At 45.1% G+C, this 115343-nt stretch carries 92 protein-coding genes, 1 rRNA gene, 1 pseudogene and 1 riboswitch (1 of these 95 running past the window's edge); of the genes and pseudogenes, 81 read left to right on the forward strand and 13 right to left on the reverse strand.

Annotated elements, in window-relative coordinates; translation table 11 throughout:
- From rrf to RQP52_RS32370, 26 genes are all read left to right on the forward strand, one after another.
- Positions 1-114, forward strand: a 5S ribosomal RNA gene (rrf, locus tag RQP52_RS32245); the annotation flags it as partial.
- Positions 115-815: 701 nt separating this feature from the next.
- Positions 816-1400: a chromate transporter gene (locus RQP52_RS32250; protein ID WP_379174777.1), complete on the forward strand. Its 585-nt coding sequence runs from the start codon at positions 816-818 to the stop codon at positions 1398-1400.
- Positions 1397-1930 (forward strand): chromate transporter, encoded by a 534-nt coding sequence (locus RQP52_RS32255; RefSeq protein WP_315955634.1) that lies wholly within the window; start codon positions 1397-1399, stop codon positions 1928-1930. Before RQP52_RS32250 ends, RQP52_RS32255 begins: the two co-directional genes overlap by 4 nt.
- 309 nt (positions 1931-2239) lie before the next feature.
- Positions 2240-3748, forward strand: coding sequence for an ABC transporter ATP-binding protein (locus tag RQP52_RS32260; protein WP_315955755.1), 1509 nt, complete (start codon positions 2240-2242; stop codon positions 3746-3748).
- Positions 3745-4866, forward strand: a complete 1122-nt coding sequence (locus RQP52_RS32265; protein WP_315955635.1) for an ABC transporter permease — start codon at positions 3745-3747, stop codon at positions 4864-4866. The genes RQP52_RS32260 and RQP52_RS32265 overlap by 4 nt, the downstream gene beginning before the upstream one ends.
- A gap of 46 nt (positions 4867-4912) precedes the next feature.
- Complete coding sequence (locus RQP52_RS32270; protein WP_315955636.1) at positions 4913-5842, forward strand: ABC transporter permease; 930 nt, start codon at positions 4913-4915, stop codon at positions 5840-5842.
- 20 nt (positions 5843-5862) lie between these two features.
- Entirely contained in the window at positions 5863-6348 is a 486-nt protein-coding gene (locus RQP52_RS32275; protein ID WP_315955637.1) for a nucleoside deaminase, read from the forward strand.
- Between the two features lie 192 nt (positions 6349-6540).
- Positions 6541-6669 carry a hypothetical protein gene (locus RQP52_RS32280; protein WP_315955638.1) on the forward strand — a complete coding sequence of 43 codons (129 nt, stop codon included), beginning with the start codon at positions 6541-6543 and terminating at the stop codon, positions 6667-6669.
- Between the two features lie 176 nt (positions 6670-6845).
- A complete protein-coding gene (gene pucL / locus RQP52_RS32285; protein WP_315955639.1) occupies positions 6846-8309 on the forward strand; it encodes a factor-independent urate hydroxylase in 1464 nt (487 codons plus the stop codon).
- Positions 8306-8662 carry a hydroxyisourate hydrolase gene (gene uraH, locus RQP52_RS32290; RefSeq protein WP_315955640.1) on the forward strand — a complete coding sequence of 119 codons (357 nt, stop codon included), beginning with the start codon at positions 8306-8308 and terminating at the stop codon, positions 8660-8662. The genes pucL and uraH overlap by 4 nt, the downstream gene beginning before the upstream one ends.
- 48 nt (positions 8663-8710) lie before the next feature.
- A complete protein-coding gene (locus tag RQP52_RS32295; RefSeq protein ID WP_315955641.1) occupies positions 8711-10108 on the forward strand; it encodes an allantoinase in 1398 nt (465 codons plus the stop codon).
- Entirely contained in the window at positions 10101-11393 is a 1293-nt protein-coding gene (locus RQP52_RS32300; RefSeq protein WP_315955642.1) for a M20 family metallo-hydrolase, read from the forward strand. The genes RQP52_RS32295 and RQP52_RS32300 overlap by 8 nt, the downstream gene beginning before the upstream one ends.
- The gene (locus tag RQP52_RS32305; RefSeq protein WP_315955643.1) at positions 11380-12624 is read left to right on the forward strand and encodes a pyridoxal-phosphate-dependent aminotransferase family protein; all 1245 of its coding nucleotides are present in this window, start codon (positions 11380-11382) and stop codon (positions 12622-12624) included. Before RQP52_RS32300 ends, RQP52_RS32305 begins: the two co-directional genes overlap by 14 nt.
- Positions 12618-14213: a gamma-glutamyltransferase gene (gene ggt, locus RQP52_RS32310; protein WP_315955644.1), complete on the forward strand. Its 1596-nt coding sequence runs from the start codon at positions 12618-12620 to the stop codon at positions 14211-14213. Before RQP52_RS32305 ends, ggt begins: the two co-directional genes overlap by 7 nt.
- A gap of 47 nt (positions 14214-14260) precedes the next feature.
- Complete coding sequence (locus RQP52_RS32315; protein WP_315955645.1) at positions 14261-15271, forward strand: XdhC family protein; 1011 nt, start codon at positions 14261-14263, stop codon at positions 15269-15271.
- The gene (locus tag RQP52_RS32320; protein ID WP_315955756.1) at positions 15265-15915 is read left to right on the forward strand and encodes a nucleotidyltransferase family protein; all 651 of its coding nucleotides are present in this window, start codon (positions 15265-15267) and stop codon (positions 15913-15915) included. Before RQP52_RS32315 ends, RQP52_RS32320 begins: the two co-directional genes overlap by 7 nt.
- Before the next feature lie 181 nt (positions 15916-16096).
- Positions 16097-17080 carry an FAD binding domain-containing protein gene (locus tag RQP52_RS32325; RefSeq protein ID WP_315955646.1) on the forward strand — a complete coding sequence of 328 codons (984 nt, stop codon included), beginning with the start codon at positions 16097-16099 and terminating at the stop codon, positions 17078-17080.
- A complete protein-coding gene (gene pucD, locus RQP52_RS32330; protein ID WP_315955647.1) occupies positions 17064-19358 on the forward strand; it encodes a xanthine dehydrogenase subunit D in 2295 nt (764 codons plus the stop codon). The genes RQP52_RS32325 and pucD overlap by 17 nt, the downstream gene beginning before the upstream one ends.
- Positions 19351-19836 carry a (2Fe-2S)-binding protein gene (locus RQP52_RS32335; RefSeq protein ID WP_127455571.1) on the forward strand — a complete coding sequence of 162 codons (486 nt, stop codon included), beginning with the start codon at positions 19351-19353 and terminating at the stop codon, positions 19834-19836. Before pucD ends, RQP52_RS32335 begins: the two co-directional genes overlap by 8 nt.
- Positions 19837-19844: 8 nt before the next feature.
- Entirely contained in the window at positions 19845-21005 is a 1161-nt protein-coding gene (locus RQP52_RS32340) for a BMP family ABC transporter substrate-binding protein (protein WP_315955648.1), read from the forward strand.
- Between the two features lie 21 nt (positions 21006-21026).
- Positions 21027-22004, forward strand: a complete 978-nt coding sequence (locus RQP52_RS32345; protein WP_315955649.1) for an aromatic ring-hydroxylating dioxygenase subunit alpha — start codon at positions 21027-21029, stop codon at positions 22002-22004.
- A gap of 740 nt (positions 22005-22744) precedes the next feature.
- Positions 22745-25075, forward strand: a complete 2331-nt coding sequence (locus RQP52_RS32350) for a sensor histidine kinase (protein ID WP_315955650.1) — start codon at positions 22745-22747, stop codon at positions 25073-25075.
- A 49-nt stretch (positions 25076-25124) separates the two neighbouring features.
- Positions 25125-26048 carry a polyprenyl synthetase family protein gene (locus RQP52_RS32355; protein ID WP_315955651.1) on the forward strand — a complete coding sequence of 308 codons (924 nt, stop codon included), beginning with the start codon at positions 25125-25127 and terminating at the stop codon, positions 26046-26048.
- 26 nt (positions 26049-26074) lie between these two features.
- Positions 26075-27061: a pectinesterase family protein gene (locus tag RQP52_RS32360; protein WP_315955652.1), complete on the forward strand. Its 987-nt coding sequence runs from the start codon at positions 26075-26077 to the stop codon at positions 27059-27061.
- A gap of 176 nt (positions 27062-27237) precedes the next feature.
- Positions 27238-27474 carry a hypothetical protein gene (locus tag RQP52_RS32365; protein WP_315955653.1) on the forward strand — a complete coding sequence of 79 codons (237 nt, stop codon included), beginning with the start codon at positions 27238-27240 and terminating at the stop codon, positions 27472-27474.
- Positions 27475-27609: 135 nt separating this feature from the next.
- A complete protein-coding gene (locus tag RQP52_RS32370; RefSeq protein ID WP_315955654.1) occupies positions 27610-27882 on the forward strand; it encodes a Fur family transcriptional regulator in 273 nt (90 codons plus the stop codon).
- Positions 27883-27974: 92 nt separating this feature from the next.
- Here RQP52_RS32370 and RQP52_RS32375 read toward each other — a convergent pair whose 3' ends face one another.
- Positions 27975-29060: a stalk domain-containing protein gene (locus RQP52_RS32375; protein WP_315955655.1), complete on the reverse strand. Its 1086-nt coding sequence runs from the start codon at positions 29058-29060 to the stop codon at positions 27975-27977.
- 309 nt (positions 29061-29369) lie between these two features.
- Positions 29370-29471: riboswitch (purine riboswitch) on the forward strand.
- Between the two features lie 136 nt (positions 29472-29607).
- Here RQP52_RS32375 and purE point away from each other — a divergent pair.
- The 12 genes from purE to purD all read left to right on the forward strand — a co-directional run bounded on the left by purE (position 29608) and on the right by purD (position 43310).
- Entirely contained in the window at positions 29608-30093 is a 486-nt protein-coding gene (gene purE / locus RQP52_RS32380; protein WP_315955656.1) for a 5-(carboxyamino)imidazole ribonucleotide mutase, read from the forward strand.
- Positions 30090-31265, forward strand: coding sequence for a 5-(carboxyamino)imidazole ribonucleotide synthase (gene purK / locus RQP52_RS32385; protein WP_315955657.1), 1176 nt, complete (start codon positions 30090-30092; stop codon positions 31263-31265). Before purE ends, purK begins: the two co-directional genes overlap by 4 nt.
- A gap of 26 nt (positions 31266-31291) precedes the next feature.
- The gene (gene purB / locus RQP52_RS32390) at positions 31292-32587 is read left to right on the forward strand and encodes an adenylosuccinate lyase (RefSeq protein ID WP_315955658.1); all 1296 of its coding nucleotides are present in this window, start codon (positions 31292-31294) and stop codon (positions 32585-32587) included.
- Between the two features lie 33 nt (positions 32588-32620).
- Complete coding sequence (locus RQP52_RS32395; RefSeq protein ID WP_315955659.1) at positions 32621-33520, forward strand: phosphoribosylaminoimidazolesuccinocarboxamide synthase; 900 nt, start codon at positions 32621-32623, stop codon at positions 33518-33520.
- Positions 33521-33550: 30 nt separating this feature from the next.
- The gene (gene purS / locus RQP52_RS32400; RefSeq protein WP_079414612.1) at positions 33551-33790 is read left to right on the forward strand and encodes a phosphoribosylformylglycinamidine synthase subunit PurS; all 240 of its coding nucleotides are present in this window, start codon (positions 33551-33553) and stop codon (positions 33788-33790) included.
- A gap of 27 nt (positions 33791-33817) precedes the next feature.
- Entirely contained in the window at positions 33818-34513 is a 696-nt protein-coding gene (gene purQ / locus RQP52_RS32405) for a phosphoribosylformylglycinamidine synthase subunit PurQ (RefSeq protein WP_127455582.1), read from the forward strand.
- Complete coding sequence (purL, locus tag RQP52_RS32410) at positions 34491-36734, forward strand: phosphoribosylformylglycinamidine synthase subunit PurL (protein WP_315955660.1); 2244 nt, start codon at positions 34491-34493, stop codon at positions 36732-36734. The genes purQ and purL overlap by 23 nt, the downstream gene beginning before the upstream one ends.
- Positions 36719-38251 (forward strand): amidophosphoribosyltransferase, encoded by a 1533-nt coding sequence (gene purF / locus RQP52_RS32415; protein ID WP_157317295.1) that lies wholly within the window; start codon positions 36719-36721, stop codon positions 38249-38251. The genes purL and purF overlap by 16 nt, the downstream gene beginning before the upstream one ends.
- 60 nt (positions 38252-38311) lie before the next feature.
- Positions 38312-39352, forward strand: coding sequence for a phosphoribosylformylglycinamidine cyclo-ligase (gene purM / locus RQP52_RS32420; RefSeq protein WP_315955661.1), 1041 nt, complete (start codon positions 38312-38314; stop codon positions 39350-39352).
- Complete coding sequence (gene purN, locus RQP52_RS32425; protein WP_315955662.1) at positions 39352-39963, forward strand: phosphoribosylglycinamide formyltransferase; 612 nt, start codon at positions 39352-39354, stop codon at positions 39961-39963. The genes purM and purN overlap by 1 nt, the downstream gene beginning before the upstream one ends.
- A 468-nt stretch (positions 39964-40431) precedes the next feature.
- Positions 40432-41979, forward strand: coding sequence for a bifunctional phosphoribosylaminoimidazolecarboxamide formyltransferase/IMP cyclohydrolase (gene purH / locus RQP52_RS32430; RefSeq protein WP_315955663.1), 1548 nt, complete (start codon positions 40432-40434; stop codon positions 41977-41979).
- Between the two features lie 71 nt (positions 41980-42050).
- Positions 42051-43310 carry a phosphoribosylamine--glycine ligase gene (purD, locus tag RQP52_RS32435; protein WP_315955664.1) on the forward strand — a complete coding sequence of 420 codons (1260 nt, stop codon included), beginning with the start codon at positions 42051-42053 and terminating at the stop codon, positions 43308-43310.
- A gap of 57 nt (positions 43311-43367) precedes the next feature.
- Here the strand turns inward: purD and RQP52_RS32440 are convergent, their stop codons facing one another.
- Positions 43368-43496 carry a hypothetical protein gene (locus tag RQP52_RS32440; protein WP_315955665.1) on the reverse strand — a complete coding sequence of 43 codons (129 nt, stop codon included), beginning with the start codon at positions 43494-43496 and terminating at the stop codon, positions 43368-43370.
- A gap of 92 nt (positions 43497-43588) precedes the next feature.
- Between RQP52_RS32440 and RQP52_RS32445 the strand changes: the two genes are divergently transcribed.
- Positions 43589-44479: an N-acetylmuramoyl-L-alanine amidase family protein gene (locus tag RQP52_RS32445; protein WP_315955666.1), complete on the forward strand. Its 891-nt coding sequence runs from the start codon at positions 43589-43591 to the stop codon at positions 44477-44479.
- Between the two features lie 609 nt (positions 44480-45088).
- The gene (locus tag RQP52_RS32450) at positions 45089-45889 is read left to right on the forward strand and encodes a DODA-type extradiol aromatic ring-opening family dioxygenase (protein WP_315955667.1); all 801 of its coding nucleotides are present in this window, start codon (positions 45089-45091) and stop codon (positions 45887-45889) included.
- Between the two features lie 15 nt (positions 45890-45904).
- On the opposite strand, the gene RQP52_RS32455 is transcribed toward RQP52_RS32450, so the two are convergent.
- Complete coding sequence (locus RQP52_RS32455; RefSeq protein ID WP_315955668.1) at positions 45905-46318, reverse strand: thiol-disulfide oxidoreductase DCC family protein; 414 nt, start codon at positions 46316-46318, stop codon at positions 45905-45907.
- Entirely contained in the window at positions 46311-46472 is a 162-nt protein-coding gene (locus RQP52_RS32460) for a hypothetical protein (RefSeq protein ID WP_315955669.1), read from the reverse strand. The genes RQP52_RS32455 and RQP52_RS32460 overlap by 8 nt, the downstream gene beginning before the upstream one ends.
- Positions 46473-46837: 365 nt before the next feature.
- Here RQP52_RS32460 and RQP52_RS32465 point away from each other — a divergent pair, with 365 nt between their 5' ends.
- Together RQP52_RS32465 and RQP52_RS32470 are read left to right on the forward strand one after the other, a co-directional pair.
- Positions 46838-47923, forward strand: a complete 1086-nt coding sequence (locus RQP52_RS32465; RefSeq protein WP_315955670.1) for a DUF3048 domain-containing protein — start codon at positions 46838-46840, stop codon at positions 47921-47923.
- Positions 47924-48016: 93 nt separating this feature from the next.
- Positions 48017-49408, forward strand: a complete 1392-nt coding sequence (locus RQP52_RS32470; RefSeq protein ID WP_315955671.1) for an ABC transporter substrate-binding protein — start codon at positions 48017-48019, stop codon at positions 49406-49408.
- A gap of 35 nt (positions 49409-49443) precedes the next feature.
- On the opposite strand, the gene RQP52_RS32475 is transcribed toward RQP52_RS32470, so the two are convergent.
- Positions 49444-51597: a helix-turn-helix domain-containing protein gene (locus tag RQP52_RS32475; protein ID WP_315955672.1), complete on the reverse strand. Its 2154-nt coding sequence runs from the start codon at positions 51595-51597 to the stop codon at positions 49444-49446.
- A 315-nt stretch (positions 51598-51912) separates the two neighbouring features.
- On the opposite strand from RQP52_RS32475, the gene RQP52_RS32480 reads away from it, so the two are divergent.
- Positions 51913-53097: a HupE/UreJ family protein gene (locus RQP52_RS32480; RefSeq protein ID WP_315955673.1), complete on the forward strand. Its 1185-nt coding sequence runs from the start codon at positions 51913-51915 to the stop codon at positions 53095-53097.
- Between the two features lie 30 nt (positions 53098-53127).
- The gene (locus tag RQP52_RS32485) at positions 53128-58542 is read left to right on the forward strand and encodes an S-layer homology domain-containing protein (RefSeq protein WP_315955674.1); all 5415 of its coding nucleotides are present in this window, start codon (positions 53128-53130) and stop codon (positions 58540-58542) included.
- A gap of 265 nt (positions 58543-58807) precedes the next feature.
- On the opposite strand, the gene RQP52_RS32490 is transcribed toward RQP52_RS32485, so the two are convergent.
- Positions 58808-59482: an aminotransferase gene (locus tag RQP52_RS32490; RefSeq protein WP_315955675.1), complete on the reverse strand. Its 675-nt coding sequence runs from the start codon at positions 59480-59482 to the stop codon at positions 58808-58810.
- Between the two features lie 235 nt (positions 59483-59717).
- On the opposite strand from RQP52_RS32490, the gene RQP52_RS32495 reads away from it, so the two are divergent.
- From RQP52_RS32495 to rlmD, 4 genes are all read left to right on the forward strand, one after another.
- Positions 59718-60008: a YerC/YecD family TrpR-related protein gene (locus RQP52_RS32495; RefSeq protein ID WP_079414635.1), complete on the forward strand. Its 291-nt coding sequence runs from the start codon at positions 59718-59720 to the stop codon at positions 60006-60008.
- 147 nt (positions 60009-60155) lie between these two features.
- The gene (locus tag RQP52_RS32500; RefSeq protein WP_315955676.1) at positions 60156-60923 is read left to right on the forward strand and encodes a sirohydrochlorin chelatase; all 768 of its coding nucleotides are present in this window, start codon (positions 60156-60158) and stop codon (positions 60921-60923) included.
- A gap of 17 nt (positions 60924-60940) precedes the next feature.
- Complete coding sequence (locus RQP52_RS32505; protein WP_315955677.1) at positions 60941-61945, forward strand: diacylglycerol kinase; 1005 nt, start codon at positions 60941-60943, stop codon at positions 61943-61945.
- A gap of 34 nt (positions 61946-61979) precedes the next feature.
- Complete coding sequence (gene rlmD, locus RQP52_RS32510) at positions 61980-63545, forward strand: 23S rRNA (uracil(1939)-C(5))-methyltransferase RlmD (protein ID WP_379174425.1); 1566 nt, start codon at positions 61980-61982, stop codon at positions 63543-63545.
- A 225-nt stretch (positions 63546-63770) separates the two neighbouring features.
- Here the strand turns inward: rlmD and RQP52_RS32515 are convergent, their stop codons facing one another.
- Positions 63771-64946: a tyrosine-type recombinase/integrase gene (locus tag RQP52_RS32515; RefSeq protein ID WP_315955679.1), complete on the reverse strand. Its 1176-nt coding sequence runs from the start codon at positions 64944-64946 to the stop codon at positions 63771-63773.
- A gap of 503 nt (positions 64947-65449) precedes the next feature.
- Between RQP52_RS32515 and RQP52_RS32520 the strand changes: the two genes are divergently transcribed.
- Genes RQP52_RS32520 through RQP52_RS32545 form a run of 6 tightly spaced genes read left to right on the forward strand, consistent with a single transcriptional unit; the run spans position 65450 to position 75042 of the window.
- Entirely contained in the window at positions 65450-67933 is a 2484-nt protein-coding gene (locus RQP52_RS32520; RefSeq protein WP_315955680.1) for a UvrD-helicase domain-containing protein, read from the forward strand.
- Positions 67926-70466, forward strand: a complete 2541-nt coding sequence (locus RQP52_RS32525; RefSeq protein ID WP_315955681.1) for a hypothetical protein — start codon at positions 67926-67928, stop codon at positions 70464-70466. Before RQP52_RS32520 ends, RQP52_RS32525 begins: the two co-directional genes overlap by 8 nt.
- Positions 70467-70469: 3 nt before the next feature.
- On the forward strand, positions 70470-70679 hold the full coding sequence (locus tag RQP52_RS32530; RefSeq protein WP_315955682.1) for a hypothetical protein: 210 nt from the start codon (positions 70470-70472) through the stop codon (positions 70677-70679).
- 13 nt (positions 70680-70692) lie between these two features.
- On the forward strand, positions 70693-72105 hold the full coding sequence (locus RQP52_RS32535; protein ID WP_315955683.1) for an ATP-dependent helicase: 1413 nt from the start codon (positions 70693-70695) through the stop codon (positions 72103-72105).
- Position 72106: 1 nt separating this feature from the next.
- Positions 72107-73807 (forward strand): UvrD-helicase domain-containing protein, encoded by a 1701-nt coding sequence (locus RQP52_RS32540; protein ID WP_315955684.1) that lies wholly within the window; start codon positions 72107-72109, stop codon positions 73805-73807.
- 11 nt (positions 73808-73818) lie between these two features.
- A complete protein-coding gene (locus RQP52_RS32545) occupies positions 73819-75042 on the forward strand; it encodes a phospholipase D-like domain-containing protein (RefSeq protein ID WP_315955685.1) in 1224 nt (407 codons plus the stop codon).
- Between the two features lie 220 nt (positions 75043-75262).
- Here RQP52_RS32545 and RQP52_RS32550 read toward each other — a convergent pair whose 3' ends face one another.
- Positions 75263-77017, reverse strand: a complete 1755-nt coding sequence (locus RQP52_RS32550; RefSeq protein WP_315955686.1) for a hypothetical protein — start codon at positions 77015-77017, stop codon at positions 75263-75265.
- 226 nt (positions 77018-77243) lie between these two features.
- Between RQP52_RS32550 and RQP52_RS32555 the strand changes: the two genes are divergently transcribed.
- On the forward strand, positions 77244-78515 hold the full coding sequence (locus RQP52_RS32555) for a DNA cytosine methyltransferase (RefSeq protein ID WP_315955687.1): 1272 nt from the start codon (positions 77244-77246) through the stop codon (positions 78513-78515).
- A gap of 45 nt (positions 78516-78560) precedes the next feature.
- On the opposite strand, the gene RQP52_RS32560 is transcribed toward RQP52_RS32555, so the two are convergent.
- The gene (locus RQP52_RS32560; RefSeq protein ID WP_315955688.1) at positions 78561-78989 is read right to left on the reverse strand and encodes a very short patch repair endonuclease; all 429 of its coding nucleotides are present in this window, start codon (positions 78987-78989) and stop codon (positions 78561-78563) included.
- Positions 78990-79172: 183 nt separating this feature from the next.
- Between RQP52_RS32560 and RQP52_RS32565 the strand changes: the two genes are divergently transcribed.
- Positions 79173-80357, forward strand: a complete 1185-nt coding sequence (locus RQP52_RS32565) for a restriction endonuclease (RefSeq protein ID WP_315955689.1) — start codon at positions 79173-79175, stop codon at positions 80355-80357.
- 425 nt (positions 80358-80782) lie between these two features.
- Here RQP52_RS32565 and RQP52_RS32570 read toward each other — a convergent pair whose 3' ends face one another.
- Genes RQP52_RS32570 through RQP52_RS32580 form a run of 3 tightly spaced genes read right to left on the reverse strand, consistent with a single transcriptional unit; the run spans position 80783 to position 84150 of the window.
- Positions 80783-81751 carry a tyrosine-type recombinase/integrase gene (locus RQP52_RS32570; protein WP_315955690.1) on the reverse strand — a complete coding sequence of 323 codons (969 nt, stop codon included), beginning with the start codon at positions 81749-81751 and terminating at the stop codon, positions 80783-80785.
- Positions 81735-82844, reverse strand: a complete 1110-nt coding sequence (locus RQP52_RS32575) for a tyrosine-type recombinase/integrase (RefSeq protein WP_315955691.1) — start codon at positions 82842-82844, stop codon at positions 81735-81737. The genes RQP52_RS32570 and RQP52_RS32575 overlap by 17 nt, the downstream gene beginning before the upstream one ends.
- The gene (locus RQP52_RS32580) at positions 82816-84150 is read right to left on the reverse strand and encodes a tyrosine-type recombinase/integrase (RefSeq protein ID WP_315955692.1); all 1335 of its coding nucleotides are present in this window, start codon (positions 84148-84150) and stop codon (positions 82816-82818) included. The genes RQP52_RS32575 and RQP52_RS32580 overlap by 29 nt, the downstream gene beginning before the upstream one ends.
- Positions 84151-84864: 714 nt before the next feature.
- Here RQP52_RS32580 and RQP52_RS32585 point away from each other — a divergent pair.
- The 22 genes and pseudogenes from RQP52_RS32585 (at position 84865) to RQP52_RS32685 (ending at position 112653) form a co-directional block, all read left to right on the forward strand.
- The gene (locus tag RQP52_RS32585) at positions 84865-85713 is read left to right on the forward strand and encodes a hypothetical protein (protein WP_315955693.1); all 849 of its coding nucleotides are present in this window, start codon (positions 84865-84867) and stop codon (positions 85711-85713) included.
- A 141-nt stretch (positions 85714-85854) separates the two neighbouring features.
- Positions 85855-86190: a helix-turn-helix domain-containing protein gene (locus RQP52_RS32590; protein WP_315955694.1), complete on the forward strand. Its 336-nt coding sequence runs from the start codon at positions 85855-85857 to the stop codon at positions 86188-86190.
- Between the two features lie 151 nt (positions 86191-86341).
- Positions 86342-86830: a hypothetical protein gene (locus RQP52_RS32595; RefSeq protein ID WP_315955695.1), complete on the forward strand. Its 489-nt coding sequence runs from the start codon at positions 86342-86344 to the stop codon at positions 86828-86830.
- A 1018-nt stretch (positions 86831-87848) separates the two neighbouring features.
- Complete coding sequence (locus tag RQP52_RS32600; RefSeq protein WP_315955696.1) at positions 87849-89096, forward strand: MBL fold metallo-hydrolase; 1248 nt, start codon at positions 87849-87851, stop codon at positions 89094-89096.
- Between the two features lie 63 nt (positions 89097-89159).
- Positions 89160-90662, forward strand: a complete 1503-nt coding sequence (locus tag RQP52_RS32605; RefSeq protein ID WP_315955757.1) for a Hachiman antiphage defense system protein HamA — start codon at positions 89160-89162, stop codon at positions 90660-90662.
- Positions 90663-90692: 30 nt separating this feature from the next.
- Positions 90693-93215: a DEAD/DEAH box helicase gene (locus RQP52_RS32610; protein WP_315955697.1), complete on the forward strand. Its 2523-nt coding sequence runs from the start codon at positions 90693-90695 to the stop codon at positions 93213-93215.
- A gap of 445 nt (positions 93216-93660) precedes the next feature.
- The gene (locus RQP52_RS32615; RefSeq protein WP_315955698.1) at positions 93661-94224 is read left to right on the forward strand and encodes a hypothetical protein; all 564 of its coding nucleotides are present in this window, start codon (positions 93661-93663) and stop codon (positions 94222-94224) included.
- Between the two features lie 608 nt (positions 94225-94832).
- Positions 94833-96368: a MotA/TolQ/ExbB proton channel family protein gene (locus RQP52_RS32620; protein ID WP_315955699.1), complete on the forward strand. Its 1536-nt coding sequence runs from the start codon at positions 94833-94835 to the stop codon at positions 96366-96368.
- Entirely contained in the window at positions 96365-97132 is a 768-nt protein-coding gene (locus tag RQP52_RS32625; protein WP_315955700.1) for an OmpA family protein, read from the forward strand. Before RQP52_RS32620 ends, RQP52_RS32625 begins: the two co-directional genes overlap by 4 nt.
- Positions 97129-98391, forward strand: coding sequence for a hypothetical protein (locus tag RQP52_RS32630; RefSeq protein ID WP_315955701.1), 1263 nt, complete (start codon positions 97129-97131; stop codon positions 98389-98391). Before RQP52_RS32625 ends, RQP52_RS32630 begins: the two co-directional genes overlap by 4 nt.
- Positions 98363-100975 (forward strand): DEAD/DEAH box helicase, encoded by a 2613-nt coding sequence (locus RQP52_RS32635; protein ID WP_315955702.1) that lies wholly within the window; start codon positions 98363-98365, stop codon positions 100973-100975. The genes RQP52_RS32630 and RQP52_RS32635 overlap by 29 nt, the downstream gene beginning before the upstream one ends.
- A gap of 821 nt (positions 100976-101796) precedes the next feature.
- Positions 101797-102219: a hypothetical protein gene (locus RQP52_RS32640; RefSeq protein ID WP_315955703.1), complete on the forward strand. Its 423-nt coding sequence runs from the start codon at positions 101797-101799 to the stop codon at positions 102217-102219.
- Between the two features lie 385 nt (positions 102220-102604).
- Entirely contained in the window at positions 102605-103585 is a 981-nt protein-coding gene (locus RQP52_RS32645) for an NERD domain-containing protein (RefSeq protein ID WP_315955704.1), read from the forward strand.
- Between the two features lie 190 nt (positions 103586-103775).
- Entirely contained in the window at positions 103776-104516 is a 741-nt protein-coding gene (locus tag RQP52_RS32650) for a Fic family protein (RefSeq protein WP_315955705.1), read from the forward strand.
- A 272-nt stretch (positions 104517-104788) separates the two neighbouring features.
- Entirely contained in the window at positions 104789-105436 is a 648-nt protein-coding gene (locus tag RQP52_RS32655; protein ID WP_315955706.1) for an SIR2 family NAD-dependent protein deacylase, read from the forward strand.
- A 79-nt stretch (positions 105437-105515) separates the two neighbouring features.
- Complete coding sequence (locus RQP52_RS32660; RefSeq protein WP_315955707.1) at positions 105516-105992, forward strand: hypothetical protein; 477 nt, start codon at positions 105516-105518, stop codon at positions 105990-105992.
- 18 nt (positions 105993-106010) lie between these two features.
- Positions 106011-106703 (forward strand): hypothetical protein, encoded by a 693-nt coding sequence (locus RQP52_RS32665; RefSeq protein ID WP_315955708.1) that lies wholly within the window; start codon positions 106011-106013, stop codon positions 106701-106703.
- A 339-nt stretch (positions 106704-107042) separates the two neighbouring features.
- On the forward strand, positions 107043-108941 hold the full coding sequence (locus tag RQP52_RS32670; RefSeq protein ID WP_315955709.1) for a leucine-rich repeat domain-containing protein: 1899 nt from the start codon (positions 107043-107045) through the stop codon (positions 108939-108941).
- Between the two features lie 118 nt (positions 108942-109059).
- Positions 109060-109245: pseudogene (locus tag RQP52_RS36565) on the forward strand (DUF7737 domain-containing protein); the annotation flags it as partial.
- Positions 109246-109626: 381 nt separating this feature from the next.
- On the forward strand, positions 109627-110892 hold the full coding sequence (gene phnD, locus RQP52_RS32675) for a phosphate/phosphite/phosphonate ABC transporter substrate-binding protein (RefSeq protein WP_379175131.1): 1266 nt from the start codon (positions 109627-109629) through the stop codon (positions 110890-110892).
- 72 nt (positions 110893-110964) lie between these two features.
- Positions 110965-111624, forward strand: a complete 660-nt coding sequence (locus RQP52_RS32680; protein ID WP_315955711.1) for a CPBP family intramembrane glutamic endopeptidase — start codon at positions 110965-110967, stop codon at positions 111622-111624.
- Positions 111625-111720: 96 nt separating this feature from the next.
- Complete coding sequence (locus tag RQP52_RS32685) at positions 111721-112653, forward strand: copper amine oxidase N-terminal domain-containing protein (protein WP_315955712.1); 933 nt, start codon at positions 111721-111723, stop codon at positions 112651-112653.
- A 1247-nt stretch (positions 112654-113900) separates the two neighbouring features.
- Here RQP52_RS32685 and RQP52_RS32690 read toward each other — a convergent pair.
- Positions 113901-114239 (reverse strand): helix-turn-helix domain-containing protein, encoded by a 339-nt coding sequence (locus RQP52_RS32690; RefSeq protein WP_315955713.1) that lies wholly within the window; start codon positions 114237-114239, stop codon positions 113901-113903.
- A gap of 255 nt (positions 114240-114494) precedes the next feature.
- Between RQP52_RS32690 and RQP52_RS32695 the strand changes: the two genes are divergently transcribed.
- From RQP52_RS32695 to RQP52_RS32705, 3 genes are all read left to right on the forward strand, one after another.
- The gene (locus RQP52_RS32695) at positions 114495-114773 is read left to right on the forward strand and encodes a hypothetical protein (protein WP_315955714.1); all 279 of its coding nucleotides are present in this window, start codon (positions 114495-114497) and stop codon (positions 114771-114773) included.
- A 130-nt stretch (positions 114774-114903) separates the two neighbouring features.
- Entirely contained in the window at positions 114904-115074 is a 171-nt protein-coding gene (locus tag RQP52_RS32700; protein ID WP_315955715.1) for a hypothetical protein, read from the forward strand.
- A gap of 179 nt (positions 115075-115253) precedes the next feature.
- A protein-coding gene (locus RQP52_RS32705; protein WP_315955716.1) for a DUF7689 domain-containing protein crosses the window boundary here: on the forward strand, positions 115254-115343 show its start. 417 nt of this gene lie beyond the right edge of the window; the window shows 90 of its 507 coding nt (coding positions 1-90); its start codon is at positions 115254-115256; its stop codon lies off the right edge, out of view.

The following is a 115343-nucleotide window of genomic DNA, read 5'->3' on the forward strand; positions in this document are numbered from 1 at the left end:
GGTGATGATGGCGGAGGGGACCCACGCGTTCCCATCTCGAACACGACCGTTAAGCCCTCCAGCGTCGATGGTACTTGAACCGCAGGGTTCTGGGAGAGTAGAACGTTGCCAAGCACAATGAAAAACCTTACAAGGAGAAATCCTCGTAAGGTTTTTTTCTTTATTCTTTACTGTCTTTACCGGGAGCCCATACATAGCTCAACTGTAAAAACTACAGTAAAATTAACACGGCTCCCCGCATTTTGAACGAATAGCTGCATTTCCTACAGCAAATTTAAGAGAATGACCCGGAATAACCGGTTTCTCCTGAATCAGCTGCACCTTTTACATTTAAGCTAGCTATGTGGATGATGAGGAGGGCAATTACCTGCACTTTCTGCAGTAAAGTTGGATGAACGAGAGACATAAAGAGCATCATTGCCTCGTTATGTTGTATTAAATACAACATAAAAGGGACATTTCTGATACGAAATAGCCTCTCGTTGCATAAAATACAAACATTTCACCAGAATATGCGGAAAAAAGGCTCGCCACTCAAATGAAAGTTGCACTATGTACAACGAAGAGGCAATCTCTCGCTATTTTGCGTGATTTAAATGCACAAAGTACAACATAGGCGATGCAGGAGTGCTTGCTGGTAAGCTGAGAGCCCAAAGAAACCAAACATTGTTTGTCATTTTTACAAAAGTGCGGATAGAATCAGATAAATCATATAAACTTAGATTACAATAAGGCAAAGTTTACTTTGATGCCTGCTTGCAGATGTATGTACATATAGATGCTGAAGTTGCCAACAAGAGATAGGAGTGATGCGTGTGGGAAATGCATATGTTCAGATTGGAATGGCGATGCTGCGTACGGGAATTCTGGGATATGGCGGTGGACCGTCTATAGTCCCGTTAGTCCGGTATGAGGCAGTGACGCGTTTTCAATGGATGAAAGATGAGGAGTTCATGGAGGTACTGGCCATAGCGAATACGCTGCCGGGACCCATTGCAACGAAGTTAGCCGGGTATCTGGGCTACCGACTTAAAGGAACAGCTGGAGCAGCCGTTGGGGTGCTTGCGCACATTGTGCCTACCTGTGTGGCGATGATGGGGTTATATTCATTTATTCAATTTTTTAGTACGTCGCATGTGATCAAAGGGATGATAGCAGCTGTTGTGCCGATTGTGGCGGTGATGCTGGGTGTCATGGCGTATGAGTTTGGGGAGAAAGCCATCAAGGGATTGGGCTGGGTGGCAGGCATTACTTTTTTCGTGATCTCTTTCTTGCTGCTTCAGACGTTTTCTGTGCATCCGGCGATTGTCATTTTTCTCTTCCTCCTATATGGTGCCTTCCATCATAAACTCAAGGATAAGTGGAAGAAGAGACGGCTGGGGACTGGTGAGGACGCATGATGGAATGGTGGCATTTATTGGTTAGTTTTTTTCTGGCAAACGTGTTTGGATACGGAGGAGGACCTTCTTCGATACCATTGATGTATCAGGAGATTGTCACGAACCATGACTGGATGACCAGCAGCGAGTTCTCTAACATGCTGGCGCTAGGGAATGCCCTGCCGGGGCCGATCGCGACGAAAATTGCCGCTTATGTCGGGTTTCAACTCGGCGGATGGGTCGGGGTTTTGGTGGCTGTAGCGGCAACGGTGGTTCCGTCGATTATCGCACTCATCATTTTATTGAATATCCTGCAGAAATATAAGCAATCTCCTGTGATAAAAGGAATGACGCTGCTTGTGCAGCCCGTAATTGCAATCATGATGGTGCTGGTTACATGGAGCAGCATGGTGGAATCTACAAAGACAATCGGATATCTTCAATTTATTGGCATCGCGGCAGTGGCATTCTATCTCATTCAAAAGAGAAAGATTCATCCTGCTTTTGTCATTGTGGCCGGCTTTGTATACGGCGGCATCTTTCTTTCCTAGAGAGCGATTAGCTAAGGAGCAGTCACAAAACGTCTGTTGAGACGCTTTGTGACTGCTCCTTTTTTATATTCGCGTTATGTTAGTTGACGCTACTTTTGGCGCTTAGCACAAAGTATGAGGTATTTTTCGTGTACAGCGCTAATAAGATGTGATGTTAATTGACGTATATTTCACCTGAACAGTATAGTGGAAAAAATGGATAGAAGTATGGAGCAGCAGCAGATCCTTCATGGGGAGATGCTGTTTTGAGCATATGCGGTTATAAGAGGAGGGGCGCGATTGAAGAAAGAGGAGCAGTACTCCGTTGAGATGATCCGGATTGTGAAGCAATTTGGCTCGGTTATCGCAAATGACGAGGTGAATTTTCGGGCCAAAGCAGGAGAAATCCATGCGCTGCTCGGGGAAAATGGCGCCGGCAAAAGCACGATGATGTGCATGCTTTCCGGGGTATACCGCCCCACACATGGCGAGATCCGCTTGCATGGCGAGAAAGTGCGCATTCGATCACCTAAGGATGCTATGCGGCTTGGCATCGGCATGGTGTTTCAAAACTTCAGGCTCGTGCAGACTCTAACGGCCGCGGAGAATATTGTGCTCGGAGAAACGTCCTCATTCTGGAGAGGCCAACGTTGGTTAACGCGGAAGTCGGAGGAGATTGAGGCGATTTCCAAGCATTTTGGGCTGCCGTTCCCAGTCGACAGGCCGATCTGGCAGCTATCCGTCGGCGAACAGCAGCGGGTAGAGATTGTGAAGACGCTCTATCGCGGAGCCGACTTTATTATTTTGGATGAGCCGACGTCGGTCTTGACGCCAGGTGAAGTGGAGCAGTTGTTCGAAACGCTGAACCGCATGAAGCAGGAAGGCAAGACTGTCATTATGACAACACATAAGCTGAAAGAAGTGATGTTCGTTTCCGATCATATTTCCGTGATGCGCAAAGGAAAGATGATCGCAACGATGGCGAAATCGAAGACGAGTGAACGTGATTTGGCACAGCTGATGGTCGGCCAAGAGAGTGTAACTGCCCGAACGGTAGTGAGGGAGAAGCCATTGGACAGTCCTATGCTGGTGGTCAGCGGTTTGAATGTTTATGCAGATCAGGGACGTAAGGTGCTGGATGGGCTTCATTTTGATGTGAAGGCAGGGGAAATTGTCGGGGTTGCCGGCGTGTCAGGAAATGGGCAAAAAGAGCTCGCGGAAGTGTTATCGGGTCTTCGCTCATGGAAAGACGGTGACATCCAATTCGATGGCCGTTCGCTGCGCAATGGTTCCATACGGGGAGCTATCGAGCAAGGCATAGCCCATGTGCCAGAGAGCCGAATGAAGAGCGGTCTCGCTGGCAGTTTGGGAGCGGTCGATAATCTGCTTTTCAAAACTTACCGCTCTCCCGAACGCTCGCGCTTCGGCCTGCTACGCACAGAGAAGAATAGGAATTGGTCGCAGAAGCTTGTTGAGCTCTTTGATGTGAAGACGCCGGGAATCGATGCGCCAGTGCACCACTTGTCGGGTGGCAATCAACAAAAGCTTCTCTTCGCTAGGGAAGTGGACCTCGATCCGAAGCTGATGGTAGCGGTACATCCAACACAAGGGCTCGATGTAGGTGCAACAGCTGGCGTACACGATCTTTTAGAGGGGTTGCGGAAAAAGGGGCGTTCGGTCCTGCTCATATCCGAGGACTTGGATGAGGTGCTGCAGCTATCGGACCGGATTATGGTCATGTACGGCGGACGCATCGTGGGCAATATAGCCCGAGAGGAAGCGAACCGCGAATATATCGGTATGCTGATGGCTGGGTCAGAGGAGGAGGACGCAGGATGAGTGAACAACAAACGGTCGGAACGATTCCGGTGGAAGCGAAAATCGTCAAGCGTGAGTCAGGCATACGTCTGCCGTATCGTTTGGAGATTGACCCGGTGGGTCGTGAAAGCCCCTGGTGGATGACAATTGTATCCATCATTTTGGCGCTGGTAGCTTGCGGTATTTTTATCTCACTGAATGGTATGAACCCGATTACCGTCTATGCCAAAATGCTGACAGGAGCTTTCGGCTCTTCCTTCGGCCTGACGGAGACGTTGGTGAAGGCGATCCCGCTGCTGCTGTGCGGCTTGGGCGTATCGATTGCGTACCGGATTTCCGTATGGAATATCGGTGCGGAAGGGCAATTTTTGGCCGGTGCTATGGCGGCGACAGCGGTAACGATCTATTTTCCACATCTGCCTATGTACCTTTCAATTCCCTGTATGCTGGTGGCTAGCATCGCGGCGGGGGGACTTTGGGGGCTGCTGACGGCGATCCCGAGAACCTATTTTCAAGTTAACGAACTGATTACTTCCCTGATGCTGAATTATGTTGCGCTGCTCGCTTTGAATTATGCGGTATTCGGCCCATGGAAAGATCCGAAGGGTTTCAACTTCCCAGGCTCGCCGATGTTCACTGCGGCGCAATCTCTGCCTACTTTTGGCGCTTCGCGGCTCCATTTGGGCATCATTTTTGCCATCGTTGGTGTGCTGCTTTATGCGTTCGTCATTCGATATACACGTTGGGGATATGAACTGCGACTCATCGGAGCCAATGCAGAAGCGGCGCGGAATGCAGGGATAAGGATTTCCAGGCATGTGTTAGTCGTTATGGTCATTAGCGGAGGCCTGGCTGGGCTTGCTGGCATGGGGGAAGTATCGGGTGTGGCGCATCGCCTCATGTACGGAATTTCTCCGGGGTATGGGTATACGGCGATTATTGTGGCGTGGCTGGCGAAGTTGAATCCGCTTAGTCTGGTGGTTTCGTCGGTGCTTTTTGGCGGATTAATTGTTGGTGGATATAGTGTACAAACGATTGGTCTCCCGTCGTCGATTTCGTCGATGATTCAAGGAGCTATCTTATTTTTCCTGATTGCAGGCGGTATGGCGGGGAAGTTTCGCATGCGTCGTAACAGCTGATTAACTTGAGACAACAGTAGCCATTAAGGAGAAGGGGCTGAGTGTGATGGAGATCCTTACGCAATTAATTGTTTCGGCTATTTCTTCGGGGACTCCGCTGCTTTTGGCCGTGCTCGGCGGGATTCTAATCGAGAGATCCGGCATCACCCAGTTAGGGGCAGAAGGGCTTATGCTGATGGGGGCGGTAACTTCATGTCTTTTGTACATACATACCGGGAGTTTAGCTTTGGCTATTCTCTGCGTTCTTATCGTGAGTGGACTGCTGGGACTGCTTCATGGGGTGCTGAGTGTATCGCTGCATGCGAATCAAGTGGTTTGCGGATTGGCGATGACGATCTTCGGTACCGGTCTTAGCGCATACCTGGGTAAGCCCGTGAGCGGGCAGCCGTTGACTGGAGCGGTGCCAAAGCTTCATTTGGCATGGCTGGAGAATGTGCCTTTTTTGGGGAAGATTTTTGCGCATATGGACCTGTTTACTTGGTTTAGTTTTGTGCTGGTGCTTGTGATGCATCTGTTTATCCATCGGACTTCGTGGGGGCTGCACCTGAGAGCTGTCGGGGATAATCCTGCAACGGCAGATGTCATGGGGATACCTGTCATCGCCATTCGATATGGCTGCGTTATCATCGGTTCCATGTTGATTGGCTTGGGAGGAGCAGATCTCCTGCTTGTGTACACGCCGACATGGAATGAAGGCATGACGTCCGGGCGTGGCTGGATTGCCGTGGCATTAATTATTTTTGCCAGGTGGAATCCGATTCGTGCCTTGGTGTGCGCGTATTTCTTTGGGGTTTTGGATATTCTGGGTTTCCGCGTACAGCTGATTGGAAGCCATATCCCTTCTTATTTTCTGAAAATGATTCCCTATCTCGTAACCATTCTCGTTCTTATGTACTTAGGCTGGCGTAACCGCAATAAGCCTTCGGGCGCGCCGGAAGCGCTGGGTGTTCCCTATATTAGGGAGCAAAGATTTTAAACGAACATGGAGGGTTGCCGATGAATGAACCAGAGAATCACTTATTCTATTTAAAAAGATGTGTTGAACTCTCCGTACTAGCCAGAAAGTCCGGCAATACGCCATTCGGTGCGCTGCTGGTAGGGCCGACAGGGGAAATTCTTTTGGAGCAAGGGAATATAGAAATAACCGAATCCAACTGTACGGGGCATGCTGAAACCACGCTGATGGAAGCGGCCTCAAAAAAATACAGCAAAGCCGAGCTATGGGCATGCACGCTGTATTCATCTGCTGAGCCGTGCGCCATGTGTGCGGGTTCTATTTATTGGGGCAACGTGGGGCGCGTTGTTTATGGCATTTCGGAGACGCGTCTGGCTGAATTGACTGGGGCGGATGAACAGAACCCGACGTTGGATTTGCCGTGTCGGGTCGTTTTTGCTCGAGGAAGCAAACCGATACAGGTTATCGGTCCGGTTCCGGAGATTGAGGCGGAGGCTGTTGCCGCGCATGCCGGTTATTGGGGATGAAAATCGTTAGCCACAATGCGGTCGACCGACAATGGCTTCCGTGTTCCGTTACGGAACGGTGGCTACATGGGGGGCTGGTGGTAGAGCGGCTCTCGGCTAACGGACTCAGGTGCCGTTATTTGCTACTTTTAGGGGAGGATTAGTGTCTAACGGACTCACATGCCGTTATTGGCTATGAAGTTGCCTAAAACAGTGACAAAATCCATAAATAACGTCATCTCAATCGTTAGCACCTCAATTATCGCTGAATTGAGCGGAATAACGGCTTCTAAGACCGCTGCTTCAACCGCGATTCAGAAGCCCAAACATGAAAGCCGCTAGGGAGAACTCCTTGTCCCTAGCGGCTTTTTTTGTAATTTCACAAAAAAAGTTTCTGATGTTATGAAACTTTACAAACTTCTTTCATATAAATTGACCCATGGGGATGGCGCATTTACAATGAAACAAATCTTGATCAAGAATGGTTAACATTTACATCGTTATCGAGGTGATGGGGAGTGGCGCTAACGCTTCAGGAAGTAAATGAACTGACACAAGAAGGGTTCGTCGAGAACTTCGGCCCTTTGTTTGAACACTCCCCTTGGGTGGCGGAGCGGGCGTGGAGTTCACGGCCTTTTGCAACAAGGCAGGATCTGATCAGCAGTCTGGAAAGGGAAGTATGGCGCGCGGGTCGGGAAGAGCAGTTGGCTCTGCTGCGAGCTCATCCCGATTTGGGAACGCGAGTTCGTATGACGGACCACTCCGTAAATGAGCAGGCGGGAGCAGGCCTGAATCAGTTATCACCGGAAGAATATGAGCGGTTTCTCCAGCTTAACAAGCAGTACACGGAGGCTTTTCAGTTTCCGTTCATCATGGCCGTCAAGGGTCAGACCAAGGAAACGATTCGCGAAGCGCTGAGCCATCGCATTCATCGAGAGGTGCAGGAGGAGATGGGCAAGGCTTTACAGGAGGTTTGCAAAATCGGGCGGTTTCGCCTAGAGGCATTGCTAGTAGACGAAGCGGAGGGGAAAGCGATGAAGAACGGATCTGAGAGAATCATGTACTACGGCAAAGGCGACGTATGGGTGTACAGGTCCTATGCAAAACCGCTAACCAATCTGACATTAATCCCTGAATCGGGTTTTGTGGGACGAGACAATGTGCTTTTTGGGATGAATATTAAGGTGGCGGTTAGTGGGGAGAAGTTTTTCACTTCTTTTACAGAGGGGGATAACACCTTGGTCGTAGCCACGGATTCCATGAAAAATTTCATCTTGCGCAAAGCTGGAGAATACGAAGGTGCAACGGCTGAAGGTTTTCTCGCCTTCGCAAGCCGCAAGCTGTTAGAAACATACCCGCAGATGACCGGCGTGAAAATGACGGCCGACCAGGTTGCTTTTGATCCGCTGCCGGTTCCGGGAGCCAAAGGCTTCGAGAATGGGAATCTGGTCTACCGGTATTCACAAAATGAGCATCCGACAGCCAAAGTAGAGCTCACAAGGACGGAAGAGGGAATTGCGATTCAGGAGCACGAAGGCGGTATGGCTGATCTGAAGCTGATCAAGGTGAAGGGCAGTTCATTCGCAGGTTTTGTACGAGATGAGTATACAACACTACCAGAATCCTATGACCGCCCGCTATTTATTTTCCTGGATATTGCTTGGAGCTATGAGGAAGTGGAGGATGCGCTGGATTCGGATCTGGGACGTTATGTGGCTGCTGAGCAAATTCGGGACATCGCACATACGGTTTTTCATGAACAGCACTCGCCATCGATTCAAAATCTCATCTACCGCATCGGACAGCGCGCATTACTAAGGTTCCCGCAGTTAAAAGAGATTCGGTTCGAATCGAATAACCGTACGTGGGAAACCATTCTGGAACACGCCACGGCAGGTGAAGGAAAGGTGTTCACAGAGCCTAGACCGCCGTATGGTTTTCAAGGCTTTTCGATGACAAAGCGTGATCTGGAGGGCCTATGAGCGCTGGACTAACAACGCACGTTTTGGATATTAGCCAAGGCAGACCTGCACAAGCGGTGCGGATAGAGTTGTACCGTCTTCAAGGGGGAAGGGCAGAGCTTCTTCGAGCGGAAATCACGAATGCAGATGGCCGATTGCAGGGACCGATGTTGAGTGGGGAAGATTTTGTACCTGGAACCTATGAATTAGTTTTCCATGTCGGAGATTATTTCAGGGAGACGGGAGTCCTTCTAACCGATCCTCCTTTTCTGGATCAAGTGCCAATCCGTTTCGGCGTTGCCGCAGCAGATAGCCATTATCATGTCCCGCTTTTGATTGCACCGTGGGGATATAACACATATAGAGGAAGCTAGTGTTTGGTAAAAAGCGTGGCTATATCTACGTCCGAGGGAGGATTTCGCATGGATGATCAACAGTTTGACCTCGTGATTCGCAAAGGTACCGTTGTGCTCATGGATGCCGTGCGGCAAGTAGACATCGGTATTCTAGGCGGCAAAATTGCTGCGCTAAGCGAAAATCTCATGTGCTCGGAGCAGACGCCTGTTTATGAGGCGGAGCACCTGCATATTCTGCCCGGCATGATCGATGCACATGTTCATTTCAACGAACCGGCGCTTGGTCATTGGGAGGGATTCGCGACAGGCTCGTCGTCTCTCGCAGCAGGAGGATGCACGACATTTATCGATATGCCGCTTAATGGCGTACCTCCAACTGTAAGGCTCAGCGCTCTGGAACAAAAGCTGGCAGCGGCTGAAGGACATTCCGTGGTCGATTATGCCCTGTGGGGAGGATTGGTTCCCGGCAATATCGGGAATCTGCAGGAACTGGCGGAAGCCGGCGTCATTGGCTTCAAGGCTTTCATGTCTTGTCCAGGCGGAGAAGGGGAAGATATTTTCGCTGAGGTGGACGACAAAACACTCTATAGAGGCATGCAGGAGATCGCCCGCTTGGGGTTAGTGCTCGCTCTTCATGCTGAAAGCGAAGAGATCGTATCCAAGCGAGCCTCCAAGGCTCAAGCGGAAGGCAGACGAGGAGCGCTCGACTACGTCGCGACGAGGCCAATCGCTGCAGAGTTGGAAGCGGTGAACCGAGCACTGTGCTACGCAGAGCAGACGGGCTGCCAGCTGCACTTCGTGCATATTTCCAGCGCGGAAGGTGTGCAGGCCATCACGGAGGCGAAGGCCAAAGGGCTGGACGTCACGGTGGAAACGTGCCCGCATTATTTGGCACTGACCAGCGCCGATCTGGCGCAGCTGGGGCCGGTTGCGAAGTGCGCGCCACCGCTGCGCACGGCGGAAGATCGAGACCGGCTGTGGGCGGAGCTGATGGCCGGGCGGCTCGACATCCTCGCTTCGGACCATTCCCCGTGCCCAACATACATGAAGCAGGGGGATTTCTTCGAAGCGTGGGGCGGCATCTCCGGGGCGCAGAGCTCCATGGAGCTGATGTTGGATGAGGGGCATCTTCGCAGAAATGTGCCGCTGCTTGAGCTGTCGAGGATGCTTTCGCTTGAGCCTGCCAAGCGTTTTGGACTGTATCCTCGAAAGGGAGTTATTGCGGTCGGAGCGGATGCCGACTTGGCATTGGTTGATCTGAGCAGGGGGTATACCCTGCAGGCGAATGATTTGCTTTACCGCCACAAGCATAGTCCTTATGTGGGGCGGGCGTTTGGATGCCGTGTGCAGGCGACCTTTTGCCGTGGAAGTAAGGTGTATGAGCTTGGAGAAGGAGTTACGGAGACGGCTGATGGCGCATGGTTACGTCCTGCAGTGATCGTTGGAGGTGAGGTCGGTGGCTAAAAGAGTACCGAATTCACTTGATTTGCTGTCCCAATTTGGAGAGCGGATGCTGGCGGAGTTGGAGGAGCTTTCCTCGTATGGGGCTAATGCCGAAGGAGGAGTGACTCGACTGCTGTACACGGAACCATGGCTGATGGCACAGCGAGCGATTGTTAACAAAATGCAGCAGCTGGGGTTGGAAGCCGGATTTGATGCTGTTGGCAATGTATTTGGAAAATTGCCGGGCAGTCAGCCGGATGCGAAGCCGTTACTGACTGGTTCACATATCGATACGGTCAAAACCGGCGGAAAGTACGATGGCGCCTACGGTGTCGTAGCCTCGATGATGGCTTTGGGTTATCTGAAAGCAGCTTACGGTGCTCCGAAGCGAACGTTAGAAGCCGTCTCGTTCTGTGAAGAAGAGGGCAGCCGATTCCCGTTGGCCTACTGGGGCTCAGGGCATGTCACCGGCGTAAGACCCTTACAGCTTGCAGCCGAGATTGCAGATAGCGACGGCGTTACTTTGCTTGAAGCGATGCGGGAAGCAGGATTTGATGCTACAACTGCTGGGCAGCAGTATCCGGCAAAACGCGAATTCATTGGCGGCTATATCGAAATTCATATTGAGCAAGGTTCTATTTTAACCTATAAAAAGAAACAAATTGGCATTGTAACGGCCATCGTTGGCCAAATCCGACTAACTGTACAGGTAACTGGCAGCTCCAATCATGCGGGAACAACGCCGATGAAGATGCGCAAGGATGCGCTCGCCGGAGCGGCAGAAATGGTGGCGATAACGGAGCAAATGGCCCTTGAGGCAGGAGAGCCGCTTGTTGCTACTGTGGGACGTTTGGAAGTGAAGCGGGGAACCTCGAATGTGGTGCCGGGCGAAGTGGAGTTTACACTGGATATTCGGCATACTGACGAGCCGGAGATGCGTACATTTTGTGTAAGGTTGCTAACAAAGCTCGAAGAGATCGCGATGCGAAGAGGGCTTACTATAGAAACGGTTGAAAATTTACATGCTCCACCGGTCGCGATGCAGGAAAGCATGGCGAACGAAATTGAGGCTGCTTGTGAAGCCGGCGGATTTCTGCATATGCGGCTGCCAAGCGGCGCAGGACATGATGCTCAGCTGTTCGGACCGATATGTCCGTCAGCAATGATTTTCGTACCGAGTGTTGACGGCATAAGTCACAGTCCGGAGGAATTTACGGAAGCGGATGATCTGATCGCCGGATTCCATACACTGGTTCAAGTGTTATACCAATATGGCTATGGGGGGAAAGCAGATGAAATACTATAAGGACTTGTCGCCCTCACTGAGAACCATTATGACCCCCGGACCTGTAGAGGTCGATCCACGGGTGCTGCGTGCGATGTCTTATCCGATTCTGGGGCAGTTCGATCCTGAATTTACAGAATTAATGAATGAGACGATGGAAATGCTTCGCGATGTATTTCAAACGAGCAATCAATGGGCTTATCCGGTAGATGGCACTTCGCGTTCCGGAATTGAGGCCGTGCTTGTAAGTGTTATTGAGCCAGGGGACAAGGTGCTTGTTCCTATTTATGGACGTTTCGGTCATTTGCTTGTAGAAATCGCTGAACGCTGCGGTGCAGAGGTCTTCATGTTGGAGCGGGAGTGGGGGTCTGTGTTTGACACACAGGAGATCATAGGCACCATCCACCGGGAAAAACCGAACATCGTCGCGATGGTTCATGGCGAAACGTCAACGGGCTGTATCCAACCGCTTGATGGCATCGGCGCAGCTTGCCGGGAAGTGGATGCGCTGCTAGTCGTGGATGCGGTAGCCACAATTGGCGGTGTCCCGGTTCAAACGGATGCTTGGCAGCTCGATGCTGTCATCGGCGGGACGCAGAAATGCTTGTCCGTTCCATCCGGAATGTCGCCGATCACCTATAATGATCGAGTCGAAGCCAAGGTGCTGCGGCGTAAAACGATTGAACGGGGGCTGCGTGATCAAGGGGCGGTTGTTTCCAGTTTGAAGCCAGTGGCGAGCAACTATTTTGACTTGGGTATGCTGCAGGATTACTGGAGCCCGAAGCGGCTCAATCATCACACGGAAGCGACATCTATGCTTTATGCTTTGCGCGAAGGGCTGCGCCTAGTCCTGCAGGAGGGGCTGGAGGAACGCTTCCTTCGTCATAAGCGTCATGAAGCAGCGCTGGTCGCAGGCCTGCAGGCCATGGGGCTTACGCTGTATGGGAACCCGACCTGCAAGCTGCCGGTCGTCACCTGCATCCGCGTTCCGGATGGGATTGACGGGGAGTCCGTACGTTCAATGCTGCTGAATACGTTCGGAATCGAAATTGCCAGCTCTTTCGGGCCGCTGAAGGGTCAAATTTGGCGAATCGGCACGATGGGCTTTAGCTGTAATCAAAAGAACGTACTTCACGTTCTTGGCGCCCTGGAGGCTGTTCTTCTCTGGCACGGAGCCGATGTGAATGTTGGTGCAGCGCTGCAAGCAGCCCTCACTCAATATGCGCGTAAGGAGGAGGAACAGCCATGTTAAACATCATGCCGCGAGCGGAGCGTGCCATGGTTGCTACGCCTCATTATTTGGCTAGCAGCGTGGGCAGCGCGATTTTGCAGCAGGGAGGCAATGCTTTTGACAGTGCGATAGCGATTAGCGCGACGCTCGGCGTTGTGTATCCGCACATGACGGGCATTGGCGGCGATGCTTTCTTCCTGATGTACGATGCAGCGACAGGCACCTATACAGGTTTTAACGGAAGCGGGAAGTCTGCTGCGCTGGCGAGCCCTGATTTCTACGAGGCTAAAGGTTTGCAAACGATTCCGCAGAGAGGGATTCTGAGCGCGATTACGGTGCCGGGTATGGTAGATGCGTGGTGGCAGGTGTGGGAGAAATACGGCAAGCTGCCTTGGGAGAAGCTGCTGGAACCCGCAATTGCTTACGCGGAGAAGGGGTTTCCGATTTCACGTAATTTGCGCTTCTGGATGCAGAAGGATGAAGTGTTCATTCGGTCCTCTGAACAGCTTAGCGCGCTATATATGGCTGGCGGCGAGCTTTTGAAGGAAGGGGATCGACTGGTTCAGAAAGAGATGGCCGAGACGCTGCGCCAGATAGGTCGGGATGGCCGGGATGCTTTTTACAATGGTGCTGTCATGAAGGCAGTTGTGGAAAGTATGCAGCGGGATGGCGGATTGCTGCAGGAAGAAGATTTCACGAGTTATGCCGGGGAATGGGTGAGGACGCTCTCTACCACATACCGTGGCTATGAAATTTATCAAATGCCGCCGAACTCGCAAGGATTCACAGCGCTAATGATGATGAATATGCTGGAAAATATAGAAGTAAGCGCGGTTCCCAGAGCTTCAGCCAACTTTTATCATATCATGTCGGAAATTATAAAAAAGGCGTTTAAAGACCGTGATCTGTATTTAACTGATCCGAACTTTCGGGAGATTCCGCTGGAGCGTCTGTTATCCAAGGATTATGCCAAGGAGCTCTGGCAGGCAATACAGGATGAGCCGTTTAAGGCAAGTGAGCATTTATCTCCGGCGATCGGCCAAGATACGGCTTATGCGGCTGTCGTTGACGAAGCGGGCAATTCCGTTTCCTTTATTCAAAGCCTCTATTTCGACTTTGGCGCTGCCTATGTGCCAGGGGATACGGGGATGATTATGCAGAATCGGGGCTCCTTTTTCTCGCTGGACCCTGCTTGCGCGAACGTGTTGGAGCCGAAAAAAAGGTCGTTCCATACGTTAATGCCGGCTATTGTCAGCAAGGAAGGTAAGCCGTACATGTTATATGGCACCCAAGGCGGGGAAGGTCAGCCGCAAACGCAGCTTTCCATCCTTACCGGTGTACTGGACTATGGATTGTCCATTCAAGAAGCAATATCACTTCCCCGTTGGGTCTACGGACGTACATGGGGGGAAGACGGAGATGCGTTGAAACTTGAGCATCGTCTGGATGATGACGTCTATGCCCGTCTCAAAAAATGGGGACATCGGGTAGAACCAATGAAAGCATGGGATGGGATCATGGGGCAAGCGCAAGGGATTGTCATTGATGAGCGGGGTTTTATGAGCGGAGCTGCGGATCCGAGAGGTGACGGTCTTGCAATCGGCTGGTAAAACGATGATAAGACGATGATGCCATAAGAAGCGAGGTGATCTGAGGGATGGAAGCCTACGACATTTTACAAGCGGTAGAGGATTGTGCGCAGTCAGCTGTGTTGGCGACGGTCATTCATGTAGAAGGGCATGCTTACCGGAAGCAAGGAGCCATGATGCTGATGCTCTCGGATGGCAGCTTGTACGGGAGCATCTCTCCGGGCTGTTTGGAAGCCGATCTATCCGGATATGTCCCCCTCGTCGAGGCATCACAGAAGCCGCAAATGGTGGAGTACGACATGCGGCCTGCCGATGATTTCGGCTGGGGTGAAACGATCGGGTGCGGCGGATTAATTCGCATTCTGCTTGAGCCGGTCACCGGTGAACTGCTGGTTCACCTCCTGGCGGCCAAAGCGGCTGTGGACCGCGGAGAAGTGATGCGGTTAACACGCTCGTTTGCTGAGGGGTATTCCGATATACAGTATAAGTTGAGTGGGATAGATAAGGATGCGTCTCCATCTTCTTCTTCCTCTGATTGCCAATCGTTATCCAATGCGTATGTCTACACGTTCAAGCCTAAGCCCAGAGTCATCGTGTTTGGTGCTAATCAAGATGCTATTCCGCTCGCAGGGCTGGCCATAAGCAGCGGATTTCGCGTAGTGGTCGCGGATTGGCGCGACGCCTACTGCACGCAAGAACGTTTTCCCGGTGCGGAGACGGCTGTTGCTTTTCCAGGAGAGCTGGTTAAAAAGCTAAGATTGACCGCTGACGACTATGTCGTTGTTATGAGTCACCAGTTCGATAAAGATGCTGAATTCGTGCGGGCAGTTCTGAAATTGCGATTGCGCTACCTCGGCATTATGGGATCACGTTCAAGATCCGAGAGGCTGCTGGACGGTATGGAGCGACCGGAATGGGTGCATTATCCCGTTGGTTTAAACATTGGTTCAGAAGGTCCCATCGAAAATGCTATTAGCATCGTAGCGGAGTTAATTAGCAAAAAGCGAAATGTACGCGCAAAGGAAGAATGGAGCTCCTCCGTCATATCGGGAGATATCCAAGGGTGCCGCCCATGGTGAGCGCTGGGAAGCGAAAAATCGTTGGCGTCTATCTGGCAGCCGGCAGCTCCAGCCGAATGGGGACATCGAAGATGTCCTTAGAACTGGCGAGAGGCGTTCGGCTAGGCGGGGTTGCTCTCCAGCAAGCGCTGAGCTCGGAGCTAAGCAGTATGGTTGTTGTCGTGCGTGCAGGCGACACTTTAGATTGGCTGCCAGCATCTGCTTTAGCGCAAATACCGCTGGAACGCTGTCATATTGCGGTCTGTTCAGATGCAGCAATCGGCATGGCGCATTCACTGCGCACAGGCATTCAGGCAGCCAAGGAGCTGGGCGCAGAGGGAATCATGATTCTGCTGGCGGATCAGCCATTCATTGATATGGCGATGTTGTATAACCTTACGAATGCCTTCAATGAGCATACAGGAGAGGACTATATCGCCAGCGGAGATAAAGGTCAACCGAAGCCTCCGCTGATTATGGGACCGAGCATGTGGCAGGCCGCAGCTTCGCTCAAAGGGGATGTCGGGGCACGTTCCTTGTTTCGCTCGCCATTGTACCGGGGGCGTATCCTTGAGGGTACCGAGTTGCTATTCATGGACATAGACACAGCAGACCGATATGAAGAGGCGAAAAAGCTATTTGCCGACCACTTCATGTCAATTTAAATAACATATTTGAAGCGAAAAGTGCATTATTACTAATGATGCGCTATTTTTTTATACAAAAACACAAAATGATGTTAAGTTAGTTGACTCTGTTTTTGCAAATTGTTTATAGTTGATCTAATTTAACTACGGATAATTTGTGGAAAACGGCGGTTCAGAATACGCTGAGGAGGTTTTGTTCATGTCAGTTCCTTTGTACCAGCTGCCGGAGCAGCAGCCTTCGGTATGGCAGCCGACAAGCGTAGAGGAAGCCATGCAATTAAAGCATCAATGGGGAGACAACTCGGTGTTAATCTCAGGCGGCACATGGCTTCGCACACGCTGGGAAAATGGTCTTTCGTCGACCCCGCAGCACTTGATCAGTTTGGGGCGCATTCCCGCTCTTTCGGGTTTAACCATTGACACACAAGGTCATGTTCATATAGGTCCAGCCTGTTGTTTATCTGATTTGATGGAAAATGAGTTGATGAGGCAGCGATGCGGACTCTTGGTGCAAGCTTGTTCGGAAATTGCAGCACCTTCTGTCCGTAATTTAGCTTCGATCGGAGGCAATGTGGTAACCCGCACGGGAGATCTCATTCCGGTTCTCCTTGTCATGGATGCCCAAGTGGGGTGGTCGGATGGGCAGAAAGAGCGCATCCTGCCGCTTAAGGAGTGGCTGGAAAGCAAGCTTTTTACCTCTGATGAAATGATGACCAAGATTGTGGTGCGAGCTTCTGGGCAGGTTTCTGCGAAACAGACTGAGGCAGAGCAGCAGACTAACGTGGGGCCGAACAAGGTAGAACAACTCGAACAAGACGCTTCCCGGACCCATGAGTTTTATTTGAAAGTAGGGCGAAGAGAGGCATTTACCCCATCTGTCGTAACGGTTGCAGGCAGTTTAAGGATAGAGGCGGACGGAACTATTGCCGCCATCGCTTTAAGCGCAGGCGGAGGAAGCGCTGTTCCGGCGAGGTTCGCCGAGCTTGAGAACGCGGTCACCGGTAAGCTTTTATCCAAGGAGGTCCTGCAAACGTTGCATAAGGGAGTGTCTGAAGGGTTCGAGGCTGTAGCGGATGATTACGCAGGTGTTGCTTACCGCAAGATAACGGCGGCGAATCTGATCGTTTCCGAGTGCTACAAAGCTTGGCGAAAAGGGGGCGGAGCCTATGCTCCTAGGTCGTGATACGTATGCAAAAAAGTGGATCATTCGTCCCGATGGTGAAGAGAAGGTCACGGGGAAGCTCCAATACCTGACGGATTTAACGGCACCGGGTATGCTGCATGGGAAAGTGTTAAGAAGCAAGTACCCGCATGCGTGGATACTATCCATTGATACCAGCAGAGCCAAAGCGGCAGCGGGGGTTCGCGCCGTTATTACAGCGGAGAATGTGCCGGGCATGAATTTGTTCGGCATTGCCTTCCCGCATCAGCCTGTCCTCTGCCACGATCGTGTCCGTTATATCGGTGATGCAGTGGCGGCCGTAGCAGCGGATACAGAGGAGATCGCTGAGTATGCGCTTAGTTTAATCGAAGTTGTCTATGAGCCGCTGCCGGTTGTAGACAATCCGGAAACGGCGCTGGACGAAGGAACTGTGCTGCTACATCCGGATGGCAATCTGCTGCATCGAACCAGCCTGAAGCAAGGTGAGGCGGAATCTGCTTTCGCGCAGTGTGCGCATATCGTAGAGGAGACCTACTACACCCCAAGGCAAATGCATACCTACATGGAGACAGAGGGCGGCCTGTTTATTCCGGAAAAAGATGGCCGGCTGACGGTGTACTCGCCAACGCAGCATGGCTATAAAGACCGAATGCAGCTAGCACGTATTCTCGCCATGGAAGAAGAGCAGATTCGTGTAGTATCCAGTCCCATTGGCGGATCGTTCGGCGGGAAGGATGAGCTGAATGTGCAGCCATTCGGTGCCCTGCTTGCGCTAATGACAGGCGCTCCCATCAAGATGCACAATTCCCGCAAGGAGTCGGTCATTGCCGGGATCAAAAGGCATCCGATGCGCATCACAATGAAGACGGGTACGGATGCAAATGGACATCTTATCGCGCATCAAGTCAGCATTCTTGCAGATACAGGCGCTTACGCAACGTTGGGCTGTGAAGTGCTGAACTTTGCCACTGAACATGCGATAGGGCCGTATACGATTCCTCATATTGATGTAAAAGGGACTAGTGTTTATACGAATAACGGCGTATCCGGAGAGTTTCGGGGATTCGGCGGCAATCAGGTGATTTTTGCCGTGGAGAGTCAGATCGAGCGGCTCGCTGAGAAGCTCGGGATGGACGCTTGGGAGCTGCGCAGGCTGAACCTGCGCGCTCCTAGCGACCCTGGGCCAATGGGCCAAGAGATTGTGCCGACCGAAGGCGCCAGCCAGGTATGGCACAAGGCGCAGGAGTCGCCGCTCTGGGCGAAGCGGGGCCAGTCGCAGGCGAGCGAGCTTGAGCCGTGGCTGCGCCGTGGCATCGGCGCCTCGATGGTGATGCACGGCGCCGGGCTCGGCCTCGGCATCCCGGATCACTCCGGCGGACGCATCGAGCTCACGCCGGAGGGCAAAATCCAGGCCTCCTTCGGCTTCGAGGAGTTCGGGCAAGGGCTCTACGCAGCGCTCACGCTGATGCTGCAGGATTGCTTCGGCTGCGCCGCCGGTGACATCCGCATCGTCATCGGCGATACCGACCGCGTGCCGAGCAGCGGCTCGAGCACGGCATCCCGCGCCACCACGATGATGTGGCGCGCCCTGCAGCGGCTGAAGCCGCCGTTCGTGCAGGCGCTGCTGGAGCAGGCGGCTGCGCTTGGCGGCTTCGCGCCGGAGGAGCTGACAACCGGCGTTGGCGGGATCCATCGCAAGAGCGATGGGGAGGGTGAGCCGGTTGTGACGTATGCGCAGTTGGCGGCGGCTGCCTTATCAGCAGCGAAGCCGATCCTGGCGCAGACGGCTTTTGACTACCCGACGACACCGGCGGGGCAGGTAGGAGCGCATTATTTGTACTCCTACGCTGCCGCCATCGTGGAGGTAGAGGTGAACATGCTGACAGGGAGGGTGAGAGTGGTTGCGACGGACCACGTGATTGCAGCCGGTCCTGTCATTAATCCGATGGGCTTCCTCGGTCAAATTGAGGGAGGCAGTGTAATGGCTTTAGGCTTCACATTAACGGAGGATGCTGTTATGCAGGAAAGCTCCTATGTGAGACATAATTTGGACACTTACCTGATTCCAAGTTTTCGAGATAGTCCGCAAATCATTCGTGTAGAAGCGATTGAAGAATTACCCGAGGGCGATACATTCGGCCCGCGGGGGGTAGGCGAAATCGGCAGCGTCGGATTGGCGCCGGCAATTACGGCAGCGGTTCGCCACGCAACCGGCATTTGGGTGAACCGGCTTCCGATTTCACCGGAAGACATCGTGCAGTCCATCGATTGGTTAGAAGGGGTGGAGGCCATTGATTAATACAACGTATGTGCTGGAATGCTCCATCAACGGGAAAGAGATCGCGATTCCGGTTCCTGCTTCCAAGCGGATGTCAGATATTTTAAGAGACGACTTGCGCCTAACCGGTACCAAAGTTTCTTGTGAGATTGGACGATGCGGCGCCTGCATGGTGCTGCTTGATGGAAAGCCTGTAAATGCGTGTCTGCTCATGGCTTATCAAGCCGCAGGTAAGCAGGTAACGACCATAGAGGGGATATCCGGAGGGGAAACGCTGCATCCTGTTCAACAAGCGATGTTAGAGGAAGGAGGGCTGCAGTGCGGTTATTGTACCGCCGGGATGGTTGTCACGTTAACGGCCTTGTGGGCCAAAAACCCCGCCCCGACAAGGGCTGAGGCCGAGCAAGCGCTGTGCGGCAATTTATGCCGCTGCACCGGTTATGAAGGGATTTTCAGAGCGGTAGAACGATGTGGTTTGTCGATAAAAAGAGAGGGGTAGAAGCCATAATGCCAAGAAAACTGATGTTATCCTTAACTGCTATCTTCCTAATGATCCTATCCGCTTGCTCCAGTTCACCCACATCCACGACAAGCACCACGACAGCACCAGCGAGCTCCCCTGCGGCGGCTTCAACTGCGGGCACAACCTCTTCAACCCCTACGCAAACAGAGAAAAAACTGCCTAGAGTCGCCTTTGTTTATATCGGAGTGCCCGGTGACGGAGGCTGGACCTATGAGCATGATCAAGGTCGTCTGATGATGGAGAAAGAGCTGGGTATCAAAGCGACTACGGTTGAAAATATTCCTGAGGGCCCTGACGCGGAGCGGGTTTTCGAAGAATTGGCACAGAAAAACGATATCATTTTCGGAACCTCTTTCGGCTATATGGACCCGATGTATAACGTGGCGCAAAAGCACCCGAATGTGAAATTCCTCCATGCCACAGGCTACAAAACACTGCCTAACATGGGGACGTACATGGGACGTGAATATCAAAGCGCCTACCTCGTCGGCATGGCTGCAGGCAAAATGACGAAAAACAATCACCTGGGCTATGTGGGTGCGTTCCCAATTCCGGAAGTCATTTATACCATTAATGCTTTTACCTTGGGCGCACAAAGCGTGAATCCGAACGTGGACGTTTCCGTTGTTTGGAGTAACACTTGGTTTGACCCGGCAACGGAGAAGCAAGCGGCTATTTCCCTGCTGGATAAAGGCGTTGACGTGCTGGCTGCATATCAAGATTCGCCTGCTGGCATTCAAGCGGCTGCTGAGCGCAAGGTATGGGGAATCGGTAACGATTCCGACATGGGTCGCTTCGCTCCGGAAACGTACATTTCCAACCCGAAATGGAATTGGGGCCCTTACTATGTGAAAACGGTGAAAAGCGTTATGGACGGTACTTGGAAGTCCGAAGCCTACTTCGGCAGTATGAAGGAAGGCATCACGGAAATGGCACCGCTTGGCAAAAATGTGCCGGCTGACGTAAAGGAGCTTATCGAGAAGAAAAAGCAGGAGATTCTGGCGGGAACCTTCGATGTGTTCCAAGGCCCGATTGTCGATCAAGACGGCAAAGTTCGATTTGAACAGGGCAAAAAGATGACAGATGAGGAAATCCTGGGTACAACCTGGTTTGTTAAGGGCATTAAAGGTGTCATTCCAAAATAACATGGGGAAGGTTGTGGGACGATGACGATACAGGATAAGACGCTTCTTGATGAATGGCACCCGGTATTGTTGTCGTCGGCGCTGACGGATCGACCGGTTCCCGTTGTTGTACTGGGGGAAAAGGTGGCTGTTTTCCGCACTTCTGACGGCGTTCACGCCTTCAAAGACTTGTGCATTCATCGGGGCGTTCCGCTCTCTCTGGGCAAAGTCAAGTCAGATGAACTCGTGTGCGCTTACCATGGCTGGTCTTATAACGGCTGCGGGACGTGTACACGAATTCCCTCACTGCCTGCCAATCGGGCGATTCCTTCGAAAGCGAAGGCTTTTGTCTACGCCTGTGTGGAGGCACACGGATTTGTCTGGGTATGCCTGGGGGAACCGGAAGGGCCGATGCCGAAGGTGAGCGCTTATATCCCGGAGGGCTTTAAAGAAGTATGGATGGGACCGTATACCCTGCAAGCTGCAGGTCCTCGTATTATTGAGAATTTCCTCGATGTCTCCCACCTTATGTTTGTTCATGAGGGTCTGCTGGGCGATAGTGATTATGCTGAAATTGGCGATTATCAGGTGCATGAGGAGGACGGTGTCCTCACTTCGGAGGAAATCGTCGTCTACCAGCCCGACCCCGATGGGACGGGGCGTGGGGTACATAGCCGTTACGTGTACGAAGTGTATGGCCCGCTTAGCGTTGCTTTTACGAAAAGAGATCGGGATACGGATCATATCTTCCGTTTGTTCCTCATGGTGCTGCCGGAATCCGAGCAGCGCAGCCAGGCTTTTATGCTCAAGCAGCGGAACTATGCGTATGAGGAGCCGGATGATATTTTCATCCAGTTCCAGGACCTGCTGATCGAGCAGGACCGCGAAATGGTTGAAAATCAGAAGCCGGAGCTGCTGCCGCTGGATTTGCAGGCAGAGCTGCATTTGAACACGGACCGATTAAGTATTGCGTATCGCAAGCGGTTAAGGGAATTGGGCGTCACATTTGGGACTGCTTAATGTGGTTAAATAAGTAGGGCTATCGAAGGGGCTGGGAGTGGCCTTTTTGGTAGTCTTTTTTTATCAAACAGAATCGTATGTGGGAACTACGGTCCGTTATTTCTGCACTTTGAAGCCATATGGACAGCGAGAGGGAACTATGGTCCGCTATAATGCCGATTTTGGCGGAAGTGTGCGGGGATTTGAAGAAATAAGGCCTCTGTAGTTCCGTTTGCACAATGAAATATGCGATATTTATCAAAATAGCGGACTCATAGTCCCTATTATTATTACAATACCTCCCCGAACGCCCCACAACCCCTCTCAAATATATTCCATATGTGTACTAATTAACATATTATTTGTTATACTGATTCACGGCGCAAGACTAGTAGACTTGCATGACCAACTTTTCGGATGAAAGAAATGCAAAAAAGATCGTATAACAGCCAAAAGCTGGTTATACAATCCTTTTTGATTTTGGTAAAATAAGACAACGGGATTAGAACCAGTTGCAGATTGGTTCGGTTTGTTTCTTCTCTCTTGTTGTAAAGGTTTTCACGATCGCTGACGATTCCTCTCTAGAAAGGGCACCAGCAACTGCTAGAGGGTTTGATACTGGGTTTAATTCAAGATTTTTTAGCATGTGAACAACGTCGTGCAGCTTAGAGGCTAATTGGATAGTCATTGTGTAGAAAGACTCCCTTCAACAATTTTTTAACTACTATTTGATTATATCAAATGTTTGGAGGACGTGTAGTATGGATACTAGAAAAACGTATTTATTTAGTTTTTTTCTCGCAATATTTGCATTCTTGCAAATCTGGTGTTCTTATATAACGTTTCATTCGCCATATATCGGAATCTTGTTAGCTTTGAATAAGGCAGATCAATGGGAAGTAACAGAGGCTCATTCGCAGAGTGCAAGTGCTAAATTGGGGATTAGAGTAGGAGATGTTGTAAAGCTTGTTGATGGAAAGCCCCCTGAGGATTCTAAGTATGTTGTCAAATGGGGCGCTATTGAACAGGCCAACACCTTGCTTTTATCCAGAGATGGCATTGATCATGATTTTAAAATAGTGAAAAATAGTACGACTGTTTATGACGTGATCCCCCTAGCAGAGGAATCTATCTGTATATTTTTAGCCTGTATCCTCTTATTGAAATTACGCCGTTCTCCGTCTGCCAGATTGCTTTCCGTTGTTTTTTTAGCAATGGGACTTATTTACATGAGTCTAGGTGCCTCGATTAGAGGTGATCTGATTGGAAAGATCGTAATATCCTCTTTTATGATGATACTACCGGTTGTCTTCTTACATTTTATAGTGACTTTTTTTAAGGAAAAAGGAGAATTACAACTCGCTACGGGGTATATCAAATATATTTATGCCATTCTAATAGTTATAGCGATGCTGCGAGGGTTTTACTTATTGCCATCCATGTCTCAGTTTTACCGTTTGGACGGGATTGTAACATTAGTTTTTTTCATCATAGGCTTTTTAATTAATATCTGTGTGATTGCGTACATGTATTTTAAAGTTCGTAATGAGAAAACGTACTTATCCAGCATAGTAAAAAGTGTCTGTTTTTCTTTGTTTATCTCTATATTTCCTATTATATGCTTGTCTTTTCTTCCTAAGCTTTTTCTTGGCATTTGGGTCATTGATGCGATTTATACGAGTTGGACGATCATCTTGTTCCCGATTTCATTTATATACTTAATAGCTTCTAATCAGCTTTATGATATTGGCATGGTGATTCGTCGTTTTATCTTTGCTGGTCTTGTGTCGGTCATTCCGGTCAGTTTGCTCACGGGTATCTATGCTTTCCTGTTTAGTCATGAGGTGAACGAGAAGCAAATCTTGTTTGTTTTCGCAGGTTCGATATTTCTGGGATCGCTTTTGCTCTATGCAGCAGAGTACTGGACAACGCGTCTTGAGCCTTTTCTTTTCCCGAAGAAGCACGTCCTGCAGTTAGCTTTAAAAAAGATTTCAAAAAATTTGGGGGCCATCTCCACATTGCGAGAGTTGAAGGATATTATTCTGATCGACATTGTGAATACCTTACAGGTTCTTGGAGGCGCCATCGTATTTCGGCATGAAAATGAAAGAATAGAAATTATTACGCAAGGTGAAATTGATGCGTTGGAAATCGAGCGTTTGGTCCTTGATTCAACCTTACCTAACCATCCTGATTTTACAAGTATAGAGATAACGGGGCACGGGGCATTTACGGGATATTTGGTGATGACACGCAAGAAGACCAATATGCTCATTTCAAAAGAGGAGAAACAGTGGCTCCAGTTTATTACGACGTATTTGGAAATTAGTCTGGAAAACGTACACTTGATACGCAAGTTAACGGGGAATTTGCAAAAGTTTGCCGCACAGCTTCCGCATGAGGCGGTCGCGCAGGACATCCAGTGGTTTCGTAAGGTGATGTTTGAGCTGCAAGAAGAGGAACGGATTCGCATCGCAAACGATTTGCATGATACGACCATGCAGGATTTATTTTTTCTTAAAAGAAGAATTTCCTCCATCGCGGATAAAAGCACCTTGGAAAAGTCCGATCAGGAACAACTTAACAACATGAACAATTTTGTGGATATGATTAATGCGAGTTTGCGCCAGAGCTGCTTTGAGTTGAACCCACATTTATTGAGGGAAGTAGGATTGATTCAAACGCTTCAAATGTATGTGGAGAAGGAAGCCTATACAACGCCGTTCGAGCTTTCTATTGACGTAGGCTCGGTAGCTTTTATAGAAAGCAAAGATTTGCCGACAAAACGCCATCTATTCCGAATTGTGCAAGAGCTGCTGAATAATGCAAAAAAGCATTCGCAAGCGGCAAGAGTCATCTTTACCGTAGAGGAAGCGGATCATTATTTTTATATCCATTATGAGGATGACGGTGTGGGGTTCAATGTTCAAAATGAAGGCGTACAAAAGGAGATCGGAGCTTCCGGCATGGGGATTGAACAAATCAGAAGCCGAATTATTCATATGGGCGGCCAAATGGTTCTGAATACGATAAAAGGGCAGGGCACGACATTTAGAATGTGGATTCCAATTGAGGAAGTTATATCTGCCTAGCTGAGGCAGCTTGTTAATACGAAAGAGATAAAAGCGAGGCGAATGGAGCATGAAGCAAAGTGTGAAAGAACATATGATTCGCTTGGTGGACGAGTATATTGAGGTGCAGGGCTTAAACGAGCTTTTGAAGTCTTTTATTGCGGATAAAGATAAAGAGAATGGGGCTTGGGCTAAGGTCACACTTTGTACGCACTATATGTTGGGTGGGGATTCACCGCATATTGACCGTTACGCGGCACTCGCGGAGTTGGCCAATTTAATTCTGGACATTGTGGATGATCTGCAGGATCAGGATCAAGAGGACAAACCATGGATGACATGCTCGCAAGCGGAGGCATTGAACGCGGTTCTGGCGTTGATCATGGGATTCTTCGGTGAATTGGGGCAGCTGCAGATCAAACCGGAATGGCTGGTCGAGGCAACGAAAATCATTGGACGTTCGATCAACGGCCAGCACAAAGACGTGGTGAATGCAACCGTGTCCGTGGATGATTATCTGGTGATGACGCAGGAGAAGTCCGGATCTCTTTTTCGTTTAGCTTGTTTTATGGGATACATGACGGTGGATTCCCCGCGGGAGACGATCGAGCAGCTTCATGAGCTGGCCGATTGCTTCGGGCTCATTCATCAGATTCAGAATGATATGCGCGATATCGTCCGCTATGATGTGAAAAACGATTTGTACGGTAAAAAGCGCACGCTTCCTATTCTGTATTTGCTCTCCGTCGAGGACGAGGCGTTTACTCCATTGAAGGACTACTATGAAGGGAAAATTTCGTCGGACGTTCTTTTGCAGGAGAAGGAAACGTTTATTCAAATGATCAAGGACTCCGGATGCCTGGAGTATGGACAGGTTGTGCAGTCGGTGTGTGTTCAAAAAGCGGAGGAAATCTATGAGAAGCTGCAAGCCGTTTCCCCTTGGAAGGAAAGGTTCCGGGAAGTGACGTATGGCAGTTTTGTTGTGGAAGAGTAAGCATAATTGATCAGGAAGGGCGATAAATGATGATTACAGTAGCCGCAGATGGAACCGCCGATTATATCCGTATTCAGGAAGCAATCGACAGCCTTGCCGAGGAGAGAGTGGAAGAAACGGTCATTTATGTGAGAAGCGGCGTATATGAAGAAAAGTTGCATATCACGAAGCCGTTCATCAGACTCATTGGGGAGTCGGCTGAGACAACGATTGTCACGAACGGTGATTATGCGAAAAAAATTTTTCCTAATGGCGAGCCGTATCACACCTTTCATTCCTATACGGCCTTAATTGGTGCAAATGATGTCACGATGGAGCGGCTCACTTTCGAGAATACGGCGGGAAAAGGGGAAGAGGTCGGGCAAGCCTTGGCCGCCTATGTGGACGGAGACAGGGTATCGTTCCGGGATTGCCGGTTCATCGGGCATCAAGATACGTTGTTTACGGGACCGCTGCCGCCAAAACCGCGAGACCGTTCGACTTTCGGGGGGCCGCGTGATGGCATACCGCCGCGCACCGTGCGTCAGTACTATGAGCGCTGCTATATTCGAGGCGATGTCGATTTTATTTTTGGTTCGGCGACCGCGGTATTTCTGGATTGCGAGATTGTATCTTCCGGTAAAGGCTGGGTGACAGCCGCGTCTACACCCGAAGACGTTCAATACGGATACGTGTTTATTGGCTGTAAACTGACAGGGGAAGCGCCTACTGAGTCAGTCGGGCTTGGAAGACCTTGGCGAAATTACGCCAAAGTGGCATTCGTGCGCTGCTGGCTGGGCCCGCATGTGAAGAAGGCCGGCTGGGACCGATGGAACGAGCGGGAAAGTGTGGAGGCGCTTGCTTTCGCCGAGTATGGGAATATGGGACCTGGCGCGGATGTCGGGGAGCGGGTGGAATGGTCTAAGCAGCTGACGGAGCAGGAGGCGAAAGCACTTGATATTGACCGCATTCTTGCGGGTCGGGATGGATGGAGTCCACGAGCGGCATGGGCTTCTGGCCGGCGTGATGGATGACACGTACTTCTTAGCTTCTCAGTAGCGGGACGATTGTTGAAGACATAGCAGATCTGGGCATTTTGCCAATCGAAGGGTTGATTTAGGAATAGATGTAAAAGCCGATAGCTTCAATCGCGTGTGCGGTTGGGGGTGTCGGCTTTTTTGGCATCAACTCGGATGCTGGTTTCTGCGGTATGGGCACTGAATGGAGTGCTTCGAATCGTACAGATGGAAAAAATACCGTTATTCTGCGCTGCTCGGTGGCAGGGGAAGGAATAGCCGTAGAAGCTCCATCTAAATCACGAGCAACTCGACGAAATCTGCTAGATCTGGCGGAATTAGTGGTAGAAACTACAGTTGCTTGGCCAAAACTGGAGCAATCGTGGAAAATAGCTGGAGGAATCGGCGCTAAATACGAAGTGAGTCCATGAGATCATTGACAATCGTTATCATTTAGAATAAAATAAATACTATATTATAATAATTTTAAATAAGGAATTGTTATCCGATAAGAGCGTACCTAAGCGCCTTAAAATAGAGCATAAATCGCAGAGGAGGTTTCCACAATGGCAAAACACGATCTGAATCAAGCGCTGCAGCGCATGCGAGCCAAAAACATTCAATTAACTCCGCAGCGTTACGCGCTGTTGGAATTTATGTACGACCAAGGCAGTTACACAACGGTCAAAGAGATTTGTGAAGCATTAGTCGTCAAATATCCGACGATCAATGCGATGACGGTGAACAGCTCTCTGCATGTGTTCAAACAGCTGGGTTTGGTGAAGGAGCTGGCCATAATCGGAAGCTCCATGCGGTATGAAGCCGCGTTAAGCTCATAAGCATAAGCGGCTGCAACAAAGAAAAAGCGCCTCAACGCTACGAAGAAGCTCTCTCACAGCTTCGCGCAGTCGATGGGGCGCTTTTTGCAATTTCACTTAAAAGCAGACAACGGGATCGGAAATTCCAGAATACCCAGCGCATAAGGGGCATACTCATAAAGCCCGAAGTAGACGACGACGGTGTCATCTTTTAGATAAAAGCCCTGATCGTTACGAATAGATTCGAACGGTTCAATAAGTTCATAATCGTTCGCTTTCAATTGCTTCTTAATCTCTTGATTGATAATAGTCTTGTAGGTTGTGTTATTCGAAGTCACTTGCTGAAGGCTCAGCTCATTCCCCGTATCCAGATCGAACGTATGGGCATCCCAGGAATAGAACCCGTGCGCACCGCCAGAGAATGTGTAAACGATAAAATATAGACTTAGTTTATGGTCCTGATTGTAAGTAATTTGATAATTTACATCGAACGTATTTGGAAAATCGGGCGCTGTCCCGCTGCTATCCTCAGTAAGATCGGCTAATTGTTGGATGGCCGCGGCTTTATATTTCGCAATCTCATTTTGAATGAATGTATTAATTTTCGTGCTTGCAGCGGAATTCGCCCAGCCTTCGATCTGCGGATACTGCAGGCTAATGCTCCGGTTATCGCTCTTCGTTTGCGTCTCGGATTTGTTCGTGAGCTTAAGCTCGTTTTCTTTGATTTTAGAAATACTCACGACACGGCTTTTATCGTTGTAACCGATCGTATAGCCCATTTGCTCCAGCAGCAGACGAAGCGGCAAGTAGGTAGTTCCATCGATAATGACGGGAGGTAGAGGCGCGAAGAAGGTGTGACCATTTAACGCGTATTGCGTGCTTTGGTTTTGCATACTCATTGTCTTATTAGGCCCGCTGACGGTGACGGTTTTGGTCGCTGCATCCCAGGAAGTCGTCAAGCCCAGCTCTTTGCTAAGAAAAGCGAGGCCGACATAGGTGTCGCCATCCTTCGATTTACCGCCAGGCACACTAAGCAGTTGATCCCCGATCTGAATATTAATCGTTGCGAGCTGTACGCTGAAATCCACGCTGTCGGATTGGGCATACACACTTGCCTGCTGCGGGAGAAGAGCAGAGCTTGCAGCGACTAGCAGGGCTGTAGCCAATGCGATTTTTGCAGAGAACATCTTCTTTTTCATTTGAACTCTCTCCTTTTTGAAGTCATCTATCTTATTAGACGATATTTGCGCGGAAAAGTTTGTGCCATTCTTCGGATTTGTCGAAAAAAAGATGAGGGTCTTTTCCTATTCTATACCCGAATACCGAACAAGTCTAACCTTGATGTGAGGGTGAAAATAGAAAGAATGTCTCAAAAGTTTGTTTTTAGAGAAAAAAACAGCAAAAAACGAACTATTCAAAAGATTTACCTAAAAATCGTTCGTTTTTTGAAATTGACATGACACGTCAGTTGGTAGTAAACTAGGGAAGCGGGAAATGAAGCCGCACTAATTGAAAATGTCGAATCAACTCGTATAAAATCAGGGATAAGGCCTGAAAGTTTCTACCCAAAAACCATGAATTTTTGGACTACGAGGAAGCGAATGAGGGAAACCATAGGAAGATGATGGTCTTTTTGCATTCGGTTCTTTTGCTGTCCAGCGGATAGAATCGTGTATTCTAGCTCTGGGCATTTTTTGGTTTAGAGGGTTTGACCATATTTACCATACAATAGAGAGTGGGTTAGTGATGACGGTACGTGTTGGTGTCATAATGGGAAGCCAGTCGGATTGGGAAACGATGAAGCACGCATGCGACATGTTGGAAGAGCTGGGAGTGCCTTATGAGAAAAAGGTGGTTTCCGCGCACAGAACGCCAGATCTGATGTTCGAATATGCAGCCGCAGCGGCAGGCCGCGGCATTCAAGTCATTATCGCCGGAGCAGGCGGAGCGGCTCATCTACCAGGAATGGTAGCAGCCAAAACGGAGCTTCCGGTTATTGGTGTTCCAGTCAAAACATCGACGCTGAATGGTCTCGATTCCTTGCTTTCGATCGTGCAAATGCCAGGCGGCATTCCGGTTGCTACGGTGGCGATCGGGCATGCAGGCGCAACGAATGCAGGCCTTCTGGCTGCGCAAATTCTGGGCGCTTTCGATCCTGAGCTGCAAGCGAGAGTCAGAGCACGCCGTGAACGCGTCGCGCAGACAGTGATGGAAAGCAGTGACCTGTTATGACAGACACAGCAGGTGGTAAGGTCATCAAGCCCGGCGGCACGATCGGCGTCTTGGGCGGCGGGCAACTAGGCCGCATGCTGGCCTTGGCCGGTCGCAACATGGGGTATCGCTTCGTAACGCTCGATCCCACAGAGGATGCGCCATGCGGACAAGTCGCAGATGAACAGATTCTTGCGAGCTTCGATGATGTCGAAGCGGCGCGGAAGCTTGCGGCATTATCCGATGTGATCACTTACGAATTCGAGAACGTGGACGCTCACGTGACTAGCATTCTTATGAATGAGTCCTATGTTCCCCAAGGAAGCGAGCTTTTATATACGACTCAGCATCGTCTTCGCGAGAAGAGAGCTATTGAGGCGGCAGGCGTTCCGGTTGCCCCTTATACGGAAATCAAGAGCGCCGCAGAGCTGAAAGACTCGGTCATCAAGTTCGGTACACCGTGTGTGCTCAAAACAGCGACCGGCGGTTACGACGGCAAAGGCCAATGGGTCATTCGCTCTTTAGATGAAGTAGAGGAAGCCTACGAAACGCTGAGCCGTGCCAAAACCGAGCTCGTTCTCGAACAATTCATTCATTTTGACAAAGAATTATCCGTTATTGCAGCAAGAAGCCCTCGCGGTGAGGTGAAGGCATTCCCTGCAGCGGAAAATATACATGTACATAACATCCTGCATCAATCCATCGTGCCTGCCCGCATCCCAGCGGATGTGCAGCAAGAAGCCGAGAAGCTGGCGACGCGAATCGCCGAAGGACTTGGCGTGATCGGATTGATCGCCGTAGAGCTGTTCCTGACGAAGGATGGCCAGCTATACGTCAACGAGCTTGCGCCGCGCCCGCACAATTCCGGTCATTACACGATGGAAGCGTGCCGCACGTCACAGTTCGAGCAGCATGTTCGAGCGATTTGCAATTTGCCGTTAGGCTCGACGGAGCTTTTATCACCAGTGGTTATGGTGAATTTGCTTGGCGAGCATATCGAACCGCTTAACGGTCTGATCGACCAGCCCGGTTTCTTGGAAGATGCAGACTTAGGCGTTAGCGCCAAGGTTCATCTGTACGGGAAAAAGGAAGCAAAAGAGAAACGCAAGATGGGACACATTAATCTGCTGACAAACGACGTAGAGCAAGCACTGACTTGGATAGAACGCACGGCGATTTGGGAAAGTAAGTAAATGATAATTATTGGAGGAACGGCAAAATGATCGAACGTTATACACGCCCGGAAATGGCGAGCATATGGACTGAGCAAAACAAGTTTCAAGCATGGCTCGAAGTTGAAATTTTATCCTGTGAGGCATGGGCTGAGCTAGGCGTAATCCCGAAAGAAGATGTGAAAGTGCTGCGCGAGAACGCAAGCTTCAACATTGACCGCATCTACGAAATCGAGCAAGAAACGCGTCATGACGTTATTGCTTTCACAAGAGCGGTATCCGAGACACTGGGGCCTGAGCGCAAATGGGTTCACTACGGATTAACTTCAACAGACGTTGTAGATACGGCACTTGGTTACTTGCTAAGACAAGCCAATGAGATTTTGGACAAAGACATTCAGAACTTCATAGAAATCCTTCGCAATAAAGCGATTGAACATAGAGATACAGCCATGATGGGCAGAACGCATGGTGTGCATGCAGAGCCGACGACGTTCGGACTCAAAATGGCGCTTTGGTACGAGGAAATGAAACGTAACCTGGAGCGTTTCCGTTTTGCCGCTGATGGCGTACAATTCGGTAAAATTTCCGGCGCAGTAGGCACCTACGCGAACATCGATCCGTTCGTAGAGCAGTACGTGTGCGAGAAGCTTGGCACGAAAGCAGCTCCGATTTCTACACAAACGCTTCAGCGTGACCGTCATGCTGAGTACATGGCTACTTTGGCTCTAGTTGCTACGTCCCTGGACAAATTCGCGACAGAAATTCGCGCTCTACAAAAGAGTGAATTCCGCGAGGTGGAAGAGCCGTTTGCAAAAGGTCAAAAAGGTTCCTCCGCGATGCCGCACAAACGCAATCCAATTGGTTGCGAGAGCATTTCTGGTCTGTCCCGTGTCATTCGCGGGCACATGATTTCCGCTTACGAGAACGTGACGCTTTGGCATGAGCGCGACATTTCGCACTCCTCCGTTGAGCGTGTCATCCTTCCGGATGCAACACAATTGCTGAACTACATGCTAAACCGTCTTGGCAACATCATCAAAAATTTGACGGTGTTCCCTGAGAACATGAAACGCAATATGCGCAGCACGTACGATGTGCCTTTCTCTGGCCGCGTTATGACGAAGCTGATCGACAAAGGTTTCTCCCGCGAGCAAGCGTACGATACTGTACAGCCTAGAGCGATGCAAGCTTGGGAAGAGCAACGTTCGTTCCGTGACATCGTAGAGAATGAGCGTGCAATTACCGAAGTATTAAGCCCGGCTGAAATTGCGGATTGCTTTGATCCAAGCTGGCATTTGAAACATGTTGCTACAATCTTTGACCGTTTAGGTTTGAAATAGAAGGCACTTTGGGAGAGAAGGGATGGGTTGTCTGTGGCAGGTAAAATCCTTGATTCAGCGGTTGAACTCGTAAAAGCGCCTCTGGTACACAAAGGAAAAGTACGCGAGCTGTATGATTTGGGTGAAAATTTCCTGATCGTCGTGACGGATCGGATTTCAGCTTTTGATTACATTTTGAAGCCGGGTGTTCCTGACAAAGGATACGTGCTTAACGCGCTCAGCAAGTACTGGTTCGATATAACGAGCGGTTATATGAAAAATCATATCGTTCACACGGATGTCGAATTGCTTCAAGATATTATTCCGGATGCGGCAGCGAGAGAGCTACTGAAAGAGCGTATTATTGTGGCGAAAAAAGCGGAGCGCATCTCCATCGAGTGCGTCGTTCGCGGATATATCACAGGCAACGGCTGGAGACAGTACGAGAAAACCGGCGAGATCAACGGCCGTAAGCTGCCTGAAGGATTGCGCAAAAACCAACGTCTGCAGGACCCTATTTTCACCCCAGCGGCGAAAAATGATGTCGGCCACGATGAAGACATATCCATCGAACAGATGATTGAGCTGGTTGGCGAAGAGCTGACATACGCGCTGCAAGAGCGCAGCATTATGCTTTATACGCTAGCTCATTCCATTTGTGAGCGAAAAGGCATTATTTTAGCAGATACGAAGTTTGAATTCGGCTTTTATGCAGGTGAACTGATTATTATTGATGAAATTTTCACGCCGGATTCCTCTCGTTATTGGTCGGAAGATAAATATGCCTTGGATATCGAGATTGATTCGATGGACAAAGAGCCAGTTCGCACGTATTTGGCAAGTTCCGGTTGGGATAAAAACAGTGAGCCGGATGAGCTTCCAGCGTCTGTCGTGGAAGAGACTTCGAACCGATACAAAGAGATTTTGCACCGTTTAGTCGATTCAGAAAATTAGAGCAAGCACATACGAGGAGGAGAATAGAAAATGAAAGCAACGGTCTATGTAACGATAAAGCAGAACGTATTGGATGTGCAAGGAACAGCGGTGCAAGGAGCGCTTCATTCCATGGGTTTTGAGGAAGTTGGTAAAGTGCGCATCGGGAAATATTTGGAGTTGGAACTTGGAACTACGGATAAAGCAGAAGCGGAAGCACGCGTGAAAGCAATGTGCGAGAAGCTGCTCGCGAACACAGTTATCGAAGACTACCGCTACGAGTTGGCCTAATAGAGATCAGGAGAGGGAGGAAACGTCATGAATTTTGCGGTTCTTGTATTTCCGGGATCGAACTGTGACATCGACTGCTACAAAGCAGTCGAGGACACGATCGGACAACCGGTTGATTATGTGTGGCATACGGCGGACGATTTGTCCAAATACGATTGCATCCTCGTGCCGGGCGGGTTCTCTTACGGGGACTACCTGCGCTGCGGAGCGATTGCGCAATTTACGAATGTGATGAAAGCTGTGGCTAAAGCTGCGGAAGAAGGCAAATACATTCTAGGTATTTGTAACGGATTCCAAGTCTTGACGGAAGCTAAATTGCTGCCAGGCGCTTTGCTTCGCAATAACGGCATGAAATTCCGCTGCCACCAAGCGGTTTTGAAAGTGGAAAACAACACAACGGCCTTCACGCGTGATTACGCCGAAGGTGAGCTTATCAATATTCCAATCGCACACGGCGAAGGCAACTACTATTGTGACGATGCTACATTGAAAGAACTGCAAGAAAACAATCAAATCGTTTTCCGTTATGAAGCAGGGGCTAACCCGAACGGATCCCTTGACGATATTGCCGGAATTAGCAACAAGGCAGGCAATGTTGTAGGTATGATGCCCCATCCGGAACGCGCCATTCATGAGATTTTGGGCTCCGCAGACGGCAAGAAAATGTTCACATCTATTCTAAGTGCTTGGAGGGAAAAACATGACGCAGCAGCTATCCGCTAAGGAACCAACAGCCGAACAAATCGCGGAACAGAAAATTTACAAGCAAATGGGCGTAACGGACGAAGAGTTTGCCAAAATTTGCGGCTTCCTTGGACGTAATCCTAACTATGTGGAGATCGGCGTATTTAGCGTGATGTGGTCCGAGCATTGTTCTTACAAAAATTCCAAACCGGTGCTTCGCAAATTCCCGGTTACAGGACCTCGCGTTCTGATGGGACCAGGCGAAGGCGCAGGGATCGTAGATATCGGGGACAACCAAGCGGTTGTTTTCAAAATTGAAAGTCATAACCACCCTTCCGCCATCGAGCCTTACCAAGGCGCGGCGACAGGCGTGGGCGGTATTATTCGTGATATTTTCTCCATGGGCGCACGCCCAGTGGCTTTATTGAACTCTTTGCGTTTCGGCAAGCTGCAAAATGACCGCGTGAAATACCTGTTCGAGCACGTTGTATCCGGTATCGCCGGTTACGGTAACTGTATCGGGATTCCGACAGTCGGCGGCGAAGTGATGTTCGACGAGAGCTACGAAGGTAATCCACTCGTTAATGCGATGTGCGTGGGTCTTATCGACCACGACAAAATCCAACGCGGTGTTGCCAAAGGTGTAGGCAACCCTGTGTTCTACGTCGGTCCGGCAACAGGCCGCGACGGTATCCACGGTGCGACATTCGCCTCCGAGGAGTTGACGGCTGAGTCCGAAGCGAAACGCCCGGCGGTACAAGTGGGCGATCCGTTCATGGAGAAGCTCGTACTGGAAGCGTGCTTAGAGTTAATCAATTCCGGCATTGTGCTCGGAATTCAAGATATGGGCGCTGCAGGTCTTACCTGCTCCAGCGCGGAGATGGCAAGTAAAGCAGGCAACGGCATGGAGCTTTACCTGGATGAAGTTCCGCAGCGCGAAGAAGGCATGACAGCATACGAAATGATGCTGTCCGAATCGCAAGAGCGCATGCTGTTCGTTGTTGAGCCGAAGCATGAGGCGCAAGCGAAAGGTATTTTCGAGCGCTGGGGTCTGCACTGCGCGAAAGTCGGTAAGGTAACCGACGACGGTTACCTGAAGCTGATCCACCACGGTGAAGTCGTGGGGAACATGCCGGTAGGCGCACTCGTCGACGAGTGCCCGGTTTACAATAAGCCGAGCAAGGTTCCGGCTTATTATGAAGCAAGCGCAGCGATCGACACGACACGTTACCCAGAGGTAACGAAGCTGACGGATGCGCTGAAATCGGTGCTCGCGTCCCCGACGGTAGCGAGCAAAGAGTGGGTTTACAACCAGTATGACCACATGGTTCGTACGGATACAGCTGTTCGTCCGGGTTCGGATGCAGCGGTTGTGACCATTCGCGGCACGCGCAAAGGTCTTGCGATGACAACCGACTGCAACGGACGTTATGTGTACTTGGATCCGGAAGTTGGCGGACGGATCGCGGTTTCCGAAGCTGCTCGTAACGTTGTCTGCTCCGGTGCTGAGCCTCTGGCCGTTACGGACAACTTGAACTTCGGCAGCCCTGACAAGCCTGAGATCTTCTGGCAGTTGGAGAAATCCACAGACGGTATGGCGGAAGCTTGCCGCTACTTGGATACGCCGGTTATCGGCGGTAACGTTTCTCTTTACAATGAGAACGCCAAAGGTGCAATTTACCCGACTCCGGTTATCGGAATGGTAGGTCTGGTGCATGACATCGACCACATCACGACGCAAAGCTTCAAAAAAGAAGGCGACATCATCATCCTGCTCGGCGAGACCAAAGCGGAACTCGGCGGCAGCGAATTCCAATATGTAATTCACGGTGTAACCGAAGGACGTCCACCTGAGCTTGATCTAGCGGTGGAGAAACGTCTGCAAAACACAGTGCTTAAAGCGATCCAAGAAGGTCTTGTCGCTTCTGCGCATGACTTGTCCGAAGGCGGCTTGGCCGTTGCTTTGGCGGAAAGCTGCATCAGCGGCCGTGTAGGCGCTGACGTTAACGTAGCTTCCGAACTTCGTCCTGATTTCGCATTGTTCAGCGAATCCCAATCCCGTATTTTGCTAAGTGCATCCCCGGACAAAGCGGATGCCCTGAAGCACTGGGTTGCTTCGCAAGGCGTGCCTTATCAAGAAATTGGAACAGTAACAGGTACAGAACTAACTGTGAAAATCAACAACGAACAGCGTCTCCAGTCTTCGGTTAACGAGCTGGCGAAAGTCTGGAAGGATGCGATTCCATGTCTAATGGCATAAAACAATCCAAGGCCCTAAAGCTACCTGCGGCTCCCCTGGTTAATCTAGGGGATCAGCAGCACGAGCTTTGGACAGGGGAGTACTTCAACGAAGGTGTAGGCGGCCATGGCGGATTGTTTGATAAGCTGAATGAAGAGTGCGGCGTTTTCGGCGTGTATGGTCATTCCGAAGCATCCTCTCTCTGCTATTATGGTCTTCATGCATTGCAGCACCGTGGACAGGAAAGCGCTGGTATTTGTACGGTAGAAGACGGCAAGTTTAACTACTATCGCGGAATGGGGCTTGCCAAAGAGGTATTTACGAACGAGAATTTGTCCCCTCTGACAGGCAGCACGGCGATTGCCCATGTAAGGTATTCCACAGCAGGCGAAAGCAAGCTGGCGAATGCACAGCCGTTAGTTTTCAAATATCGTGAAGGCGATCTTGCGATTGCAACGAACGGCAACCTGGATAATGCGAACATTATCAAACGCGAGCTTGAGCGTAAGGGTTCGATTTTCCAAACAACAAGCGATACCGAAGTTCTGGCGCATCTGATTGCCCGTTCGGAGCATGACGATATCGTGGATGCGGTCAAAGACGCTTTGACGCAAGTCATCGGCGGATTTGCCTTCCTGATTATCACCAAGGATAAATTGATTGCTGCGCTCGATCCGAACGGCTTGCGTCCCTTCATGATCGGCCGACTCGGTGATTCCTACTTATTCGCTTCCGAGTCCTGCGCTTTCGATGCGGTGGGAGCTACGTATTTCCGTGATGTTCAGCCTGGCGAACTCATCGTGCTGGATCGCGACGGTTTCCGTTCCGAGCAGTTCACAGAGAGCGGCCGGCGCGCCATTTGTGCGATGGAATATATCTATTTTGCTCGTCCGGATAGCGACATCGATACGGTGAACATTCACTCCGCACGTAAGCGGATGGGGAAAAGGCTGGCGATGGAAGCTTTCGTCGACGCAGACGTTGTGACAGGAGTACCGGATTCAAGTATCTCGGCGGCAATTGGTTTTGCTGAACAAACGGGTATCCCTTATGAGCTGGGGCTGATCAAGAACCGCTACACAGGCCGGACGTTCATCATTCCTAGCCAAGAGCTTCGTGAACAAGGTGTCAAAATGAAGCTGAGCGCCGTTCGCAAAGTAGTTGAAGGCAAACGTGTTGTGATGATCGATGATTCCATCGTTCGTGGAACAACGTCCCTTCGAATTGTTAATTTGCTCAGAGAAGCTGGAGCTACAGAAGTGCATGTGCGGATTTCTTCGCCACCTTTCATGAATCCATGCTACTACGGCATTGATACACCGGATCGGAAAGAGCTGATTGCTGCGATGAACTCTATCGAGGAAATTCGTAAGGCGATCAACGCGGATTCCCTGCATTTTCTAACCAAAGAAGGGCTGCTTGATTCCATTGGTCAAGGATCGGCCGGTTCCCAGAGCGGGTACTGTACAGCTTGCTTCGATAATACGTACCCAACGGAGATTGTGGATGTAACGAAGGTTGGTTGTGCTTGCGATTAAAGGATAGGGGAGGCCTCGGCCTCCCAATATATATAGACAAATATAAGGAGTGGTTGCGAAGTGTCGGATGCTTACAAAAAGGCCGGAGTCGATATCGCGGCAGGTAACGAAGCAGTAGAACGGATGAAAAAACACGTCAAACGGACTTTCCGTCCTGAAGTGTTAACTGACCTCGGCGGCTTCGGCGGGCTGTTCAGCTTGAACAAAGACAAGTATGAGGAGCCTGTGCTTGTATCTGGAACGGACGGCGTGGGCACGAAGCTGAAGATTGCTTTTGCAATGGATAAGCATGATACGATTGGGATCGACGCGGTTGCTATGTGCGTGAACGATATTATTGTTCAAGGCGCTGAGCCGCTTTTCTTCCTTGACTACCTCGCTTGTGACAAAGTAATTCCAGAGAAAATTGAAGCTATTATCAAAGGGATCGCAGACGGTTGTGCGCAATCCGGTTGCTCACTCATCGGTGGCGAAACGGCGGAAATGCCTGGCATGTATGCACAAGGGGAGTATGACATTGCCGGCTTTACGGTTGGAATCGTCGACAAGAAAAAGATCATCGACGGTACGACAATCCGTCCTGGAGACGTAGTGTTAGGTCTGGCTTCAAGCGGTGTGCACAGTAACGGGTTCTCTCTTGTGCGCAGGCTTTTGCTGGAAGAGAAAGGGTACACGCTTCAAGGGCATGTGGACGAACTGGGTGACAAGCTTGGCAACGTGCTGCTAGAGCCTACTAAGCTGTATGTGAAGCCGATTCTGGCGATGCTGGAAGACGTAGCGATCAAAGGCATGGCGCATATTACAGGCGGCGGTTTTATCGAAAATATTCCGCGTGTTCTGCCTGACGGCGTGAACGTGGATATCCAATACGGCTCATGGCCGATTCTGCCGATCTTCTCTTTGATGCAGCGTGAGGGCGGCATTTCGAACAATGATATGTTCCGCACGTTCAACATGGGAATCGGAATGGTTATTATTGTGAACGCGGATGACGCGGAGAAAGCGATTGCCGCAGCGGAAGCGCAAGGCGAGAAAGTTTACCGTTTGGGCGTTGTTACAGAAGGCGAGCGTGTCGTAACATTCCAAGGAGCTGAGGTGTAATGCAGCCTTATCGAGTAGCGATTTTTGCTTCGGGCAGTGGTACGAATTTCCAAGCCATTGTGGATCAGGTACAGAAGGGGAAGCTTGATGTCAGCATCGAGCTTCTTGTCTGTGATCGTCCGGAAGCGTACGTGGTGGAGCGCGCAACGGAAGCGAAAGTGCCCGTGTTTGCGTTCCGTCCCAAGGAATATGCCAATCGTGAGGCTTATGAAGCTCTTATTCTTAAGGAACTGCAGGAGCGGCAGATTGATCTTATCGTGATGGCCGGTTATATGCGCATCATTACGAATGTGCTGGTGGAGCCGTTTTTTGGCCGGATGATCAACGTACATCCTTCACTGCTGCCCTCCTTTCCGGGCGTGCGCGCGATTGAGCAAGCCGTCGAGTACGGCGTGAAGCAAACGGGCGTCACTGTGCACTTCGTGGACGGCGGGCTGGACTCCGGCCCGATCATCGCACAGCGTGCGGTGGAGATCCACGAGCACGAGACGGCGGAATCGCTCGCAGAGCGGATTCATGCGGCTGAGCATGTGCTGCTGCCACAGGTGATCCGTCAACTGCGCGAGGGACGCGTGAGCATGGATGGCCGCAAGGTGGGTATTAAGCTGTAGGTAGGGCAACTCTTGTTATACGGCTGAGCGAAGGACATGTAAAAAGTGCAGCAAAATATGAGCGGGTTGCCTGTTCTCTGGGGATTTGATGTATTTTGTAATGTTATAATCCCGGGTTTTAGGCAGATATGATTATTTTTCGCTAAATGTACTGCACTTTTTCAGGTATTTTCTTATTTTGCGTCTATAGTGGCTCGATTTGCTGTACTTTTTACATCATCTGTGTGATTGGATTCGGGAAGTTGAGTAGCTAGTGATTGGATCAGGGCGATTTGCCTGAGAATAGCGTAAGCGTTTGGCGTTAAGGGTGCTTTACAGCGCTAAACGATGCTAGGCGTGAGAATTGGCTACTTTAAGAGTGTTTTACAGCGTTAAAGTGGTGGTTGAGCGTGGAACGGGCTTAAGCGTTGCGAGTTAAAGTTGATTAACAGCATTAAATATTAAATTACTTTTCTGGGAGGAAGAACCGTGGCAATCAAAAGAGCACTGATCAGCGTGTCCGATAAGACGGGGATCGTTGAGTTCGCGAGCGAGCTTGCGAAGCTGGGCGTTGAGATTATTTCTACTGGCGGTACGCAAAGTTTGTTGAAGGATAAAGGAGTTCCGGTTATCGGAATTTCCGAGGTTACAGGCTTCCCTGAGATCATGGATGGCCGCGTCAAAACGCTGCATCCGGCTGTTCACAGCGGTCTGTTGGCAGTTCGTGACAACGAAGAGCACCAAGCGAGCATGAAGAAGCTAGGGCTGGATTATATTGATCTGGTTGTCGTGAATTTGTATCCTTTTGCTGAGACGATTGCGAAGCCGAATGTCTCTTACGAAGACGCTATCGAGAATATCGATATCGGCGGTCCGACTATGCTTCGTTCGGCGGCAAAGAACCATGCGTTCGTATCCGTAGTTGTCGATGCAGCGGACTATGCCAAGGTGCTTGAAGAAGTCCAAGAGACTGGCGATACAACGCTTGAAACGCGCAAACGTCTTGCGGCCAAAGTATTCCGTCACACAGGCTCATATGATGCTTTGATTGCTGACTACTTGTCCAAACAAATGGGCGAGCCTTACCCAGAGCGTTACACAGTCACATACGAGAAAATGCAAGAGCTTCGCTATGGAGAAAACCCGCATCAAAGCGCGGCGTTCTACCGCAAGCCGAATGCAGCGGCCGGCAACATTACGACGGCTGAACAGCTTCACGGCAAAGAGCTTTCTTACAATAACATCAATGACGCTAATACGGCGCTTCAAATCGTTAAGGAATTCAGCGAACCTGCCGTTGTTGCAGTTAAGCACATGAATCCTTGCGGTGTAGGTATCGGTTCAAACGTGCTGGAAGCTTATCAAAAAGCGTACGCCGCTGACCCTACGTCCATCTTCGGTGGTATTGTAGCTGCGAACCGTACAGTTGATGAAGCAACAGCGCAATTGCTGCATGAGATTTTCTTGGAAATCGTCATTGCACCAGATTTTACACCGGAAGCACTTGATATCCTTTCTAAAAAGAAAAATATCCGTCTGCTCAAAGTAGTCGGCTTAGATACAGTTGCTGGCCGCAAGGCAGAGCCAGTTGTTACAACCGTTGAAGGCGGCATGCTCGTGCAAGATAGCGATGCTTACCAACTGACGGAAGCTGATCTGAAAGTTGTTTCCGAGCGTCAGCCGACAGAAGAAGAAATGAAGCAGCTGCTTTTTGCATGGAAAGTAGTTAAGCACGTTAAATCTAACGCGATCGTACTTGTCGCTGACGACATGACGGTTGGCGTGGGTGCGGGTCAAATGAACCGTGTCGGTGCGGCTAAAATTGCGATTGAGCAAGCTGGGGACAAGTCGAAAGGCGCTGTTCTTTCCTCCGATGCTTTCTTCCCAATGGGCGATACGCTTGAAATGGCTGCGAAAGCAGGCATCACAGCGGTTATCCAACCGGGTGGATCGATCAAAGATGAAGAGTCCATTCGCGTAGCGAACGAGAACGGAATCGCGATGGTTATGACGGGCGTTCGTCACTTTAAACACTAAAAACAACTGAGAATGCTCACGATTCGAGTGCGGACCGTGGGCATTCCCCATGAAAGGGACTGGTGACAAAGATGCGTGTATTAGTAATTGGACGAGGCGGGCGCGAGCATGCCATTGTATGGGCTCTGAGCAAAAGCCCGAAAATCAGCAAGCTTTTCTGCGCACCGGGGAACGGCGGCATTGCCGGATTGGCGGAATGTGTGCCGATCACAGAACTGCAATTCGAAGAGATCAGCACGTTTGCGAAAGAGCAAGCGATTGATCTGGTTATGGTAGCGCCTGACGATCCACTCGCTGCAGGTCTTGTGGACCACTTGGAGTCCAAAGGGATTGAAGCGTTCGGTCCTCGCGCAAATGCTGCGATTATCGAAGGAAGCAAAGTATTTATGAAGGAGCTTCTGAAAAAATACAACATTCCTACGGCGGCTTATGAAACTTTTGACGCGTACGAACCGGCACTTGCTTACTTGCGTTCGCAAAAAGCGCCAATCGTAATTAAAGCTGACGGGCTAGCTGCTGGTAAAGGTGTGACTGTCGCGCAAACGATGGAAGAAGCGGAAGCGGCGCTTCGCGATATTATGGTGGATCAAGTATTCGGTAAATCCGGTGCGAGCGTCGTGATTGAGGAGTTCTTGACGGGGCAAGAGATGTCGCTGCTTGCTTTCGTGGATGGTTCTACGGTTCGTTTGATGGTGCCCTCGCAGGATCATAAGCCAGTCTTCGATAACGACAAAGGGCCGAATACGGGCGGAATGGGCACTTACTCACCGCTGCCGCATATCCCGGAGTCCATCGTGCAGGAAGCGCTTGTAAACATCGTTCAGCCGACGGCTGATGCGATGGTGAAAGAGGGCCGACCGTTCAAAGGCGTGCTGTATGCGGGTCTGATTTTGACCCCGAACGGTGTGAAAACAATCGAGTTCAACGCGCGTTTCGGCGATCCGGAGACGCAGGTTATTTTACCTCGCCTCAAAACAGATCTGCTGGATATTTTCCTTGCCATCAACAACGGAACGTTGGCTGAGCAGCCAATCGAGTGGAGCGAGGACGCAGCGGTTTGTGTGATCGTGGCTTCCGGCGGTTACCCAGGGCCATATCCGAAAGGATTGCCGATCACAGGACTGGAGAACGTGCAGGATTCCTTGGTGTTCCACGCAGGAACGGCGCTGGAGAACGGGCAGATCGTGACGAACGGTGGACGCGTTCTGGGCATCACAGGTATCGGCAAAGACATCGTCGAAGCTCGTCAGAAAGCTTACGCGGATGCGGACCGGATACATTTTGACGGGAAGCATTACCGGACGGATATTGCGATGAAGGCTATGAAATAGAACAATGAAAAACACAGTGTCTTTCTTGCGGGAAAGGGCTGTGTTTTTGCTTTTTTACTACTTATCTTTCCCACCGCGGATGTACTTGTCTTTGTTTTTGAATTCGTACCAGATGGCGAGGAGCACGCCGATGATGAGCGCGAGCGAAATCCAGTGATTTACGATAAAGTTCCAGAGGGTGTTCATGCGATTGCCTCCTTGGGTTGCCTTTCGACTAGTTTTGGCTGCCGCTCTGCGTTTCATGCATGGTTACATAACAGATAGGAGAGAAGGGTTTGATGATTGTGGGAAAAAGGGCAATGCCGCTGGTTGCTATGGGTGTGTTGGTCTTGGTGGTTGGTTTGCTCGTTGCTTGTGGCGGCGAGCGGGCTGGTGTTGCGGATAGCTTGCCGGCAGTGGAGACGCCGGTTGTAAGCGTTCCGCCGACAGCTGCGGCGGTAGCGGTGCAGGAGAAGGAGCTTGTGCCGATGCCGACGGCGCATGCGGCGGAAACAGGGGCAGCGCCTGTGGAATCGCCGGCTGTGGCGCGTAAGCTGGTGATGCTGGACCCGGGGCATCAGCGTCATGGCAACAACGCGCCCGAGGCCGTAGGCCCGGATACGCGAGAAGTGAAACCTAAGGTCAGCTCCGGCACCGTCGGCGTTCGTACGAAGAAACCGGAATATGTGCTGAACCTGGAGGTTTCGCAGTTGGTGAAGGCCGAGCTCGTGAAGCGCGGCATCGAAGTGGCAATGACTCGTGAGTCGCACGAGGTCGATATCTCTAATAAACAGCGCGCGGAGATGGCGAATGAGGCCGGCGCAGCGCTGGCCGTGCGCCTCCATGCGGATGGGGATAGCTCGCCGAAAACGAGCGGATTTTCGGTCTTGTATCCGTCAGCTGCTTCGGCGGCGCTGAAGCCCATTGCAGCAGATAGTAGGCAAGCTGCCGGTTTTATTGCCGAGCGGCTAAAGGCGGCGACAGGGACAGGCGGTAGAGGGCTGTCGGAGCGCAGCGACCTGTCCGGTTTTAACTGGTCCAAAGTGCCGGTTGTGCTGGTTGAGCTTGGTTTCATGACCAACCCTGAAGAAGATGAGCGGCTGTCGGAAGCTGAGTACCAGCAAAAGCTCGCTATTGGGATTGCTGACGGGATTGAACGGTTTTTGAATGCTGGATCGCCTGCCAGGTAGGGCTGGCCCATCAGCCTTCCTGGTTACGAGCGACTAACCATCTGGCTGATCAGCTAGGCTGCCCCCTGGGCTACCAGCTTGCGGCACCAAGTCTACATCTATCGAGCCCAGCAAATTCCGGCACTCAGCGGACCAGCCATCCCGCGCCACTAGCTCGTGGCACCAAGTCTACATCCACCGAGCCTACCGACTCCCGGCACTCGAGCCACTAGCTCGAGGCACCCAGGTTACATCCACCGAGCCCACCAAATCTGGGTAACGAGCCATCAGCCTCCGAATCCACTCGTACCCGACCGCCCAGCCATCCCGTTGGACGAAATCCAACGAAAAGACGGATTTGGCAGCTTAAATCTTGATTTCATTGGACGAAATCCAACGGGGTGGTCTTTTTTCGGCTCTAAAAGGCGATTTTTCTAGGCCTCATTGGAGTTTGTCCAACGTAAAGTAAAAGGGAAGCCTCAAATATGCCCTTTCATTGGATTTCATCCAACGGGCACTCAACAAAACTGACCTTACGGATGACAATCCGCGGGTTTTATTTCGTAACACTAGAGAATACTGTAGAATATTGGTAAAATGTTTCCAATCCGGACGAAGGGGTGATTTGTCATGCTGCCAGCCTTTTTTATCGCACATGGAACACCGAATTTGGCTATTGAGCAGCATGCTTACACTGAGTTTTTACACAAATTGGCGAAGAGCATACCGCGTCCCAAAGCGGTCGTTGTATTTAGCGTGTATTGGGAGAGTCCTGTGCAGACGGTTAGCTCAGCGATTCGTCCGGAGATGATCTACGATGTTTCGGGAGCATCAGATAAGGTTTATAGCATTAAATACCCAGCTAAAGGCGATTTGACGCTGAGCTTGCATATTCAGCAGCTCCTTCAAGAGGAAGGCATCCGTTGTGAGTTGGATGATGAGCGGGGATTGGATCATGGGGTATGGGCGCCCCTGAGTCTGATGTACCCGGATGCGCAGATGCCTGTGGTGGCGCTCTCGGTGAATCCGAGATTGACGTCGGAAGAGCATTACCGCATCGGTGCGGCGCTCGGCTCTTTGCGGGAGGAGGATGTCCTCATCCTCGGAAGCGGCGGCACCGTGCACAATTTGCAGCGGCTAGACCGGAATAATCCGGTGCCCCAGCTGTGGGCGGTGGAATTCGATGAGTGGCTGGCGGAGCAGCTCGAAACGTGGAATCTTGAGGCGCTTGTGAGGTACGACGAAAGAGCGCCTCATGCGGCTACGGCGGTGCCGACGCCGCAGCATTTTGCGCCTTTGCTGCTCGCACTGGGTGCGGCAGATGGCGCACGCCGGGCGAAGCTGCTGCATCACAGCTTCCAGATGGGCACGCTCAGCCTATGCTGCTGGATGTTCGGCGGCTTGAAAAAGCCTGAGCGCTTCCTGGATTAAGCGCGTGCTGCGGCGCTATTCGAGGAAGCGCTGCTTGAACTCAGGCTTCGGCAGCATGCAGTGCTCAGCCTTGCCGAACCAGCGATAGCGATTGCTCGCGATGATGGCATAGCCCAGATTCCGCAGCGGAGGCGGAATGATGATGGCCGCATACGCCAGCGGGTAAGCGCCGCGCAGCCGCCGGGCAATGCGCAGCGCCGCCGTCGAGCGGGTGTAGGCGCGCCCGTTCTCGATCAGCACAATCGTGCTGATATTGTCCGTGGGCAGCCGATGCTGCTCGAGCAGCTTTTGCCCGGCAGCCGACTGCAAAGACGCGAAGCGGAAATGGCCCTTCGGGTCGTTCCGCAGGACGAACTGCACAGCTCCGCTGCATAAATTGCAGACACCGTCGAATAGAATGACGGATTTGTTATCAGTCCGCTTAGTCATGGACGATGCCTCCTTCTGGTGTGTATCTCCTTGGGGCGGCTGTTTGTCCGGCAAGTTCTGTTGACTGGACTCCTAGCCCGAGCAAATCATGTAAAAAGTACAGCAAATTTGCTCCTATTCGCATGCTGATAAGAAATACCTGCATTTTGTACATGTAAATCAGCTAAATCTTCCCGAAATGCCCCAGAGACGCGAAAAGAAATGTACGTTTTGCATGATTTTCCGTCAAATTGAGAGTGCGCACCGAAATTTACTGTACTTTTTACATGATATTAGTCCGTAATTTGCTGTCACCACACCGTTCTCCTCTACTATACCTAATTAGTGTGATATTCTCCAACGTGAGAATTAAGAAGGTTCTGGAAGAAGATACCTGATGAAATCCTCCAACGTGTGAAGTATGCAGGTTGAGAAATAGTTCTCCGATGCAATGAACCCCACTCAAAATGTCTTCTATTTCTCTTTTGCCTAGCATATATATTTCATAGAACAATAGATGAAGAGAAGAGGTGCCTATTGATGAAATCATTGTCCCTATCCCGTCGCAAAAGAACGCTCAGCGCCTGGCTCGTCCTCGGCTGCTCTGTCATAACCCTGGTCGGCTGCAGCGATACGCCGGTTTCCTTGCCAACAACGACGCCGGATACCGCAGCAGCAACGCCATCAGCTTCAACGCCAGCCACGAAGCCCGCGGCCACGGCAGTAGAATCGGAGCTGCCCTACAAATTCCCGCTGACTGGACTCCCTTCGGCGAAAGAAGTGAAGAGCCGTCCTTTCATGGTCATGGTCGAAAATGCTCCGCAAGCCAGGCCGCAAACCGGCCTTGATCAGGCTGACATCGTCTACGAAATTCTCGCAGAAGGCGAGATTACTAGATTCGTCTCCGTGTTCCAAAGCCACGAGGCCACAACGATTGGTCCAGTGCGCAGCATCCGGCCCTATTTTGTTGAGATCGGCGATGCGCTAGATGCCGTTATCGTTCATGCCGGTTGGAGCCAGGAAGCGATGGATATGATGGCGGGCCGCAAGCTGGCTCATCTTGATGAGGTCTACGGCGATGGCGCCTACTACTGGCGCTCGACGGACCGCAAAGCTCCTCACAATCTCTATACCTCTGTGGATAAAATGAAGAAAGGCGCCGAAGCGCGCAAATTCCGCTCGGAGTGGAACGGACCGCTGCTTACTTTTGCCAAGGATGATGGTCAAAGTAAACTTACCGGCGCTGCCGTACATTATATTCTTATTCCTTATCTCCAAGGGTATTTCGTTTCCTATGAATATAATCCTACGGAAGGCGTGTACATGCGCAGCATGGAGGGCAAGCCGCATCTCGACAAGGAGACCGGCAAGCAGCTGCAAGCCAAAAATCTGCTCGTGCTGGAGAGCAAGCACAAAATCGTAGACAAAGAAGGGCGCCGCGAGGTCGACGTGTTCGGCCCTAACAAAGGCGTCATCCTGCAAGAGGGCAAATCCCAGCAGATTACATGGGAACGCAAAAACGGCATGCTGCGCGCTTACGCGGAAGACGGCAAAGAAGTGCCGCTGCTGCCTGGAAATACATGGGTGCAGATCGTGCCTGAGGGAACCGCTCTTAAGATGGAGTAGGCGCAGAACACAGATTTAACAATCTCTTAACATTCCAATAATCATGCTCATACATTGATCCCCTATGATTAAAAGTCATGGGGGGGGAATATCATGAATAAATTTCAACGTAAAGTTTCAGTACCCATTTATACGATGTTTATTTTGCTGCTGTTTGGCATTTTTGGAATTAGCTATACAATCTGGGGGAATCAAAGCGGTGTTAGAGGAGGCAAGGCTGGAGCTGCAGAAGCCGTCTCGGAATCGACCGTTGGGGTAACGAAAGTCGTCTGGTGGCACGCGATGAGCGGCGAAAATGGCAAAGTGGTAGACAAGCTCGTGTCTGCGTTCAATGCATCGCATAAAGATATGAAGGTGGAAGCCGTCTATCAGGGCTCTTATTATGATAGCCTGACGAAGTTGAAAGCGTCCATCGGTACAACAATTGCACCTACCATGGCGCAGGTGTATGACATTGGAACCCGGTTTATGATTGATTCGAAAGCTATTACACCGATTCAGACGTTTATCGATCAAGAGAAGTATGACACGTCTCAGATGGATGAAGCTATTATTAATTATTACACAGTGGATAATACGCTGTTTTCGATGCCTTTTAACGCATCCAATCCGATCTTATACTACAACAAAGATTTGTTCACGGCAGCAGGACTAAATCCTGATCAACCGCCTGTGTTGTATGAAGACGTTAAGAAAGCAGCAACTAAGCTGACAAAAGGCGGCGTAACGGGCGCTTATTTTGGCACACATAGCTGGTATATGGAGCAGTTTGTCGCCAATCAAGGCGCAGAGTGGGTAAATAACGGGAATGGTCGCGATGGCTTAGCTACCGATTGGCAGTTGAACGGCGCAGAGGGCGTTAAGGCGCTTGCTTGGTGGAAGGAGCTTGTGGACAACAATGTAGCGACCTACTCGGCTGGCAAAGGCGATACCTCGAAGAAAGCGTTCGCCGAAGGCAAGGTTGCGATGATTTTCGATACAACGGCCGCATTGCGTGATATCCTGGACTCGGTTGAAGGCAAGTTCGAAGTGGGGACAGGCTTCTTTCCGAAACCAGCTGAGACGGAGAGTGGCGGCGTAGGAGTTGGAGGCGGCAGCAACTGGATTCTGAACAGTAAGTCCGAGGAGGAACAGCAGGCTGCTTGGACGTTCATGAAGTTTTTGTCAGAGCCTGAACAACAAGCCATTTTTCACGTAAACACGGGCTATTTTCCAATCACGAAGAAAACGTATGAGCTACCAATTGTGCAGGAAAACATGAAGAAATATCCGCAGTTCAAGACAGCGATCGAACAACATCATGCTTCAAAATTAAATAAAGCGACGCTAGGCGGCGTTCTTGGCGTATATCCTGACGCAAGGAAGCTTACGGAGGAAGCCGTCAATCAGGCGCTCAGCGGACAACAGTCGCCGCAGGCAGCACTTGATGCGGCAGCAGCCGAAATTAACGCCAAAATAGCAGCGTATAATCAGGCATTGAAATAAACGCAGAAAAGCACCCCGATTCGGGATGCTTTTTTTTATAGCTTTGTTTTGCGGTATTCGCCTGGGGAGGAGCCTGTGCGGTTTTTGAACATCCGGTTAAACGAAGAGATGTTGCGATACCCCACTTGGATACTGATTTCTTGAATGTTCAAATCGGTCGAGTGCAGCAATTCCTTCGCATTGCTTACTCTTCGGTCATGCAGATGTTCCATGAAGTTGGCACCCGTCTTCTCTTTGATATAGGTCGAGAGGTAGGAGGTGCTTAAATTGAGTTGATCGGCCAACACATCGAGCGAGAGATCCTCTGCGAATTGCTCATGAATCACGCGCAGAACACGGTCAACGATGGGGTCGTTGGCTTCTTTTTTCTCACGGATAATCTGAGTAACAGCACGAAAATAAGCCTGGAAGGTGAATTCGTATTCCGCGAGTGTGCAGCATTCGTCCAGCTGAAGCAGAAGGGGTTTAAGCTGCCACAAGGCCTCTGTTTGGACTTTGTAATGTTCCAGCACCATCTTGGCCTTGTCCGTCACGGCAAGTGTCATATGCCTAAACACATCAACTGACGCTTCTTTGTGATTAAGTTCTTGTAACCATGGGAGGAAGAGGTCCAGTGTTTCCTGCTCTTTGCCAGCCTTCAGAACTGCGGTTAGTTCTTGCTCCTGCGAAAGCGTTAAGACATACGTAGAGCGGTCCGAGCGGAACTCGGTTATCGTTTGCGTTTCGTCCAGCAGTCTGGCCTGCATGGCCATTTCATTGACTTGGCGGTAGGCATATCCGAACTGGATCGAATGCTCAAATGCAGAACTTACGGCTGCCGTTACTAAACAGTAGCGCTTATCTTGATCCAGAACCTGCTTCAGCTGCGCTAGCATGGCGATAATGCGATCTCTTTCATTACCGGGAAAAACAGATAGAAACTGATGATGCTCAATTTGAAAAGTATGGGACCCAGGAATGGTTTCATCCGCAAACTGTTTGAGCTGCGCACCGACAGACTGTGAGATCTGCTCCTTGCTCATCGGGACAGCTACAAAAGCTGCTGCTCGATAGCGAAGCTCGTACAGAACGATGGTGTAAGTTTCCTCAGTACCTTGAATGTGCGGCCATTCGCCTGATTCCAGATTGATATTTTTTAACTTATTGATGAAGTGGTAGTTGGTCAGCTCGGACTGCTGCTCCTTCAGTTCTTGTTGAATTTGCCCTTTTTCCTTCAGAAGCTGGCGTACAGGATGGTTAATCCGTTTGCTGAAAAAGATCGAGACAACGAAAGCGATGAAAATCGAGATACCTAGCAGGATGATCATGAGATTATCCAAACGAAGGATTTTACCTGCGAAATCAGGATTGGTAACTCGCATGATGAAATGCATCCTGTCTTCATTTTGATAATCGACGTAATAAATCCCTTTTTCCAGTAGATAGGCACGCTCAGTAGGTGGAGATGTGAATAACGTCTCTGGCAGCTTAGCAGCACTACTACGATTCGTTTGATAAATGAGGTCTTGCCCCGGCCCCACAATGGTTAAATCCAGATTGGGATTTTCCTTGAGCATCGCGTCCCGCAAACGATCGGCGTCGATCATGGCAATTAACATATTATCAGCTAGTGCAGGTTTGATGGAATAAGGAATTAATGTTTTGTCAGTTGGATCCGTATTCGTAGCCCCAAAGCCTGCGGCCGGATGAAGCACGAAATTGTCTGTACGTTGAAACTGTGACTGCCAATAAGAAACTGGGTATGGGTTACTGGCATACAGTCCTGCAAACAATTCTTCATTCGTCCCCGGACCAAATTTATTAATGGCCAGATTCGCTGAACGGAACAGAAGGATCATATTATCCAGATAAAGCTCTGAATCCCCCACGATACTTTGGATGTCCAGAACAATAGGACGAGTAGTCAGCGACTCGGCATCTTTTTTTAGATTCACTTGATTGTTAAGAGTAATGACATCTTTATCTGTGAATTGCTTGAAAAGGGCCTCTCTGATTTTATCCAACTGAAACTGATAACGCTCCGCCACTTTCTGTAAAGTGAGGTGATTCTGTTCGATCATCTCGCTGCGAAGGTGGCTTTTTAGCATCCAGAAGATGAGCAGGCTGAAAGAGGAGAAGATCAGAATCAGAACGATGAAGCTTGTCAAAACATGTCGAAACAAGGATTTATTCAATGAAAAAATAGTCATAAGTCGCAGGCCCCTTTGATCGTTACGCTGTTGACTTCCGGCGAGTTATATACAGTCAATTGTAGACGATTATCCTTGGTAAGGGTATGGGCTTTTTTTTGGAAGCTTTGCATTTTTACTGATCAGGCGGTTCATAAAAGCTTAAAAAACCAATCGAAACAATGGGAAAGTATCGAAAATCATGTGTATAGGCAAGGCAGCGGCCTTCCGGATATGATGGGCAGGTAACAAGCGAGGCTCATGGGAAGGAGAGGCGGCTTAAGGTTCGAAAGAGCAAGATCAGTTGATGAAGACGAATGAGGGGATAGGAACGAAATGAAACACATGCGTGATAGAACCGTGACCAACATCTATAAGAGCTTTTTTGCTATTGCTTTGGCGGTAATCGTAAGCATGACCTTTGCTGGTTCGGCGGGAGCTCATTTCTCCTCAACCGGGTATTCCGATATCAAGGTGGGTGCGGATACGATCCAATACCACCTGTCGATTCTGGAGAGCGACTTTGTTCATATATTCCCGGACAAGCCGGACGGCGGCGACAAGATCAGCGATAAACAATTGTCAGCATCTATGGATGCTCTAACAAGGCTTGTCGATGACGGCCTGATTGTAACGGGAGACGGGAAAATCGGATCTGCGGTGATTACCGGTGCCAAGCATGAGAAACGAGCCAGCATGGATATGATCGGTATCGATATCCGATATAAATTCGCTGCCACTGTGAAGCAATATCTGATGCAGTACAATTTCTTCTGGTACAGCGGGGTGGATGTCAACCATAGCAACTATGCCACGATTCAGGTTGGTGGCCAAACCATTCAGCAGGTACTTGGCAGTCAGAACTATATTGTACAGATTCAAGGGCCGGGCGCAGCAGCCGGGAATCCGTCAGCAGCGGCACCACCTTCAGCCCTTGATGCAAAGCCTGCTGTTCAATTGGAGACGACTTCTTGGATAAGTACGCTCAAGACCTACGTCCTCATGGGGATGGAGCACATCTGGTCGGGTCTGGATCACATGCTGTTCGTGCTGGGACTCCTGTTAGCCGCTGAGCAAAGGGTATGGAAAATATTGCGACTGATTACCGCCTTTACAATAGGTCACTGCATTACGCTAGTCCTATCTTCTCTAGAGGTTGCTTATCTCTCACCTAAAATCGTCGAACCCTTAATTGCCCTTAGCATTCTGTATATTGCAGTAGAGAATATATGGAAGCGAAAAGAGAGTGCGCGCGTAATCGTTACGTTGTTGTTTGGCCTTGTGCACGGATTCGGTTTTGCCGAGGTGCTGCGAGGAACGTTATCTGGACATATGGCCCTTCCTTTATTTTCATTCAACCTGGGAGTAGAAATTGGACAGCTTGTCGTCGTAGCGATTGTGATTCCAGTGCTTCTGTGGATTAAACGTTTGCCTTTGCAAATCAAATGGAATCAATACGCTTCGGGGATCATTGGCGTGTTCGGGCTTTACTGGTTGATTGAGCGCATTATTAGTCAATAAAACTTTTTATGATGAGGGGACGTTATCAAGTTGGTTAAAAAGAGTTTCAAACGATGGATATCCGGTGTGACTGTTGCTGGTATGATGTTCAGCATGCTCGCGCCTATGGCGGCACAGGCGGATGAGACGCAAATAAGCGCGGTCGACTATTCGAAATTGCCTAAGCTGATGATTACGGAGCTTGTTCCGGATACAGCGAATATCGACGGTGCTGATGCTTACGAGTTCGTTGAAGTGTATAACAATTCGAATCAAGTGATTGATTTTAACCAGTACAATTTAGTCTATCGGGTCTCTGGTGCAGATACTGTCTGGGCGCCGTATCAGAACCCGAATTCCAATGGCACTATGCTGATCCCTGCGCAATCTTCCATCGTTCTATGGGTGATGAATGCGAAAAACAAAGGGCTGTCGGTTAATGATTTCAATGCAAACTTCCAAACAAACCTGGAAATGGGGGTTAACCTGTACCGTGTGGAAGGCGGCGGGGGGATGCATAATACCTCTCCAAGGGATTTAGTCATTCAGGAAAAAACGGGCAGCGATATTTCCATTGCGAGCTATCAGGATGGTAGTCAAACAGATCCAGACAAAGGAATTTTCTATCGCTATCCTACCAATGGTTCGAAAAGTATGGTTATGTATAGCTCAGCTGTATTGAATGCGACTCCAGGGACGATAGATCCTACGCAAGTTCCGTCTGTTCCGCGGATTTTCTCACAAGCTCCTGTTATCATCCATACACCTGTTACACAAGCGGATCAGAAAAAAGATTTGGTGCTGCAAACACAAATCACTAATGCTGAACAAGCTGAAACTGTAACTACTGCTGTTTATTATAAAATGGCATCACAAACGAGTTATGATTCGGTTCCGATGACCGTTACGGGAAGTAATCAGTACCAAGTTGTCATTCCCAAAGCGAGTCTGACTGAAAGCCAGATGAAATACTACATCCAAGCCGATGATGGTTTCAGCACGGTGAGATCAAGCGTATATAATGTTGCGGTTGCGATGGACCAGACAGACTACTCGAAAGTTCCACCGCTTATGGTGACCGAAGTTGTACCGGATTCCACGAACGTGGGCTCAGCGGACGGTTATGAGTTCATTGAAGTTTATAACAATACGGATCAACCCGTTAACTTCAAAGACTATAAAGTCGTCTACCGTTACACGGATTCAGGTCCGGATGCGGACGTTCCTTGGCCTGCGGACAAAGAAGATATGATCATTCCTTCAAAAGGGACGCTCGTCTTCTGGATCATCAACAACCAGAATGCGAATTCAACCGCAGCTGACTTTAATGCCAACTACGGAACGAACTTGGTAGAAGGCACTAATCTTGTGCGCGTGCACAGCGACGGGATGGCTAACGGCTCTAACCGTGGTCTCGTGATTGCTACAAATACTGGCATCGAGCTTTCGGCTTCCTACTATGTTAACGGTGATGCCAAAGCCAATAAAGGAATCGTGTATAAATTCCCGGCGACCGGTAACACGATGATAAAATCCAGTGCGGGCACAGCTGCAGCTACACCAGGAGCTGTCTCGCAGGATCAAGTGCCACCACAGACGGTGAAGGTTACACGTGATACTCTTAAGCCTACACTTAAAGACTTGACGAAAGAGAGCACGCTCGATCAAGCCTTAGATCTAGAAATTATCGGAGAGGCTAAAGACGAAACATCGCTCAAAACCGTAGCTCTTTACTATAAAACGGACAAACAGTCCCAATATAACAAGAGGTACTTGAAAGAAAGCTTCGCGGATACGTTGTACCACTATATGGTTTATTCACCAGAGCTTATCGGAAACTCTTACCTGGATTATTATTTCACAGCGTCCGACGGCACGAATGAAACGGTCACACAGACGAAGCGTGTTCAAATTCAAGGCGGATCAGACCATTCCAGCCTGCGCTTGAATGTGAAAGACGGCGAAGTTGTTTCGCAAACGAAAGCGTTGAAAGGGACAGGCGAGGGTGTTAGCCCGGACAGCCTGAAACTAGCGATCGACGGCAGTGAACTGACACAATCGACTTATCATGCCGTGGAGCATGATGCTTTCTTCGCTTTTGAAGTCATGGGCGTGAACTACTATTTCAAAAACGGGATTACCCAAGGGCAGGAAATTCTCTCGATTTTCCAAGATCCGATCAATAGCTACAAAACACTTTCCATTCCATTAAAGGCCGAGCGTCTCAAAGAAGGAAGCAATGCGTTCCAGATTCGTGCTGGTTCCAAGGCTTCACCGTTTGATGATCGTCCTGAAGAGAATAAAGATAATTTTGAAGTGAAGAACGTTCGTCTTGTGTTTGCAGACGGTACGGTTGTGTATGACGCGAAATATAGCGATCCGAATAAGGTGATCAAAATCGGGGATTCCTCCGGTCTATCGCCAGTGATTGATTTCAACTTCGTCATTCCGTCCACGCAGCTGGCTTCCAAAGCTTATGATTGGAACACGACTTCTGTGAGTGACGGCAATCATCAGGTTACAGTAAGCAGTACCACATATGGAACGATTACTTCCAATGTTCAGGTGGATAACACAGCTCCTGTGGTGCAGCCCTCCATTGAGGAAGGGAAAATGTACCGCGGAAGCTTCACGATCGATGCGAATGTAACGGATGCATTGGCTGGTGTAGACAAGGTTGAGGCCACGCTGGACGAGCAACCAATAACATTGCCGATGGCTACTTCATCCGCACAACTGCCGGGTGGAGCGCATGTTTTCAACGTGAAGGCTACAGATAAAGTTGGGAATGTGAAGGAAGTCACCGTTCATTTCGAAGTGCCTAACGAGGCACCGGATATGCCTGTACAAGTTGGTCCGGGTCAAGGTGCATTTGGCTTGGAAAACTCAGCTTCACTTAGTGTGAAGGTTAGCGATCCGATGAACGACGACTTGAAAGTTACGTTCAATCAAGGCTTCAAATACGATGCAAGCACACAGGGAACGTTCACCGGCTATCGCGGCGCTGCAGATACAGAGCCTCCGAAGCAGGAAAAGCCTGCAAGTGAAGCGGCTATGACCCCTGAAGATTACGGTAAAATTAGCAGTGTTGACGGCAACTATCTCAACGATCAGTCTGACGATAAGTTTCCTTACCAACGTTTTGAGGTAGCGTTAGACCCTGCGATTCAAAGCACAGACGAAGTCGTTATTGATTGGAAAGGGAAGTCCCTGGAAGGGCGTAAAGTTTCCTTGTATGCTTGGAGCCCAAGCAAGTTGGAATGGAGTCAACTTAAGACCGTTATCGCGGGAAGCGAAGACTTTGAACTGAAAGCGAACGTTCAAGCCGGCGATTATGCGAATAACGGGAAAATTCAAGTGATGGTGCAGGACGAGATTGCTATCGCACAGGATCAAGCGCCTAGTACCGACTATGATTTCTCCTTCGTGTGGATGTCTGATACGCAGTACTATTCCAAGAGCTATCCATATATCTATCAAAAAATGGTGAAATGGATCTCCGATCACAAAGAAGACAACAAAATCAAATACGTCATTCATACTGGCGACATCGTCGATAATGCCGACCAAGAGTACCAATGGATTGAAGCCGACAAAGATATGAAGGTTTTGGAGACGGCAGGAATCCCATACGGGGTGCTTGCAGGTAACCATGACGTAGGCCACCAAGACAATGATTACAGCTATTACGACAAGTGGTTTGGTGAGGATCGGTTCAAAAACCAACCGACCTACGGCGAATCGTATGATAACAACCGCGGTCACTATGACTTAGTTTCCTCGAACGGTAACGATTTTATCGTCGTTTACATGGGTTGGGGTTACGGAGACAAAGAGATTGATTGGATCAACGAAGTGTTGAAAAAGTATCCGAACCGCAAAGCGATTCTGAACTTCCACGAATTCATGCTCGTCTCCAATAACCGCGCACCAATGGCGGAAAAAGTATTCGAGCGTGTTATTAAGCCGAATAAGAACGTTATTGCCGCTCTATCCGGTCACTATCACGACGCTGAGTTGAAAGTCGATCCAATCGACGATAACAACGACGGCATCCCAGACCGTAATGTGTATCAAATGTTGGCGGATTACCAGGGCGCTCCTGAAGGCGGACTTGGGTATATGAGATTAATGCAATTTGATTTGAAAAACGGCAAAATCCACATGAAGACTTACTCGCCTCATTTGGACGATTACAACTTCTATGAACCGGACGAACATCCTGGGAAAGACGAGTTCGACTTGAATTTGAATCTAGATGCTGTAACCAAACGCGTAGCTACGGATTATATCGGTGTGAACGTGTATACGAACAAAACGATCGGAAGCGTCGATAATGTGAAGAGTGGACAGACGGCAACCGTGGTTTGGCCGAACCTTACTCTAAATATGACCTATCAATGGTACGCTCTCGCCGAAGATCAATATGGTGGATCGAGACAGTCCGATATTTGGAAATTCAACACTAGTCATCAAGAAGAATCAAGCGACAGTGGTGGAGGCAGTGCGCCAGCGATTCCTTCGGGCGCAACGATTCCAGTGGATGGTGGTACAGTAACTTTGGAAGGCGCTAAGATCGTTATTCCAAGTGGTGCGATACCAGGCGACATTAAGATTACGGTGGCTAAAATATCCGATGCAGCTTCGCTGCCGGTAGACCCATCATCTAAGCTGATTGGTGATGTATTCGAAATTAAGAAAGATAAAGATGGCAGCTTTAGTAAAGCTATCGAAATCACATTGCCTTTTGATAAGAGCAAAGTAAATCTAGATCAGTCAGACGTAAGCTTGTATTGGTTTAATGAAACAACGAAAACTTGGGTTCAATTAGATAACATTGTCGTTGATAAAGTGAAAGGTACCGTAACCGGTTCTGTCACCCACTTTACGAAATTTGCCGTTATCTCTAACCCGAAACAAGAAACAAAACCTGAGTCTGGTAACGTTAATTTGACAGACATCAAAGGACACTGGGCAGAATCTAACATTCTAGAACTAGTCAAAGCGGGTTCCATTAACGGTTATGAAGATGGCACATTTAAACCGGAAAACCGCATCACGCGAGCTGAATTCGTTTCAATCGTTGTGAAGTACCTGAAATTGAACGATCAAGACAGCAACAATAAGTTTACGGATGCAGCGAACCACTGGGCGAAGAACGCAATCGCCACAGCTGCTGCACAAGGCATTATCACAGGGTACACAGATACAACCTTTGGTCCGGATGATTTCATTACTCGTGAGCAAATGGCGGAAATCATGGTTCGTGCCGCTCATTTGGACAAGATGGCAGGGAATACGAGCTTCACCGATAATGCTGCGATTTCAGATTGGGCACAAGCGGCTGTAGCTACGTTAACCTCCAAAGGGTTCATGAACGGTTATGAGGATGGTACGCTGAAACCGCAAGGATTAACAACGCGCGCGGAAGCATCTACCCTTATTCTAAGAGTCTTGAAGAAATAGAAATGAAAAGGCTCCTTCGTCTGAAAAGACGGGGAGCCTTTTTTTGGTCACAGAGTCTCTCTAGTGGGCAAGGAGGGGAACTACAGCGCGCTATTCTGCCCGAAACAGCTCTACTAGCGGGGGAGAGGGAACTGTGGTCCGCTAATTAGCTGATCTGGGCAGGTTTTTGGGCGAAGGTGGCGAAATAAGAGCTTGTAGTTCCTCTTCGCCCAGTGAAACTCCACGCTCACCCTAAATAAGGGAATGGAGTTCCCTTATCATCCGTTTATCTGCGTTTGCGCTTCGCTGTTCCGGATTTGGAACCGCCTTTGCGTCTGCGAGCCGTTCCGGATTTCTTACGGCGTTTGCGTTTCGGTCTGAACACTTCAACCGAATCTCCTGAGGCGACTTTGCCTTTGCCAAGAGCGCCAAAGATCGTTTTCACCATTGGGGCCATTTGCTGAAAGCTGGACATGAACTTCTGAACCTTGCCCATTGTGCCAAGGATGCCGTCGATGCCGCCCATCCGCTCAACGAAGCCGGAGATTTGCTTCATGTTGAGACCACTCAGCGGGTTGGAGCTTCCGCCAGTTGCGGCGCCACCGCCACCCCCTCCGAAGAGGTTGCTGAGGAAATTGCCGCCACCGCCACCTCCTGTGGCACCGGCATTTCCGCCGCCGCCTCCGAAGAAGCCGCCACCACCACCACCGGCGTTACCACCGCCGCCAAAAAATCCACCGCCACCGCCGGCATTACCGCCGAAGAAATCGCCGCCTCCTTGGAAAGGAGTAGGGAGCCCTCCGCCTTGAGCGAAATCCGAGAACGGATTGCCGCCGCCTAAGCCTGGATACTGGCCGAATGCGCGATCATCACCAATTTGCGGAGGTAAAGTGGTGAGGCTTCTTGTATGCACTTCAGGACGGTTACCGCCATTACCAATGATTTGTCTAGGGTTAGTCACTGGGATTCACGATCCTTTTTATCAGATTTGTCTCCTACAGGATATGTCACTTGCCTATCGTTGGTATGGACGAATGTCACGGGTCCTAGATATTTGTCACAATTCAGCTCATTAACGCATAGAAATTTTAACGTTTCGCAATCCTAAAGGCAGGATTTAAAGCGGGCGTGTCGAATGATACTCTGGAGCTTACTATAATAAGCTAACATGCATTTCTACCAGGAGTTGATAACGTATGCAATTAAAAAAATTAAATGATAAAGCTATAGACCAACTTTTTGAGGCCATACTGACCCTTAAGGATATAGAGGAGTGCTACGTCTTTTTTGATGACTTGTGCACCGTGAACGAGATTCAATCGCTTTCCCAGCGTCTGGAGGTAGCTCGCATGCTGCGCAAAGGCTGCACGTACAATCAGATCGAAGCGGAAACGGGCGCATCCACAGCCACCATCTCCAGAGTTAAGCGCTGCTTGAATTATGGCAATGACGGCTATGTATTGACATTAGATCGTTTAGGCCGTTAAATATTTGTATCATAAAAGAATTCAAGATCCTGCATTACCAAGTGTAATGCGGGATTTTTCCTGTTTATGGAGAGCTCAATTGACATGTGGGAACACATTCGTTAGCATAGGATTGTAGCCATGGATAGAACGGGTGGGGAGAACATAATGAGTAAGGTTGGTGTCCTGGTCATAAGCCATGGATCTAGGGATAAAGGCTGGGTTGACCTGGTCGACGAAGCTGTGTCTGCGGTTCATATGCCGGAAGGAATGCCGATCTATGCCTCCTATCTGGAACTGGTGGAGGGCAGGTTGATTCAAGACGGTATATACAGCTTAGAGGCGCAAGGTGTGACGGATATCATCGTCGTTCCCCTGTTCGTGTCTTCTGGGAGTACACATATCGATGAAATCAGCTATGCTTTAGGCGTCATCGAAGAGCCGCTGTTGGAAACGGACATGGAGCCTTTTGAAATAAAGGCACGAATTCATTTTACATCCCCGATTGATGATGATCCTGTTATAGCAGAGATTATGTATGCCAAAATCAAGGAACTGTCCGAAGCGCCAAAGCAGGAGATCGTTCTGCTGATTGGGCACGGAAGTCAAGAAGAGGGCTTTCATCAAAAGTGGCTTCAAGGCTTAAAGCAGCTCGCAGAGCGGTTGAAAGCTTTGGGTGGCTTTGACGAAGCGGATGTTGCCATGCTGTTGCCGGATCAAGTGCATGCCAAGATGACTGATTGGGCGGTTAAGAAGCCTGGGCATGCTGTTATTGTGGCGCCGCTTTTTCTGAGTGAGGGCTATTTCACGAGACAAGTAATCCCTTCCAGATTGAAGGGATTTGCATATATATATAATGGACGGGCGCTGTTGCCAAGTCCGCTAATTTCCAAATGGATGGAGAAGCAGATCGCTTCCGCAAATTCGAGACGGTGAACAGGTGATGAGACACAATGGTCAAAAGAGCAAGACTGATCTATAACCCGACTTCCGGCCGGGAAGAAATGAAGAAACGCCTGCCAGAAGTTCTTCAGCGCCTAGAGCGCGGAGGCTTTGAAACATCCGCTCACGCGACAATCGGTGAAGGGGACGCCACACTGGCAGCGGCTGAAGCTGTGAACCGTGGCTTTGATCTTATTATCGCCGCTGGTGGAGACGGCACACTGTGCGAAGTCGTGAACGGTATGGCCGAGAAAGAGGGGCGGCCGCCGCTAGGCATTTTGCCGCTGGGGACGACCAACGATTTTGCCCGCGCGCTCGGTATTCCCAAGAATCTAGAGCAGGCATGCGACCTGATCATCCAGCAGTACACGACCGACATTGATGTAGGTAAAATCAACAACCGCTACTTCATTAATATTGCCGGCGGAGGCTCGATGACCGAGCTGACGTACGAAGTCCCAAGCAAACTCAAAACCATGATCGGTCAGTTGGCCTATTATATGAAGGGACTCGAAAAACTGCCTAGGCTTAAACCTATCGAGCTGTACGTCAAAGCTGGCGATCTCGAGTTTCACGATGAAGTCATGATGTTCCTTGTCGGCAACACCAACTCCGTCGGCGGGTTCGAGAAGCTTGTTCCGGAAGCCCGAATGAATGACGGATTGTTTGACGTTTTGATACTGCGTAAGTGTAATCTTGCGGAGTTTATCCGAGTGGTCACACTCGCGCTGCGCGGGGAGCATCTGAATGACCCGAATCTGATTTATTTTCAGACCAATCATATCGAAATTAATTCACCGGACTACGTCCAGTTGAACTTGGATGGCGAATTCGGCGGCACGCTGCCGTGCGTCATGACGAACCTGAAAAGTCACCTCCAAATCATCGTCGATGAGTCGGGTCAGTCGATTTATAAGAAGACGCTCATTGAGACGTTGACGACGCCGTTTCAATTAAAGGAGCGGCATGGTGATGAGGAGCATGATGGGCATCATCCGCATCAGCCTAGGGAGTAGTTCTAAATAATGGAAGAACAAGAGTGAGGGTATTATGAGTGTAAAAGATAAAAGGGCTGCGAAGTCCAACGGGAGATCTGCGGATCGAAGAGCGGGGAGTTCTGCAGAACGTTCTAGGGAAAGAAGAGCAGGGAATTCTACGGGGCAAAAAGAAAAGAATTCTGCGCCCAAGGTGGCGCCGGCCTGGATGGCGGATCTGCCGGTGCAGATCGGGCAGCAATACGAGGCTGAGATTATCGGGATCAGCCATGATGGGGAAGGGGTGGGCCGTGTGAACGGCTTTACCCTTTTTGTCGCTGGTGCGCTGCCAGGTGAGCGTGCTCTGGTGCGGGTGGAGCATGTGAAGAAGCAGTACGGGTATGCGCGGCTGCTGCAATTGGTGGAAGAGAGTGCGGAGCGGGTCATGCCGGTTTGCAGCATTTATGAAGAGTGCGGCGGCTGTCAGCTGCAGCACCTGAGCTATGAGGCGCAGCTACGCGTGAAGCGTCAGCAGGTTGTGGATAATTTGCAGCGGATTGGGAAGCTGGATGTGGCTGGGGAGACCTCTGAAGGGATTGTTGTCCATCCCACGCTGGGGATGTCCGAGCCATGGCGGTATCGGAACAAGGCGCAGGTTCCTTTTGGGGAAGAGCGCGGCGGCCTCATTGGTGGATTTTATGCACAGGGAAGCCATCGCATCATTGATATGGAGGAGTGCCTGATCCAGCACGAAGCGAACGACGAAGTTGTCGCTCGGGTGAAAGAGATCGGTGCGCGGCTTGGTATTACCGCTTATCGGGAAGAGACGAATGCCGGACTGCTGCGCCATGTCGTCGTCAAAGTCGGCTTCCGCACGGGCGAGATCATGGTCGTTTTGGTGACCAACGGCAGCACGATTCCGCGTGTGGACGAGTGGATTGATGGTATTAGGGCTGCGCTGCCTTCAGTGAAGAGCATTTGCCATAACATTAATGTGAAACAGACGAATGTTATTTTTGGGGATGAGACTCGCGTCCTGTGGGGCAGCGAGGTCATCTATGACTATATCGGCGATGTGAAATTTGCTATTTCCGCGCGATCCTTCTTTCAAGTGAACCCCGTTCAGACGGAAGTCTTGTACGGGAAGGCTTTGGAGTACGCCGGATTGACCGGCGATGAAGTCGTCGTCGATGCCTATTGCGGCATCGGGACGATCTCCCTGTTCCTGGCGCAGCGCGCGGGACAGGTCTACGGCGTTGAGATCGTCGAAGAAGCGATCGCGGATGCACGGAAGAATGCCGAGTTGAACGGCATGACGAACGTGCATTTCGAAGCGGGCCCTGCGGAAGTGGTCCTCCCCGAGTGGACACGTCAGGGCATTCGCCCCGACGTGATCGTGGTGGACCCGCCCCGCAAGGGCTGCGACGCGGCGCTGCTCGCGACGATCCTAGAGCTGCAGCCGCGCCGCGTCGTTTATGTGTCGTGCAGCGCATCGACACTGGCTCGCGACTTGCGCGTGCTGGTTGATGGGGGCTACAGCGTCGCGGAGGTGACGCCGGTGGATATGTTTCCGCATACGGTACATGTGGAGTCGGTGGCTTTACTTGTGAGGAATGAAACAGATGCTGAAAAGCCTTATTAATACTGGGTTTTTCTAATGGAACAGCAAGACGAAATTAGTGGTACAGTAGTGATTTTTCCTGGTTTTTTGGCCATTGGTGCAAAGTTGGTGTAAAAATTCAACATAAATGAGCCAAAATCAGCGGAAACCGCCCGAAAAGAGCGTAAAGCAGGGCACATTTTGAAGAAACTGTTATAGTCCTTAAGAAAAGAACCCGAACGATTGATACAGAAATCGTTCGGGTTCTTATGCTTCTTTACGCTTTTTAAATGGAATGATCTGATCGAATTTATTTGCAGCTTCTTTATCCGCCTTCGATAAAACATGGCCGTAGATGTTCATCGTTGTCGTGATGTTGGCATGTCCCAGACGTTCAGAAATAATTTTTGCATGGACACCTTGGTTAATAAGTAAGGTGGCAGAGGTGTGGCGTAGATCATGAAATTTGATGTATTTTAAATTATGTTTCTTTAAAAAGCCGCGGAACCACAGGTAAGGACTCTCCGGATAAAATGCTCTGCCGTATTGGTTAAAGAAAACAAAGAAATGATCATTATCCCGGGTTTTCTCTAATTCACCCCATTCATGCAAATAATACTCATGATATTGTTTCAGTTCTTCCCAAACAGCATCCGAAAGGTTGATCTTACGAGTAGATTTCTTAGTCTTCGGTTCTTTGATAAGGGGATTTCCATTAATAAAATCTGAAATGCTCTGCTTTACATAAATTGTACCATGTTCCAAATCAACATTTTTCCACTCAAGCCCAACCAACTCGCCGCGGCGAAGACCAGTGGTTAAGGCAAGAGTGATCATCATGCGCCAATGATAGGCCTCCGATTCTAACGCTTCGAACAATAATTGAATTTCATCTTCATCGTATACTTCACTTTCCTTATACACCACCTTAGGCGACTTCACATCAGCAACAGGATTTGTTTTTATAACCCGCCACTCGACAGCTCTTGAGAAGATATTTTTTAAAACACGATACACGTATTGAATAGTTCCGGAAGAGAGCTTTCCATTTTTCCCGTCCTGTCTGCTGCCTTCTTTGCCTAATTCGCTAATTAAAGATGCAATATGTAATGGTTTCACTTGATCTAAGCGTAAATGTCCAATTTCCGGAAGTATTCGCTTTTTTAGAATACGAAGGTATATCGATAAAGTCTTTTGTTCAAGTTCTTGCATAGCATACTTGTCTTTCCATTCATCAACGAAGGCGTTTAACGTTAATTTTTCAGGTGCAATATATGCGCCGGCTTGGACCTCAACTTCAAACTTTGCAAGCTCGAGCTCAGCTTCTTTTTTAGTGCGGCAGCGAACCGTTTTACCATGACGAATATATTTACCCGTCGCATCTCTTCCGATGCTAACCGTCAATCTCCAGGAGTTTTTACCCCTTTTTTCTAAACTAGCCACCCTTCATCACCTCACTACAGATGTACTAGTAACAATTATTTCCATAATTAAAGGTTGAATACTCCAATTATCTATTTAATTCATGTTCACTGAAGGGAATTCTTTTGTTGTCAGGCCTAAAAAAATTCCAGGCCAAACATTGTGGGGTTGGTATGATGCCGTTTGAGGAATTTAAAGTATAGTATCTTGGAACTATTATTTACCACATCATGGAAGGGAATTTGGTATTCCTTGTCGAATTATAAATAAATTCCACAAACTATTTGAGTGCTGCATTGCTACAAAGCTATCAATATAATTAGGTAATAAAGAGCTTTTACAACGTAAATAATGCAGGCTTAGCGGTAACTAAAACTTTGAATTAAAGATAGCTGCATTGGAATCTACGCTCTTACAATAAAAATATAGTCCAAAATTACTAGAATGGAAATTTGCACCCCAAAGCAGAGTTGCCACGTGCTACAAAATTTGATGGGGTGTGTGGAAAAGGGAGATAAGATAACATGAATACTCCGAAACATTCGGTTTTGCTAGTAGCCCTTCAGGGGGAGGTGCCGGGAGATGTCCGATGCCTTTTGGCTGAGGGCATTAAAGTCATCTTATTTACAGATTCCACAGAAGGCTTGGAGCCGCTAGATTCGTATAAAAAAGCCAATCTGTTGCATGTCCACCTTTTAACAGCAGTAGAAGTGGCAAGATTCGGCATGCTGCATATCGTGGATGGCCATTTCAAGTCGTTAGGGGAACGCAGGCAGCTGGAAAAGTTGGCGAATATTTCGCCACTAAATGGCAAGCGCTTTAACGTTGAGCAATATTTGGTCGAGCATGCGCCCCCGCAGATGCATCTCAATGTCAAAGCAGGCGCTGGCACCGGAAAAACAACAGTTATGGTCCAGCGCATCTTATATATCTTGCATGTCACGGGCGTACCGCTCAAGGAAATGGCAATGATTACATTTACGCGCGAAGCTTCCCACCGCATGTTTCAAAAATTGCGGGAGGCATTTTATTTGAGATTTGAAGCGACGGGCGCCTTGAAATACTTGCAATACATCGAAGAGCTCCCCAAAATGCAGATCAGCACGATCCATTCGTTTGCTCGCAAGCTCATAAAAGATTTAGGGGCGATTGAAGGATTCGGATCGAATGTCCGCATTAAAAGTTTCAAAATGGAACGGAAGCAAATTATTGAAGATCAAATAAACCATTGGATGGAGATGCAGGGGGATCCCCAAAATGTTTTGTCCAAATTTAACGGCATGATGATCTATGAGGTCATAGACATTGCTAATGAGTATTGGGAGGAGATGGAGAAAAAGGGGCTCAATGCCGAAGAAATCACTAACCTGCAGTGGGGGCGGGCATTAGAGTCCAGCGAAGCCTTACATGGTTTGTTTTCGTCCATTTTCCCGAAATGTGAAACAAGTTTGCAGCAGCTGAAGTATGATCTCAATGCAATCTCACTGAATGACTTAACCAGGCAACTGAATGCCATTACAGGTCAGCAAGGTGCATTGTTCCAAAACGCTAGCCGGCTTAGGTACCTCTTTATTGACGAATTCCAGGATACCGATGACATTCAAATCAAGCTCGCCGTCAGGCTAGTGGAAGCTTATGGGCTGAAATTGTTTGTCGTCGGGGACATCAAACAAAGTATTTATCGGTTCCGAGGAGCAAAATATACGGCATTTGACCTGTTGCGCATATATCTTTTGAAAATGGGCGAGAGAATCAAAAACTATTTCTTGTCAACGAATTACCGTTCCTCGGTAGCTCTGCTGGAAGAAATGCACGCCCATTTCGAGAAATGGGGGGAAGAGGAGCTGCTTCCGTATGGCACAAAAGACCACCTTCACGGGGTAAAACCGGGAACAGTCCGGGACCACTATTGGATGGCTAACCCTAGTTTTGAGCGGTATAGTTCTGAGCAGGCAGCCTACACGGTTCGAAAGATTCGGGAGGCACAAACGAGCCTTGACGATTCAAACACTGAAAAAGTTGCTTTGCTTGTCCGCACGAACAAGCAAGCGCTTCAGCTTAGGCAATGGTGCGAAAAAGCTGGGATTCCTGTTCAACTAAATATTGGGGGGACGTTTTACTTAAGCCGAGCAGTCCAAGACTTTCATGCACTCGTGAAAGGGCTGTTGTTTCCTGATTTACCGGTTGCCCTCTTAAATATGTTGAACTCCTCATATTCACCGGTTCACTTGGATTGGACAGTCCTAACCCCTCTAGATGGGGATGAAGGTAAGTTGCTGGAATTTCTGAAACAAGTAGAAGTAGATGGTAAGCGAGTCTATGCGCCATGGGAAGTGTACCTGGAGGAGCTCAGAATTGCCCCTGTCCTTTCCGTGCTTCGACGAATCGTGGAAGACAGGGGACCGGTTCAAAGGTATTACCATATGGAACTTCAACACTTGGACGTACAATTTCCGGACCAAGATAATCGGGCGGAAGCAAAAGCTCGAGCTTTACAGTACCAACTAAACCTTAATCATTTGTTTGAATTAGTTCATCGCCAATTTTCATCTGAATTTGTGACGTTGTATGCCTTGCAGCAGTGGCTGCAGGTGCAGATGTCGGTGAACCGCGACGAGGATGAGCCTGAACTGGAAGAAGCGGCTCAAGCAAACCGTGTCCAGATTATGACGGTCCACAAATCGAAAGGGCTCGAATTTCATACCGTGCTTATACCGTTTACTGAACCGGTTTTCCGTTTCCCTCAGAAGGAGCTGTTGTTGGAAAAGGAGAGCACGAATTGGCGGGCAGGTTGGTTTATCCGTAAAGGTGAAGATCCATACGGCAGCCTGACTCATAATGAACTTGAGCGAAACGAGGATGAAGAAACCCAGAAAGAGGAGACTCGCCTTCTTTATGTAGCGATGACTCGGGCAGAAAGCCGGCTTTGGATCATTGCCAATCGGGCAAAGACATACAATAACTGGTATATGTTGCTTGCAAAACGGAGGAATTTTGCCAATGCCTAGACAGATGATCGCGTACAACCACTTGCTGACATTGGATGAGTGCCAGCCGCTTCAGCCCTACCTTGCCGCATTGCATGTATGCGCAACAGATAGTTTACATGCCGGAATGCGCAAAAAATACCAAGACACGTTTACATGGCTCGTTAATGCTGGTCCCTTTATTAATATGCTGCTTGGTAGCTGGACCCAACCTGCAACAAAGTTGGCGCAATTTACAAGGTTGACGAACATTATTCGGGAAGAAGGGGCAACTCCTAATTTTCCTGAACGGCTTCGTTATGCATTCCGCCATAACCAACAAAACGTTTTGTTGTCGATGCGGGTGCTTACGGAAATGGGAATCCAACCAGACGATGTCTCGCCCACGACGTTAGAAGAAACGTTGTTTCAGCGTTGCTGGCTCCGCATGGAAGCGGAAGACGGGGACTTTTCCCGGATTCGGGATTTCTTACAAAATCCAGATCGTTTTAAAAGGGCGTTTGGCAAGTACTTAGAAAAAGAAGAGAAAGGCTTCCCGCCAGCGGTTGTCTTGCATGGATTCTACTTTATCACGCCTTTGCAGCAACGCATACTTCGGATGTTCGAAGCGATTGGGACTCAGCTTATCTTTTTGAATTTATATGACGAACACTATCCGAACACGTTTGCGTCGGTTGAGGCGTTTCTAGGGAAATGGGTTCCACGTGGTGAGTGGCAGTTCAGCGTAAAGCCTGGTTCAGGACTTCACTATGGAGACAGATTTAGTTCGTCGTTTGAAGGGCGTTCCGTAGCTCCAGGTCCTGCCGCTTGGCCACCAGGCTTGTACGGTTTTCTCGACTTTTCGGACTTTTTGTCACACTACAAGGAGCATGATGCGCTGTATATTTCTCCAAAAGAAGTGAGCCTAAATGACAGGCTGAAGGAGTATGTGCCAGAAGCTTTTGACCAGCGTCATTTCTTGTCTTACCCTATCGGGCAATATTTGTTCCACTTGCACCTGATGTGGAATGAACGGAAATCGAGGTTGGAACTAACGGAAAAAAGCTTATTCGAGTGCTTTGCATCGGGCTGGCTCATTCATGAGGGTAGAAATGGGAGACAATATATCAAGCAGTTGCATGAGATTTTTCCGTATTTCCAAGGATGCGTAACTCTTGAGAATTGGCGCAAGCGCGCCAAGATGCTTGTGCAAATCCAAGAAGGACCTGTGGAGGCGTTCGGGGATTCTGAAAACCGGTTCCAGAGGATCGCGGAGAACCCAATGCTGCGATTCAGTTATTTTCAAGTGTCTGCGAAAGATGTTCGAGCGATTACCAACCTCATTGAAACACTGTTCGTACAAGCCGAGGTGCTGTTTACAGGCGCACGAAAAGTTTCGATTCGCCAACATTTTGAAAAGTTAGAACAGATTCTTGCGGGAGGTATGGGCTCGGGGGATTGGAATGAGGAGGAGAGAAAGCTCACCCAAGAGCTACTAGACCGACTTCGCCGAGATTTCGTGTCGGATGAGAAGTTTTACGTAGAGGATTTGTCTTACGCAATATCCCTGTATTTAGGGGGGGATTTTCTGGAAAATGGGAATGAACCGGAGATGAAGCCGGTACGCCAGTACGAAGATGCTGACGGTGCGGCGTTACTTGGTTCGCACATCCATTTGTGTGGCATCGATGAGGAGAGTTTGCCATATAACAGCGCACCGCTCCCTTGGCCTTTAACTCGGGATACGCTGTGGACATTGCCAGTATGCCAAGACGAAGTGTCGATGCTATTCATGCGAGAACAATTTGCTCCGCAAATAGCCCGGTATTTGTTCTATAGTGTGTTGGCGTTCTCGGAGCATGTAGACGTTTCATGGATCCGCAATATGGACAATTTGACCTACGAGGAATCAATGTATGTCACCCTGCTTGACCTTGATTTCCAGCCTGGGCAAGCGATGGCTGAGCTCGAGGAAGGTCGTCCGCCTGTAACCATTCATGGCGACGCTACGCTTGCCGAGGAAGCACTTAAGAGATATCCCACAGATGCTGCTGCGGAAGCCGTTCTGTGCCCGCGCAGATTCTATTACAGTTTGCTAGCTCAGCCGTTTGCAACTTTTTCTTCGGACTTTCACCAGCAGTTTTTATTCCAAGCACTATTGCAGACCGGCTACCGATTGTCGGACAGTACGGACGAAGAAGTCACCCAACAAATGTCGGAATTATTTCGGCAGTGGTCTTCAGTCCGTAAAAGGGCTGCGGCCGAACGGGCGATGCAATACAAGGGCACGTTTGAAGTTAACCACTCCCAGGTCGGGAATCGTTCATACGTCCGGGGACGGGAAGCATTCCAGTTTCTGGTCAAGTATTATACGGACAAGGATACTGATACCGATTTAATGGAGCCTGTCCGGGAAGCCATGCGGAACTCGCAGCCCGGCACACTCTTATTGGAGCATATCAGGGATCAGGACAGCCAGCAGCTAGATGCCCATCCGACAAAGTTGTGTCGTTTTTGCCCCCACTTGAACGATTGCGTGGACGGGCAATATGCGGTAGACAGCGGAGGGGCATAGCTTATGGACATGCCGATACATTTATTCGAGTCGATCGCCATGAAATGGTCGAAAAAAGCGGATGTCGAGATGCAAGAGCACATTACACTTGCAGCTTCCGTCCATGCGGAGAGGCTAGCCGAGGCAGCGCGGAAGCTGGAGTCGGATGCCTCGCTACCAAGCGCTTTTGATGTAATTTTCGGCGATTCTGATGATGATGAAGATGAATACTGAAGGGAATTTCGACATGAAGGAAACGATCTTAACTCCCAAACAACAAGAAGCCGTGGATTTTGACGGCAAGGAGATGCTCATTAAAGGCATTGCAGGGAGCGGCAAGACGCTCGTCTTGCTGAAAAAAGCCCATAAAATACTGACGACCTGTCCAGATGAGCAAGTGTACTTGTTTACGTATGTCGGGACGCTCGCCGCATATACTCGTGAATTGGCAGCGACAATTGGTTCTCAGCGACTTCATGTGGACACGTTCCACGCCTGGGCGTTTCGGATGTTGAGGAGAGCGGGCGTCCGTACAAGCATTGTCCAGAATGAGGAGCAGGTTGAAATGCTCCGAAAGAGTATGTCGGAGGTATTTCGCAGCACCCGTCATCGGCTAGTAGCGGAAGAAAAATATTTCGGTTTTTTGGCTGAAGAGATCCAGTGGATGAAAGGGAAAAGCTTGCTGTCTCGGGAGGGGTATCTGGCTGCTGCGCGTGTAGGGCGGGGGACGAAGGTTTTTGTCGACGGTAAAGCCCGCGAGGTTATGTATGCGGTCTTTGAACGCTACCAAGAAAAATTGCAGCGTGCTGGAAAAATCGATTATGACGATTTGTCTAATTTGCTGGATGCTTCTTTTGCGAAGTGGTCCCCCTACGCCAAGCTGGATAACGTTCTCATTGATGAAGCCCAAGACTTACAAGAAGTTCAATTAAAGTTATTGCGAAAGTGCGCGAACAAGCGAATAGTCATTGCTGCGGACCAAGGGCAAAAGATTTACAACACGTCGTTTTCCTGGCGGGGGATAGGCATTAATATTACCGGGGGCAGGACGAAGGTGTTGCAAAATTCGTTTCGCTCGACTCAACAAATTATTTCACTTGCTTACAGTTTGCAGAAACATGACCCGCTATATAAGGAGAAGGATGAGGAGTATGTCTATCCGGTTATACCAGAACGGCAGGGACCTGTTCCCATGCTGATTCAATTAACCGGTCATGAGGAAGAGGAAATGTTTGTTGTCAAAGCTGTACAAGAGTTGCATCGGCTCAACCCGAATTGGACAATCGGCATTTTGTGCAGAAAAAAAGCATCGCTCGCCCGGTTTCATCGCCAATTGCCTTTGCTGGGCGTCCCTACGGAATATGTGGAAAAGGATAAAGGCAGCGTGACACAACCTGGGGCTAAGCTGCTTTCGCTCCATTCCGCAAAGGGCTTAGAGTTTGATGCCGTGTATGTGTTCCGTATGCGCGAAAAAACGGTGCCGTTGTATGACCAGTTAGAGGATTTGGACGACGAGGTACTCGCCACCGAAAGGCGGCTTTTATATGTTGCGATGACACGCGCTAAAACTGCCCTCACCTTGACCTATTCAGGCAAACGGTCTCGGTTTATTGAGGAAATGGACGACACGTTGTATGAATACAAAGGGGTGGGAGTCTAAGATGGCACTTGAGCATTATTTTTGGAACCAGCTCTCGGATGCTTGGACAGACCCGGATTACCGAAAAGAAGAATCTCTCCAAAACCGCCAATACTGGAACGGTTTTTTAAAAACAGGTAACTTATTCGATTCAATTAGTTTAAGCCGAGAGCAACTTGCGGTCATCAAGCAAAGGGACAAATACTTGCTAGTGAGCGGGTCAGCCGGTAGCGGCAAAAGCATTACTCTGTTAGGGCGCATGTTTAAAGACATGGTGGAAGAATCCCGTCCGCAACGATTGTTGTACGTCACGTACGGAACAACCTTGATTGAAGACGCGCGAAAACGGTGCAAACAGTCCCCGTTGTACCGGGAACTGAACGGAAAACACTCTGTCCATCTTATGACGTTCCACCAGACGGTACGTGAAGTATTGCGGGACGCAAAGCTGATGAGTCTTCCAGTACTGCGGACGACGACAGCAAGTACAGCTCGTGAAGAGGATCATGTGTACCGCCGTTCTGAAGCGTATTTGACAAAATACATGAAGTCAAAAGCCTACCAAGCCATGCCACGGTCACGCCAGCTGTACCGGACGCATATGGAAGGTTTTATCCGTGATGAAATTCTCTGGATGAAGGGCAATGGTTTTATTGAGGAAGAGAAATATCTGGCGTGCGAACGCACCGGGCGTGGCAATAGTCCCCGACTGACCCTTGAGCAGCGAAAAACAGTATTTGAAGTGTTTCAAGGCTATGAGCGGTTTAGGAATGATCAATGGCCGGGAGACTATGACCCAGAAGATTATGCTCTGCTCCTTCTGCAACATATCGGGCGCATTCCGGAAGATTTAAAATATGACCACATTTACATAGATGAAATGCAGGACCTTCAGCCGATGCAACTGCTAGCGCTTAGCATGCTGTTCAAAAAGAGCATTACAATGACAGGGGACAACAAGCAGCAAATTTATCGACGGTCACCATACTCTTTGAAATCTTTGGGAATTGAGGTTGAGGGAAGGCGCAACAAAAAGCTGCGGGTAAACTTCCGTTCGACCAAGCAAAATATGAAGCTGGCGCGCTCGCTTCAATTCATCGATACAGAGAATGACCGGGAGGATGACCTTCGCTTTGTCCGAGAAGGCCCTAAACCAGAAATCCGATTATATATCGATTTGCATCGGCAATGCCACTATCTTGTAAACGAGATCCATAAGCATCGAAAAGACAACCCGCAAGCGAGTGTGGCAGTCATTCACCGATTTGACGATGACATATGGAAGATTAATAATTCTACCCTTCGACTGAACCTAGCAAGGGAATTTAATCTCATTGGTGTAGACAGTTACGGGAAGAAGTTTGACTATGGTCAAATAAAACCTCCGATCTTTTTTACTGATCCATATTCAATAAAAGGGCTGGAATTTGACTATGTGTATGTCGTTCATTTTCACCGGAACCACTATCCACTTCAAAGCAAAATTCTTGAAATCGACAAGCGTCATGGCGGGGAGACCAGCTCGAGTGGCTATGAACAAGACCTTGATAGCGTTTTGAATGAAGAAAAGAAGTTGCTCTATGTGGCACTTTCCCGAGCCCGGGAAAAGACGGTACTGCTATGTGTAGGAGATAGGCCAGCGCTGATTTCCCCGTTTATTCGGGATTTCCAGAGTCGGGATTATGACAATTCTGGTTTTAACAAAACGATGTTTTCCAAATAGGAGAAACTGCTATGTACAATGCCTACTTTGAAGTGCCGCGGGCGCCATATGCCAAGGACAGCCGAGGCAGTTCCCCTTCTTTGCTCAGGAATTTGATGAACGAACTCGCAGGGGCTGAGCGAGTATGGGCTTCGTTTTTCTTGTATAACAACCCCCATCTCCATGCATTTTTTAAGCAGCTGGCAGCCTCCGGAACTCCAGTGACGATCATAACGATTCCCCTTGGGGGATACAGCTCGTGTCCGACTAAAGTACAAGGGTATCGGAGTGAACGCTCGAAACTGGATTTTGCTCAAACGGTTTATAGTGATCCAGGCAAAGTGGACTTTCGCTTGTTTCCACACACGTACGTGTGGAAATTGAATCAAGTTAAGCGGGGCAATGATGTCTATAGTTTGCATGCGAAATGTTTATACGCCCAATTTCCTGGCGGCAAGTCCAAATGCTTCTTAACTTCGAGCAATTTTGCACTCGCCGACCCGTCGCATAGTGAAAACATGCTGGTGGCTACCGACGAGCCCGATGTGACCGAGGCTTATTCGAAGTATTTTGATTCACTAACTCTCAATTCACTTCGTTTAGAAGATTACGAACAGTTTATCATCGACAACAAGTTCGATGCCTATTACCGGATGTCCCGCGTTGTGGATTGGCTGGAACCTCAACATGCCTGGTTTACCGGCCCTTGGATCCGGTATGGCGGCGCGGGCAGCAACCATTTTGCCCGGAAGCGGATAATTAATTTCATTTTGCAGTCGCAAAAGCGCATTATAGTCTGTGCCCAGCATTTGAATGATTACAGTCCGTTTGGAAACACAGGTGTTCTTAGTATCGCTGAGGCTTTACGGATGGTGGCGTTGGAGAAAGGAATCCCAATAAGGGTGTTGACGCAAACCACAGCTGCGCAACAGGAACTAGGCCGGCGCGCAAAGGAAGCTCAAACCTTTTTGGATGGTCTGCAAACGCTGGAACAGCGATATTGGCATCCGATTGTCCATGATAAGTTCCTGATCGTGGATGATGCAGTAATAGTTTTGACAGCGAATTTGACGTCCACTCCATTTGCCTGGGATGGGGATCGAGAGATGCACTATGAAGCAGATGGGCTGGTGTTTTCGGTACCGAACCAGGTATTCTCGGAAGTGAATGCATTCCAAGTGGTTAATGATGCGCAAATTGCGGAACAGTACGAGCAGCATTTTGACACACTTTGGGTCAATGCGAAGTCAGTTTAATGTACAAGAATCCTGACAGAAATAGAAAAAACAAGAACGAAGCTTTATTGTTAGATTATTGAGAAGCCCTCGTTTTTAATAAAAGTAGTTTTTTTCTATTTTTATGGTTAGTAGAGAGATAAATGAACTGTATAGCTATTACTAAGATTAAAAATAGTATTATAGATAAGGACAATAACCCTAATGAGTAATTCGTGTAGGGTTATTGTTAGTAACTTTTTTATTTATTTGGAATAAAGATATATTCAGATGCAAACTTAATAGACGACCAACCGTGGTGCTGACCTTTACTAAATTTGACCCGGAGCGAGATTTCTTCGCTATTATTATTCCAAATAAATGTTTGTTGTATATCACTTGGAGAGTTTGGATAAACCGTAATGTCGGTTTCGATTTTATTATGTTTTAGCAAATATGCTTTATTTTGTTCATATATCGTAATGATTGTTAATGCTTTTCCAAGTAAATTTTCGATTCCTTTTCTCAACTGCACTTGAGTAGCTGTGCTAAGCATAGTACCTACTGTTTTAGACAATTGAACCAAAATGGATGGATGGTCGCATTGAATACCTGCTTCAAAGTCATGTTTCGCCTGAGCTACCTGTTTAGCAAGTTCATTATTGAGAGCTTCACTAAAGTTAAAAAAAGTAGGACCTAAAATAGTTCCAATTCCAGGGTTTTTAGTAGTAATCTTTTTGTTTGTGGAACGTAGTGCTTTTAATGAAATAAATACTTCCGTCAAATAACCGTGTTGCTCACGAATGCTAATTTTTATATCGCCAGTATTTAAGCGATCATTCACATAGATATCTGCCACTAATTGTATTCCATCAAGACGAGCTTGAGGATGCTCTTTGTATAGGTACTCAATTATTTTTAGAGCTGTTTGTTCCGAGCTATTTTTGATTTGTTGAGCAGTGTTCTTAGGTAATGCAGGCAGATACTCTTTCAAATAATTTAAAAAATCGCTATCATCAGCCTGAATCGCGGATGGAAATTTCTTCAGCATCCAATAATACGTGAATGCCTCATTACACTTACCCACTGCATTACTAGTATTGTTCATTGGCTTAACCAAAATACTTTCACTAATTTGATTTGCCATTAGAAGTGTTGCTTCATTTTTCTTTAGAATTAGGGATTCAAAGTCATCTAAGCTTTTAAAAAGTTCGTAGCTCGTTGCTATCTTTATGGATGAGTAAGGTTTACTTTCAAACTTGAAGCGAAGTGTCAATCCAACCTCACCAGACTGAATCCCGACAGCATGGCGTCCTTTTTTATATATTTTAATGTTGTTATAATCGCTTAAATTCGGTCTGAATAGCTCTACATCAACACCGTTTTTCTTAACACGTGTAATAATGGTAGTTTCATCTAACATTAGAAGCATTTCAAAGGCATGTTGGAAGCCTTTGGTATAATGGTTATATGACTCCAGTAAAAGGGAGTAACATTTTTCTTTCAATGCGTAAAGGAACGAATCACGTGGTTGGTTGTTTTCCTTTGTAAATTCAGGATGAAGCTCCTTTAATGCTCTTTTCTTTTTTACATCGGATAGCTCCTCGGAATCTACACCTTTAAGTTCCAGCATGCTACTTAAAAATTCAGAATAGCACTGTTCCAAATGCATATTAAAAGAATATTGCAGCTCAGGTGCTTTGAAATAGGTATTAAGAAAACTTTTAGCGCCAGGATTCTTAGGTTGGATATTGCCCGACTTCGAAGTATAGTAAAGGTTAATACGTACAGTGTCTTCATGCGTTGTTATGACCAAATCATTTTGTTGATCGGGATTTCTATATTGAAACTTACATTTAATTTTGATGATATTCGGATATTTATCCCAAATAAACTGGGCGGTTTCTATCACACCAGGTGGGTTATCTACTGGCCAGCGCCTAAGATGGTAGTATTGTTCTAGAGCATGAAACACGGACTTAACATGATCATCCCCGATGGATCTTGATTTATTCATTCGTTGCACCTCTAATATATTGTCTATTCGATTTTACAACAATCGATTAGGAATGGCGATGCTTAACTTGAAAGTTAAAATAAAAATGTTATTATATAAGTATGCAAACATTTGTTCTTTTAGTGTGGAGTTTGACGTTATTTGGCATTGACGTAAGTTTCAACTGTTGATTACAATAATATTTATTTGTACGTTTTATTCCAGATTTGTCGAAGGGGCGGTAAGATTGATTAAACTTGACCAACGTGGCCGCGGTAAATTTAAGCCAGCTCCCGATTTAGCACCGGAGGAAATTAAAAAGTTTTTGCTTGAAAAAATTATGCAAGAAAAGGAAGTTGAAGCCGTCATTGATTTAGAGGGGGAGCTACATCCTCAACAGGATAAATTTAATGTCGTTTCCTTATTCTGTGGGGCCGGCGGATTGGATCTAGGGTTTGAGCTAGCAGGGCTTCAAGCGACTGTTGGTGAAAAACAGGGGCTTGATGCATTTGAGCATAGTAAGGAAGAATATAATAAGATAAGAAGTAAAAGTGTTTTTCACACTATTTTTGCGAATGACTTTTTTAAAGAGGCCATCGAAACCTATAGACTAAATGTGAAAGATTCAACCACTGTTAATGTATTGCCTGGAGACATTCGAAAAGTTAAGCAATTTCCAAAGGCAGATCTTGTTCTAGGTGGGTTTCCATGCCCTGGATTTTCGGGGGCAGGTCCGCGCCTTATTGATGATGAGCGCAACTTCCTGTATTTGCAATTCATTCGTTGCTTGACCCAGTCAGATCCTAAGATTTTTGTGGCTGAAAATGTAAAAGGGATGATGACTCTGGGGAAGGGAGAAGTTTTTAAACAAATAGTTGAGGATTTTGAATCTGTGGGGTACAAAGTGCATTATTTGAAAGCACCTTTGAATGCTAGGGATTATGGGGTTCCTCAATTGAGGGAACGGGTGTTTTTAGTAGGTGTACGAAATGATATTGATTTCACTTATGAATTTCCATTTCCCACACATGGTCCAGGTACGGAACAACCATATGAAACGTTGGAGAGCAAAATTGGTGACTTACGTTCTGAGCCGGGACCATATTACGAAGGCTCTTTCTCTTCGATTTATATGTCAAGGAATCGGAAAAAGGATTGGAATGAGCAAAGCTTTACTATTCAAGCTTCTGGACGTCAGGCTCCACTTCATCCAGGATGTCCTCCAATGCGATTTGTTGAAAAAGACAAGTTTGAATTTACTGCCCCGATTGGAGAATATCGCCGTTTGTCGGTAAAGGAAATAAAACGGATTCAAACTTTCCCTGACTGGTATGAGTTTTATCCGCAAGAAGCTCAATTAAAGAACGGTCAGTTGGACAAAATATATAAACAGATCGGTAATGCCGTACCTGTGATGCTTGCAAGGGCAATTGCGCTGCCGATCGCACGTTATGCAAAGAAGTATTTAGAAGATAAGGCTGAATCAACAGCATCAGTTCCTGTAGTAAATTCGATATAGATAAGCGTAAAAAAAGAGCCTTCTAAAGGCTCTTTTTTTACTATATTATTTAGCATTTTGATCTTCCTTTATTTTCTCGATGTATTGAATAACATATTCAACACATCTATCTAAGTCATCTTTGATTTGATGCTCCCAAATGCGAAGAACATGCCATCGTTTGCTAATGTAATAATTTCCGACTTTGTAATCCCTCAGTACATTTCTGTAGATTTTTTTATCCCAATACTCTTTATTGCTCTTAGGAAAATGACCATGTCTAGGACAAAAATGCCAAAAACAAGAGTCTATAAAAACAACGAATTTATATTTCTTAATTGCGATATCTGGCTTCCCAAACAAGCTCGGTACATTTCTTCGAAATCGCAATCCTCTGTGCCATAGTTTACTGCAAAAAAGGTTCTCCAAATTAGATTTGGAGCGTATTGACCTCATGATTTTGCTTCTTGTCTCAGTAGTAATGTTATCCGCCATCGTATTCTTATATTCACCCCTGATGGTTATTAGGTAAGATAGATCTAATATTTACATAACTAGAGAAGCCTAAACTGTTTTTGCCTTACTTCTCAAAAAAAAGGCTAATGTTATTTGTTTCTTGAATATTATAGGCTTGATACAAGCAGTTTTTTTAAGTTATTTACGGAAGGGTGTTTATCGTTGAGTACTCGAAGTGTTTCATTTAGTGATCTTTCAATATCGGATTTAATTATTGATGCAACATATGAGGGTGGAGTAAAAGGTAATGCTGGTGATGACCCTATATCTAAATTAATTGGTTGTGAAAATCAAGGAGGATTTAGACCTGTAGGATCACGTGATGGTGCGAATACAAAATTCTGTGTGTTATATACTGATCTTTCAAATTCGGACTGGCCTGACAGGATTGAAATTGAAACTGGGAAATTTTATTACTTTGGTGATAATAGAGAGTCGGGGCGTGAATTACATAATACTCCGAAAAGAGGTAACTTGATATTACGATATTCATTTGACCAAATTCATAAAGATAATAGAAAAATGGTTCCTCCATTTTTCGTATTTACGAAGGGTGGAAAAGGGCGCGATGTCGTTTTTCGAGGTCTAGCAGTACCTGGGACGGCAGATTTAAACGAGGCAGAAGATTTAGTCGCTATTTGGAAGCTAAAGGAGGGGAACAGATTTCAAAATTATAGAGCCGTTTTTACAATTTTAAATGTAGCTTCAATCTCTAGGGCTTGGATTCATGATATTCATAATGGCTTGTTATTTTCTCAAAATGCGCCTAGAGAGTGGATACAATGGATTGAAACAGGTAAATACACTCCTTTAGCTGCAGAGAAAACTATAGAATACCGTAAAATATCAGAGCAAATTCCATCATCAGATAAACGAAGAGAGGTCATACAGTGCATCGTTGACTTTTTCAAAGCACATCCAAGGAGAGAATATGCATTTGAAGAATGTGCTGCTAAGATTGCACAAATAATGGACAATAACATAATTGAATATGATTTGACAAGACCATGGCGCGATGGCGGAAGGGATGCAATAGGTAAGTATCGGATTGGAATGAATGAAAACGCCATCTATGTTGACTTTGCTTTAGAAGCAAAGTGCAAGAAGTTGGATAGCGGATCAGGAGTACGCGAAACTTCTAGGCTGATTGCACGGCTACGTTATCGCCAATTCGGCATTTTCGTTACGACTTCTTATGTCAATCAACAAGCATATGAAGAAATAAAAGTAGATGGGCATCCAGTGATAATTATTTGTGGTGAAGATATTGTTAAGATACTAGAGATAAGAGGGTTAAGGACGCCAATTCAAGTAAAGCAATGGCTGCAAATCAACTTTCCAAATTAAATTTAGCGTTGCTGAGCAGATGGAGCTGGTGTTATTTTTAGATAGAAAATGATCTGTATTGATTACTTATAACATTCCAGATCGGAATAAAAGTTAGCAGCGGCGACTGAATAAAATTGTAATAAGTGTGAAGAAAAGAGCCCCTAAGTAGGTTCTTTTTTTTTTCATTTCTTTGAATGTGGGAAATGACTCGGATGGCAGTGGGGGGTTCATATTCAGTTGATTGCTTACAGGGCAAGATTTGTGGGTGGCGATATTGCTTTGGTTGATCATGATGAGTGTCGGTGGGTCTCGATACCAGAATTGAGGGATTTTCGATTTGCACCTGGATGTGAAGTTTGTTGAGATGCTTTACATGGAGAAGTTAAATTGAAGTCTACGCAAAGAGCCTGACAAATTGTCAGGCTCTCTCTATGATTGATTTTTTATTTCATAAATGTACTCTTTAGAAAAAAAATAAGCTCCTCGTTTTCCAAAACACGAATACCTTTGTTTTTAATGACGTTTTGATCTATATACCGTTTTGTTACATCCAGTTGATTCGGTTGGTGACCAAGCATCTGCTGAATAGTCGTGATGTCACAACCTGACTCATTCATCATGGTAGTGAAGGTGTGTCGAGTACCGTGCAGGGTAATGTGTGGGATATTTGCAAGCTGTTCATATTTCTGAAGCAGTTCCTGGGCTCTCTTATAAGTTAACGGGTGAGCGGTGTCCAATTTGAATAAATAATCTGCCTCCGCTAATTGATGCCTTCTGCAGTAGCGCTGGATAGCTTCCGACATGCCATCGACAAGGAAACCAACACGCTGCCTTTTGTTTTTCGCTTTCGTGATTTTAAATATATGATGAGAAAACTCAAAATTAGAAACTTTAAGTTCAATTATCTCTCTAATCCTGCAACCTGAGGATAACAGCAGGGTAAACAGCAGCAGATCCCTGTCAAGGTCCTTGCTGTGGCTTATGATTGCATGAAGTAGTCGAAGAACCTCATGTTTACTTAGTGAGCGATTAGGCCTGATATGTGGCATTTTGCTTTGTATTTGAAAACTCAGGAACGGAATCGGATTCGGGAACTTATAGTTGCGCTGTAAATAACGAAAAAAGCTGCCAAGAGCATGCCGAGTCTCTTTCAGATAAAAGGGATTGTAATCGTGAATCGAAGAGAAAAATTCATCAATGATCTCGGCTTGGATTGGTCCGTAAAGAATCATTCCTGATAACTCTTTAAATTCGTAGATGCGTTCTAGATTAACCTGATCCGGAGGTTGATCTAGCCGGAGCCCTAGATAATCGGCAAAGTGTAGTAAATACTTGGTGTTTTTCTTTTTTACGCCCTCGGAATAAGCGGACTGCTGGATAAACCGTTCAATGTCTTTATGAATTAATCTCATTGTCATCTTCCTCATCTAGTGTTTGCAGCATCAACTTCCCAAATTGGAACGGAAAGTACCGGTTTAGTTCTTCTAGGATATCTTTTGGGAATAGTTTGGTATAGATCCCCGTTGTTTTTAGGTCGGTATGGCCGAGTATTTGCTGCAGAATGTGGAGGGGCATACCGTTGCGAAGACAGTTGACGGAAAATGTATGCCGGAGTGAGTGTACTGTAAATTCGGGATTGAGCTCGAGTTTTAATACCAGCTTTCGAAACATCTTCTCGACGGCTTCACGAGTTATTTTCCGCAGCCTCTTTTCACCATAGTCCTTAGAAAATAGATAGCCGGCCATACTCGAAGTAATCTGCTTCACACCCGTGATATTGAGGTAATCTAGCAGAATGTCCCGAACCATGGGATCCAAAGGGATATGGCGTGGTTTATTCCCTTTGCCGTCTGGGATAAATATAAAACCTTCTTGGAAATTTACATCACTAATCCGCATATTTAGGGCCTCCCCAATCCTTGCCCCGCTGCCTGCTAAAAAACTCAGGATCGCATAGGAACGATAACCATTAATAAGCTGAAGGGAGGCCTTCAGCAGTTGGTCGAGTTCCTCAGGAGAGAAATATTTCGGCAGTGTCGTGGTTTTTTCCCATTCGAAATCTCGGCTGGAATCTACTGAGATGAGCCTTTGCTTGAAGCAGTAGGTAATCAAACTTCGAAAAATAGCGGTGACGTTGTTTACGGTATAAGGAGATAACGCATCCGCCTTTTTTCTGCCTTCATACAACTGAAGAAATTCATGAACGTAGTTTTCGTTTAGCTGCATGACCGTAAGACCAGGGTACTTATCGTTCATAAATGAAAGGAATTTATTCAGGTAACCCTGATACAGCTTGAGCGATTGAGACGATTTCCGTCCATGGTCAACTTTGTCTTGAAACCACTTCAGAAACTTTGGCACGGCATCGGCTACCGAGATATCCTGTACAGCTTCTGTATTCAGCGTATTGGATTTTTGAACCAGTTTCGCAAAGTCCTCAACACGAATGTTAAAGGCTTGGCAAATGTCCGTAATGTTAAAGGGGAGATCTTTTTTGATACTCATTATTAGTAGCTCCTTGTTGGTTTCTAGATAGGTACGGAGAGGCCATCCGAATCAATCTTCGAATGTTTTGATAGTAATAATGCATCGTAGAACGCAGGCTGGTATGCCCGGCAGCTTCAGATACTTCGATTGGGTTATTGCCAGAAGCATCATCAAGTGCATTGGTAATAAACGTGTGCCTTAGGGCACGGGCTGTTACCTTCTGCGTAGTTTGAATGTTTTTGCTGTACTTACCTACGATCTTGGTAACATGATTTGACTGCAGGGGGAGTCCATTTTTGCGTACAAAAAGCGGATCTGCTGGCCCGGCGCCCGACCGCTTGTCTTTCATATACGAGGCAAGAAGGTGCATAGCATCCTTGTCAATAACTAAGGAACGCTGAGCAGACTTGATAGAATAAAGGAAAATACGGGATTCTGTTTTAATGACATCTTGAATGCGCATTGTACATACTTCTAAAGGCCGGCAGCCGGTCAGAATGAGAAGTAGGACAATACATAGATCCCGGGTTTGATTGGGTGTACCGGTATCTTGAAGGATTTCTCGAAGGAGTGACATCCGATCCTCCAGCGCGACGTAGGAGTTTTCCCGGACGATCTTGGAATCAAATTGTTCCGGGATGATATATTCGAAGTCAATGTAGCCATGCTGTTTTAAAAACCGGAGAAATCTTCGGAACACCTTAAGTTGATGATAAGCCGATCGAGGCAGCATAACACCATCATCAATACGCTGAAGAAAACGGTCTTCAAGCTGACTCATGTGTACCGGGGTTAGGGTGGTTATATCATGTGCAATGTCCGGTCCAAGCAGTTTTAGGAACCGTTTGATGTCTGCGATATCATGACCCACGCAAAGCTTTTTCAGGCGGCAAAGCTCCTCGATATAGAGGCGGAACGGGAGGCATCCAAGGTCTTCAAAAGCAGGTATATCGTCTTGCAGCAGATATTGATTCAAAGAAATGGATGCGTGCTGGGTGCGAAGAAATCGAACGTAGAGATCTAGGCTGAAGAGCAGCTCTTCTCGTTCTTGAGAAGATATCCTTTTCTCAGAAAGGGACTGATCCGCTGATTGCTTGAACGCTAGGATCGCCTGCACAAACTCGGATTCATGCCATTTGCCATCTTGAGAAAGATAACCGTGAGAGAGCGCAAAGGCTATAAACACAAGAACGTTGGTTTCATGGGAATCTGTCTTTTCTATATGTTGCTGAAGTAGAAAACTCTGAAATCCTTGGACTTTGGCTGCAGGCTCACTTTTAAGGAGGGTTCCCTGCTCGTCTATCGAATTTTTCAATGGAATCATATTTTACACTCCCTTATGTATTATTCTCTCCTAAACCTTCTATTCTAAACCGCTTAGTAGATAGAATTTTAGCTTGATCTGTCGCGGCATAGATAGTAGAATATTAATAGATTTAATCGCGATTAAGTTCGCATTTGCGCGAGTTTAGCCCCCTAAGGGAACGGCATTTGATGAATGTTATCGAAGGTTAACATTCATGAGGATGGGTTGGAAGCTGCATTTTCCAATCCGAGGCGTGTTTGCCTCTTATGTGTGAGGATGAGTCATATGGTTAAACGGGTTAATTATGCCCGTCTCTCTATATGATTTTTTACACCCATTTCCAGAAGAGTTCGATAAATTACGCTTTGTCAAAATCTTACATTGCTTCGCTAAAGCGTAAACCATGAACCAATGGACAAATATGAGCTGAAGTGGAAATATTAATTGTCATTCGACAATTGGTATTTCCTTTTTTACTTTCAATGTAGACATTTTTATATGCTCCTGTTTATGGGTACCCAATTTACCCAAGGGGAAAGGAGTTGATGCTTATGAGTTGTGAACAATTTGCCCAGCACAGTGGTCAAGACTTTGCTTCAGACTCGACTTATCATAATTCGCATCATAGACCGTTCTTTATTAGGGTGACCCATAAACTTGGAAGTAGACAAGTAGACTTAAATAAGTCTAAGAAAGACTGAATCGAGAAACGGGATTACAGTTAATTTGGTGATGGAAATGAAACCGTCAAGTGATCCCTTGAAGGCAGGAATTTGGTATATCAAACAAGTGGTTGGAGGTAATAGCTCTATCGTAGAGGAGTATTTTAATAGAAAGAAGAATTCAAGTGAAGATCGTTATGTGTATCATTGGCCGGAATTAGTCTGGGTACGTCGAAATGATATTAACTTATATCACAGTTTCTTATTAAAGCTTTCGCTTGAACAGCGTCGGTTTATTCTCCTCAGGGAGGAAATTATCGGCTTCACACTATCCGATCTATATGATTGTTTTGGTATCCCTAAGGATCGGATAGCAAAATTTTTGGGGCGATATCGAGCACAGTATAGAAGAAAGAGTAACAAGAAGTCGCCTAAGAATCGTGATATCGTACCTCCTCAGGATGCTTTCACAGTTGATGATTGGATGGTTTCATTTCTTGCCATGTTAGCGAGGGTTCCCCCCAGCTGGCTTGTGGTAGAAGAGCCGAAATCAGAGTGGACAACAGCTCATTTCCAAAAAAATCATCACCTAGTCGTTGGAGATATAGAATTCGTAACACTCCTTCAAACAAAGGCACCTGTGCATGATGTAATCCCTGTTGTTCTTAAATTTCGGGACACTGAACTGCTTTTCCGTTTGGAACAAAAAGGTGCTACATTTTTATTGGAATACGCTGATACAGGGCTCCAATTAGGAGCATTCGAAGCATTAATTAAATTAATCAGGAGTATGATTGTTAAAATTGGTTTGGTGCGAACCATTATCCCCAACCAAATGAATTTAGCTATCATTGGTGGGGAACCAGACCTTATAACACCGCCAGAGTTTATTGAGGTAGACTTATTCAAGTCTACATGATTACTAACAAAATAATCCGTCAAGCCTCCTTGGATAAGGAGGCTCTTTTTTTATGGACTATTCGTTAAGGGGGATACATTGTTTTACTGAACAAGGAGTAGATGAATACTAAAATAATAATTTTTTTGGGAGGTTTTTCTTATGTTTAGAGTAACAGATGCCAGACGTAAACAGCTTTTAATCTTAATTGAAGAGTGGATGGATAAACAAACAGAGGAGGATTCCATATTTAATAATTACACGGTAATAGCAAGAAATGCTGATCAAAATGCTTCATTTAGCCCATCTTACAATGGCGTAGAAGTACAACCTAGTAAAATCCTACTTTCTGTAAAAGAGTTATCTGATTATTTGGGAATATCCCAAGATTGTGTCTACACAATGGTAAGGGAAAATCAAATTCCATATGTTCGATTAAGGAGAAGAATTCTATTTTACAAAGATTCGATTGATGCTTGGTTAAGAAGGACAATATGACAAATTCAGATTCTATTAAAACGAATAGATATAGACTTATCTGAGATAAAGGTAACCTGTTTTATTGCTTTCTACTACTAGGGAATAAGTAATAGTATTCTCGGAAATAATATAGTAGAGGGAAAAATAATGTTATTAGGAGTGGGTAAATTTGAAGCATGCAAGTTCGAATCATGAGGTGTGGTCAACGGAGCAAGATAAATTATTATTGGAAACGGTACTGCAACATTTAAGTAATGGCAGTAGTCAAAAAAAGGCTTTTGAAGATGTGGCAGGTAAAATAGGCCGTACATTAGGCGCATGCGCATTTCGGTTTAACTCCGTTCTAAGAAAACAGCACGGTGATGTAATACGATCTGTTCAGAATAAAAACAATGATGAAGTAACAAGCAGAATGGTAATTGATTTTCCAAGAAGTAATAACAGCTCCAATGAGGGATTGGCATCAAACTGGGAGCAAGTGTTAAACTTCTTGCATTTACAATCACAAGAAGTTCAGCAAACGAAACAAATGTTACAAGATGCCCTTGAGGAGAATACTAGGCTAACAAAAGAGCTGGAGCATCTGAAGCAAATTCGCAGCAAAATGGAATCTTTAGGCATGAATATTAGTAAAATACTAGACCTATTTAACACTTAAATTTCGGATGCTGGAGAAGTGAAGTTTGGAGAAAGTAGAATTTTGACTGTACTAATTTACTATGAAAATTTTAATGGCAATGGTAGTTTTGCACCTACTGCCGCAGTGCAGTTTTGGAATGTGTACGGAGGGACTTAAGCAAGTACTAAGAGAGGTTTAAGTGAAGATATGGAAATTAATGAGCAACCCGATCCTTTAAGGCATTCTTTAGGACGACCTACTTGGACATTAAAAGATTATTACATAATGGGACTTATTCTACGGGAGAATTCAACCTCTGTAGAGAAGCTCGAAGCAATATGGAATAAAACTAAGCACATGAAATATCTTTTTTGAAGAAGACTAACTCACAAGCTAATGCGCCGCGGCGCATTTTTTTATTGTGTATTGTGAAACAGTACATAAGGGGAGGCATTTTATGCATGAAATAGGTGGGTTTGAGATATCCTTTGTTTTTTTTATGCTAAGTTGATGTTAATTATTAAGGGTACTAAATTAAAGGTTTGACTCCCCTCGTTTTCCTCTGAAAGCGGCAATACTGTGCTATCTACCGTATATTGATACAAAAAAATGCAATTCGTTGGTTTATCTTGCGGGGATATTATTAAATCGAGAAATCAGACGACTATGTGCTTTGCAGCTGTAAGAAAGTTTCAATCGTTAGCGGATTGCATTATCTTGTGCAACCACATCCATAGGAATTAGATAAACTATTTATTTTCAAATAATGGATAATTGTGCTAATATATTCTTAAATCCAGAAGCACTGGTGAACAAGCCCGAGGGAAAGCATCCTTTGGGCTCTTGTTTTAGTTTCGTTTAACGATGGAAGCCACAATTGGCGTATGTACCACGCCTTCTCGGAGAGTAGATGGATACTAAATAAAATAAGTAGAATGCAATAGATTAGATACGACATATTTCGACATTTTTCCAGAGGGACACAAGGTATAATTTATAAAATCAGGATATAATGATTAGTTCTATAGTAATGAATATATATAAGGATGGGAGTATTATGATTGAGATAAAAATGTTTCCAGCATCATATGGAGATAGCTTTTTAATATCATGTATGGGGGATATTAAAACGCATATTATAGTCGATATGGGATTTTCCAGCACATATGATAAGTATATCAGTAAAGAGCTTCAGAAGATAAAGTCAGACGGTGTTTCATTATTAATATTTACACATATTGATGAGGATCATATATTAGGTGGCATTAGATTTTTTAATAAAAATGGATATGCTGGTACCACTGACTCTATTGATATAAAAGAAATATGGTATAACAGTTTTCGGCATTTACAATTTCATAAGTCAGAAAATCAAGCTAGCGATTCATTACATGGAGATATTAAAGAGATTTTGAGAAAAGGACACCCTAGAGAATTAGGTGCAAGAAAAGTATCTGATATTGGTTACCAACAAGGATCTACACTGGGATCATTAATATTAAAAAATGGATATGCAGGCAAATGGAATAGCTCTTTCAATTACAAAGCTGTTGTTGTAAGTGAAGGTGTATCCAACAAATACTTCCTAAATGATGAAGTATCAATAATTTTGTTATCACCTAATCTTGAAAAGCTTCAACTTCTTGGGCGTAAATGGGAGGAAAAATTATCTTCGATTGGTTATAGTGGGCTTATTGAAAGTGATCAATTAATGGATGATGCTTTTGAATTTTATATGTCTAATCTTCAAATGGAGTTGAATAAGAGAAGGGTTAGTGAAGTCTCGTCAAATAAAGAAACTGTAGAAGAGATTGCATTAAAGCCTTTTGAACCGGATACTGCTGAAGTAAATGGAAGCTCAATTGCATTCATTTTGGAGTTTAGGGGAAAAAGATTGCTCTTTTTAGGAGATTGTCATCCAGAAGTTGTTGAATACAATTTAGAAAAATTGTTAGAAGATACCAAGCAAGAAAAGATGTGGTTTGACTTAGTTAAAGTTTCTCACCACGGAAGTAAGCATAATACAAAAGTTAGTTTGCTAAAGCTAATAAACTCAGATAAATACATCTTTTCGACGAATGGAAAAGGAAAGAATTTTAGTCATCCTGATATTGAAACTATTTACAGAATAATATCAACTGACAATACTAGGAATAAAAAACTTATTTTTAATTACAAGCCGTTTAAGATACTTAATAAATTTGATAACACTAGTTTAATGGATGAATTTAGTTATAGTATTCAGTACACGAATGATTTAGCTCAAGCAACAGAAGATGTTCCAACAATAATAAATTTACTTTAGATAACTACGGGGAGGAAGTTTCACATCGTTACTGCTGAATATTTATACCACATTACTGCAAAAATTACATGCGGGAGTCAAGGGACTGCTTTCTTAATAGATGAAAGTCGAGTAATTACAGCAAGACATTGTGTTAAAGAGAACATTAACAACGATGAGCCGATAAAACTTGAGTTCTATGCCGGAAGCGATAAATCTATTATTAAAGAAGCAAAAGTAGTTGCTGAGTCTTTAGAGCATGATATTGCATTGCTTGAAATTCAGGAAAAGGCAGATCATATTCAAGAGTGGCTATCACTTAACAGTAATAGTTATGATAGCAAAGAAGATGAATGGGAGACCATGGGCTATCCGAGAGAATGGAATGTTGAGAATGAAGGGAGTACATACTGTTATATAACTGGAAATCTATATCTCGATAGTAGTTTGTTCGATGATTCTAAAACATATGATAAGCAATTAACAAGTAATTTTATAAAAGATGATTGGCCCTATGGTCTTGCTGGTTTATCTGGAGCACCGTTGGTAGTTAATAATAAAATTGTAGGAATAATAATAAAGGAAGAATTCAGTGCCATTAAGAGTCAACTTAAATCTGTTAGTTTTTGTAAGAGTGCAGAGTTTTTACTAGGTAATGGTGTTGAGATTGATTCCTCAATTGCAGATTCAAATGATTTTCTAAAAAGAAGATTACAGTTACAAAAAAATGTCTGCACTGGACTTTTTAACAAAGTTGATCATTCCTTAGTCAACAGCGAAATTAACATAAATGTTGATTTTTACTATTTAAAATATGGTGCTTCCGGAACTAAAAGGGTAGATGAATTAGCTAGTCATTTGGCAGAAGTATTAAATCAATATGCTTGCGATTTAACGGATTTAGCAAATGCAGCTAAAGATCTTAATAAACATTTGGATATTTATAGAAAAGTAAATAGATTGGTAGATGAAGTTCAAAAAGGTGGAAAGTTAGGGACCATGCTTCTCTGGATGTTGATTGAGGGCATTTTAGAGATGCCGAAAATGTACACTAGGATTAGAAACAGTAGGTCTACTTCAGAACTTAATTATGTCTCGAATGACGTACATGCTGGAATGAAAAATAGCCAATTAGTTTTATTTATAGGCGGAGGTATTTTAAACGAGTGCTTTGAAACAGGAATTTCAACATTAATAAAGGAGTTGGAAGTAACTGCAAATATTGACAGTGATATTCTTTTCTACGATCAATATTCATATGATAATTTAGGTAAAGGTCCATTAAAGGGTTTAATTGATAATTTTTATCAGTATAGGGATTGGAGTAAGGTTGGTGTAGAACTTACGGTTTTTACAGGATATGATTCTGACCTTCTAGAAATGCTTGAAAAAGATGGGATGACTGGTCCTCGTATAGAAGCGGAATTGAATAGATATTTTATTGATGAATTGAGTAGAAACTATGATTATATCTGTAATCAGATCCTTAGTACAAGTGATGTCAAAAAGGTGAAAATCAATTGGTTCCTGCTTCCATTTAACAAAATTTCTGATTTTGAGGATCTACTTATTTCAAAACTTATCTAGAATCGAGGTGTAGTCATGAGTTTTGGATCGATGATCAGTCAACTTGAATCGAACGAACAATTAGGTGTCTTACTGAGAAAAATCAAAAAGATTGAGATCCAATTGGACTTCTTTAACAAAACAAATGAAGAACTAACGGATGATGATACAAGAATATTATTAGAATCAGCTAATTTGTTAGCTTCATCAAGCAAAATTGAAAATCAGCGGATTGCGTTAAATATAGCTACAACCTTACCTTTGATAAGTGACTCAAGTGGTGTATCAATGGCTTCCCTTTTAATTTTGAGAAAGCTTGGCAATTATCCAGGCATGAAATTACTTGAAAAACGCAATGAAATGAATAACTATAAAACGCAATTAAGCGGTATGGCTTTTTTTGAAGCACATGTACTTGAATATGCAAATACAAGAAAGCTGTCTGGGAAAGAATATCTTCTAACTAACTTTCAAAAAAAAGTAGTTGATATGCTTGAGAAAGATATTGATGGAATTAGTATATCAGCCCCGACATCAGCGGGAAAGTCATACGTTTTTTTAAAAGTTCTATTAGATTTAATTAGTAAGGATGAGGGTTCGACAGTCGTATATATCGTTCCTACACGGGCATTGATTAAACAAGTTATGAGCGATTTTCTTGAGAATATAGCGGAGTTAGGCTTAAGGAATCTATATGTAGGATGTTCATCCGAGATTGAAGTAATAGTAGAAAACCCAGATAGATCAAATATCTTGGTTCTTACTCAAGAAAGGCTATACCAGTTGTGCAATAAACAAGACGCAAAAAAAGTAAAGACGAAGATGATTGTAATTGATGAAGCACATAATATTCAATATGGTGGAAGAGGAGTTTTACTTGAGAATGCAATAAAGTTTGCACATGTGCTGTGGGAAGATGCAAAGGTCTTATTCTCAAGTCCTCTAGTAAAAAATCCGCAAAAACTGTTAGATACCTTTGATTTAGAGAGAGGACTAGATGAGAAAGATGATTTTCCATTAGTTCGACAAAATATTATTAAAGTAAAAATGGCTTACGAACAATTGCTTGTTAGTGCCTTGTACGAAGAAGATGAAATTAGTATTGGAAGTAAGTTCTTCCACAATTCAGGGAATACATTGCCTGAAATACTAGCTAATACAGCATTATATCTTTGGAATAACCAAACTTCAATAATATATGCAAATGAACCAATGATGTCTGCGGATGTTATTAGAGAACTATTTAATAGTGGTGAATTCCCTTATTTAAATGATGCGCGATTAGATGAATTTGCAGATTTTATCGAGGAATATATAACAAAAAACTACGAACTTGCTAGTTTTATCAGATGTGGATTAGCATTTCATTTTGGTGCTTTACCTGCAATTATTAGGTCTGGTATTGAGGAATTATTTAAAGCAGGTGCTCTCAAAATAGTTAGTTGTACATCTACATTATTGGAAGGCGTCAATATGCCTGCAAAAAATATTTTTGTATATAAGCCAGAAAAGGGTCAACATAAGGCTATAGATAATCTTAGCTTTTGGAATTTGGCTGGGAGAGCTGGCCGCATTGGGAACGACTTTGCGGGAAATATTATATGTATTGAATTAGATAGTTGGGCTAGCAATCCAATTTCGGGGGAAAGATATCAAGAGATTTTGCCTTCTTCTGAACTTAGATTAATCAAGGACAGTGTTAAGTTCAAAGAGTTCATTGAAAGCCAAAATCCCCGCCCAGGTAAAGATGATTACAATGAACAACTTTTTTCATTGATTATCAAGGAACGGCTGCTAGGGAGGAACCTTGAGAGCTCTACATACAGTAAAGAGCATAATATCAATACATTAAAAGAAATTGACATTATTACTAGAACAACAATTGATACCTTCAAACCACCTAAAGAGTTACTAAATAAAAACCCAGGAATTATGCCTGAAAGGATTAATGCCTTGTGGGAATTTTTGGATAAAAATAAAGGGGTGTACCATTTATTTTTACCTGCCTTCCCGTTGAGTGAGAACGGATACGAAAGGTTTTATTTAATAATACAAATTATCAATAATCTTTTTATGGGGGCAGCTTGGAGTGAACTTTTTGAAAAAAAGATTACTACTGCTGGGCATAATTGGATGAAGGGAACTTCTTTAGCTCAGTTAGTGTTTTTTAATAGAGCTGTTTTAAGTAAAGGACATAGAGAAATAACTAAGCATGTTAAAGATCAAATAGAATTTATTAATAATACCTTAAGATATCAAATCGTTAAGTACACACAAACATATGTTGAGGTATTGAAGATTTTTCTACAAAGCATTGGGAAAGTTGAAGAATCAGAAAAGGTCATTAACATATCAGCTTACTTAGAGTATGGTGCATGTACAGCGTCTGCTTTGGAATTTATGGCAATTGGTCTTCCAAGAGAAGCAGCAATAAAATTGGCCGAAATTATTGGGAATCATGAAAACATAAACACTGATTATTGTATCGAATGGTTAAAGCGATTAGATGTTAACTCACTCGATATAGCAAATTACTTGAAAAAGCAGATAAATGGATTGCAGATTACATTGTAAATGAATAATCCATTTTGATAGGATTTTTGATAGGGAACGAGACACTAGTACCGCGGGCTCTGAGAGATGGATGAGATCGACTGAGACCTGTTCGCGGGCCGCCTCAACGACCGGAGTTCGACGCCGATTTCACCTGCCGGTCGAAGCTGCAACTGGAGCTTCGAGACGACTAGGCGCTCGTGCGCACATTTACGGGAAAGTTCGACGCCTTGCTCCGCCCTCGTCATTTCCAGAATATAGGGTGTTGGTTTGTGGAATTTTTGTGTATGTAACATGTAGTACAATTTCTTAAAGTGACCAAGACAAAATGGAAAGAGGTCTTGGTCATTTTTTACGTCTGAAATGTAGTTGAAAGAGATATGATGCTTTTACTTGGGCTTTTTAAATAAAGTAAAACAATTTATGATTAAAAGTATTGTGATAATAAAAAAAAGAGGGATATTTCATGGCGTTTTTAATAATTCATAGTGGGACTGAAGAAATTCCAATAGTTATAACGAATCACGCAGAAGAAAAGATGAGGGATCGTCATTTAGCGGGTTCAGTACCACAAGCTTGCGAAATGGTAATAAATGCAATTAGCTATCTCGAGGATAAAGGATATATTTGGAGTGATTACCGCTTTTATGACTATTACGAAATAAGAGATTTTAGGGCCGAAAATGCCTGTGCTTTTGTGGTTGGTTTCGAACAAGACCTTGAAGAGTTAAACAAATTTGGTTACTCTAAAATGCCTGATCAAATAATCAATATTGTCACATGGTTTCACAAGCCAAAAGAATTTTATCTAAGATCGTATAACTACAAAGAAATATTGGTAAAAAAGAATCAAGAAGTTACGCAAAGAAAAGATACTTACATCATTGTCATTGAAAAAAATGGTAACGTAATTAATAAACCAATGGATCATAATAATTTTGAACTATGGTTTAACAAACAATACCCTAAAGATATACTCCCAATTTGTAAAAGTAGCCCGTATTGGAGGGTAAGAAGAATAGAGACATAAAAATAACAAACTTTTACCTATTTTAATTGTAAGCGCGAAGAGGGAAATATACTACACTACTGTGAACGTTAACATAACAACATGCTTTAAGATTAAACCCTCCCAATTTTAGTAACGCTAGAGATAGCTTACATTTGGGAGGGTATTTATTATAACATTAAAAGATTTATGGATTCTGTATGAAGTTGACAAACTTTTTCTGGGGCTTCACCGTATTATTAAATCTTTGTAAACTTTAATTACCTTAATAAAAAATAGGTATCATAGACATTATCGTATACATTGATTGATAACAGAATGGCGGACTTGGATATGTTTTTATAAATCATACATAATGCAATTATGTGTGATTGGGCAAGGGGCCTTGGCAGGGATATGTGAGATTCTGTCGAATTTATAATACGTTTGACCTATTTTATTGGTGACCACATACATACAATTTATAAGGATTGTTTAGAAGCTCCACGTATTCACTTGAATGGGTGGAGCTGCATATTACTCCATTAATAAATAGCTCTAGGAGAAAGTCTAATGATGTAAGATGTAAAGTTTAATTATATTAAATTAATTCTCACTTTTTAATAATAATAGATTGTGGAGGGACTAATGTGCATTCTTTTAAGGTAGTATGGATTGCAATTCAAGTTATAGTGTTTCTGGGTGCTGCTATTTCGTTGGGTTTATTAATAAAGAGAGAATATAAGATCATGAAAAATATTTTACCCGATTTACAATCTTTGAATAAGAGTCAATCCTCTTCTGACCTTGATCAAGAAGTCAACGGTATTCTTCATAAAGCGAATCCCAAATCTAAATACTCTATCCAATGGCGTAGATACTACGAGAGGGTAACTCAAAAAAATATTGACGAACGAATACGTATTGAGCCATACCTGAGTTCAGATGTATTAGTATATCACATAGGTTATCGTGCTTGGACAGACGTTATTGGCGGCCTTTGCGTTAGTTTAGGTGTACTAGGCACATTCATAGGTCTTGTCAGTGGATTATCCCATTTAGATTTAAATTCAACTGATTCTTTAAAAACCAGTATACATAGCTTATTATCAGGCATGGAATCAGCATTCTACACTTCAATTGTTGGTATTGCTCTCTCCGTTATTTGGACGGTAATGGATCGTGTAGTAAGTGGTCGAGTCGAGTCCATGATTGACATGCATGCTGAACGTTTTGATTTTCTTTTAAATGCTGACGACGAAGAGCTTTTCTTGAATCGCCTTGAAAAGGTTTCTAGAAATCAGGCGGATCATCTAAAAACGCTGCTTACGGATGCACTGGAGAAAGCGATACAGCCCATCGCCAATCAAATACAACGCTCCCAAGCTCAAGTAGCATCTTCATTTGATCAACTACACGAGCAGTTTCACGGTTTTAGAACGGGTATACAAGACCAAACAAAATTGTTAGAGAAACAAGTACAGCATGTTCAGAATCAGAGTTCTGATATTACTAAAAATCTTGTTGATCAAATAACCGGCGGTACGGAACAAACGATTCAGCAATTCAGTCAATTGATTCAGGAAACCCAGAGTATGCAGTCCCACATGCTAAAAACAGTTGAACAAATGGTAGAATCGTTTAAGAAAACTGAACAAAGACATGCAGTGGCGTTGAATCAATTTGGTCAAATGACGGATCAATTCGAGAAGGTTGTATCGGGCTCTGAGCAAATGTACAGCAACTTTAGCCAGGTTGTAGATAATATCGCGACATTACAAGATCAGCTTACCGAAATGCAGGGTATTCAGCAGAAGCTGCTGCCTGAACTTAAGGAGCTCCGCTCACAAACGAATGATGTTGTCATTGGTACTTTAGAGAAATCAGAATACTATTTGAATCGTGTGGAACATCAAATTACTCAAATGCAAAACCACTGGCAGGATACGAACGAACAGATGAAAGCGACAAGAGAAGTACTTCATGTATCTGTTAAAGATTTTGCTGAAAATATCGATAGTGGCTTAGGCAAAACATATAGTCATTTTGATAATACTCTAGCCAAGGCTATGCAGAATTTGTCGGGTAGCGTAAACCGCATTCAAGAGATTCAGGAGGAACTAATCGATACCTTCGAAGAGTTAGCTGATATTATCTCACAAAGTAAAGAAGTGAGTGTATTATGAGAAACGCTAAGCGGGAGCAAGTAAATTGGTGGATGTCCTATGCGGACCTGATGAGTGTCATGCTGATGGTTTTTGCTCTCATATTGACTGTAGTTGTCCTCGATATTCAAGAGTCGACGGAGCAGAAGGAAGTTGCCGAGCAGAAAGCACAGCAGATTCAAGAGCAGAAGGCAGTTGCCGAGCAGAAGGCACAGCAGATTCAAGAGCAGGCTAAAACGAAAGCCAAAGAGATTGAGCAAGCTATTGGATTGAAAACAGAAATCATTAAAGAGTTAACGGATTACTTCCGACAGTCCAATATGCAGATTGAGATTGATCAGCAAACGGGTGCTATTCGATTTCCGGGAAGTGTATTGTACGACTCCGGCTCATATGTTGTCTCGGAGCAAGGGAAGGCATTTCTTAAAAGTTTTATTCCTAAATATATGGGTATCCTGCTACAGGACCGTTTCAAAGATAAGGTTGCTAGTATTATGATTGAAGGTCATACAGATAACAGTGGAACCTACATGTATAACATGGAGCTTTCGCAGAATAGGGCTTTTTCCGTATTAAAATATATTTACAGTAGTGAGTTTCCGAATTTCCCACAACGAGATTCATCTCAAAATCTAGTAACCTGTAATGGCAGGAGCTATAGCCAGCCTTTATTTGATAGTCAGGGTAACATTGACCAGGAACGTTCGCGGCGGGTAGAATTTCTATTCCGTCTAAAGGATGAAGAGGCTTTTCAAGCTATTGAAAAGTTGGTGCAGGATAAATGAAATATGAATTTGTCCCTAGTCAGCTACAGGAATGGAACATTCATTTTGAGAAAGAACTAGGGACGGGTCTGAAAAATCGTAATTTAGACCTGTCCAAATATCTTGGCAATCTTGATCAACTGCATAGAGCTTTCAAAGAGCTAGTTCATCGTAACGAGAAGGAATTATTTCAACGTTGGGTACAGCAATTGGATCGAAGAAAAAGGTTTTTACTACCCTTTCTCTTAGAAGACGAATTACAACCGGAATGGCAGGAAGAACTCGTTCACCAAATTAAAGAACAGATTGCTCGTGAACATCGTACGTTCCGGTTCATTATTGATGCTTTTTATCAAATCTGCAGGCTTGATCCTTTGTGGGAGCTAGCTAGGCTTTCTTATGTGAAGCATATTAAAAAACAAGAGAGGCGTATGGATGAGGCAGGAAGGGTTCGTTGGAGAGAGTACTTGCTGAATCAGAATCCCATCGGATACTTAAGTTCAGCTGTACTTCAAAAGGATACAGAGTTTACACCATATCTCCAGAACTTTTATTTGAGTGAGTATACTCCGTTTTATAAGGCAGTTTTTTATGAAGCGGTTAAGGAAGCGAAAGAGCCATTTTATCATAAGGAAGAGGCCGTATTTCGGAGTGTATTCTTTCAAGCAACGAATCAAGAACATCAGCATTTAGCGCACCACTTCATTCGAAATTGTGATTTGGATCTTGTAAGCTCCTTAGCTACATTGTTGTACGACCAACTAAATACATATCGACAAAAGCCGCTTCTATGGCAGTTTGTTGGGCAAAATGAAAAGGATAAGTTCGCACAGTGGATCTTGCGTAGAGAATTGAAAAACTTTTTTACTGGCGTGAACCAAGAGCACGAACGATACCAGTATTGGGAAAAGTTTATTGGTAAGTTAAAACATGTTGTGGTATTAAATGGGGATAAGACAATCTTGATGTATTTTTCAGATGTCGTAGTCATGGAAGTATTGGGAAGCGGTGCGGTTTATGTGTATAGTATTGCCACGTTTGATCAGCACTTTCAATCCAAAATTGATGGAATGAATTTACAGAAAGAGAAAGCGAAGACCAACCCTTGGGCGCATGTACGTGAAGTAAGACGCAGTGAGCTCATGGATAAAAATAGAATTGTTCATGAAGGCTGGCTCACACATAACGGTGGTTGGCAAAACAAATTTGACAATTGGCTCCGTAGTCGATTAGGTTGGGAAGTGAACAGATATGTTCTTCTTCAAAAAGAGACAGAATGAACTGCATACCTCAGTTATTCCGATAGAATCAGGTATTCGCATTGCATTTCATGTTAGTGACGGTAAACAGAGGAAGGACTTGATACCGCCGCTTACTAAAGATCAGATAGAGCAGCATTATCGATCTCAAGGATTTAACAAATATATTGCATGGGAAGAATTATATGACTCTGGTGCCCTCATTGAAGGGGTACTGCCTTATGATACTTACTATGAGATGTTAAATGATCCGGAAGGAACAGAGGTATTGTCTACTGTTAGCTTACCTACAGAAGAGATGCAGCTCACAGGTGAATTAAAGCTTGATTCTTTACCTGCTGAGGCAAAGCTTTCTATGCATCTTATGGAACAAAGCGGTAAGAACCTCGATCGTATTGGAAGAAACTATGGGGCTATTTACGAAGTGGACGGACAACTACATTTACTCCCACGTTCCGTTTATGAATTAAAGAAGGCATTGGCGTATGTATCTTACGAAGAAGCCTATCAGAAGATTGCTGTGTGTCAACGACTTGCTAAAGAAGCCGGGCTGAACCTTGACTCTTTCTTAGTTAAAGAAAAATATCACGTCATAGATGGATATAATTTGGACATTAAGGTTCATAGCAACGATCATATTGAATTGATTCCAATTGGAATGTCCGAACGGGAAAATGATACTTTATTAGAGAAAAAGCCTCTAAAGAGTTTTGCAGATGGGGATGAACGAGAACGTTTTGTTCGTACCGGTAGGATCAGTGACGATCTTTCCAAACTATTTACCAAACGTCATATTACAGGCGAGGATGTTCCTCTTTTTTTAGAGAACCCCGCGGCTGTATTGCCTGAACATAACTATTTGTTTGATTTGGATGCATTTTCGGATAGGGTAAAAGGTATCCTTCCTATTCAAAAAGTTCGTCAGCGATATACGGAGGGTGGAAAGATTGATTGGTTTGACCAAGAAACAGGAGATATTCTTCCCCTGGATAAAGCATTATTAAAAGACTTAATGGAACAAAATCCGAATCAACAGTATGTTAATTACCAAGGAAACTGGATCTACCTGGACCCGACGTTGAGGAAGCAACTTTTAGAAATTAATGATCAAGATCAGCCATTGACTAAAACAGGATACTATCTGGATATTATCGACAATGAAGAAGATCTTGATTATTCCCTTGAAGCCAAAGAAGCTTATAATTCCACAATGTACCCTTTGCCCGAAGGAGTCAAGGCTGATCTTTTCGACCATCAATATGAAGGTTACCAATGGTTGTGTCAGCTAGAAGAACAAGGAAGAGGCGGGCTGCTGGCGGACGATATGGGGCTTGGAAAGACTATACAAGTCATAAGTTTTCTTCTTAAGCAAAAGGAAAAAGGCAAATTGTCTCCAACGTTGTTGGTCTTACCGATTGCACTAATTGAAAATTGGCAAGTAGAGATTAATAAATTTGCGCCTGAGCTGTCGGATAATAATTATGTGCATCATGGAAGCAATCGTCTAAGATCTTCCGATCTGATTGCGAAACATAATTTGATATTAACAAGCTATGATACATTGAAAACAGACCAGCTGATTTTTGGGAAAATTCCTTTTCAAGCTGTGATTTGCGATGAGGCACAAAATATTAAGTCTTACTCCAGCCAACGTTCCAGAGCCTTACGTGCGATGCAAAGTGATTTCCGATTAGCCATGACGGGAACTCCTGTAGAAAACGGATTGGATGAATTATGGTCTATTATGGATTTCGTCCAGCCTGGGTGCTTAGGATCCTTGAAGGAGTTCAAGAATAAATATGAAATGACTCAAAATTATGAGGGGCTGTTGCGAGCCATTAAGCCCTATTATATGCGTAGAACTAAGAAGCAAGTACTCTCGGATCGATTACCCAAAAAGCTGGAGCAACGGCCTATTTATGTGGAAGCTTCCCCCTTGCAAAAATCGATTTCTAACAGTATGCTTCAGACTAAAGAAACAGGGCAAGTTGCCATCCTGAATATGCTTACTAAGCTTCGTCAATTATATGGTCATCCTGGTGCAATCATCTCGAGTTATGAGGCTCTAGAAGATCTACCAAAACTGAATGAAGTTTTATCCATCCTGGACAGGGTAAAGAAACTTGGTGAGAAAGCCATTATCTTTACGGAATTTCGTAAAATACACAGTATACTGAAAAGGATATTAATGCAGCGCTATGGGGTATCTATACCTATCATTGATGGAGATACTACTAATAGACAATCGGTGGTTCAAATGTTTAGTCAAAATCCGGGCTTTGGGGTCATGCTGTTATCCCAAAAAGCAGCCGGTGTTGGTCTAACAATAACATGCGCTAATCATGTTTTACACTACACGAGATGGTGGAACCCTGCGGTTGAGAACCAAGCCACTGATCGTGCTTACCGAATAGGTCAACAAAAAGATGTATATGTCTATCATATTATTACAAAAGATCCAACTAATTTTCCAAACGGAACTGTAGAAGAACTCATGCATGAACTTCTGGAAAGTAAAAGGGAGCTAGCTGAGAATGTAATTGTTCCTTTCGATACATCTGAAATTAAACGACTTCTAATAGAGAAACTAGTCCCTAGCGAGTAAAGAAAACCGTGGGGGCGCTGGCGCCTGCTGCGCCGAACCAGTGTATTTGAGTTAAATAAAGAGGAGGCTACCGAAGCCTCCTCTTTATTTAACTTTAATTTTTTTCAATGATTTCTTTCGTTTAAAGGGTATCTTCTTCTTATATTTTCTCAAAGCATTCTTGGCAAAGGTCAAATTGGTGAATTTCCTTTTTTTGACCACAACCAAGGCATACTTGTAAATCTTCATTTTCTACTGTCATAAACATTGCTCCATATAATATTTCTTTCAGAAAAATTAATTTTCTGTAATTGCCAATATACCTTCCTCCCTCATATAATGCCTGATAAAAACCCTTGGAGCGGTGAGCAAATCGAGCTCTAATTGGCGCTTGCTAAAAGGAGACGCTACTCGAGTCTCCCTTCTATGTTTGTATTCATTACAGGAGTTATTTAAGGCACTTTTGGCAGGAGCTGCGTAAGTGTCTTACAGGGGTGTCAAAGCCAATATTAATTCGTGAGTTTGGTAATAAATTCTTTTCGTTATAAATATTGTATGTCATGCTACTATTATATGGCTGTCAAATACAAAGACGCCTAGAAGCACTTCGGTTGTATCAAGTCGTTTGAGAGGCGTCCCTCTACCCATTGGAACTCACCTGCCGACCAATGTAGAACCCGAGGATCTCCTTGTAGCCGTCTTTGTTAATCTCAATGGCGAAGAAGACGGCCCCGACCGATCCCAGGTGCGCCATAAGGAATATCCAACGTAGGACGGATCGAAGATTTGCAGATACCGCGCGAGGAAAATGACCAAAGTAATAAAAGGAGGATGAATTTTGAATGATTCGTCAAAAGGGTTTGGAGCTTTCAAATTTCATTAATAATATTAATGGATGTTACATTCAGTCAACTAATGAGGATAAACAGCATATGTTTAAAACCCGCGGTGAAGTTGTTTGGTCAAATCGGGGAAAGCAACAATGGGGCGGTATTCATTTTGGTGAAAATGTGTTGAAAATTCGTATTGACTATCCAAAAGGAAAGTTCGATTTAGATTTTTTTAAAGAAAATCTTGATCTACCGGAAATAAATTATGAGGATTATGGAGTATCAGGAGTTCGAAAAGTAATAACAACAAAAAATCCACCTTTTGACTCAATCGATGTCATATTATACCCAAATAAGTTAAAGGAGTACGTCCTGCTAACATCCAAGTGTAAAGACGTTTTGCAAGAGATAGTTAGCGCCTCTTGTAGATATTAAAAATTAAGTAAGAAAATAACATAAAAAAACTTACTCTCTAAAATTAAACAGCTATACTACGAATACTAACGAATATTTGCTCCGGGCTTGAGAACTGTTACAAAACAGGAGACTATACATAACTAGAAGGAGGCGCCAGAGCACCTCCTTCTTTAATTTGAGAGAATTTTATACGTGTTATTTTATGAAACATACATATTGCTTTTCGTAACGGCCGTGTCAGGCGTTCAGGGTTGCTCCTAAGCGTCTTTTAGTTGGGACAATGTAAGTGTGTCGTGTAACAATAATAGATACCACAATGAAAATATCATGGTATAATTTTACTATAAAGTTAGATGATAACTACTTTTAATCAAACTTAAACCACAATGCTAGGAGATAGGTTATGTCATTATTAAATAAACTATTTGGTCAAAAACGTGCAATTCAAAGCCCAATATTTGTAAAAGATTTCACTAAAGAGAATTATCAACTTATAGCCCTGAACGAACTTTTTAATAAAGTTGTCGAAGGAGAGCAAAAAGACAATATTGAAAGAGATATAAAGCTCCTTAAATACGGAATAGATGGTGAGAATAATGTCTTTTTTGAATTGAAGAATTCATTCTTACCCGTACTTTGTCTTCATGATGTTAGGTTAGAATATGAAGATTACGTTGCTCAGCTTGATTTTGTCGTGATTTCAAACAAATTCACATGCATTCTAGAGACCAAGAAGTTAAGTGGTAACATCTCGATTGACTCAGACGGTAACTTCGTAAGAACCTTGAAGAACAAATTTGGGAAAGATTACAAAGAGGGAATCTACAGTCCAGTCACTCAAAATAAGAGACATGTTGATATACTTAAACACGTCCTTTCAAAAGAGCTGAAGATCAACAATATGCCTATCTTGTCACTTGTGGTTATGGCTAATCCAAAAACGATCATTAAGAAGTATAAATGTCCTGCGGAGATCGAAAAGACGCTAATTAAGTATGATCAAATTAAAGTGACACTAGAAAAGCACCAAAATGATAAGGCGAATCAATATGATCTGGCAGAAAAAGATATGTATGAAATTGCTAGCTTGCTAATCAAGCTTAATACTCCAATAGACATGGATTTCGAAGCAAAATATCAACTCTCAAATGATAACCTACAAAGAAAAAATGAAGAAACGCTTCGTGAAGAACTGACGGCATACAGGTTGCAAACATCAAGAGAGGAGCAAAGCAAGGCGTATTATATTTTTAACAATGCTGAGATGGATGATATGATTACGAAATATCCAAGAACTGAAAATGAATTATTAGAGGTAAAGGGTTTTGGGAAGGTAAAGGTTGAGAAGTATGGTAGTGCAATTTTGAAAATTTTTAATGGATAAAAAACTTTGTTTGATTGCAAAAGATGGATTGGATGCTTTCTAATCCAGTGGGTGATGAAATGTATTCGTAAATCATAGACTATTATTGATTTGATAGAGGAGAAGAAGACTTATTTCGAGAGAGTTAGTCAACGCCTAATTAATTTATACTGTGATATAACGGTAATAAAGATAAGAAGGGAGGGGCAATATGAACTTTGGTAAAATAGATCTTTTTAAAAGCGAATTAGATAAATTACGTCCGTTGCCAGCGGCTGCTGTAAGGAATTTAGAGCAAGTTTATCGAGTTGAGTGGACGTACAACTCTAATGCGATTGAAGGTAATACATTAACACTTTTGGAAACTAAATTGGTTTTAGAAGAAGGTTTAACAATAGGCGGTAAAAAGCTGCGTGAGCATTTTGAAGTTGTTAACCATTCAGAAGCGATTTATTACGTACAAAATGTAGTAAATAGAAACATGGAATTGACTGAGCATGTTATAAAATCAATTCATCATCTAGTACTTAAAAACATTGACGATGGAAATGCAGGGCGATATCGGATGATTAATGTTATGACATCAGGCTCACAACATACCCCTCCAAACTTTTCAGTGCTCTCCGAAAAAATGGAACAGTTGATTCATTGGTATGATGAAAACAAAGATAAATTACATCCAGTTGAACTAGCCGCGGAATTTCATTTTCGATTTGTTTACATACATCCTTTTTCTGACGGTAATGGCCGTACAGCAAGACTTTTAATGAATCTAATATTAATGAAATACGGATTTCCGCCGGCTATTGTTAAAGCTGCAAATGAAGTTCGATTGAAATATTATGAATCTTTAAAGTTAGCAAGTAAGGAAAATGATCTAAAGCTTTTCGTGCAATTAATTACCGACTGTGTTGAAGAGAGTTTACAAAAGTACATAGGTTCAGTAAAGTGACTTATGTTATTGATTCAATATAAACAAGATGACAGCCAGAACAGGGATTTTAAGTTCCTCTACTGGTTATTTTTTTATTTCGTTTCATTCACATATCTCCGTTTTAAATAAATACTACAGAAAGCGAAAGTAATTCATTACTTACTAAATCAGTTTTCTTCCACTGCTTCAAAGCCCTTACATAATCCGACATTGATTATTAATAGTCTATGATATATTGATTTTGTATTGAATTCATTTGTTACCTTTCAGATGAGAAAGGAGAATATTATATGGTTTACAAAGAAGTAGCTCAAATCATCTCCCTCTCAAGCAAAATGGTTGTACTAACCGGAGCAGGGTGTTCGGTTGAATCGGGTGTGCCAGACTTTCGTTCTCAATCAGGTTGGTGGAAGCAAATAGATCCCAAAACTGTGGCGACAGTAAAAGCTTTGGAAAGCAATTATCCAATGTTTCATTCCTTTTACACAACACGTGTTAACCATTTAAGAAATATTCTACCTCATGCTGGACACGAATTTTTAGCACGCTGGGAGCAAGTTGGCCATATCAAATTAATTGCAACACAGAATGTAGATGGTCTTCATAAAGCTGCAGGAAGCAGTCATGTTCAGGAACTGCACGGATCTATTAAAGAGTTCCGTTGCCATTCATGTGGAAAAGCAACAGAAGAGGAAGCCTTTATAAACGAGCAGCCTTGTCAGCAGTGTGGAGGGAAGTTGAGACCTGCTGTTGTTTTATTTGGAGAAAATTTACCTGATGATGCATGGGAGCGATCCATGAAGGCGATTGAAAAAGCAGATGTTGTGATGGTAATTGGAACGAACGAGCTTGCAGGTTCATCCAGTCAATCAGCTCCCTTTTATAACAAAAGGAAAATTAATCTTAATCAATGCGGAAGAGACTGGCCAGGAGGATAGATTTGATTTCTTCCTTAGAGGTAAAGCTGTTGAAACATTGCTACTTATTCAACACTATATGGAGAAATGAGGAGTTTTAATGCCTTCGATTAATAGCCAGCTAAATAAACCTGATCCATTCATCATTAATAAGAATCAGTGCGAAGATATTATTTACTCCTATTTACAGGAACGAGGGTTTGATTTCAAAGTCGTTGATTCGAGGAACGATGCTGATTTACATGCAGTAAAGTTAGGAAGAAAGCTTCTTATCGAGGCGAGGGGAAATCAAGCCATGGGACACGATATAAATACGGTATTTGATTCCACTCAAATCGGTATTCATATAGCAGAACAAATTCAACTAATACTGAAGCTTTATGAAAGTGTAGATGAACACACAATTCTCGTAATTGCAAATCCAGACATTCCAAGAATTCGTCAGCAGGTTGAGCGAATATCTAAGGCTTTGTCAGATCTCAAGATCGCAAGCTTATGGGTCCAAAAGGATAAGAAAAATGTTATTGTAGAGTACCCGCATATTCTAACTGAACCTATGAAACAATTAGGATTTTAAGCTCAGGGGTGTTTGTTAATGCCAATAAGAATTTATTCGGAAAAAGTAACAGCAACGATACGACGAATTAAGCATTCATCCGGAGTGGAATTATTAAGAACAAATACAAAGATTCATTTTAATGATGAGGATGCGGTGCTTGGTACTGTGTTTATGACGAATCCAGGGTCTTACAAAATGAGTAAACATGCGGATTGGAACTCATTTATCAAAGGTGAAAAAGATATTGAATTCATAACCGGTGAGGATTCACCTGATGCTACGATGCGGAGTTTAATAGGAGTAGTCAGGACAGCATATGAGTTAGTGGGTATTTCTAAACCAAGAGGATATCTACCGATTTATAACATCTCTTCTCTAATAGAACCAGATGGGAGTCGGATAAAAAATTATCATAATGAGGTAGTTAATCTTCTGAATACAAATGATATAAATCCTTCTATATTGTGTGAACAAGAAGTAAGTGAGAAAGATCATTTTTATAATCAATGTAAGAACTCTTCCTTTATTATTATGGGATTTCTAAAGAATTCATTTAAGGAAGATGTTCAAAGATTGAAGGGATGGGGAGAGGAGCATAAGCAAAAATTAGTATTTGCGGCGGATAAAGAAGGCGATTATACGCATCCTTTTTGCTGGCTACCTAAACCTCCATTAAAGCTGCAAGCCATAAATAGGCTAGTAGATGTTTTAAGAATAGCAGATAGATAAATCAATAAAAATGAAAGGACCTGCAAATATAAATTGAAAGAAATATTATTCATTGTTCTGACTTCCGATATAAAGAATAGCGACAAGTGATGTCTCGATATCCTATTAATAAAAGAGTTAACTGATTAATGACGAAAATAAATTGATTAATACTATTGATAACACCTGATGCTGAAATCAGGTGTTTTTTGCATATCAACTAGTTGTCTGATAGACACATAAGGCTATCCAGCTCCTTTCCTTTGGAGGATTATGTAAAATTTTATAGAAATATTAGAGAGACATATACTCGCAATGTAATTCAAGCTAATTGCTTGATTAATAAGGAGGATTTTCACAGTGGGTAAGAGATGGAGAAATTTTTTTATAGTTATGATATGTATATATTCCGTTACTTTTGTTGGAAAAGCGAATTCGGCCAAAGCCGAAACAAATGAGGTGAAGATTGAAGATTCAGCGCTAGAAGCAGTCATCAGAAAACAGTTAAATAAACAGAATGGCGATATAACCAAAGAGGAAATGCAATCTCTAGTAACGATTAAAGGGGCTAGTTGGCTTGGAATTAAAAGCTTGAAAGGTTTAGAGAATGCTACAAATTTAACCACACTATACATTCAGGAAAATAAAGTTACTGATCTCACACCAATTGCAAATTTAAAACAACTCACATCTATTGACTTCAATCATAATGAGATTACAGATATTTCACCGCTTAGCAATTTGGCGAATTTAGTTTATGTAACTTTATACGGCAATAAAATTGCAAGTCTAGAACCTATCAAAAACTTAACAAAGTTAAAAAGTTTAACGGTATATGACAATGAAATTACTGATTTGACACCGTTACAAGGCTTAGTAAGTTTAGAATCTTTAGAAGCTTATGATAATCATATTAATAATATATCTCCGCTTGAGAAATTAATAAATTTGAGATCGGTATACTTAGGCAGGAATTTGATTGAAGATCTTACCCCATTAAGTCGATTATCGGGTATAACCTCTTTATCTATTGATAATAATCGCATCCATGATATTTCCGTTATTAAAAATATGCCTGATCTTAGGATTCTTAGCTTTGATAGAAATCCAGTGAAGGATTTTTCTGCTCTTCAATATTTGAGTAAAGTCGAATGGTTAGATCTTAGTGAATTCGGGATTAGTGACATATCTTTTTTACAAAATATGAAGAGTTTAACGAATTTAAATTTATCTCAAAATCAAATTGTTGACATACAGCCACTGATGAAGTTGCCATTTTTAAATAGGTTAGACGTTAGCTTCAATAACCTCACAGACCTAAAACCAATTTCTTCAATGGCAAGCCTAACCGATTTAATGATTAGTAATAATTCGATCAGTGATATCTCACCCTTATTAAACTTAAAAGGTCTTGATACTCTATTTCTGGACAGGAATCCTGTTAAAGATTTCTCACTTTTAAGCAAGATTCCTTCATTATCATTTTTAACATTAGGGAATAACAACATTACAGACATTCATTTTTTAGAGAGCCTTAAGCGATTGAATGTTTTATATTTAGACCATAATCGTATTCAAGATATAAGTCCTATTAGTAATCTTGATAGACTTGTTAGTTTAAGTTTGCAAGGGAATCAAATTGAGAATCTCAATCCTTTAAGAGACCTTAAATCACTGCATGATCTAGACATGGGTTTCAATAAAATAAAAGATACTTCCGCTATATATAACCTAGATAAATTGGATAAATTGTCATTAACAAATAACATGATCACCAGTATTGAATCTTTACGAGATCATCCTGGACTATGGGAAATTGATTTAGTTAATAATCCACTTGATGAAACCTCGTTAAATATCATTCAGACTAAGAAATCACAAGGAGTGATTATTAAATACGGCGATCAAATATTTGTTAATTTACATGGCTATTTGCAAAATTACACCGATGATGAAAAGCCTCAGTTGGAGAACGGAAATGTTCTTGTACCTATGCGTCGTATTTTTATTGCTTTGGGAGCGAACGTTTCTTGGGACGGAGATACCCAAACAATTACTGCAATCAAGGGAGACAATACGATAAAGCTAACTATTGGAAGTACTGATGCATACGTAAATGGTAAATATGTAAAATTAGAGTCGGTCCCGAGACTTCAAAATGGAACAACGTTAGTTCCAGTCCGTTTCGTTAGTGAAGCTTTGGGAGCTAAAGTTGCATGGGACGAAGTTGGGAGAACTGTTATTATTACAGATAATTAAAAAGGAGCGAGATAAAGTGAAGTTTGGGACTAAGTTGCTGAGTTTGTTTTTTTAGGCGTAACATTTATGTATATTTCAAAATGGATCGAAAAACGTATAAGCCGATTGAACTCAGTAACATTCTCAGCATCGCGGCAAGTCTTCCGTTTATGGATGAAGACCCAAAAACTCTGAGATACTGTCCAAAATAATGATGCTCGCACAAGATACGAGAATCAAGGATTCGCATATTTTGGAACAGCTTATTGGGGTGCAACACGTTTTAAAAATTTCGGAGCGGGTTGCACTTGTACTCGCTCTTTAATTATATGGTAGTAATTATGAGACTTAGCTATATGTTCCGCACCTACTGGTGTATTTCAAGAAATCACTATGAATAGCGGGTGGGGACAACACGTTCTTGATATAGCTAATAGGTTTGAGAACGCATCTGGGTTTATTAACAGATGTGAGTAGAACAAGTGTAGGTAGCAGAAAATCGGGAGGTCATTATTTGAAGATAAGATTAATGAAATACTGAAAAACCTTGAAGCCTCAGACGAGTAATGCTGATATATTTGTTAATGAGGTTAATTTAACATGAGATTTATCTAATGGGGGATTACATATGAAGGCTCGAAAAGTTTTACTGTGCATGTTTTCAACTATACTCAGTATTTGCTTTTGTATGAATAGTGGGATAGCAATGGCCGACAACGATCTCAAGGCAAGTATTGTCGTTGATAATCAGCCGCTCAGCTTTGAAGTTCCACCCGTAAATCATAAAGGGACTGTTATGGTTCCAATGCGACCTGTTTTCGAAGCACTGCATGCAACAGTAACCTGGAATGAGGAAGATCAAAGTATAATTGCTGAGAAAGGAGGTACAACTGTTCAACTTTCTCTTGGTTCATCGTTTGCGTATATCGATAAAGGAGCCGTTGTCTTGAACAGCATTCCATATGTATCTAATGGGAGCACTATGGTTCCAGTTCGATTCATTGCCGAAGTTTTCGGGGCGAAGGTATCTTGGAACACTGTTGATCAAAGAGTCACAATTATTACGGCATCTTCAGATATAGGTGGAAGAGGGCGAGATAGTTTGAATCCATTACCGCAGAACAATGCCACATCTAATGCTACTTTTGTGCCAAGCGAACTACGGGTGCAATTCGTCCCCTCCCAAAATGCAGAACTTTTGGAAGCTAAGGCAAAGCCGCTGGAGAAAATGCTTGAAGAACAGCTAGGGGTTCCCGTCAAGCTTTCTGTCTCTACGGACTATGACAATGTAATAAGTTCAATGAAAGCAAAGACTATCGATCTCAGTTTTTTGCCACCTTATCAATATGTAACTGCCCACGATAATTTTAAGACAGCAGATGTACTTCTGCAGGCTTTACGGTACAGTGTGGATGCTCCAACTGGAAAGGCCACTCAACAACTTGTTGACTTTTACCAAGGAATGCTTCTCGTTAGAGTAGATTCGCCTATCCAAAGCATAGAGGATCTAAAAGGCAAGACTATCGGATGGCAGGGCATGACCTCAGCTGCAGGCTATGTTTATCCTGGATTAGCGCTAAGAATGAATGGAATTGACCCTGTACGTGATGTAAAAGGGCAGTTTTTCCAAGGTCATGATAGAGCCGTTCAAGGATTACTTAATAATCGAGTGGATGCTGCCGCCGTTTTTCAGGATATTCGTTCCCTGATGCAAAAGGATTATCCTAATGTTATTAGTGATACCCGTATCCTAGCATTTACTAATAAAATTCCAAACGACACCATTTCAGTACGTTCAGATATGGATCCGGAATGGCGTAAAAAGATCCAGGATGCATTTATTTCTATTGGCAGAAATCCGGAAGGGAAAAAAATAATTCATGAAGTGTTTGGACACGAGGGTTATACCTTTTCCGAAGATAAAAAATTCGAAATCGTTCGGGAGGCTATTAAGTATCTGAATGCAGATTAGAAAAGCTAGGTGAGCAAAGACCCTTGGGTTACACATTCTGATTCCGTCAACTGATTTTTAAGGAGAGCTGTAATGCTAAACCTTGAGGCAAGAAAAAGGTCAATTTGGTTAATTATTGTACTATGTTTTGCGTTGGTATGGCCGATTACAAAATCAACATACCTCCTATTTCACCCATCCCATGGAGTAGAAGTTAGTAATTTAAGATTTGGTTTGAATGTGATCTTTGAGGTGCTTGGATTAATCTTACTGGGAGTGTCACTCAAAATTCAGAAAAGAAGTTTTAAGGAATTTGGTCTTACCTTCAAATTTTCTGATCTTGGTCACGCGTTATTACTATATTTCTCCTTCTATATACTCGAAATTATACTGTTTCTATTTGTTCCAGACTTGAAGTCTGAGCCCCATAACGTTGAATTTTATAAAAGCAACATCACTCTATTTTATTTCATATTTATAATTGTGAATCCTTTTTTTGAAGAGTTGATCGTTAGGGCGTATGGAATAACCGAGTTTCTTCACTTTTTTAAAAAAGAAGAGATCGCTGTGCTTGTAAGTACACTGATCCAGACGTCGTATCATTTATATCAAGGTGCAATACCCGCGATATTAAATGGATTATTGTTTTTTATTTTTTCCATTTATTTTGCCAAAAAGAGGCGTATTATTCCCATTATTCTGGTTCATGGATTTTTTGATATTTATGCGATGATTCAATTACATGGGACATGAAATAGTGCTAAGCAGCGGTCTTAATTAAAAAGTTAAATAAAGAAATGTGCTGAGCAACCTAAAAGTTATTAATTATTTCAGCAAGGAAGTGTGACTATGTCGAAAATATATTATTATTTTGCAGGACTGTTTTTTGTAATATCTCTCTTCATTATTAGTCCTGGGAATACCAGAGCAGAAGATAATCCTATTCGAGTAACGCTTGATGCGAATCCTGTAGAGTTTAGTGCTCCTCCTTTTATTGAAAACCCATCTACGCTTGTTCAATTTAGGCCTGTTTTTGAAAGATTGGGTCTAGATATAACTTGGGATGCAAATACTCGCACAATAACAGGTCACAAACAAGATATTGAAATTGAATTACAAATTGACAACCCTATCGCAAAAGTGAATGGTAAATTGACCACGTTATCCGTAGCACCGAAACTAAGAGAAGGTAATACCTTTGTTCCTTTACGATTTATCTCAGAGTCTGTTGGAGCAAAGGTGGAATGGAATGAGGCTTTACGAAATGTAGTGATCTATAGCAAGAAAGAGTATGCCAGTATTGATGCTAAGTTTCGTTTTACTGCTTATGGCCTATGGAGAAATATGACCGGAGTTGATCAAATGCAACCTGAAGTGAAAGAGAAGGTTCAGGATTTCGTTACAGTTGAGGATATTGAGAATATCCAGTTAGCTATACGATATTTCAACTTCACCATGCTATTTATCTCTACTGAGCAAAAGGTGAACGATACGAAAGACATGACTTTGATTCAATACCTGGACCGTGCTAAGGAGAAGGGAGCTATCTTAAAAGATGATATTATTGATGAAAAGCAAGTGAAATTGTTTGGATTCGATGCTGTTCAATTAACTTATGTAAATAGACATGATTGGGATAAAAGAATTGATACGTTAATTATATTCAAGTCGGGGGTGCAATTTTATAGCGTTCGAAATTCTTCCTATGAGGTTACATATAAAAGCTCGATTCAGGATTTTCAAAGTCTACTAGAAAGCATGAAGTTTAACGATAAGAAATAATATTTCATCGGTATCAAATATAAGGGGATTGCATGGATACAGCTAACCTTGTAAAGCAAATGACTTTAAACGATCAGGTATTTTTGATGAAAATGTTTGATTGAGTGGAAGTTGTACCTCAATAAGTTTTCAATGATAACCTTAATATCATGGTTTTTCAAGATGAATTTAAGCAGACGAGCCTCTTGTTCGAGCAGGATCAGGAGCGTACCGGGCAACTAAAGGACCAGTTGGAGACAACGATTAACATGAGAGTTCTCGAAATACAGTAGCGCTTTAAATTCTATATGAGCTTGTTTCAATTTGAGGGAGAAATGGAGTGGGAACAACATGAGGACCGTCGGGGGCAAAACATGTCAATCTGTTTATTAAAGCGCGAAAGGAGGGACACCGGGGAACCTTGGAAGATGTCAGTATTAGGGCCCGGGGTGGCAAAGTCGGCAAGGGCGTATCAGCCGGTGAGGAATCCTTGAGTTCCCTGCTGTTCGCGCTCGCATTGCTATAAAATCTGCAGACCACTCCAGGATTTATTGTAATGGACGAATTCGAAAGCGCCCTGGACGGGCAGCGCAAGTTAAATGTTTTTGATCTGTGCGGGAGGGAGTTTGAACGCAAGCTTATCATCCTCACACCTTTAATACATGCACCCAATTATCCCCATTTAAATTGGTGTGGAAGTTGGTGACGAACAGCGATCAAACCCTTGCTATATGTAGATTCGTCAGCTCTGGGCAACATGAAATAAATTGGGGATATAAGTGTGGAAATTGGAGCTAATTTTCCATCAAAAAGTTATCATGCATCCCTCTGGGGGCATGAATTCCATTAATGTTTTGATTTATTGGTTTTAAATTAAATGTATCTTGTTGGGTACATGTGGGTACATGTCTTTCCAAAGCGTAATCCTACATGCACCCATAAGAAGATACATAAATTTCTTAAACATGCACCCATTTAAATCCTTAATGGGTGCATGTATAAATTACAAGTCTATTACGTTCTACCATTTGAAAAGTTGGTGTAAAATTGGTGTAAAAACATCTCCTAAACTAACCAAAACCAGCCAAAGCGAACATAATGCGAACATCGAAAACCCAGTAAAATCAAGGCTTCAGCCGACTATAACAGTCTCTACAAAACTCGCATTTTGACTCGCATACAGTGCATGTAAATTTAATTCCACTGTTAATTTTGAAATGATCTATCCGCGAGAATAAGCAATAAAACCCACCTTTGTAAGGTGGGTTTTATTGCTTATTCTTTTTTGCTAACTGCGATCCATACTTACGAATCAAATTAAGACTTTCTTTTAAATAGTCAGCTTCTTCTGGTGTTAAGTTTTCTTTGCTCCCAGTCAGAAACGCAATATTGTCTAGCTCTACGTTGATTTTCAATTCTCTACTGAGAAGTAAATCCAGACTTACCTGAAAAAAGTCAGCCAATGCAATAAGCGTTGCAAAATCAGGTTCACGAGTGCCTTGTTCATAATTAGCGATTTGTCCGCGTGATAGGTTCATCTGTGTTGCAAGCTCATATTGACTAATGCCTTTATTGTTTCTAAGTTCTGCTAGACGTTTACCAAACACGTATCATCACCTCAAAACCATTATAAGTAACTGGATTCTCTTGCTACTATAATGGACACGATAAGTTTCATTTATGCTTGAGGATTCAAGAGAAATACGATATATTAAGTGTATTAGACACGAATTGTGTCTTAATACTCGTAGGGATACCATTGAATTGGCCTGAAGGATCTTTTCCAGTTAGGAGAACTAGTTTTTAACTCAGACACAAAAGGTGTCCTCGAAGCAACCCTAAGTTTATCGGAGGTGGCAGCCATGCAAGAAATCCAAATCAAATACGAAGAAACTCTGCAAGAAGAATCCATCCTAACTCAAAGAATAAGCCTCTGCCATGAATTCATCGACATCATTCTAAAGTATATCTCCCAAAACGCAGATTCTATTCACATCCTCACAGCAGAGGATATCGTCACCGCGGTGCATACCATCGGGCAGGACTTGGATACAGAGCTGCTTCATTTAAGGCTGGAGAAGGGAATTCTTGAAAATAAGTTAAAAAGTTTAAATGCACTAAGCGAGTTGAATAAAAGTTAAATATAGTAATAATTGTATGATTTTTAAAAGTATAATAAGATTAAATAGACCATTAATTGCTACATTTAAGGCTGAAGAAGGGGATCCTTGGACAATGACAAATTGATTTTATGGTGGAGGTATCACTTACATGAAAGTTACAGGCAGAGGTGAATTTATACTTGGAGTCAACTTTGATAAGTGTCTGGAAACCTACTTTCTTGAAGAAAAGTCTATCCCCGAGAGTTTAGGTGCATATGGTTGTAAATCATTTATCGCATTTTCCTTATATTGTGAGGAGGATGATATTTATGACAGTTAATGTAGAGGTTCGTGTTACCGCATCATTTATTCCTGATAAATGGATAACAGGGTCCAGTTAATGACTTTGCCGGTAACTCCAGGTCCCGCTTGTAATTTTGTTTTTATCTTCAATTGTTACTTGAGCTCAATGTCTCAACTAGCCTCAAGAACGCAAGTATATCTAGATTCTGCAAAGGAATGGTGAAAAAAATGATAAGCTTGTTAGGAGTAAAAAGGAAAATAGTTACTACTTCTCTTGTTCTAGCCTCGATAGCCTCAGGTGCTACA

Source organism: Paenibacillus violae, assembly GCF_032461945.1.
Lineage (GTDB): Bacteria > Bacillota > Bacilli > Paenibacillales > NBRC-103111 > Paenibacillus_E > Paenibacillus_E violae.

Coding starts and splice junctions, on each gene's coding strand:
- RQP52_RS32255 (WP_315955634.1), top strand. CDS start 1,397: ATGATGGAATGGTGGCATTTATTGGTTAGTTTTTTTCTGGCAAACGTG.
- RQP52_RS32260 (WP_315955755.1), top strand. CDS start 2,240: ATGATCCGGATTGTGAAGCAATTTGGCTCGGTTATCGCAAATGACGAG.
- RQP52_RS32265 (WP_315955635.1), top strand. CDS start 3,745: ATGAGTGAACAACAAACGGTCGGAACGATTCCGGTGGAAGCGAAAATC.
- RQP52_RS32270 (WP_315955636.1), top strand. CDS start 4,913: ATGGAGATCCTTACGCAATTAATTGTTTCGGCTATTTCTTCGGGGACT.
- RQP52_RS32275 (WP_315955637.1), top strand. CDS start 5,863: ATGAATGAACCAGAGAATCACTTATTCTATTTAAAAAGATGTGTTGAA.
- uraH (WP_315955640.1), top strand. CDS start 8,306: ATGAGCGCTGGACTAACAACGCACGTTTTGGATATTAGCCAAGGCAGA.
- RQP52_RS32295 (WP_315955641.1), top strand. CDS start 8,711: ATGGATGATCAACAGTTTGACCTCGTGATTCGCAAAGGTACCGTTGTG.
- RQP52_RS32305 (WP_315955643.1), top strand. CDS start 11,380: ATGAAATACTATAAGGACTTGTCGCCCTCACTGAGAACCATTATGACC.
- ggt (WP_315955644.1), top strand. CDS start 12,618: ATGTTAAACATCATGCCGCGAGCGGAGCGTGCCATGGTTGCTACGCCT.
- RQP52_RS32315 (WP_315955645.1), top strand. CDS start 14,261: ATGGAAGCCTACGACATTTTACAAGCGGTAGAGGATTGTGCGCAGTCA.
- RQP52_RS32320 (WP_315955756.1), top strand. CDS start 15,265: ATGGTGAGCGCTGGGAAGCGAAAAATCGTTGGCGTCTATCTGGCAGCC.
- RQP52_RS32325 (WP_315955646.1), top strand. CDS start 16,097: ATGTCAGTTCCTTTGTACCAGCTGCCGGAGCAGCAGCCTTCGGTATGG.
- pucD (WP_315955647.1), top strand. CDS start 17,064: ATGCTCCTAGGTCGTGATACGTATGCAAAAAAGTGGATCATTCGTCCC.
- RQP52_RS32340 (WP_315955648.1), top strand. CDS start 19,845: ATGCCAAGAAAACTGATGTTATCCTTAACTGCTATCTTCCTAATGATC.
- RQP52_RS32345 (WP_315955649.1), top strand. CDS start 21,027: ATGACGATACAGGATAAGACGCTTCTTGATGAATGGCACCCGGTATTG.
- RQP52_RS32350 (WP_315955650.1), top strand. CDS start 22,745: ATGGATACTAGAAAAACGTATTTATTTAGTTTTTTTCTCGCAATATTT.
- RQP52_RS32355 (WP_315955651.1), top strand. CDS start 25,125: ATGAAGCAAAGTGTGAAAGAACATATGATTCGCTTGGTGGACGAGTAT.
- RQP52_RS32360 (WP_315955652.1), top strand. CDS start 26,075: ATGATGATTACAGTAGCCGCAGATGGAACCGCCGATTATATCCGTATT.
- RQP52_RS32365 (WP_315955653.1), top strand. CDS start 27,238: ATGGGCACTGAATGGAGTGCTTCGAATCGTACAGATGGAAAAAATACC.
- RQP52_RS32370 (WP_315955654.1), top strand. CDS start 27,610: ATGGCAAAACACGATCTGAATCAAGCGCTGCAGCGCATGCGAGCCAAA.
- RQP52_RS32375 (WP_315955655.1), bottom strand. CDS start 29,060: ATGAAAAAGAAGATGTTCTCTGCAAAAATCGCATTGGCTACAGCCCTG.
- purE (WP_315955656.1), top strand. CDS start 29,608: ATGACGGTACGTGTTGGTGTCATAATGGGAAGCCAGTCGGATTGGGAA.
- purK (WP_315955657.1), top strand. CDS start 30,090: ATGACAGACACAGCAGGTGGTAAGGTCATCAAGCCCGGCGGCACGATC.
- purB (WP_315955658.1), top strand. CDS start 31,292: ATGATCGAACGTTATACACGCCCGGAAATGGCGAGCATATGGACTGAG.
- purS (WP_079414612.1), top strand. CDS start 33,551: ATGAAAGCAACGGTCTATGTAACGATAAAGCAGAACGTATTGGATGTG.
- purQ (WP_127455582.1), top strand. CDS start 33,818: ATGAATTTTGCGGTTCTTGTATTTCCGGGATCGAACTGTGACATCGAC.
- purL (WP_315955660.1), top strand. CDS start 34,491: ATGACGCAGCAGCTATCCGCTAAGGAACCAACAGCCGAACAAATCGCG.
- purF (WP_157317295.1), top strand. CDS start 36,719: ATGTCTAATGGCATAAAACAATCCAAGGCCCTAAAGCTACCTGCGGCT.
- purN (WP_315955662.1), top strand. CDS start 39,352: ATGCAGCCTTATCGAGTAGCGATTTTTGCTTCGGGCAGTGGTACGAAT.
- purD (WP_315955664.1), top strand. CDS start 42,051: ATGCGTGTATTAGTAATTGGACGAGGCGGGCGCGAGCATGCCATTGTA.
- RQP52_RS32440 (WP_315955665.1), bottom strand. CDS start 43,496: ATGAACACCCTCTGGAACTTTATCGTAAATCACTGGATTTCGCTCGCG.
- RQP52_RS32445 (WP_315955666.1), top strand. CDS start 43,589: ATGATTGTGGGAAAAAGGGCAATGCCGCTGGTTGCTATGGGTGTGTTG.
- RQP52_RS32450 (WP_315955667.1), top strand. CDS start 45,089: ATGCTGCCAGCCTTTTTTATCGCACATGGAACACCGAATTTGGCTATT.
- RQP52_RS32455 (WP_315955668.1), bottom strand. CDS start 46,318: ATGACTAAGCGGACTGATAACAAATCCGTCATTCTATTCGACGGTGTC.
- RQP52_RS32460 (WP_315955669.1), bottom strand. CDS start 46,472: ATGTACAAAATGCAGGTATTTCTTATCAGCATGCGAATAGGAGCAAAT.
- RQP52_RS32465 (WP_315955670.1), top strand. CDS start 46,838: ATGAAATCATTGTCCCTATCCCGTCGCAAAAGAACGCTCAGCGCCTGG.
- RQP52_RS32470 (WP_315955671.1), top strand. CDS start 48,017: ATGAATAAATTTCAACGTAAAGTTTCAGTACCCATTTATACGATGTTT.
- RQP52_RS32475 (WP_315955672.1), bottom strand. CDS start 51,597: ATGACTATTTTTTCATTGAATAAATCCTTGTTTCGACATGTTTTGACA.
- RQP52_RS32480 (WP_315955673.1), top strand. CDS start 51,913: ATGAAACACATGCGTGATAGAACCGTGACCAACATCTATAAGAGCTTT.
- RQP52_RS32495 (WP_079414635.1), top strand. CDS start 59,718: ATGCAATTAAAAAAATTAAATGATAAAGCTATAGACCAACTTTTTGAG.
- RQP52_RS32500 (WP_315955676.1), top strand. CDS start 60,156: ATGAGTAAGGTTGGTGTCCTGGTCATAAGCCATGGATCTAGGGATAAA.
- RQP52_RS32505 (WP_315955677.1), top strand. CDS start 60,941: ATGGTCAAAAGAGCAAGACTGATCTATAACCCGACTTCCGGCCGGGAA.
- rlmD (WP_379174425.1), top strand. CDS start 61,980: ATGAGTGTAAAAGATAAAAGGGCTGCGAAGTCCAACGGGAGATCTGCG.
- RQP52_RS32520 (WP_315955680.1), top strand. CDS start 65,450: ATGAATACTCCGAAACATTCGGTTTTGCTAGTAGCCCTTCAGGGGGAG.
- RQP52_RS32525 (WP_315955681.1), top strand. CDS start 67,926: ATGCCTAGACAGATGATCGCGTACAACCACTTGCTGACATTGGATGAG.
- RQP52_RS32530 (WP_315955682.1), top strand. CDS start 70,470: ATGGACATGCCGATACATTTATTCGAGTCGATCGCCATGAAATGGTCG.
- RQP52_RS32535 (WP_315955683.1), top strand. CDS start 70,693: ATGAAGGAAACGATCTTAACTCCCAAACAACAAGAAGCCGTGGATTTT.
- RQP52_RS32540 (WP_315955684.1), top strand. CDS start 72,107: ATGGCACTTGAGCATTATTTTTGGAACCAGCTCTCGGATGCTTGGACA.
- RQP52_RS32545 (WP_315955685.1), top strand. CDS start 73,819: ATGTACAATGCCTACTTTGAAGTGCCGCGGGCGCCATATGCCAAGGAC.
- RQP52_RS32550 (WP_315955686.1), bottom strand. CDS start 77,017: ATGAATAAATCAAGATCCATCGGGGATGATCATGTTAAGTCCGTGTTT.
- RQP52_RS32560 (WP_315955688.1), bottom strand. CDS start 78,989: ATGGCGGATAACATTACTACTGAGACAAGAAGCAAAATCATGAGGTCA.
- RQP52_RS32570 (WP_315955690.1), bottom strand. CDS start 81,751: ATGAGATTAATTCATAAAGACATTGAACGGTTTATCCAGCAGTCCGCT.
- RQP52_RS32575 (WP_315955691.1), bottom strand. CDS start 82,844: ATGAGTATCAAAAAAGATCTCCCCTTTAACATTACGGACATTTGCCAA.
- RQP52_RS32580 (WP_315955692.1), bottom strand. CDS start 84,150: ATGATTCCATTGAAAAATTCGATAGACGAGCAGGGAACCCTCCTTAAA.
- RQP52_RS32585 (WP_315955693.1), top strand. CDS start 84,865: ATGGAAATGAAACCGTCAAGTGATCCCTTGAAGGCAGGAATTTGGTAT.
- RQP52_RS32590 (WP_315955694.1), top strand. CDS start 85,855: ATGTTTAGAGTAACAGATGCCAGACGTAAACAGCTTTTAATCTTAATT.
- RQP52_RS32600 (WP_315955696.1), top strand. CDS start 87,849: ATGATTGAGATAAAAATGTTTCCAGCATCATATGGAGATAGCTTTTTA.
- RQP52_RS32610 (WP_315955697.1), top strand. CDS start 90,693: ATGATCAGTCAACTTGAATCGAACGAACAATTAGGTGTCTTACTGAGA.
- RQP52_RS32615 (WP_315955698.1), top strand. CDS start 93,661: ATGGCGTTTTTAATAATTCATAGTGGGACTGAAGAAATTCCAATAGTT.
- RQP52_RS32625 (WP_315955700.1), top strand. CDS start 96,365: ATGAGAAACGCTAAGCGGGAGCAAGTAAATTGGTGGATGTCCTATGCG.
- RQP52_RS32630 (WP_315955701.1), top strand. CDS start 97,129: ATGAAATATGAATTTGTCCCTAGTCAGCTACAGGAATGGAACATTCAT.
- RQP52_RS32635 (WP_315955702.1), top strand. CDS start 98,363: ATGTTCTTCTTCAAAAAGAGACAGAATGAACTGCATACCTCAGTTATT.
- RQP52_RS32640 (WP_315955703.1), top strand. CDS start 101,797: ATGATTCGTCAAAAGGGTTTGGAGCTTTCAAATTTCATTAATAATATT.
- RQP52_RS32645 (WP_315955704.1), top strand. CDS start 102,605: ATGTCATTATTAAATAAACTATTTGGTCAAAAACGTGCAATTCAAAGC.
- RQP52_RS32650 (WP_315955705.1), top strand. CDS start 103,776: ATGAACTTTGGTAAAATAGATCTTTTTAAAAGCGAATTAGATAAATTA.
- RQP52_RS32655 (WP_315955706.1), top strand. CDS start 104,789: ATGGTTTACAAAGAAGTAGCTCAAATCATCTCCCTCTCAAGCAAAATG.
- RQP52_RS32660 (WP_315955707.1), top strand. CDS start 105,516: ATGCCTTCGATTAATAGCCAGCTAAATAAACCTGATCCATTCATCATT.
- RQP52_RS32665 (WP_315955708.1), top strand. CDS start 106,011: ATGCCAATAAGAATTTATTCGGAAAAAGTAACAGCAACGATACGACGA.
- phnD (WP_379175131.1), top strand. CDS start 109,627: ATGGCCGACAACGATCTCAAGGCAAGTATTGTCGTTGATAATCAGCCG.
- RQP52_RS32680 (WP_315955711.1), top strand. CDS start 110,965: ATGCTAAACCTTGAGGCAAGAAAAAGGTCAATTTGGTTAATTATTGTA.
- RQP52_RS32685 (WP_315955712.1), top strand. CDS start 111,721: ATGTCGAAAATATATTATTATTTTGCAGGACTGTTTTTTGTAATATCT.
- RQP52_RS32695 (WP_315955714.1), top strand. CDS start 114,495: ATGCAAGAAATCCAAATCAAATACGAAGAAACTCTGCAAGAAGAATCC.
- RQP52_RS32700 (WP_315955715.1), top strand. CDS start 114,904: ATGAAAGTTACAGGCAGAGGTGAATTTATACTTGGAGTCAACTTTGAT.